This window comes from Fibrobacter sp. UBA4297 (assembly GCF_002394865.1).
In the GTDB taxonomy this organism is placed as follows: domain Bacteria; phylum Fibrobacterota; class Fibrobacteria; order Fibrobacterales; family Fibrobacteraceae; genus Fibrobacter.
In genome coordinates, this window is the sequence record NZ_DGUZ01000006.1 from 57,672 (window position 1) to 140,828 (window position 83,157).

The window sequence follows — 83,157 nt, forward strand, 5'->3', positions numbered from 1 at the left end:
GCAACGACCTGTTCGTACATGGAAGCCCAAATACACATAGCCAAAGCGATCACAAGAGAGACACCGGCGATTGCGCCCATCTTCTTGTCGGATTCCGGCATGAGCGACGCAATAAACGGATCTAAGTTCTTCTTTGCCATTGATTATTCCTCCCCGCCGTTCTTTTCCATCACGGCGAATGCGATATTCGTGTATCCGGAGAAGCCGCAAGTGGCCATCACCTTGTACATCGCATCATACGGGATGTTCTTGTCAATCTGGACAATGATGTGACCAGCTTCATCGGCAGGAAGGCCCATCTTGAGAGCGTGTTCCTGTTCGATTGCGCGACGGTCCTTCAGGATTTCGTCCACCTTCGTAACGAGGAGGTCTTCCTGAGCGAGAACGTCAGCGGTCGGCACGACCTTTTCATTGTCAACGATAACGTAGTTAGCATCGACCACGACAGTCAAAGAAACTTCCTTCGGCTGGACCTTGGAGGTCGAGATCGGAAGAATCAAGTTTTCTGCCTGGGTCAAAAGCTGACCTTCAGCGTCCATGTTCTTGATCATGAACACCAAGATGATGGTCATCATGTCCATCATGGACGTTAAGGAGAAAGGTACGTCTTCGCTATACTTACGAGCTTTTCTAGCCATGATTAACCTCCCAACTTAGCAAGGTTGATCTTGCTGAAACCAGCTTCCTTAGCACGGTCCATGAGCTGGATGATCTTGTCGAACTGAGTGTCGTCGTTTGCAACGATGATGATGTTATCAACGTCGTCCAAGTCGATGAACTGAGTATGGATTGCGATCAAGTCCTTAGCAATGAGATCGTATGCGGAGAGCGGATAAACCATTGTCTTGTCGCCCGGCTTGAGAGTACGGGCAGAGTTCGGCTGAAGCGTTGCAACTGCCATACCCGGAGTCGGAGCCTTGAGAGCAGCCGGCTTCTGGAGGCCACCTACGCCTTCACCCGGAAGGGACAAGAAGTTGTTAGCGCCATCTACATAAGCACTGTCGGCATGAGCTTCTTCAGCACTACCGTCGTTCTTATAAGCGGCCCAAATGACCTTACCCGGGTCTTCTTCAGATTCCTTCTGAATAGCCCAGAGTTCGATGGTTTCGATTTCGTAGAGATACTTCTCTTTGTCCATTTCGGAACCATCTTTGCACTTCGGACCGTGTCCACTTTCAACAGCCGCCTTCACGTCTTCCATCGCATAGGTAACGAGCTGAGCATCAGACTTGCAGCGGAACGTCCACATTTCCTTGAAATAGACGTTCGGCTGGAAACCACCGCGTGCACCGATAACAAGGTAGTTGTTAGCGATAGCGAGGGACAAGTTCAATGCCTGCTCATCAGGAGGAGGTGGCACGTCATTGTCCATGATCATCTGACTACGTTCAGGCAGATTCACTTCGACAATGGCGAGTTTGGAGAAAGAAGTCATGGTCAGAAGCATAGGAATCAAGATGGTGAACAAGCCCATCGCCGGAAGCAAGTCCGGTTCTTCGACCTTTCCTGGTTTCTTGATTTGTTTTGCCATGTTTATTTAAACTCCAGTTAAAATTAAACTCTCTGATTGATTATGCAAGGGAGTTGATAATCTTGAGACCCTTTTCTTCCATTTCCTGGATGAGGCGTTCGGAGTTCATGTTGAGAAGACCGACGATAACGAGGAGCGGAACTGCAGAAAGAAGTCCGAGGAGCGTAGTACCCATAGCGATAGCAATACCATCAGCAAGAGCCTTAGCACGTTCAGAAGCCGGCTTGTTAGCAACAGCATCGAATGTGAAAATCAGACCGTAAATCGTACCCATAAGTCCAAGCAACGTGGAAATGGAAGCCATAACGGAAATGATGGAGATATAACGAGTGAGGCGCGGAGCTTCGGTAAGGAACACAGCGTCAGAAGCAGCAGTCATAACTTCGCGAGCCTTGTCTGCATCCTTGCAGTTGAGCTTAGCGGCAACGATAGCATCCATAACCTTAGCAATCGGGAGCTTAGAGCTCTTGGCGAACTGGAGAGCCTGTTCGAGCTGGTTCTGCATAACGAGCTTACCGAAATCGGCCATGAACTTACCGCGGCCCTTGGAGCTCTTAATCATGATGTAAGTTATGCGTTCCAGGGAGAAACCGAGGCCGATAATGAACACGACCAAGATGATCCACATGAACTGGTAACCATCAGATTCGGGGCTGAAGGATTGAAGCATTTTAGACATTAGAGACTCCTTTAATTGAGTTATTGTTTTTTTGTTGTTTTTGATAATCTTCGTTCATATTTATTTTTTTTTGGAGCATTGTGGGGGGATTTTAGTAGTAAAACTTTCTTTACCGCTGAGCAATCGTCCTCAAGCCCAATAAAATAGGGGAATCCCACGAAGCAGGATTCCCCGTAAAATAGTTTTTACCGCTATTTCTTCTTGCCTTTTTTGCCCTTTTTCTTGGACTTCTTGGCTTCAGACTTAGCCTTCTTGCCCTTCTTAGACTTCTTGGAGGTCTGTTCAACGGCTTCTTCATCGCTAGAAGATTCAGAAACAGCTTCAACACCTCTTTCGGAAGCCGGGATCAGGCTCGGGTTAGCAGTCCATTCCTTGAGCTTGGCGAGTTCTTCTTCAAGCTTGGTACGATCGTCCTTAGTTTCCTTGACGATGTTACGGAAGGTAGCCACCTTTTCTTCGAGAGTCATAGCATCAGACTGTTCGATCTGCTCGATACGTGCCTTCAACTTGAAGTATGCCGGGTCGGCAAACAGCGTGGACGGGTCGAACTTTTCAATCTTGATGTTAAGGTCTTCGTTGGTTTCATCGAGCTTTCTCAAGGTTTCGTAAAGCTTGGCGGTCCATTCGTTATCGATACCGTAGTGAGCAGAGGCCTTGATACCGGTTGCGCACTGCGGGATAGCGAGCTGCTTTGCGGCATCAGAACGGCTGTTCAATTCTTCACGGTAGGCTTCCAAGTCTTCGTGGGCAGCCATGATAGCGTCATCCTTCACCATGCCCTGGCCGATGTATTCACGCACGATCAAAGCACTATCCGGAAGCGGGGAGTTAGCGAATGCGTCAGCAACTTCGACGAACACAGCGCAGCCCTGGTAGTACATTTCGATGTAGCCCATTTCTGCAGCGATCACGTCCTTGTTGTAGAAGCCCTGGTCACGAGCGAGGTCGATGTTCTTCTGGAAGATCGGACGAGCCTGTTCATAGTAAGACGGGAGCTGCTGCACAATACCGATGCGTTCTGCAAACTTTTCTTCTTCCTTCTTACCGTTGAGCTGCTGTTCACGAATCTTTGCAGCCATCGTCACGAAGAGCATACCCATCTTGTTCGTGGCGCGGAAGGTCCACTTTTCAGATGCGTAGGCAGCAGACTTGGAGTAGTGACCCATAGCCTTCTGGAGGATTTCAACCAAGCTCTTGATGATCTTGGCCTTTTCCTTTTCCTTACCCTTCAAGACAATCGGAGTCATCTTGTTGTATTCATATTCACCCATGTAGAAGGCTGCTTCAGCCGGGATAGCAGCATCAGCATTCTTGATCTGCAAACCGTACTTGTCGTAAGCTTCAAGAGTCTTCTTGTAGGCATCAACAGAGTTTTCCATGTCCTTCACATTGCGGTAAGCGCGAGCGATACCGATGTAAGCGGCAATGAGCTTTTCCTTGTCTTCCTGGTACATCTTGATGAAGTTGCGATATTCCTGGATGGCGAGGTCCCACTTCTTAGCGTTAGCGTATGCCATCGGGATAGAGAAGGCAGCGTCAACAGCGTAAGAGCTCTTCGGATAGTCACGGACGAGGTCCTTGGAGCAGCGGATAGCTTCGTTGGTCATCTTGGCTTCGTCGTAGCTCAAGCATGCGCTATAGAGGAAAGACGGAGTTTCTTCGTTCTGCGGGTAACGCTTGTAAGCAAGTTCGAAGGTAATAGCGGCCTGCTTCTTGTCCGGGATGGAGTCATAGGTCTGAGCGGCAAAGCCGATTGCCGGGAAGGCCATGGAATCCTTCGGGAAGTTGTCGGTAATGAACAAGAACGTCTTGGCAGCGACAACCGGCTGCTTGTCCTTCTTGTAGTTACTTGCAGCACGCAAGATACCCTTAATAGTAAGCGGAGACTTGGCATAGCTCTTCGGGAGGAGCATGAACGTTTCTGCAGCCTTCTTGTACTGGTTCGTAGCTTCGTAGGCAGCAGCAGCTTCGAAGATAGCCTTGTCAGCAATGTCGATGTTCGGATAGCGCTTCACGAGGTCCAAGTATGCCTTGGCACCAGCTTCATTCTTGCCTGCCTTGACAGAGGATTCAGCCTTCTGGAAGAGAACGTAAGCGATAGCCTTTTCGATTTCAGCAGCCATGGAGTCGTTGCGAGTTTCCTTGGCCTTGTACTGCTTGAGGAGCCATTCGAATTCCGTGAGGGATTCGTCAAGCTGGTTGGATTCCAGCAAGGACTGAGCAAGCATACGGCTGATGAGCAAAATGTACTGGTGTTTCGGGAAGTCCTTCTTGAGCTTGCGGAGGACGTTCACGGCAACAGAGAACTGCTTGGCATCGTAATGAACGATAGCGGCGTTGTATGCAAGTTCTGCAGCTTCCTTGTTCTTACCGAACTTGGCCATGTACTTATCGACCTGGTCGAAGTAAGCCTTGGTTTCCGGCAAGTTGTATGCCTGGACGGCATCGTCGTTAGCCTTCGTCTTTCTTGCATTTTCGCGAGCCTGGTCCATCATGAGAACGGCGTTATAACCAGCTTCATCCTTGGAGAGGAGGTTGCCAGAACCCATTTCGCGACGGCCATAGCGGGTCGTATCGGTTTCAACAATCCAGTTGAACATCTTGGCAGCGTTAGCATGCTGGCCCATTTCCTGATAGACGAGAGCGAGGTTGATGTGAACCTTGTATTCATCCCAGGTCGGTTCCTTGGCATAGCGCTTCAAGAATGCTTCATAAGCTTCGATAGCCTTAGAATACTGTCTCTTGCCGCCTTCGATATCACCTTCCTTGGTGAGCTTGGCAGCCTGAGCGTGGTGATACTGCGGGATATCGAGCATAGCGCCACGGATAGCCTTTTCAGCATTCTTCACAGATTCCGGATACTTCTGGTTCTTCTTGAACCAGGAGGAATTGCGGTCATAACGCTTCACGACTTCGTAACGATGTGCCTGAGCTTCTTCGAACTTCTGCTGCACGATCAAGATTTCGACCATGGCGATATCGGCGAGCGGAGCGTCGATGTAGTCCGGGTTGATACTCATCAAGCGCTTGAAGGACTGGACAGCTTCTTCGTTACGGTCATGGTCCTTGTTCTTCATACCGATACGGTAGTAGACGGAGTCCTTGAAAGCGACCTTCTTGTCTCTCAAGAAAGCTTCAGCTTCCTGAACACCACCACCTTCCAAGTCAGAGAATGCGGCAGCCATGAAGTCCATAGCTTCTGCGCGCAAGTCGTTCGGATATTTGCCCTTGTCAGCACCAACGATGTAATCGAAGTACTGCTTAGCGGCAATTTCGTATTCGGCAGTGTTATAGTAAGATTCTGCCAAGTGGTACATGGCAAGAGCCGCTTCCTTACCCGTGAGGTTTTCAAAGCCAGTCACCTTCTTATAGGCACTGATAGCGTCCTTGAACTTACGGTTCATGAAGTGGTATTCAGCAATACGGAGCCATGCCTTCGGCACAAGACCGTTATCCGGGAAGTCCCTGACAAGCTGCATACGGAGCTTGTAAGCCTTGTCGTCTTCACCACTGGCTTCCTGCACTGCGGCAGCCTGGTAAATCACGGTCGGAGCCTTAGATTCCTTCGGATACTTGTCGATGTATTCAAGGAAGTAGCCCAAGGACTTCTGGTGATCGGCCTTCGGGAACTGGTTGATGTTAGCGCACTTTGCCGGCTTGTTATCACGGTCAGCGCACCATGCGACATCTTCTTCGTACTGGGCATTCTTGTCGAGGAACAGCTTTTCTTCGAGCAAGAACTGGTAGTGACCAAGCTGCTGCAAGGAGCTTGCGCAACGGTTACTGACTTTGCCCTTGCAACGTTCTACCTGACGTTCCCATTCGGCAATAGCGTCACGCATGCCCTTTTCGTCAAGACCGCCAGAGCGGCAAGCCTGTTCGGCCTGGTTCTTTGCAACTTTATAGGAGCTGGCGCACTGTTCATAGCCAGAGTTGCCCTTTCCAATGGACTTGCACTTTGCAAGCAATTTCTTAGCTTCGTCCGTTTTTTCTTTACACGGATCCGATGCAGCAAAAGATGTTCCAATCATGGAGCAAACGATTGCTGAGACGAGCAAAAGATTTTTCATCGTTCTCTATCCACCTATTATATCAAAATAAAGGGACGGGCCCGGATTACTCCAGGTCCTCCAAACCAGTATCTGTAGCGCTGCCACCAGAACCGGCAACCTTGGTTCTTGCAGTAGCCAATGTAAAGCCTGCGTCTTCCAAAATGCGCTTGCGGTTAGATTCAAAGCGGTCACTCTGGATAGATCTCTGCATGAACGATGCGTAATCTTCAATAGACTGGTTAGCCTTATTGAACGTCGGGCGCAAAGCTTCACGCTTGCTTTCCACACGCGGAGTCGGCAACTGACGAGCGAGATCCAAGGCAATCACCTGGACAGAATCGAACTGGCTCTGCATGGAATCATAAGCCTGACGGGCGCTGTCACGTGCAGCGACAGAGACAATCGGCTGTTCCGTGCGCTTCACGGCTTCTTCCAAAGCCGTGATTGCACCCTGGTAGTCCTTCTTCATGAAGTGGCAGTAACCAATCACGAGGTAGGCTTCAGAAACGAGGAAGGATTCCGGAAGGTTAGAAATAATCCAGTTTGCATGCTTCATAGCTTCATCAGGCTTGTTAACCTTGAGGAAGGACCATGCAATACCGAGGCGAGCTTCGTCGAGCACCGGAGAGCCTTCCTTGACCTGACCATACATCTGAGCGGCAGCTGCGATGTCCGGCTTTTCGCCAGAGAAGAAGAGGTGGCCGAGCTTAACTCTTGCAGCGTCCTGCAAGTCAAGTTCGGACTTGTTGGACACCGGCTGTTCCGTAATGTCACGGAAGCAGTTTTCAGCTTCGTCAAACTTGCTCATACGGCTGTTGGCAATACCCATTGTATAGCGAGCGTAGAAGTAGTTGGCGTTACCCGGAAGGATGGAGGAGAGCAGGTCGACAGATTCCTGATAGAGACCCTGTTCGAACTTGATCTGGCCAGCAACGTAGTCAGCGTCAGCCTTCACATCGCTTTCACCGAACTTCTGGGCAATGTTCTGATACTTGTTCATAGCTTCCGTGTACTTGCCTTCCTTATAGTCGATGTTCATCAACTGGAAGTGGTACTTGGCGCGCTGGTCACTCTGCGGGTAGCGCTTGATAGCGTCTTCGTAGACAGACTTAGCAGCCTTGTGCATACGGAGGTTTTCGAAAGACTTAGCCTTGTAGAATGCAGCCTGGTCAACGAGGTGGAATGCCGGGTACTTGGTCTGGACCTTACCGAAAGCATAAGCAGCTTCGAGGAACTGACGGTTCAAGTACAGACGCATAGCAGCGCGGTAGTCGTTTTCAGGTTCGATCTTCAAACGGCGATAGCGTTCTTCACCGATCTTCTCTTCACGGGTATCACCGAAGCGAGAAGTCAGCTTAACAGCCCACACAAAGCCACGGTTCTTCTTGGCCCAGAGATCATCGTGAGACATTTCGAGGTCAAGAGCGAGGTAACGGAAGATGCTGACATCCTTGACGTTAACCGTAGCACCGATGACCGGGTAGCCTTCCTTCGTGAAGCGGGCGCGGACACCGAGGTGAGAGGAGAGGTAATAGGTCAAGGAGAAGCTCATTTCGAGATTTGCACCCTTGCCACCTTCCTTAGAGTCATGGATAATGTCGATGAGGGAGAACTCGGCCTTCATTTCGAGAAGACGGTTGAATCCGCGATAGAACAACGAGATGTTGAGGTTCGTCGGAATCTTGTAAGCGTCATCGGCAGTCATGAGAACGAACTTGAAGCTACCGTCGCCATCAGCTTCGCTGACAGCCGGAGCAAGGAGGTTCTGCACGGCAACGCCAATGAGCAAGTAACCGTACTTCGAGGAAGCGAGCGGGTTCCAGCTCAAGCCCACGTCTGCACCGACAGTGAGCTGCTTGAGTTCATCGAACTGGTTGATGTACAACACATCAAGGTTGACACCGAGAGAAAGCAAGTGGAAGAGCCTGTAAGCGTAACCGAACTGAACGGCAATTTCGCTATAGGATTCGCCACCTTCAATGGATGCACCGTTTTCGAAAAGAGAAATGCCCCAAGTGTGCTTGTAGTCAATCGGGTACGTCAAGCTGACGTATTCCTGGCTTGCTTCACCACTAATGGTGCTAAAGAATGCAGCGCTGAATTCAAGCTGATCAGTTTCAGAAATTCCAGCCGGGTTCACATACATCGCGGTGTTGCCGCCAAATTCGGCAAACCAGTCATTCTGCTGATACTTATTCGGCGTGTAGGTGGCCTCTGCAAACAAAGAAGTGCTGGCTACGGCAAGTCCAATCGCGGACGTCTTGATGAAACTAGTACGCATCATCACCTACTCCTTTACTTAATATCCGTGCGGATGAACTCGATACGACGGTTCTGCGCACGTCCTTCAGGTGTTTTGTTAGAAGCAACAGGCTTTGTATCGCCCATGCCCTGAGTTGTAATACGGCTTTCGGCAATGCCTTTTTCAACAAGGAAGTTCTTCACTGCATTAGCACGGTCTGCGGAGAGGACCATGTTCTTGTCCTTGTTACCGATGTTATCTGTATGACCAACGATTTCAAACGTGGCTTCAGGGAAGGTTTCCATGATATCGACAACCTTCATCAAGGAGATGTAGGAGTCCTGAGTAATCGTGGATTTACCAGATTCGAAGTTCACGCCTTCAAGAACGAAGACCTTTTTCGGCGGCTGCGGAACTTCGTCCGGGCAACCATCGTCGTCCTTGTAGTTGTTCAAAGATTCAGACTGTTCCGGGCAGAGGTCCACACCCTTACAGATGTGAGCGTACTGGGAGAGCATTCCCTTCGCTTCGACCCACGGGTCGCAAAGACCGTCGCGGTCGTTATCGGCATCCGGGCAGCCATCATCGTCCTGGAAGCCATCGAAGTCTTCGGCTTCTTCAGGGCAGTTGTCAAAGCCGGAGCAGACGCCAGCGTACTTTTCGGAGAGACCTTCTTCGGAAACCCACGGATCGCAAAGGCCATCGCCATCAGTATCCGGATTGCGAGTTTCTTCGACAGCTTCTTCTTCCTTAACGACGTCAGTTGCAGTAAGACCGATATCCAGCTTGCCCTTGCCGCGCTTGATCATCGGCGAGGTGGACTGGCAGAAGAAGTTCGGGTTGCCGAGAGACGGGCTGATGAACTTCGGGTCCAGGGAAACGTTCGTGCGGTTCACCTTGATGAACTGGTTGAACGGGTAGTAGTTCTTGTAGATGTTGTTGTATTCCACCTTCGTCTGACCGGCAGCCGGGTCAGCAAACACACCGTAGTAGTGGTTTTCCATGAAGATGTTGTTACGGGCGACCAGGTTGGTCGGTCCCTTCAACGTGAGGCCGGAGTAGCCGTTGCGGAGCACGACGTTCTGTTCGATGTAGGCATCGAGAGACTTAGCACCCCAGGCGAGAATGCCGGACCAGCGGTTGCCGTACACCACGTTGTTGCGGAGCCACGGCAGAGAAATGAAAGCACCGATACCCGTTGCATGGTTATCGATCACATAGCAATGATGAATGTAGGGAGCTGCGTTTTCGCAAAGGATACCTTCAAGACCGTTCCTCACTGTGAAGTGCGACATTTCGGCGCCCGAAGTACCCATGACGGTCGGACCTCTGCGGCCACCATCAATGATGGTAGACAATGGGTCCTCGCCCTTGAGAACAACACCCATGATCAAGGTGATGTTTTCGTTATAAACACCGCGTTTGACAAGGATTGTATCCCCGGCATCCGCATTTCCGAGAGCATCTGCAATCTTTGCGAAATCGCCAGGCACGTTGATATTCTTTGCCATGGCGGTTCCTGAAAGAAGCATCGCCCCGGCCGTAATTAAGACCAGTTTCTTTAGGGTCATACTGCTACGTTTCTCCAATCATAGAACACTTAAATTCGTTAAACATACGCTTGCCTGTTTGGCAAACACAAAACCCATGTGGGAATATACCTTCAAAAATGACTTTAGTCAAATACTTTTCGTCAAAAACGCCATTTTTCGTGTAAAAAATACACAGGTATAGCCTCTAGGGAAAACTTATCTGTCAATCCTCGCTAGGAAGATCGTCCTCCTTCTCCTCCTCCTTTTTTGCACCTTGAATTGAAACGCGGATTTCCTGGCAGGTCTTCTTGATGTTTTGCAAGACCTTGCGCGCGCGCGTGCCAGCAGATTTGTTGCCGCGTTCGAATTTCTCGTATTCGCGTTTGAAATTTTCAATTTCTAGTTCGAGATCGTTTACTAAACTCATAAGCAAACTCCAAAAAAAGATGCTTTTTGGAAAATAAATAAAGTTTTTGCTAAAAATTCGCCGTTTTGCAAAATTATGTTTACGTTTATAAACTATTACATAGATTTAGCACAATTCAACAACTTATTAACAATGTGATAACCGCCACAGATTTTCGAGAGCCATCCAGCCAGCTTCACCGACATTTTCCGAGAAGTCATTTACGAACATGGCGATATGCGACTTAATGACTTCGCTATCATCGATTTGCGCTTTTTCGACGATAAACGATGTCACAGGATTACACCTTTGACGGGCAATCTGGAGACTACGGCGAATTTCATTTTCAACGGATTCGATAGTTGCACTGCCCAGTTCCTTTTTTGCAACTGCAATTCCAAGAGGAATCGGAGAGCCTGTTTCCTGCTCCCAGTAGGCACCCAAGTCCTGCAAAAGGTGCAGACCATCACGTTTCCACGTAAAGCGGTGCTCGTGGATTGTCACGCCTTGGGGAATACTTTTGTGGAGGAGCCCCTGGTAAACCTCGTTAAAGAGGGCGTATTCGAGTTTTGGGGCATTTTTGAACTGATGGGCGTACCAGAACTTGAAAAGGAGCGCAGCGGTCGTATTTGCGCCCGGGAGGGTCGTCAAAAGTTCCGGATTGAACACATTAGACTGCGAAGAGAGCAAAAGCGGGCCACAGCCGTACCCGATTGCACCCCCGCAACCGAGGCAACGGTACGTATCGGCAATTTGAGGATAGACCTGAGCGCTAATCTTTGCGACATCAAGTTCGCCACGCAAGACCATTTCGTTGAGCGTCTGGACATCGGCAAACGTGACTTTCCATTCAAACGGGGAATTTTCGAGACCGTGAAGTAAGGCTTCGTAAATGAAGGTGTCGTTAGGGCAAGTGGAAATACCGAGGGAGAGTTGCATATGCAGTAGGAAGTGGTTAGAACTTAGAACTTAGAGCCGTGCGGAGGGCTGCAAGTGCATCGGCAATGCGCCAAGTGGATTTGTCACGGGTGGTGGCAAAGTTGCTTACGGCGCGAATTTCGTAGCAGGGAATACAAAAGGCATGGCAAATCGAAAAACAGGCGGCACCTTCCATTGATTCGACATCGACATTGAAGTTTTCGCTACGTTCTTTTGCCATAGAGGCAGTCCCCGTGCAGCAGTTGACCGTAAACCCTGCTGCCGACCTTAGCCCAGAAAGCCAGGTGGGAACACCCCGCAACGACGAGGATTCGTAAACTTGTGCGTGCACGCTAGGCAAAGCGCCATTTGTAGGATTTCCGCAAACCTTGTGCCACGGCGTAAACGTGCCATCGCATTCTACAACGCCAAGGTCCCCTACAATTTCGGAATCGACACGGACGACATCGCCGATTTCAAGACCGCGGTCCGGATAGGCGCCACAAATTCCAGCCTGCACTACATGCGTAAAAGGCCCCTCGGCGGCAAACCGAGAGAGCAAAACGGATAAATTTGTTGCAAATTCCAACATTCCCACGCCGAGGACTACAGCAAAGCCACGGCTTTCAGGAAGTTCGATGATTTCGCCTAAACGAATGTTATTCTGGACAAAGGATTTGCATTCTGGAAAGACGCCAAAGAATTCCACGTTTGAGGCAAAAGCAAACAAAGGAACAAAGTCGTTTTCCATCGCAAAGTCCTTATTCGAGGCGTTCAACCTTTGTCGAAAGATCGGCCTCCAGTTCTGCAACACGGTCGAGGCTCAAGTTCCACGGGCGTTCAACTTCGCAGCGAGCACTCGCCACAGCAGTAGCCTTCGCCAAGCAGCTTTCAAAGCTCAGATTTTGTTCAAAAGCATAGAGCCAGCCCGCAAAGAACGAGTCTCCGGCACCAATGTCATTTTTGACCGTAATTGTAGGCGGTTGCAACTGGATGCCCTGGAACTTCTTTTCCATGAGGCGGAAGGCTCGCACCGGAGCATCCTCTTCGGTCACGACAAGGTTCTTGATCGGGAGGCGTTCAAGGACTGCGGTCGCCGTCATCTTCCAGAACTGCGGGCTAGACTTCACCTGCGGAATGCCCATGCGTTCTAGGAGCTTGCAGTATTCCAGCATGTTGATTTTCAGGAGGTCCACGCCTTTTGCAAGGAGATCATCAATGCCGTCAATAGCGTCGACAAAGATATGCTTGTCGCTAAAGTCTAGGTCATTGAACATCTTTGCGTTAAAGCCCTGCGGGAACGTTCCACACAAAGCAATGTATTGCGTTGAATCCCAATAATCGTTGAGCGTTTGTGCAAAATCGTCGTTCTCGGAATCCGCAAGAGTCGGAGACGGTTCCACGAGTTCCGTCGTGTCACCGTTGCAAGCAATCGTCGTGCAGATACGCGTATTCTCGCGAATCCAGATTGGCACCTGCTGGATGCCGCAAGCAGAAAGCTCGTCAAAAATTTTTTCTCCGTTCCCGGCACCGAGGAAATGCATCAAACGGGGCGTGCCGCCCAAAAGCTGTAACACTCGGCAGCAGTTGATGCCCTTGCCCGATGCGTATTCCTTGACCTTCTGAATGCGGTGGACTTCGCCTGGAGTAAACTTGTCCAGAAAGAACACCCTCTGCCAAGCAGGATTCAAACCGAGAACTAAGATTTCCCTTGACATCGCTTACCTTAGAAGTTCACCTTGTAGAACTTGCGCTTGCCCACCTGGACAACGAGCTGGTCGCCACCCTTGATTTCGATCTGGGCCTGCGGATCGGCGAGCTTTTCGCCACCAATCTTTACGCCACCGTTCTGCACCATGCGGCGGGCTTCGCCCTTACTGGCAAAAGCCTTGATGTTCACGAGGAGGTCGAGGGCGCCATACGAGCCAGCATCGACGGAGCATTCGAGAGCGTCACTCGGGATAGCGTTTCCGCTGTGGATTTCGCGTTCCTTCGCGGCAGCGGCCTCGGCGGCTTCCGCGCCGTAATACTGCGTCACGATGTCGATAGCGAGGCGGTGCTTGGCATCGTTCGGATTCATCTTGCCTGCGGCAATGTCCGCCATCATCTGCTTGATTTCTTCGAGTGGGATGTTGGTCAAAAGTTCGAACCAGTTCTCGACAATGCTGTCGGCAAGGCTGTAAATCTTGTGGTACATCACGTCAGCCGGTTCATTGAGGCCAACGTAGTTGCCGATGGACTTACTCATCTTAACCTTGCCGTCAGTACCGAGCAAAATCGGCATGAAGAGACCGATCTGCGGTTCCATGCCTTCAAAAATCTGGAGGTCGCGGCCACGGAGCACATTGAACTTCTGGTCAGTGCCGCCGAGTTCCACGTCGCTTTGGATAGCGACGGAATCATACCCCTGCATCATCGGGTACATGAATTCGTGGAGGCTGATGGGCGTATTGGCCGTATAGCGGTTGTGGAAGTCCTCGCGTTCGAGCATCTGGGCGACAGTGAACTGTCCCATGAGTTCGGTCACCTTGCTGAACGGGAGCTTAGAGAACCATTCGCCGTTGTAGTGGATTTCCACTTGGTCGCGGCGGACGACCTTGAAGAACTGTTCCTGGTATTCCTTTGCGTTTTCGAGCACCTGTTCGTGCGTGAGACGCGGACGTGCCTTATTGCGGCCGCTCGGGTCACCGATCTGTGCGGTGTAGTCACCCACGATGAGCACGACGGTATGGCCGAGGTCCTGGAACTGGCGGAGCTTGCGCATCACGACCGTATGGCCAAAGTGTACGTCCGGAGCCGTCGGATCGACCCCCATCTTGATACGGAGGGGTTTGCCCGTTTCGTAGGACTTCTGGAGTTTCTTTTCGAGTTCATCTTGCGGCACAACATCGGTAACGCCGCGCATCAAAATTTCAAGCTGTTCTTTTACAGGACGGAATTGCATGTTTTTAATTAAGTGGTTAGTGGTTGGTGGTTAGTGGTTAGGGAAATACAAGTCTAAACCGCTAATCACTGGAAGCCCATTTTAAAGGAATGGATAATCATAACGGGTTAAAGATAGCAATTAAGTAAAACGGGGCCACCCAATTCGACTTTGAAACAAATCAAGTTTAGCAGTCCATAGTATCACAATGATACATGTAAAAATAGTTTTACAGAAAAACACAAATTTTGCACTTTAATTATCACATTCATTTGTTAGTTTTGCTCGCAAAACTTATCAGGAAAACATTATATGAAAAAAATTCTTTTGTCCATTGCACTCGCTGCCATCAGCGCATTTGCAGTTTCTGCCCCGAAGACCCATGACGGTTTCTTCTTGAACGCCACGATGGGTGCAGGCTATTCCAGCTTTGAAGACAAGATTGAAGGCGGTCTCGGTAAGATGACTTGCGACGGCGGTGCATTCGAAGCATCCTTTAAACTCGGCGGTACTATATACCCCAACTTAATCCTTCATTTTACCTTCATTGGCAACGCCATTTACTCAGACCTCGAATTCAAAGCCGGGCGCGACGAAGAGTCTCTTGAACACGACGGTTTCAACATGCTTATGCTCGGCGGCGGTTTAACTTATTACGTCGTCCCCGAACAAAACATTTATGCCAGCGCTTCTTTCGGCATTACCGACATAAGCATTTCTCTAAACAGCAACTCCTACAACTTCGACAATCTTGATGCCGGCTTCGGCTTCAACATCACCGTCGGCAAAGAATGGTGGCTGAACGATGAAAACGCTCTCGGCGTGGCATTCTCGTTCTCCCATCACTCCGCTGACGGTAACTATCGTGGTGAAAAGAACGAAGCCTCCTCCAATTCGTTCTCCATCGTGGCATCCTACACGTTCAACTAATTGTTGATTTAAACCATTGAAAAGCCTCCATGTCTAACATGGAGGCTTTTCTTTTTTACAGTCCTGTCACGCAAGCGTGATTATTTCCGTTTGTTCTGTTGACGGCGAAGGATATACTTGGTCAAGAAGTTGTAGAATTCTTCTGTTTTGGAATTATCCTGCTTGTTACGGCGGAGCGATACCACGATATCACGCTTAAAATCCGTATCGGTAATTTCGAGAAGCTTGACACGTTTGTGGTCCATCTTGCCCCATGAGAGCTCAGGCCAGAAGCCAACGCCAATGCCTGCGGCAACCGCTTCCTTGACAACAGCGGCGTTATCACTTTCGAATGTAACGTTTGTATGAAATCCGATGCTATCGCAGAGTTCGTTACAAATCTGGCGGTACTGTTTGGAACCGTAAAGGCGGATGAACTTTTCATCTTTCAAGTCAAAAAGCGAAATAGAATCGAGTTTTTTGTACTGCGCCGTATTCGGAACCGCCAAGAAAATCTTTTCAGAATGGACAAAGGTCTCGTCGCTTTCGGTATTGTCGAGTTCGGGCCTGTAGTTCGCGTAAGTGCGCACGCAAATATCGAAAACGCTCGTTTCCTCGTTCTGCACAATATCCACATCAATGTCTGAATTACTTCGTCTATACTCAATCACTGCACTTGTAATGAGCGTGGATGCCGCAAGAACGTTCAGCTTGACATTGTTATTCAGCTTGTTCGCCGTCTCCTTGAGGAGTGCCGGAAGCGCCATCATATTCTCGTAAAGCGGTTGGAGTTTTTCATAAAAGAACTTTCCGCTATCCGTGAGTTTGATGTTACGCCCGGAATTTTTGAACAGCGATACACCCAGCTCATCTTCGAGCTTGTGGATAGCTTGCGTAAGCGCCGGCTGAACGATGCAGAGGTTCTTCGCGCTTTGCGTCACGTGTTCCGTACGGGCTACTTCCAAGAAGTATTTGAGCTGAGTCAGTTCCATGGGGTGAAATATAGGTTTTTAGACGAGAGGGAGGTGCCCGATCATCCCCGTCAAGCGAGGACAGGCGTCGGGCATGACAATCAGGCGGGCATGACAACATAACTGCTACTTGCTAAAAGCAGCAAGGTCGATGCCGAGCTGTTTAATTTTGTAAGTGAGGATGCGCGGGGTGGTCGAGAGACTGCGGGCCGCCGCAGCCATCTTGCCCTTGCTGCTCTTGAGGGCGTCGCAAATGATGTCGCGTTCGTACGCCTCGACCATGAGCTTGAGGTTTCCGCTCACGGGCGTTCCGCTGGTTTCATCGGTCTGGATGGTCGGCGGGAAGTGATGTGGATAGATGACATCTTCTTCGGTCAAGAGCACCGCACGTTCAATCGCATTTTCAAGTTCGCGCACATTGCCTGGCCACGGGTAGCTCATGAGCATTTCGATTGTACCGCGAGCAAGGCGGCGCACGTTTTTACCCACCAAGCGGCAGTAATGTTCAACAAAGTAATCCGCCAAAAGCACAATGTCGGTGCGGCGCTTGCGAAGCGGCGGCACGTAAATCGGAACGATGTGGAGCTGGTAATACAAGTCTTCACGGAATGCCCCATCCGAGACCATCTGCTGCAAATTTTTGGTCGTTGCACAAATCACGCGAACGTTCACCTTTTTCGGGAAGCGGGCGCCCACGCGTTCCATTTCACCCTGCTGCAAAAGGCGAAGCAACTTTATCTGCAAGTTCGGAGTGAGTTCCGCAACTTCATCGAGGAATAGCGTTCCGCCTTCGGCCTGCTCGACGCGGCCCGGCGCCTCGTTGACGACGCCAACCAAGGCGCCCTTTTCGCTACCGAAAAGCTCCCGGTCCAAAACGGACTCCGGGAGGGCCGCGCAATGCACTCGCACGAACGGCCCTAAATTGCGGTCAGAACGGAAATGTATGGCTTCTGCAACAAGCCCTTTGCCTGTCCCCACCTCGCCCACAATGAGCGCCGGGAGCGGGCTTTTTGCAACTTGGTCAATTCGCGTATAGACTTGTTGCATCTCGGGCGTTTTACCGATGATGTTATCCGGCTGGAAACGCGCCTTAAGTTCCATCGCCATACGTTCGTTTTCGGCCTTGAGGATTTCGTTTTCTTCTCGGGCCTGGCGGCGGAGTTTTACGGCAGTCGCAAGCATCTGCGCGATAATTTCGAGCAAATGAATTTGGTCGTTGAGGTTCGCTTCGTCGGGATTGTGCTCGTCAGCACTCAGGGCACCAACGACTTCCTGTTCCATGATAATCGGAACGCAAAGGAACGCCTTGTCTTCGGTCTTGCCGCGGCCCGTGCGGTCCAAAAAGTCCGGATCTTTCGCGACGGAAGGAATGATAATGGGCTTACCCGTTTCAACAACTCGGCCCGTAATGCCTTCGCCCACCTTGTAACGGCCCTTGCTCGCCTGACGACTGCTCAAGCCTTCGGCAATTTCAATGGAGATTTCGCCGGTATGACGGTTGTACAATGTGAGGGTCGCATGCTCGACGCCCATCACCGATTCGACGGTCTGCAATACAGGATGCGCCACCGTTTCGAAATCAAGACTCTGGTTCAAAATAGAGCTGATCTTGTAGAGCAGCTCCAGTTCTTGAATCTTGGCGTGAGTCGTAGGCATGGACTAACAATATAAATTTTTGAACTGTATAAAATGGAGATGCCCGCTCGGAGGCGGGCATGACAAAGCGTGGCTGGAAGCGTAGCGTTACTTCAACGCTTCTTGAACGAGTGCGGAAGCGCGCTTGGAATCAAAGCGGCCCTTGACCTTCGGGGAGAGTTCCTTCATGATCTTTCCCATGTCCTTGGGAGAAGAGGCGCCCGTTGCAGCCTTGATTTCGGCAATGAGGGCCTTGACTTCGTCTTCGGTCATTTCGGCAGGCATGTACTTGCGGTAAAGTGCAATGCAAGCTTCTTCAGCCGGAATCTTGTCCAGGAATCCGCCCTTCTTGAGGATTTCGATGGATTCCTGTTTCTGCTTCACGCTCTTGGCGAGAACATCGATGCACATGGCGTCGGTAATGCTTTCGGTAATCTGTGCCGGAGTGGCACCAGATTTCATAGCTTCGTTCTTGATGTCAGAATGGAGCGTACGAAGAGTTCCGAGAGTTTCGGCATCGTGGGCCTTCATGGCTGTCTTGATGTCGTCGAGAATCTGGGTAAGCAAAGCACAACTCATATTGACCTCGAGCGATTATAACGCTTCGCTCCAAGCGATGAAGATTTGTTATAAAACACCTAATGAGTCATCAGCACTAGCCGACAACTCATTAAAGCTTAACAAAGTCCGATTAAGGAATCGAATTAGTAGAGACGCTTGCGGTTCTGGTCAGCAATCTCTTTGAGACGCTTGCGACGAGCTGCAGTTTCAATGCGCTTCTTTTCTTCGGAAGGCTTTTCGAAACGCTGACGCTTCTTGACGTCGGAGATGATGCCATTCTTTTCGCAAGACTTGGTGAAACGCTTGAGAGCGCGTTCGAACGGTTCGTTGGACTTAACAATAACGCCGATCACGATAATCCTTTGGTTAAAAATTCAATTTTTTGATAGCCAAATATACCTAATTTTTTCTATTCCGTCAAGGGTAACAATTTTTTAGCGGTTGGAGCGCAATTTTGCAACGCCAGCCCTAACCTATATTACCCCCTTTATATTCCATTGCGAGCATGGTAATGTCGTCAAACTGCGAAGCGTTGCGCGTAAACGCGTCGATTTGGCGCTTGACAAAGCGACACATTTCCTTGGTGCCTTTTCCGCCCCCATGCGTAAGCGCGTCTAGCAGTCTGTCGTTGCCGAACAGTTCATTGTGTTCGTTAGTCGCTTCAGTGACGCCATCAGTGTAGAGGAATAACGTATCGCCCGGAGCAAGTTCAAGCGTCTGCATCTTGTAGCGCGAGTTTTCCATCGCCGCCATGACAACGCCGGCCTTGCTCTTTGCAAATTCAACCGAGCCATCCTTATGGCGGATAGCAGGCGGGTTATGCCCGGCAGACGCAAATTCCACATGCCCGGTCTTCAAATCGACAAAGCCCATCCACACCGTCACGAACATGTTCGCCCGGTTGCGCCTGGCCAGCTCATAGTTTGCCTTTTCAAACGTCTCGGCAACAGACTTTAAGTTCTGCGCCATCGTTCGAAGCACAATGCGCGAAACCATCATAAACAGCGCGGCAGGCACGCCCTTGCCAGAGACATCCCCCACGACCACGCATAGACGTCCGTCATCGAGCTTGAAGAAATCGTAAAAGTCACCGCCGACTTCCTTCGCCGGTAAGAGGAACGGAGTCAGTTCATGATACGGATCTCCTGAGCCTTCCTCCTTTTCGTCCATCGACAAAAATCCAATCTGGATATCCTTTGCAAAATCAAGTTCGCTTTCGATGCGGTCCAGATCCTTCTGCTTTTCCATGTGCTCCTTAAGTGAAGTGCGCATGTTCAGGAACGCCCAGCCAAACTGGGCAATCTCGTCACGCCCCGAAAGGTGCGGAATCGCCACATCAAAGTCGCCCTGCCCCATCTTGTTCGCCGCCACGGCAAGTTCCTTGAGCGGACGGGACACCCTGGTCGAAATCACAAATATCAAAAGCAGCATCACGACATAGCCGGCAAAGCACATCCACGCAAACATTTTTTCCAGGGAGCGCTGGCTTTCCATGAATTCACTCGCGGGCCATACAATCATAAACGTCCAGCCGTTCGATTCCATCGCCTTGAAGTAAATGACCGCATCCTTGCCATCTGCAGTTGTTCCCATGAAGAGGCCCTTCCTCATGCTCTGCACGGTCTTTTCGAATTCCGTAACCGTCTGCGCGGTCATTCCTCCGGAGATGTCGGACAAACTTTCTTTAAAGACAATCTCGTTCTTGGGGTGAGCGATAATGGTATTGTTCGCAGACAGCACGACAACATAGCCCGAGTTCGACACAGGAATCGACGCCACGGTTTCCTTGAGGAACGCAATCGACATATCGACGCAAAGAACACCCGCAAAAACGGTGTTCCCGTAGGCATCCTTCTGGTAAATCGGTGCCGTATAAATTGCAATCGGTTCCTTGATAAAATCACCGACAAACGGTTCCTGCCAAAGCCCCTTCTGCAAGTTCTTGGTGCTCTTGTACCAAGTCTTTTCAAGGTAATCCTTGCCTTTCAAGAGCTTGATTTCGTTACCTGAATATTGAGCAAGGCGCATCACTTCCTGATGCAATTTTGCCTTGGGCGCCATACCCGGCTCGTAAGCGACAACCACGGCAAGTACCTGCGGGAGCGTCTGGCGGGCGTCAAAGACAGCCTGGGTCAAGAAGTCGTCGAGGTCCTTCCCCGAAAGCATTTCCTTGCCAAGCACTTCGGCATATTCATCGCCAATCTTTTTCCCTTTTTCGAAAAGTTTTTCAATAATGGCGACATTGGCGAGACTGATCTCTTCGCCCTTTTCTGTGAGCAGTGTCGAAAGCTCGCTTTGCACCTTGAAACTGAGAACCCCGAACAGCGTCGCGAACACGATGCTGAAACCGACTAGGGTCATCATGGACTGTTTGAACGCCAGTCCGTGCATGTTGAAGCCCATAAGGAAAACCTTTTCTTTTTGCTACGACAAAAATCGTTTTTTATTACATGCGAAAATATATGTAACTAAACAGGACTTGTGTAGGAACTCCCCAAAAAAATTTCGACGAATAACGTCACTGCAAAAGACACCGATTCAGCGCGCCGCAAAACCATTAAACATTTGAGCACTAAATATAGGTAAAAACTAGTTTTTTTTGCGTAATTTTTTGTAAAATATCAACTTTTTTCACAAAAATAAATCTTCGTAACTTGCGAAGTATCAAAGACTTATGTATATTATTTGTAAGAATATTCCAAAATAGCCGAAGCCATTATTTTTTAACGCGGAGTACAACAATGAAGCTGCAATCGGTATCGTTAATCGGGGCAATAACCCTTTCATGCGCCTTACTTTCCGCCTGCGGTAGCAAGGAAGAAAAACCGGCTCCTCAAGCCGAAGTAAAGCCTGCCGTCGAAGAACCAGCTCCCGTACAAGAAGCCGCACCGGAACCAGCCCAGGAAGAACCGGCTTTGGTCCCCATCCAGTCTCTTAGCGAAGAAAAGGCCGCTCCTGCAGAACCGGCCGCACCGGTATCTAGCGTTGAACAGGAATCCTCCGGCCCGTTCGTCATCCAGGTGAGCATCCAGGCCTCCAGAAGAGCAGCAAACAATGTCGTAAGCAAGCTCTCTGACCAGGGCATCAAGGCATACGTTGCCGAAGTTGAAAATCCAGGCGAACTCGAAGGCACGTTCTACCGCGTACGTGTCGGATATTTCTCCACGATTGCAAACGCCCAGCAGTTTGGCAAGGAAGTCCTCGCTCCGCAGGGTTACGCCGGATGGGTGGACAACCGCAAGAACGACCGCATTGGCCAGCCTGGCGCAAGCGAAGACATGTAATTTACAAAAGCAACGAACTGTTAAAGGCCCCGCACTTGCGGAGCCTTTTTTTTGATTTTCAAGCGGTTTTCATCATCAGATGAGCATGTCTATTTCGCCGTTTTTCAGGCGACGCTTCTGATCTTCGCACCAGGACTTGTAATACTCCTCAAAGCCGTCAACGCCCCAACCAAACTCATCCTTGACCTTCTTGGTCACCACGACGTTTTTGCCGGAACATTCAACCTTGTACAGCGGGTCATTGGAATCTTCGGCCTCTTCCTTTTGATCATAGCATTCTTCAGCAGCTTCTTCAGCGTCGGTAAACGTCATCTTTCGAACACCTACCGGCGTGCCACTTTCAAACGAAGTAGTCTCCTCAAAACCAAGGCCCTTATAGGACTGGAGGATTGTAACGGTTTTGCCGGAACGGGATACTTCGCACTTATAGCCGCCAATATCGACAATCGTGGATGAGGGATCGGTCGATGAAGAAGGATTGGACGATGCCGAATAATTCTTTGCCCAGACCTTGAATTCTTCACAGTTTTCCCTGAAATCGGCTTCATATTCGCTCAGGTCGCCCTCATCTACTTCTTCAACAAAAATCTTGTTGCCAGAGCAGGTCACCTTCATGGAGCCATCCAGCCAATGGCTAGCCTCCTCTTTATTTTTTTGACACTCGTCAGCAGCAGTCGCGTTGTCGGCATACCAGTATTCCGACGTGATGCTTGAATAACGCGAACCGTTCTTGACTGCGGTCGAGGTATAGGTCCCCACACCGGGTAACGTCTGCACTGTGGTTACGGAATTAGCAGTCGTAGTAACCGTGCAAGACGGCTCGCCCGCATCGACGACCGGGATATTTTGATTTTCCTGATTTTGGACAAAGCCATTAGCCGGATCTCCACCAACCGGATCAACAACAGCCTGGTTTCCTGTATCCGGCGTAGACGGGGTATTGCTAGATGTCGGGCTGCTGCCATCATCGCAAGCGGTCATGGCAAACATGAACGCCGATGCAAGAATAAGTTTTTTCATAAAATTTTCTCCACATTAATTTTTAGAGCAATGTAGCAAAGATTTTTTTGAAAAGCAATCGAAATTTCGCACAAACAAACACTTAAAGGGGCAGGGTTCATCTAGAGGAGGTCCGAAAAGAACGCCGTTATCTAGTTTACGGAGCTTGGGCTATACGGGGTAAAATCTATATTTGGGATATGCCTACAAAAAAGCCCAAAGTATTTGTCGTGCATCTCGGATGCGCTAAAAACCAGGTCGATGCGGAAAACCTCGTCGGCGAAATGCTCCATGCAGGTTTTGCGACCTGTGATACCGCCGGGAAGGCGGACTACATCCTCGTGAACACATGCGGTTTTATCGAAGCCGCTAAGGAAGAATCCATCAACGCGATTCTTGCCCAGGCCAAAGCCAAGAAGGCAAAGCAGAAGCTGATTGTATCGGGATGCCTGAGCGGCCGCTATGGCGAAGAGATGATGAAGGAACTGCCCGAGGTGGACTACTGGGTCGGCACGTACAAGCCGGGCGAACTTTTGAAGAAGATGGGCATTGTCGCTCCGCAGAGCTGTGACGCCGAGAACCTCCCCCGCATGAACTTGGGAGGATTTAGCCACCACGCTTATCTGAAAATTGCGGAAGGCTGCAACCGCCGCTGCGCCTACTGCGCCATCCCACTCATCCGCGGCAAGCAGGATTCTCGCTCTATCGAAGACATCGTCGCAGAGGCAAAGGACCTCGAAGCGCAGGGCGTCAAGGAAATTACTTTGATTGCACAGGACACGACTTACTTTGGACGTGAAAAGGGCAAAAAAGGCGGCACGCTTGTTGAACTTTTGCGCGCTCTGCTTGACAACACGAACATCCCGTGGATTCGCATGCTTTACTGGTATCCGATGTTTGTGGACGATGAACTTCTGGACTTGATGGCAAAGGAACCGCGCCTCGTGAAGTACGTCGATATGCCCATCCAGCACGCCAGCGACAAGATGCTGAAGCTCATGAAGCGCAATTACCGCAAAAAGGAACTTGTCAAACTGTTGCACAAGATCCGCGAACGCATTCCGGGCGTGACGCTCCGTAGTACTGTGCTCGTCGGGTTCCCCGGCGAAACGCACGAAGACTTCGAAGAGCTGATGGAACTTTTGCAAGACGTGCAATTTGACCACCTGGGCGGATTTGTGTTCAGCCCAGAGGAAGGTACTCCCGTGATGGAAATGGACCTCCCCGCCGTGGACGAAAGCGACGCCCGCGCAAGGCTCGAAGCAGTCACGGACTACCAGGAAGAACTCGCCGCCGAATACGCCGAGAACATGATTGGAAAGACAGTCAAGATTATCATCGACCAGGTCGCTGAAGAAAGCGAATACCACTTCTATGGCCGCACGGAAGGCAACTCGATGGAAAACGACGATATCGTGAAAGTCATCGAGGGCGATGGCGACGTAGGAGAATTCCACAACGCACTTGTCGTGGATGCCGAACCGCATGAACTTGTGGTGAAGATTGTGGATTAGGAGTTAGTGATTAGTGGTTAGTGGTTAGTGGTTAGGATTGCAATAAGAACGTTCTTTTTACATTCCTGTTTACTAGCCACTGTTTACTAATCACTAAATTCATTCCTGTTTACTAACCACTTTTTACTAACCACTTTTTCTTCTCTCGTCTAAATTATTATATTATACCCGCCTTAAAGGCTCACGCCCGTGTATCACAATGGATAGTGTCCTTCCCTCCGAAGGAAGGTATTCCGGTTCGATTCCGGACATGGGTATTAAAAGCAAACAAAAAGCCCGCCGTTCCTTTGAACTGGCGGGCTTTTTCGCATTTACGCTAGCAACTACTTGGCGTTCCTGCGTTCCTTTTCACGCTGGCGACGGCGCTTTTCGGTATCATCCGGGAAGAATTCCGGGAAGGCGTAACCGATGGTAATGCCAAACACGATGCCCGTCTTGCTCATGCCATCCTTATTCACGACACGGGAAGCATAGGTATCGACTGCAGATGTTCTAGAGTCCACAGTTTTCTTGTAGCTCGGGTTGTTTTCCGGAGCCTTTCCGAGATCCGGCGCGTAGTACATACCGAAGGAGAACTGGAGATAGTACCATTCGTTCGTGAGGTAAGAAATCAACACGTCGAACTGGAAACCATTCACAGAAATAAGCTTGCGGACGTTGTTTTCCGGTTCCATATCGTGGTCAAAGTAGACCGTACCATAAGAAGCGGACAAGCCCAAGTGGATAGGAATCTTCGGGAAGAAGTAGTAGTTCAAGCCGACCTTATAGCCCGTACCGCCTTCAAGCTGCCAGTATTCAAACTCGCTGTCCTTGACCTTCGGCAAGAAGCCATAAGATGCATAGGCGCCAACATGCCAACGGGTGATGTATTCGGCACCGATACCAAAGCCCATACCCATGCCAGATTCGCCCATGAACGGCATGCGGGAACCAAGGCCCATTTCGAAAATAAGGCGGTCCTTGAGCCAGTCACGGCGGCGTTCGGAGTTTGCATATTCATCCAGACGCTGCTCTTCTTCGAACTTTTTACGAGCGAGAAAATCCTTGCGCTGTGCGGCATTCATACCTGCCATAGACGCTTCGACGTTTTCTTCTTCTTCGTCTTCATCGGAAACCTTGGCTGCCGGAGCCGCAGTTTCGGCAACAGACATAAAGCCATCATCAGCATCAGCCGAGGCTGCAGGAGCTTCAACGGTCTGTTCAGCAACAGGAGTTGCCTTCTTGGATTTCGCTTTACGCGCTTTTGCAGGGGCAGCCCATGCAACTAAACTCGAGAGACACAACAACAACAACAATTTTTTCAGCATTGAAAAAACCTCAAATAAATAACCACGCTTGGAATATAACTTATTATCTAAGTTTTTTTCAAAAACTTCTTGTAAAAGTTGTTTTTTCGTTTGATTTTACATTTTCGTAAGGTTCAAATATGTCTATTTGACCTTCGTCAGCGTCGCCTTGATGCTCCCAAGCTTGATTTCGCACTGCATGAGCACCGGAATCCGCTTGTCATCATCGGTAAACCAAATGAATATACGGCCACTGGAATTGAAAATGCCATCGCCATCGAGTACCGGTTCAACCTTAACGGTCTTGAACGAGCCAAGGTCCGTCTTGATAGTTTCCCTGCCATGGGTGACAACCTTGAGTTCATAGCGTTTTTTGCCGCTCACAGCCGAAAAACGCGAAGTTTCGCCAACTTTCAGAGGCATGGTCCGCACAAGATAAAAGGCAGACATGATGCTGTGTTCGAGGCCGGTAATGGTCACGGACGTATCGGCAGAGCGCTTGACTTTGTGCTGGTCGGCATCCTTGAACACGGTATCGGAAAGCACAGCCCTCTTGGCATTGCGGTCAAAACGGATAAGCGACTTGTTGTGGAACGTCCCCTCGTGGAGGGACTTGCGGAACACGTCCGTCATAAGGCCCTTTTTGTGGACAAGAGTGTAAACCGTGTCATGGACGGGATAAAACTTATTGACCGTCTTGTTGGCTGTTGCAAAAGTCAGGAATTCGGTCTTGCCGTCTTTACGAGGTTTGACCTCGAGCGTAGCATAGCCAGCCGTGATAAAGCCCCAGCTGAGTTCATATTCAAGGCGTTCGCCCTTCATCCACGGAGCATTGACTTCGGGAAGAGTTTGCCACTTGGGGAGCGAAGCTGAGGAAGAGGCCACGGAACTTGAAGATTGCACTACGCGAGCCGCCGCGCTTTGAGACTGCGCGTTGGATACTTGTGCAGGCAGAGACTGCGTTGCAGGCTGGGACTGCGCGGACGAAGACGAAACCGAGGTTTCCGCCGCCATAGATGAAATCGATAAAGTAAGCGCAAACAACAAAACACTTTTCAAAGCACGATAAAACATAGGCCCCAATACTCTTTTAATGGATAAAATTTAAGATAAGGACAATATATAAAAGTAGGGATTCGTTAGACGAGAGACGAGAGACGAGAGATGAAAGTTTTTTGATGAAAAGTAAGATATAAGAGACGGAAGGGGACAAAAAACGCCAGCAGGATGCCGGCGAATGAAGTTAATTGTTATTGGTCAATGGTCATTGGTCATTGGTTAATGGCTAATAACGCAATTTAACGCTTTTGGAGCTTGTTTTAAAAAAAAGTATTAGAGGTTGATTTTAGGTATTAAGCTCTTTATAATCGCACCTTCGGTGCAACTTTCATGAGAAACGCACCGCAGGCGCATGCTCAGAGGGAGCGGAGCGCGACTATAGCACAGCCTACTTCCTACCGACTACTTCTAACTAGCCTTCGATGTCACCGAGGCCCTTGCGGTAAGCGATGAGCTTTTCCTTGACGCTTGCGTCAGAGAGGGCGACGATGTGGGCGGCGAGGTAACCGGCATTCTTGCCGTTGCCGATGCCGACCGTGGCCACCGGGATTCCCGGGGGCATCTGCACGATGGAGTGCAGGGCATCGACGCCGTTGAGCGGGCCGCCGGCGCAGGGCAGGCCAATGACCGGAAGAATCGTGTGCCCTGCGAGCACGCCCGGGAGGGCTGCAGCGAGGCCAGCAACACCGATGAGGACCTGGAGGCCTCGCCCGGCGGCTTCGCGAGCATACTTCGCTGTGGCGTTCGGGGTGCGGTGTGCCGAGAGAATGTTGAATTCCCACACGATGCCGAAGCTGTCGAGCACGGCGGTGATCTTGTCTACAGTTTCCTGGTCGGACTTGCTACCCGCAACGATACCGACCTTTGCATTCGGAACTTCATTAATCTGCATATTTAAGTTTCCTTGTTCAAATCATACAACAGAGCGCTTTCGATAAGCAAAACGTCCTTAAGCAAGAGATCCTTCGACTTCACTTCGTTTCGCTCAGGATGACACGTTTGGGGATTTTCTTACTTTTTCGCCAGTCGGGCCAAGCCCTTCTTGCCGATGTCCTTGCGGTAGAACTTGCCTTCGAACTGAACCTTCTCGGCGGCTTCGTAAGCGATGTCGAGAGCGGCCTGGAGCGTTTCGCCATGGCCCACCACACCGAACACGCGGCCACCGTTCGTGACCAGCTTGCCATCGACCATCTTGGTACCGGCATGGAGCACCTGGGCGCCGTTCTTTTCGGCTTCTTCGATACCCGTCACGACCTTGCCCTTTTCGTAGGAACCCGGATAACCCTTGCTAGCGAGCACCACGATTGCGGAGCTGCCCTTCGGAGCCTTCGGGGCACCGAGCTTGGCGAGTTCGCCCTTTTCGGCAGCGTCGAACAATGCGAGCACGTCGCCGTCGTAGAGCGGGAGCACAATCTGGCATTCGGGGTCGCCGAGGCGGCAGTTGTATTCCACGACCTTCGGGCCCTTCGCAGTCACCATGATGCCCACGTAGAGCACGCCCGTGTAAGGCTTGCCTTCGGCGGCCATGCCCTTGAGGGTCGGTTCGATAATCGTCTTTTTCACTTCGTCGAGGAGAGCGTCCGTCACCACCGGAGCCGGGCTGTAGGCGCCCATTCCACCAGTGTTCGGGCCCTTGTCGTCGTCAAAGACGCGCTTGTGGTCCTGGGCAGAAGAGAGAATCACGTAGTCCTTGCCGTCGCAAACCACGAAGATGGAGGCTTCTTCGCCGTCCATGAATTCTTCGATCACAACCGTCTTGCCGGATTCGCCGAACACCGCCTTGTCGCCGAGCATTTCCTCGACAGCGTCGTTCGCTTCCTTGTCGGTCATGCAGACGATGGCGCCCTTGCCTGCAGCGAGGCCCGACGCCTTCACCACGATCGGAGCCGGGTGTTCGGCAAGGAACTTCTTGGCGGAGGCGAGATCGGTGAAGGTTTCGAAGGCTGCCGTCGGCACGTTGTACTTCTTCATGATATCCTTGCTGAAAGCCTTGGAGCCTTCGAGCGCGGCAGCAGCAGCAGTCGGGCCGAAAGCGCGCAGCCCGCGACGGCGGAATTCATCCACCACGCCCGCGACCAGCGGAATTTCGGGGCCGATAATCGCGAGGTCAATCTTTTCGGCAACCGCGAGGTCAGCGATTGCCTTCGGGTCGGCCACATCCACCGGCACGCACTTGCCGAGGTTAGCCATGCCCGGGTTGCCCGGAGCGCACACGAGATTGTCGCACAGCGGCGACTTCTTGACTGCAAGAGCGATGGCATGTTCGCGACCACCGCTACCAACGACGAGAATATTCATAAGCGAGTCCTTATACTTGTACGGGGGAAAATGTAGAAAAATGCAGAGAGCGAGAAAAAGTCACCCACGCGACAAGCCCTTAATTCATTATCTCCCAAAGGCCGTCTTTTAACAATACGCAGAGTTAAGCCCCGCTTTTTACTAATTGTATGATGCCGGCGTTGGCAAAATGGTTCTCGACAATCTCTGAAACCTTAGCTTTTTGCTTTACTTCTTTTCTTTAAATTTCCGTATTGCTCAATAAACTGTTCCTTTTGCATTTCAATCTCGCGAGCCAGAATTTCCTTAGAAGGAATGTAGGTCAGATATTTTGCTGCATACATGCGTTTATTTATTGCAAGTGTTGAAAAACGAGCGACATCGGCATTAGTGTCTGAACAGAGAATTATGCCAATTGTCGGGTTATCTCCTTCGGTCTTTTTGTAAGTGTCGTAGAGCTTGAGATACATATCCATTTGCCCGACATCTTCGTACGATATTTTTCTTGTTTTCAAGTCTATCAAAACAAAACATTTCAGCATGTAATTGTAAAACACCAAGTCAATATAATAGTCGTCATCTTCTGTATGAATATGTTGCTGACGACCAACAAAAGCATAGCCTTTCCCCATTTCCATCAGGAATTTTTGCAAGTGATTCAAAATCGCATTTTCCAACGTTGACTCAGTCACCGCAGCATCCTGATTTACTCCAAGAAATTCTGCAATCAAAGGATTCTTGATAAACTCCGAACGCTCCTTCTGATAATCGGCCGTCAGTTTTTTCATTTCCTTGACAACGGTAGCCTTTTTGGCCTTGGGCGTTTGCATTAACCGATAGTAATATTGAGACGCAATATTCCGCTTCAGGGTGCGATAATCCCATTGTTGCGAGGCGGTTTCCTGCATATACCACATTCGAGCTTCGAGGTCAGAGACACGCATAAGGCATTCGTAATGGCTCCATGACAATTGGGTAGGCAGAGCCTGCCTTATTTCCTCACTTTCAAAAAGGGCAGGCAATGCCTGCCCTTTTGCAGCAATCGCTTTCTTAAACTCTACAGGCAGAGTTTGAAATACCTGTAAATCCTGAAAATTAAGATAAAACTTCCTATAACTTTTTAACGATGCGATCGAGAAACCCTTTCCGAATTCAGCAGTTAAATTTTCGGAAGCCGTTTCAACAACATGTTTCCCATAATCAGCCCTCGCCTTTCCCTGCTGTTCCTGTTCCACAATTCGCCAGCCCAGTAGCCAATTGCAGGCGACCTGCATCAGATTTGCCGCACGAAAACTCATATTCCGTGCCGTAGAAACGATGCTCTTCAAATCCGTTATGAAGTCGGCGTTGAGGTTCGCGTTGCTCTTTGACGAAGCTAGTTTCTTTTTAGACATAGTGGCTCCTTTGAAAAAAAGAAAAACATTTGATAATCATCAAATGCCTTTCGGAGCCTGCACTATTAGGAACCGCAGCAGAAATGTAGATAATATTGGGATTCTGGCAAGAGGGGCAAGGAAATTTTACACTAGGCTCAGCCGCAGTTGTTCGGAAATTCCGAACAGCTGACGAGACTAAATTTTTTCCAGCTCGTCTCTCATGGCCGAGCGATTCTTGAACCGCGACAGCCAAGATATTTTCAGCCGGTTGACTTCCGGGAGGCCGCCTTCGAACTTGAGCAGTTCGCCCGCTTCACGGACAACATTCCTGTATTCCTTACGGTTGCTAGCATGTTCCATCGCGCCATCCAAATATTCCACAAACATCTTGACAAATTCTGCATTGTACTTGGGGCACAGCGCCTTTCCGTAACGCTTGAAAAAAAAAAAGCTCGGCCCAATCGAAAACACCCTGCAAAAAAACGCATAGAGTTCATCCGTCATGTTTTCATACGCAAGGACATCCATCCGAAAATCCCATTTGGTAATCGAATTCAATAATTCAACCAGAGCGTCTTTCCACTGTTGCTTTGGAACAAAGTCCTTGTACTCCTTGTAAAAATCCATTCTGGATTGCGCAACAACCATTGTTTTCAGCATATCGCCGAACTTTTTTGTTTGGCCTGTCGCACGGTACATTTCTTTCAATTTGGCATGGACCTTTTCAGCAAGCCCCGACCAGTTTTCATGAGCGGCCAGCAAGTACTTTAGGCAATTCTCAGCTTCTTCGAATTTCGATTGTTCCACCAAAATATCGAACAGCAAAAAGGCGGAATCCGTAAAATTCGCGTAGTCGGCAAGATATTTCTTGACTTCGGAATGGTCCATTTTCAGCTTACGCATTACGGTAGCGCGTGAACGGGCCCAACCCCCTATGCGGTACGAGCGGAAACTGTCACTCTGTTTTTCACTTTCGATAATCTTGTCGAAATACTTGAGTTTCGCCTTCAGGTCGGCCACACTGTTGAACGCCTCGTTGTACACATCCCACAGTTCGTCTTCCACAAGCCACATTTCCGTTTTCAGGATGTTGTTCTCTATCCACTTGCGGCATTCGGTAACGACATCGGCCGACGCCGTATTCAGGAAAACCATCCAAAGATTCTTGAATTCCGGCAGGAGAATCGACATTTCGCCGTTCGAGTCGTCAATGTTCAGGTTCCCGAGCTTTTTCGTGAAATGGACCAGGACCTTCTTGGCGCCGTCATTATTTACAAACAGGCGTAGCCTTTCGATTCGCTCGAAAAGATTCAGCATGTCATTCGTGAAATAGCGCGTATCACGGTAAGCGATAAGGCCACCGTCGCGATACCTGCGGACGACGCTGTCGAACTGGGCGGTAAGATCTTCAAGTTTTAGCGGTTGCATAGTTATTCCCGGCATCAAGTCTTCAAAGAATATGTTCTGTTTTTATTTGCTCCGTTGGGAGTAATCTTGCCTTCTTCCACGAGTTCGGAAAGGTAATCCCTTGTTCGGGAGACCTTCAATCCAATATATGTCGCAATATCCTGAGAACGGGCTTCATCGTGTTCGGCAAGATATTCGACAATCATTTTCTTGAATTTTGTCGATTTTTTATCGCCACTTTTATCGCCGTTTTCGGCGTTTATCGCCACTTTTTCGCCATATTTATCGCCATTTTCGGGATTTATCGCCGTTTTATCGCCACTTTTTGAGTTTATCGCCACTTTTCCGCCGTTAATGTGGCGATAAAAATTCACTCGGAACATATCCCCGATTTCGGTGAATTCCGGGAGGGCCACGCCATATTCCTGACACAACGTATTAATCCGCTGGAAACCGGAGCCCCATCCTTCGAGAACATGAACCTTTTCCAAAGTGCGGGCAAGAGTCTTGTTACGGATAGACGAGCGACCGCTCAAGGCCTCTTCAAGAGTCAGCGTTCCGTAAAGAGTTCCCGGTGAAGAAATCTCCACACGGTCATCATATACAGCCACCTGCACGCTGGAATTCATTTGATAATTCCTATGGATTGCAGCATTGATTATTAGCTCTCGAATAGCTTTCGGCGGGAGTTCGTACTTTTCATCATGAACGACCCCGTTTATTTCGATGGCCATATTCAGGTGGTTGAGAACGAACTTGTAAGCATCGTCAATCTGCTTGCAGAGGGGGCCATTATAATCCTTTTTATCTAGAAAGTCAGCTCGCATAGTTCCACGGAACCGGGCACACTGAATTCGCGAAGTATATTCATGCTTGCCCAAGAGAATAGCCAACGCATTCGTCGCCTTGTCATGCGAACGACCTGTCAGAAGATGCAAGTTTTCTAAATCCGCTTTTGTAATTTTACGCTTGGCCCTTTTTGAAAAGTCCTTGCAAAGAAATGCTATATCGGCATCGGTCACCTTGAGCGAACGATACGGGAGTCCATCGTTTATCGGCAATACTATCCTTGAGTTCGAACAAGTCGGCTTTTTTAGGGATGCCAATAAACTCGCGACGATTATTAACGCCAACAACAAATTTGCCGCCCGCCCCATTCGCAAAAGCAACGATAGACTTGACCCATTTTTCAGAATCTTCGGGCAGCTCCACCTTGTATTCCAAGGTGCGGCTCTCGCCATTCAGAATTTCTTGCTGTAAAGACATTCGTATTTTCCTCTAGTCCATGGGATTCCTATTCTACCTAAATATAACTCCATCCACTTGACACAAAGTGACAAAATGCAACTATTTTCCGAGGCATTTCAGTTCTTTCTAATCCTAATTCACCATATACGCTTTCAATTTACTTTCAAGCTGTTCGCGTTCATTGCTTCCCTTGGTAGAAAATCTCACATAATCAATGCCATACCTTTCTAATATACAATCTTTCATACGATCGCGTTCTGCCTGAACAGATTCTTGCTTATGGAAATTCGCACCATCAATTTCAATTGCCAAAACAGGCGTTTTTGAAATACGGTTCGTAATTAGAAAATCAATATGCGTTGAAGGATGTTTGGCATAACTGAGCAACGCCTGATTATCCGCTATTTTTGAAAAATCTCGAATTAGATGATTCATTGGATACTCAAAGAACACATCTAAACTTGGGCAAGTTTTCAAGACATCGCGAATCATTCTGTACGCAATGTTTTCCGAAGGATATTTCGAGATACTTTCCATGTTTCTGAAATTCGTGCAGCACTTTTGACTAAACAAAACATCGAAAATGGAATAAACCCTACTTTCTACAGACTCACCGGCATTGTATTGAATGTAACCTATTAGGTCATCAAGAATACTACCCTTTGGCTGTTCCTGTTTGGAAGCAACCAATATAAACTTATTCTTTGCTCTTGAAACAGCCACATTTATTATCTGCGGATCTCCGGAAAACTCGGTCAAAACATTATCTACCGTTGAAAAAATTATCACTTCCTTTTCACGGCCTTGAAACTTATGAATGGTCGATATATCAATGTTCGGAATAAACTTTCTTAATTCATTACACTGTTTGTTATAAGGGGAAATTATCCCTACATCGGTCGTTTTGAGTGTTGGCATCACTTCTTGAGCAATTGCATCTATCTGTTTCTGGTTGACATTATTTTCTCGACTAGTCGGAGCCGTCCAATGAATTACCAGCGGATTTTGTTCTGTATTGTTAGAAAGAACAACCAGCTGATTGTCATAGAATTTCTGATTACAAAACTCAATAATCTTCGGGTGGCAACGATAATGTTCTTTCAACAAAGTTTTAGCTGCTTCGGGAATAAAGCGACCAATAGAATCCAAGAAACTCACATCCGCACAGTTATACATCTGAGGCACTTTATGCTTTTCAAAAATTTCTTGATACTTTTCCTTTTCTTCTCTTGTCGTCACCTTTTCAAGTTGCTTACTATCGCCAACAATCACGGCATTCTTCGCACAAGAAATAGCTAACGCACCCGTAGCAATATCAACCTGCGAAGATTCATCCATAATCACATAGTCAAAAACGGCATTTGGACTAAGCGCACTCTTTGACGCAAACGTAGTGCTGAAAACAATTGGATAATCTTTAAGAAAATCACCCCACCTACGGGACAAATCTTCTTTTTTATAGATAGTTTGTTCCTTACGCAAATAAAATTTTCGAAAAACACTCTCATACAAAATCAATTTTGAAAAGCTCTGCAAATCAGACGCTGCCCGCTCATTAGCCTTTACAGAATTTTCCAAAGACTTAATGCGATTTCCATATTCAGCCAATCGAATTATAAAACAGAAATTTTCAAGACTTGCTATAATCGCAGCAACATCACCCTTGAGAAATTTCCAATTAGAAAGCCCCTTAACAAAACGCAGCCAAACACGAGTAAAAAAAGAAAACTTGTTTCTTGACGGGTTATTCTTAAGATTTGATTCTAGTTGGCTTCTTACGGATTCTATATCGAATTGATTTAGATCATTCCGATTTTCAACGGAGTAGTCTAAAATTTTCAATTCATCTAGATAGTCCTTAAAATGCTCGTAATTCACTCTCGCACTTTCAAATTCCGTCTTTACGCGAGCTAACTCATTCTGCTCACTAAAAAGCCGTTTTGCGTCGGAAACTTTCTTTAATATGTTCTTTTGCCACGAAGCAAGGCTCGGACGATTTTTTTCTATGGGAGGTTCCAATTTTCTAGGCTTTTGCGATTCAATAAAAGATGTCTTATTTTCATCTTTACCAAGCATAGCCGAAAGAAAATCCAATTTATATTGAGACAACTTCTCTTGGACGTTCTTTATGGCGCTATTATTGTTGGATACGACTAACGCGGTCTTCCCTTGAATCAGCAAGTTGGCCAGGATATTTAAAATCGTCTGTGTTTTACCGGTTCCTGGAGGACCTTGAATTAGGCTAATTGTATATTTGAACGCATTTTGAACTGCTTTGATTTGGCTGAGGTTGCAACCAAACGGGAAAACAAGACTTTGAGTCTCTGTAGTTTGCAAGTCCTTTTGAGCTCCTGACTTCAAATAAAGAGCCAACGCGGTATCTTCACCTTCGTAGATTCCTTTTATTTTGTCATATTGCTTTTGCAATAAGGAGGCATCCGTTTTCTTATTATCATTTTCACAAAACTCTTGAACCAACAAGGGATTATTTGCCGCGACATCCTTCAGATAATTCAAGACGGCACTTTGAAAAGAATCCTTCGTTTCATTCAGGATCTTCAGCTCATCACACTTATAGGTTTTAGCCTTATCCTTGAAAACAATATGCCAATATTTTTTGTTCGATTTGGCGTCACAAAACTCATAGATGTTTTCAATATTGTAAAGTTCAATGCCATTTACAGAAATCTTCTGTTTTTTGAAATCATGCTGGCAAGGGTTATTAAGACAAACAACATTACCGGCACTATATTCATAAGCACTACCATTACGAAAAACAACCTTACATTTCCGGCTAGCATCATCAAAGGAAAGAGTTTCCACCTCTTCCGTTTTTATTTCACCTTTGATTAATACGAGAACTTCGCGCGGGTTCATGATTGCACAATCTACTTAGCACGGCGCAATACGTATTTTCCCTTGCCTGCGCCCACAACAGGTTCCACTATATTTAGCGTTTTCATCCGCTTTATAAGATTGGTAGCAGTAGCCGGAGCACACCCTAAGTTTTTCGACCCAAATCCCGAATTTTTAACAATAGCCTTCAAAATGAAAGCATCCTGCCGATATTCTGGTTTCGGCAATCCCTGCGTTTCCCTCCCCTTGCCGCCAGAAGTCCGAATCAAACTTTTCGGCAGCAAGATAGAATAGTCACCGAAGAGAAGCTTGAAGTTGTCAACGACAACTTTTTCGACCTCTTCTTCGGTCTTGAATTGAACCTTGGAATAGAATGTGCCAGTGGGAGTGAAAAGCATGGGGAATGTCCTACAGCGAATCAATCGCATCTCCAATACTTTCATTTTTCCAATACATTACAGACTCATCTTCGATTCCCATTTTCTCTGCGATATCTGCCAATTTAAACATTTGTTCACGAATAAACAAATCATCATAGCACAAAGGAATTTTTTGCTTAAACTTTCTCAATATACGAATAATGCCAAATTTTATCAAGGAATTTTCTTTAAATAAACTAAACCATTTTTCATATCCACAATAATGGACGAAAATTTCTAACACAGCCTCGTATTTTGACATATCTCCAAAATCATCGTCTAAATAGATTTTTGACAAAGCCATTCCCACACAAGGGATTAATTCGTTTTTTCTGTTCATTATTACTGAATATGTAAAGGAATCAAAAAAGGAATCTCTAAACATCTGTTTGTCTTGCGTTGAAATCCAATCAAATGTCAATATTTTATTTGCTTCTTCTTCATATATAGGCTTAAATACATTTATAGATTCCTCAACAGCTGATTTTAAATCAGAATTATCCGATTCATAGAAATCGTATATTAATTCATAATAAGGTTTTATTATATACCTATAACGATCTCTACTTAATGCATTTTTTTGATATTTTTCCGCAACTTTGTTTATTGAAGGACATATTTTCTTTAAATCAGCCACTTCTAATTTTTCTAAATTTTTCAAAACACGAATAAACCCTACGGCACGGTCGATAGGAAAATTTGTAGATGTTGCTATAATAGAAATAACTTTCTCTTTAGCTTCATCAGAATAACAATTTTTCAAAACATTCGGATTGATTTCTAAAGAAATAGTCTCTTTTAAGAAATTAGTACATTTTTCCTTCATTTCATCATTAAGAAAAACAAATGCATCTAGAGCGAGGAAGTAATGTTTTTTAAAGCTCTCCAATAACTTAGAAATAATAGAATCATCAGAATAAAAAGCAGTCAGATAAGTTTTCTTTTTTTTATCATTTAGTATAGCTATATAATAATCTTCATAATAGGATATCGCAAAATCATCTTTTGAAAGCATTAAACAATTGTCTATAATCCAGTGCAGTATTTTGTTGAGTTGTTCTTCATCATCAATTTGCTTTAAAAAATCTACAAACGGATCATGAATACCCCATCTTTTCCCATTATTCGCTAAAATCTGGAGACTTTTATCCGTATTATTAAAAAATCTTTCAAAAAACAAATTATAATATTTTTTCGCATCATTGTTTTCTACACGTTTAGCGATTTCATTCATCAAAAAACATAACATTTGGAGATTTCCACCGCCATCTTCCTTAGATTTGAATAAATTAATATACTTTTCAAATAAAAAGAGTTGAGTATCTTTTGAAAGTCGACGCAAAAAAAGAGGCATAACGGTTTGCATATATTCTTCATCGGAAGAATGTCCAAAATAATAAAACGAATAAGGAAATAATTCATACAAACATCCGTCATCAACTTTATATATTAATTCAACAAATTTACTTTCAGAAATTATTCCTTCCATTGGAATATTTAAATATTCAAAGAAATTTAAAAGACATCTATATTTTATTTTTTCGTAATTATTGGACGGAATAGAAATAGTTGTTTGATGTCTTTTTTTTGAGTTTGGTTTCGTTATATCTAAATTTTCCTTTGTTTTTTCTTCGACAAGTATCTCTATATAACGATTAGGATAATTTAAATCTAAAGATCTTAATTCATTTATAGATTTAGTTAATCTTTGATAAATTTCTGAATTTTTATTACTGATATAATATCTATAATACAATAGTATAAAAAGTTTCAATTGAGGTTCTTTATTACATTTTTTCAGCAATATTTCGAATAGATTTCTAATTAATTCAACATTTGTATAATTATAAACACCTTCAAGCACCAGAAGAAATGTTATCTTACAAAGAATATGTAACGGATTCGCATCTTTTTTCTTTTCTGGGAACCAACCTTTAATTTTTGTTTCAAGCTCTTCATATTCTAAATTTTTAAAATAAAACTTGCACCTTTGATAATCAACAATATCCTCAGACTTATTTTCAATCAAAGATGCAAATTCTTCAAACTTATTATATTTATTACAATCAAAATAATACTTAAAAATCAATTCTGAGAAGACAATAGCCTTTGTCAAATATATTTTCTTTTCGACAAAATGCCTAATTATTAATTCAATATTATCAATATCAAATAGTTGCGTTAAAGAAAAAAAGTTATTCAAACACCAAGTGTAAACAAATAGATATTCTATTTCACCCCACAATCCCTTATCTTTTCCTAAAAACTGAATTTTATCAACAACAAGCTGTCTATAATACAATTCATTTACTTTAAATTTTGGCAAATCAATATATTCTTGCATTAAGTCAACAGATAAACGGTCTTTGGGAAAACAAGCCAATTTATTTAGGATTTTATTGACATCAATTTTTAGATTATCTTCATATGACATGCGTTCACTTTCTTTCTCTCTCTGCTTTTGTATAAAATAACTAAAAATCTTTGAAAAATTTTCCGGTATTTCTTGCGAACGGTCTGATAAGTCCTTATACTGATTTTCTTCTAGCATCACATCAAAAGGTTGTACATACGCAGGACTATTCAAAACTCTAACAAAATCATCTAACTTTAATGGAATTATATAATTATTTCTAAAAAACTGTTTTTGCTCTATTTTATAATCTTTTTCAGAAACATCAAATAAGAAAATGGGGTTTAAGTTAGACGCATGCCCACCTTTTATCATGATTCTTTTTAATTCTTTAACCCAATATTTAAAATTCCAATCATTTCCAGAAAAACCAAATAAGCAAAAGGAATTTTCCAAGATTTTCACTTTCATGAAATTTGAAAACCCTTCATGATTTACGGCATAATTCTCAAAATCTTTTTCTGTAATCAAATAAAGGTGGTCGAAACAATCATCAAATTCATACTTCTGTTCTTCTCGTTCTGTTTTAGACCTAAGTGACCCATGTATTTTTACAATTCTATCTTTATTACAATGTTTCAAATCTTTCGCAGAACGAACAACTTCATATCGTTCATCCTTATCGGCACTTTCAAGTAAATTATCCCAATTAGTTGTAATAATATCACACCAATTTAACTTTAAAAAAGCTTCATGAATACTCAAATTTTGGGATAACTCCTGCTTTTGCAAAATATGATTTTCAATGTATATATCTAAGGATTCTCTATTTCCCTTATATTTTTCATATTCAGCGGCAACAACGGGTTCCCTTCTATTTTGGATTTCTTTGGCAACTCTTTTATTGTAATTAATTTCGGATTCTTTATCATTTCTGCAAATTTCATTCGGATACATTTCGTTAAACGCATCTATCAATAAATTTGCCCAATCAGGGAATGATGGATTCGAATTAAGACTAAACCCAGCTCCAACAATTGCAGACATTGATTTATCATTCAATTTATATTCAATATAATCAATACTTAACTTTAATCTATCATCTTCATTTAATTCTTTATTATAATATTCATCAAAGAAATCAAAATCTTCATTTTCAAAATTATACTTTTTAGAGGATAAACTCATAATATCATACCATCCTAAAAATTTTTTTCATTATTTATTTTTTAAATTGTTCTTCACTCTTTCCAAAACAGAATCATCAATTTTTACTCCATCAAATTGCAGATATTCTTGGCAGTCTCCAACATAATTTTTGTCAATATGAACATATCCATCAGAATCAATTTTGAGAATTCTAGCATCACTATCAAATAAAAGATGTAAATCTGATCTTAGCAAAATACCATTGTTAACTACTTCAAATCCGCCATCTTTTACAGCTACAATATGAGCAGCTTGAAGAACTTCGGGGATTGCAATTTTTGAAATAGCACATTTTCCATCCAAATCTAAAAGATTCTTACGGAATGCCGATTGATCTCGTATCACTTGCTCCGCAGTTCTCGTATTCCTTTTTTCTTCGCAACCAACCTTAAACACAAGTGTTCTTGTATTTATTTTTGAATTATAAGTAACCTTTCCGTTATCATCAGCAGCATACCATAGTACATATGATATTCGACCATTTTCTATGTGATATTCTTCTTTCCCATATGAAATTCCATCTGGAGCACTCTGTTTATGAGTTTTTATATACGCCTCGATTTTACTATTTAGATTTTTCTCATACACAATTTCTATAAAATCTGTTTTATGTACCCATTTTACATGATAAGAAGGAACCTCTTCTACTTTTCCCTTTACTTCCCAAAAAGTTTGAAAATCGGCTTCACCAAAATCACCAACTTTTGACTGCGTAACCTTCAACGGTACTACAATTAATTCATCGGGATTGTACTTTACTTGCAAGCCTTCGTAATTCAGAAATTCAATAGACATTATCTTCTCCCATACTTATTGATTATCAGATTCTAAGTTTTCGTCAGCCATCATCTTTTCATTAACTGCATCAATAAAATCATAAATCGGTCCTGATGAAATTATTTTATCCTTACCACTACTTTCTTTTTCTTATTTTTTTTACAAAACCATTCGCACAAAAATACTTATACAACAAATCACATGTATTGCTTGATGAACATACGTTAGTTTGCCTAGGAATTAAATTTAGTTCCTGTGCAAGATCCAACCTAATCTTTGTATACGAAAATTCATGCACTTGACTATAGTTCAATTTATCTTTTAACAATCTATTTATTCTTTCTTGTAAAATAGCATCATATGGTAATTGAGGAAAAGTTTTTTTATACAGATCCATGCATTCAGGTACAAACATCAACAAATTTTTTAGAAAATCTTCAATCTCATCCAGCCTTGCTTCATATCGAGATTGTATTTCAAATACCGATTCATGTTGATATGAATACCAAGTACTAACATCAAACTCGTAATTAATATTTTCCCTTTTTTGTTCCGTAAAATATGCAGAAAATCCTTTTGGAAATATAAATTTAAACGGATTCTCCATCTCACTCTCATTTAAACGATATAGAAAAAAAGGCACTTCATTCTTACTCTTTTTCTGATTACAATAAGAACAGCTAGGAACCATATTATAAAAATTAATACCCAAAAATGGAAAATCTCTTTTATCTTTAAAATGATCCAACTGATACGTTGCAAAATTGCCACTAGAGCCCGAACAAGATTCCAAGGAATGCATATTACAGTAAACGCAGCTTTGAATATTTGAATCTTCCACAAAAGAAATAAATTCATCTCTTGCACACGAGTACCGCAAACAATCTTCAACAATCAACATATAAAAAGAGTCTTTTTTTTCCCCATATCTACACCTATAGCTAAATTGTTTTTTTTTGACCATTGAAAAAAATTGTTCTTGATACCAATCATACTCTCTTGGATGCAAATCGACAATTCGCTCAAATATCATTGCAAGATTTTTTATATACTCTTTAAAATTCTTTAAAACGTCTTTTTTTTCAACTTCTGAAATCCCCTGCTCAATCACCTCAATTTTATCGTAAAAATCAATTAAAGCTTGACTAGGCTTCACAAAATCGGCCCTTCTCTCGGAAAATAGGGTTTTTGAAAACGTTTGAGCCTTCTCTTCAACGTCTTTCGAAATTAAGATTCTATACACAACTAAACCTTTTTCTTAATTTTATTATTTCATTTCTTAATAATTCATCGCCAACAAGGGTAACAAAAGCATCTATAGAATCCTCATTCCAATCATATTCATGTTCTTTCCCAGTTAAACAATTCAGCAAATCAAAAATTTTTTTTCTTGCAAAATCACCAAATAAACTAGACACCAAAAAATTATTATGAAGCAATGAAAATGTATTTTGAGCAAATGTTTCATTTTTATTTTCATGCTGTACACCATCACATAGATAAAGTGATTTTCGCGATGGAATATCGGTCAAAATAAAGGGAGAATGAGTGATTAAAATTATATTAATAGAACATTCCTTATTCTGTCGCATAGAAAGTATCATATCAATCAATTTTTTTACAAAAGTGCACTGATATTCAATATGAAAACAAAGCTCAATTTCATCAAAAATTAAATTAATATTTCGATATACAGGCCTATTTATACCTGATTCATTTTTTATAGATAAAATATTTTCAATATGATACATATGAACAGAAAGAGTTTGAATTAATTGCAATTCACCAGAACTAAGTTCCTCATACTTTACAACATCAGTATTTTTATAAAGAAGCAAATCATATGAAAAAAATGAAGGTAACAGAGCCTTTTCAATGTCTACAGGAGATATAAATTTTCCAGTAATTCCGTCAAACGGAGTTGTGAGTAAAAGATAATCTAATTCTTTTTCGTATGTAAGACTATCTAAAAAAAACTTATCAAAAACAAGCTCTTTAGGATAAACTCTCTGAACAGATTTCAAATAGGCCTTATGCAATGACTTGAAATACTTTCTGCCTGAAAAGAAATGACTTTCAGATTTTTCAATACCCGCACTCGCTTCTGATCTTAGAAAATTAATCGTTCTTCTGATTTTTTTTGTTACATGAGAATCATCTTGCCTTATTAATTTTATTAAGGATACAAATTTTTCATCGTTTACAATATTAAACAAAACTTTTTCTCTGCTAGATTCATTATATACCAAAACAAAAGAATCACGATACGATTCAAATCCAACATATTTATTTATAATGATAAAGATTTTCAATTGAATATAAAGAAATGCAAACTTATCTAACTTATTTAATTTCTTTATATCTAGAAAAAAGAAATCTTTTATAACACAAATAAAATCATCGTTTAAAACAGAAAGAACATCATCATCTGTATTATAACAACCAATTACATCCTCTGGAACCCTTTTGTCTTTCAAAATTTTTTTGAATTTTTGTAAAAAGAATCCTTTTTTTAGAGAAAACTTCAAATCATGGAATATATATGGTTCAAAAAAATCTTTTTTTTGTTCATTAGCAAATACAAAAAGAGCGGATGTTCGGTCCTTCGAAAGTTTTAGTTCTTTTGAAATATCAATTCGCCCATTTTCCCTATATGGATTTAATACAACAGATCTAACATAACCATCGTTCTTATGAAAGAGACCATTTACCCATGCATTGTCTCCATCACAATCTTCCATTTTTACAAGCACATCTTTATTATTCAAATAATCAAATTTATAAAAATCACTCAAATAATTTGAAAAAATAAATGACTGCAAAGAGTAATTAGAAACTATCGTATAAAAGATTTTTTCTGTTATCTTTATAATATCATTATTAGAAACAATTGAACGCAAACTTTCATTTTTACATATTTCAAATGAATAAGATCCGCCTTCATAAAAAAGCGAAATTGATTCATCTCTACAAACAATCTTACGACATTCTCCATTTACTCGAAAAAAAAGAGTTGCATACAGCCCTGGGATATACAATAAGGATTCCGCACCATTCCGTTCATGTCCCCGTTCAAACATATAACAGAAATTATTTACAACAAGGAGAACTAAATCTATCAAAGTACTCTTGCCAGAGCCATTCCTACCAACAATAGCCGTAACATTGATATTTGGTGCATATAAGTCTTTTTCATCATAATAATCTTCAGCTTCAGTCAGAATTTCTCCCCTAGTACTTTTTTGATAAAAATCATTAAAGAAAAAACGACCTGGTTTAATCTCTTTTAATAATCTTTTTTTTGTTTTTGCTGCAATTTCGATACAATCAATTTGAAAACTCATTTTTCAACACCTCCATGTAATCGCTTTTGATAATAAGATTCTTTTTCATTCTAATACTTTATTCAAAAATTTCACCTCTTCTCCACGGCTTCGATTTCTTCGGCATCGGTGATGCCATAGAGTTGATAGACGAGGGTGTTGACTTGTGTTTCGAGGTCGGCGATATTTCTTTGGATTGCTTCGCCATCTACTTCACTGGATCCTTCGACTTCCTCTATCGCCTTCGGTTCCAGGGTCCGCTCAGGATGACACGAAGCTTGCTTTTTAGCGGTGATGATTTCATCGGCAAGGTTGGCGAGTTGTTGCAAGAGTTCCGCATTGTCTAGGGGGATGCGGAGGTTTTCGAAGTAAGGCCAACAATTTTTATAAAAATTTGAAGAAAAAATTCTTGCGGGGGAAGACCAAGCTCGGAATTGCGAAGGCCGCACAGTCCTTTCCCTGTACCCATTCCATCCTTGGCCGACGTTATATTCTCGTATATTAAACACCCTCTACTACTCCAATTTCTTCTTCTGTCAAGTCATACAATTCGTAAACAAGTTTATCTATTTCATTTTCCAATGCAGCAATATCGACATCGTGATTCTCTGATTTCAACTCAAGAATTTGCTTAGAGATATTTTCTATCTCAGAAACCAAAGTTTCCTTTTCAGCATTAATTTTTGGGAATGGCAGAGCATTAACTTCATAACCATTGACATTGCTAGACGTACTTGTTGCTTTGAAAATGAAATTTAAAAGTTTGGAGTTAAAAACGGCCAATATAAAATAGAGCGAATAATTCGACTTGTTGTTTAAATGGTTTACAGAATTCGCAATATAAATATTTGGAGTAATAATAGTTCCTTTCAGCCTCCACTTCTCATTAATTCCAGTTAAACGCTGAAAGCAAATCCTTTCTTTTTTCGAATACGCAATCTTTTCTGTAGAGCAAACGTTCATTAATGTTTGTTCATCAATAAATTCTATTTCTCCTTGAGAAATTTCACTTTTGTTTGTTTTATAGAACCATTTTGCTATCTGAGCACCCTTCAAAAGAATCGGTTTTGCATTATCTGAAGTAATAGCAGGTTTGCACTTCGTCATATGCACTTCACCTTCTACGCTTGGAGCCACTTCTTCAATCGTCCGATATCGATCTCGATTCTTCATTTTCATCAGCAAATCAAAAGATTTCCGATTACACATCGGTAATTGCCAAGCTTCAGGACTAAACATTTTAACATCCTTAACTGAAAATGGACTAAATTCAGGAGGAATTTCTCGACTACTTGACGATCCAATTAAAATAGGGTTATCTGTTTTTGCATTTGAGCACAATAAAATTGCCGTTGACATTTTAGCATCTTCAAATACACGACGACTAACAGAATCTCTTTCTGGAAATATGCTTACCTTCAAGAAAGAATGTTGTGTAAGAATCTTCTTGCGGATTTTCACAGAACTTGTTTCAGACAAAATCCCAAACGGAACAATCATTTCTATTAAGCCCGTTTTCTTTGTAAGTCTAAATGCAAGAGCATAAAAAACTTTAGCAGCATTAATCATCCCTTCATCTATTTCAGGGAAACGTTCACGAATAAGTTGTGTTACTTTTTCGTCTTGCGTTAAAGCAATATTTTGATTCTGTTTCTTATTAAAAAGACCATACGGCGGGTTTCCGATGATGGCGTCGAAGCCTGTAAAGCGGCCTTCGTCATCAAGGATTTCTGGGAATTCGAACATCCATTCAAGCGAGTTGGAAAAGTCGATGTCGTTGTTCTTGACCACGTTTCCGAAGAGGTCGATGCTGGGCGGCTCCTTGAGTTGCGACTTGAGGCCGGCAATGTTCAGGCGAAGTTGCTGTTTGTTGTAGCTCGTTCCGCCCGCCTTGTAATCCTGAACGTTTTTCCTGTATTCCTTGAGTTTCGCCGCGAGTCCGTTTTTCTTGTCGGCCTTGTCTTCTTTCTGCAAAAAGTCCAAAACGACATGCCCGTTCTGCACGGGGTATTTGCTCAGCAGAGAATCGCCGACTTTGATATTGATGTCGATGTTCGGGAGCGTCTGGAGTTGTTTGTAGCCGCTTTCCTTGGTGTAGTAGGCGTTCTTCAAAAGTTCAATCCAAAGGCGCAAACGGCAGATGTTCACGCTGTTGGGATTCAGGTCAACGCCGAAAAGGCAATTCTCAATGATGCGGCGTTTCTCGTTGAACAAGGCTTCTTGTATGCGTTGGAGCGTTTCGTTGCCGGGCTTATATTCAAAAGGTTCGTTATCGTCATCAACAACTGAAAGTTCGTCGTTATCAACTTTCAACACCCATTTCTTATTGTTGATGCGGTTTCCTTCGGCATCGCAGAAAATATTCAATTCAGATTTTATGGCAAGCATGCGGTTCAAGGCAGAGACAAGGAAATGCCCAGAACCTACGGCAACATCCGCAATGCGGATTTCATCCACAATTTTATTCGCTTCCGGAACGTCATCTTTCCCGATGTTATCTTCAATCTCTCGCAGATTTTTGCAATCCCAACCCTTAACTTCGTTAAACTTCTGCACCACCGTCCGTTCCAGCACATCGCGTGCCATGTAGTCGGTGATGAACCCCGGCGTAAAGAAACTGCCGTCTTTGTAGCCATTGATTTTTTCGAAGATGAGTCCGAGAACCGACGCATTGATGAGCGTCTTGCTCGTAGAGGTCACGCCGCCTTGCGCATCACTTGCGAAATTGTAGGCATCGAGGAACTTGAAGATGTAATCCAGATTCGGAAGCGTACCTTTTGCGCGTTTGCCACGTTCGTCCTTCAAAACGGTCTTGTTGAAAATTTCCATCTGGGCATCGGGAATGCCGCGGATTTTCAAGTGCTTTTCGTCTTCGGTCGGTTCGAACAGCGAACTATTCAGGTAAGGGACATTCGGGTAACGCTTGAGCACGTCTTCGTCGCGGTCCTCAATTTTCTTGCCGAGCACCTTGAAAAAGAAAATGTTCAGTTCGTCAAAGTTCGCTATTTTGTCTGTACTCATGAACCGGTACGATGCATCGCCCTTTTGATACATGAGGATTTGCGATTCGACAAGTTTCAGGAACAGCAGGCGGTTTACCCACGTGATGCAGAGACGGAGTGCCATCGCCTCGCATTCTTCCTTGTTCGGGAAATCGTCCTCGAGCTGGTAAATGGCACTTTCGAGGAGGCTTGCGCGGTCGCGATTCGCGGGCTTCTTGCGTTGAATGACTTTCTTGCCGCCCTTGTCTTCTTTTACTTCTTCGAGGCCGATGATGTGCAAGAGTTCCGCATAAAAGTTGCGGTCGAGACTGTTGCTGTCGTTTGCGAAAGGCTTCGCGAGGAAGGTTTCCGGGGAGAGGAATTTGTAGAGAGGGAGGAGTGGTGTGGAGTGTGAAATGTGAGGTGTGGAATGAGAATATGCATTGTCATTCTGGAAGCCCGTAGGGCTGATAGAATCCATGGCCCCTATCGCCTTCGGCTCCAGGGTGACATGTGACTTTTTTAGTTCTGGGGCAAGCGTCCGCATTGCATCTGCAAGGCTGAAATGCACGACGTTGATGTCGCAGGAGGCGAGAAAGTCGTCGATGGCGGGTTTCGCGATTTCGTTGTAGAAATCGGAGGTCTTATTGCCGCTCATCTGATTCGCCTTGAATTTCAGGAACTGATCGTATATCGGCTTTGCCTTGTTCCCGAAATAGCGGATAAAGTCCTTAACGTCGAAGAAATACCATTCGTCAAAATTTGTGATGGCGAGCCACTTGATTTCGTGATTGCCCGAATGCACGTATTCCAGCATAAAGTAATAGACGAGTTCCTGCAACGATTTTATGTTCGGGTGCTCCGCCGAAAACATTTCCGCCGCATTCGTCGGCGACTTCGCTTCGATAATCACCGCAGGCTTTGCACTTGCCGTGTTCCCGTTAAAAACGCACAAGTCTATCGGGCGGTTGACCTGCACCGAATAATCGGGTTCAAAAATCTTGCGTAAAAAGTTCCAGATTTCGCCCTTGTGGTATTCTTCGTCCTGCGCCGGGTTTCGCTTGCCGTAAAGGTTATTGAGCGAAAGCTTGAAATCCTCCATCTTTTCGACGGGAACGGGCAACTTGAGAAACGCGGAATTGACGGACTTTTTAGGCGAAATGAACTTGATTGACATACAACGGAAATATACCCTTTTTTGAAGACAAAAGATGGCAATCCCAAGGTTTTTGAGGCATTTCCCGTTTTTTTTTGCAGTCGGGGCGTTGCGGGGTGTCCCCGCTAGAAGGGGTAGCGAAAGACTTGCCCTGGACCCTATCGCCTTTGGCTCCAGGGTGACATAAGGGCAAGGCTGAAGCGAGGGGGAGACTTCCCCCTTCAAAAAAAATCGCGCAGGCCTATTGACAAACTGGATTTTTGAATCTATATTTAGTGCACAAGTGTGTAGTTTTTGGCATTTTTTACGCTTGTATGCCAGAGGAGTTGACGATGAAGAAAGATGTTGCGGCCAGTGCGGCCGAGGCCGTTGCGCCGAAAAAGCCTGAATTTTCCCTGATAGACGAGGATTTGCTCAAGTCGCGAATATATACCATCCGCGGGGTAAAGGTCATGCTCGATGCCGATTTGGCGGAAATTTACGTTTACGCATCCGGTTGTTGGCCGTCGTGCGCTTTCCATGCGCATTCCGTCACCTGCATATCCGTAAAACGAGCCGTGAAGCTGGAATTTTCCGGGCTGCATGCATATATGCCAAACCGAATTTTTCCGGCTCCTTCGAGCATGTGGCAAATCCGCATTTGAGAAAACTGCACCCCGTCTCGAGAACATTCTATGCAGTAGTCATCTTCGCGCCTGCTGAGCCTATACCACATGGATTTTACATCTGCAGGAATCGCAGTCGTCGCCCAGTCTGAATACCCGCGGTTTGTCACGACAGAACCCAGGTGCTGGAATTTTTCATTCTCATATTCAACCGACGCCTTAAGCCAATTATCCGAATCCAGATACAGCGCCACCCCGCACTGGTCGAAGCGATGATGACTTTCGGAAAAATCGGTTTTGACGACAAAGGAAAAGAACTTTTCTTCTGTTTCAATCTGCAGAACCGGAGCGTTATCGTTTCTGAAATGATAGTAGGTCCTTTGCCAAAGGTCCGTATGCGGGGCGGTCACAATTTCGACGCATTCCTGATTGATGCTGTAGTTCCGGGGTTCCCTGACCCATTTCATTTTAGAAATATCAAACATTTCTGTAGCCTTTGAATTTGTCCCTATCCGAATTTATTCCAACATTTTTCCAAGTTCATACGCCTGCTGCAAGGCAATTTCCCCGACATCGCCTTTGTCCTTTGCACCGCGCACAAGTACCTGGCCCATATCCTGCAGCTTGAAGAAATTGAGGCAAAGCCTGTACTGCGTGAGAATGCCATCGAACAGTTCCGGGAGCGAAGCCGCACCGACCAAGAGGAGCGCCATTTTGTGGATGCGAAAAGTATCGCGAATTGGATTGTGGAACCGGTCAATGACAGCCTTGAGTTGCGCACTCAAGCCGTAGAAATAAACCGGCGATGCAATCACGAGCATTTCGGCATTCGACATTTTGTCGTAAATAATTTGCATGTCGTCTTTCTGGCAGCACTTGTGGTCTTCGCGGTCAAAACACGAATTGCACCCGATGCAAGGATTGATTTTGTAGTCGTGAACCGAAACGACCTCAACTTGGTTTTTTTGCGAAGCACCCTTCACAAACGATTCCACCAGCAAATCTGTATTGCCGCCCTTGCGCGGGCTACCCGAAAGAACAAGGATATTCATACTTAAACCATCGCCATATAGTTTGTTGCTATAATCTATAAAAAATAACTAGCGATCGCTACGGTGCCACACTCATTGACAAGACATTCTATATTTAGTGTAAAAACAAATCCTTTCAAGGAGATGACTGCTCTGTGGCAGGCATGACAAAACAACGAGTTTTCTATGGAAGAAACATTTAAGACAAAAGGTACATGCGCAACGACGATTCAGTTCACGCGTGACGGCGACATTATCCGCAACATCCGCTTTACGGGTGGATGCAACGGAAACCTCAAGGCGATTGCAAAACTTTGCGAAGGCATGAAGGCCGAAGACATTGCAGCCAAATTGCTCGGCAACACCTGCGGCGGAAAGCCAACCTCTTGCGCCGACCAGCTCGCCCGTGCCGTTCTCGGGATGGAAGCCTAAAACCTGCAAAATAAGGAAGATTCGCGAACTCGCCTTGCGCTCCGCATGCAATAAAGAGCTATCTTTACACACGAAATGGAACTGATTAAAAAGTACGACATAACGGTTTTGTGCAATCCCGGTGTGGAATCGGCGCAATTGCTCACGCCCGAAAACAGCAGGTCAGAAAAGGTTTCGGTCACGAAGGTTTCTGTCATGCCGGGTGCAGAACAGCCGCGTCATAAGCATTACACGTCGGAACAGGTGTGGGTCGCAGTCCAAGGCCGCGGCGTTTTATTGCTTGCCGACGATAAAGAAGTTCCGTTTGAAGTTGGTGACGTTGTGCGTTTTGCAGAGAAGGAAATCCACGGGCTGCGCAATATGGGACCCGAGATTTTCGAATACATTTGCATCAGCACACCACCGATGAATTTCGCGTACGCGTACATGCAAGCAAGATAAAAGAAGGCGGCCGAAGCCGCCATTTTTTATTTCAGATCCATCGACTTCGCTACGCTCAGGATGACACGAGCCCGCGCAGCACTTGCCCAATGATTACTATTTCAAGAAGAGCGAGATTTTCCCGAAATCAAGAATCGTGATGAACACAAAGAAGCTGATGAAGAATGCCGCCGCGACGTTCTGGATTACGGATTGAGTCTTGAGACTTAGCGGCTTACCGCGCAACTTTTCAATGCCGAGGAACATCAGGAGACCGCCATCGGTAATCGCAAGCGGGAGCAAGTTCATCACACCCAGGTTGATGCTGATAAGCGCAAGGAGCATGAGGAAGTCCTGGAATCCGCTCATCCACACGTTGCCCATCACAGCGACAATCGAGACCGGGCCGGAGAACGCATCGACCTTCACCTGGCCTTGGAACAAGCGCTTGAAATAGCGGAAGATGCTCGTCGTCATTTTCCAGCTCGTAGCGCAAGTCTTTTCGAACGCTTCGACCGGGCCGCGACGCACGAGATGCGTTTCGCTGAACATCACATAGCCCATCTGGATACCGACAATGTAACGCTTGAATTCTTCGTTGTAAGCAGGCGTCATCTTCACATTGACTTTTTCGCCATTACGCAAAAGCGTCACGTTGACTTCGGCACCTTTGGAACCGTCAATCAAGCGGACAACATCTTCATAGCGAGAAATGTGCTCGCCGTTGATTTCAAAAATTGTATCGCCCTGCGCAATCCCTGCTTTTTGAGCAGCGGTACCTTCTTTAGGCGGAAGGCGGACAATCACGCGGTTGCGCGGGTAAATACCGATATCGCCAATTCCCATCTTGATGGGTTCGGAGGTCGAATCCGCCGCCGGAATCACGAGTTCTTGCGGGACGACTTTGATGGCGAGCGGCGCCCCGCCACGATGCACTTCGAGCATCACATCGGCACCGAGACTCACGCCAATCTGTTCACGAAAATCATCCCAACCTTGCGTTTCTTTTCCGTTGATAGACGTAATCGTATCGCCCGGCTGGATGCCTGCAATTTCGGCAGAGGAATTTTTCGCCACAAAACCGACAATGAGGCTCTTGTTGTCCGGTTCCTGGACGCCGACCATGTAAAGGAATATAAGGAGGATAAACGCAAAGGCGATATTCACAAACGGGCCAGCAAAGGCAATCGCAGCACGAGCGCCCACGGACTTCCCTAAAAAATCATCTTGCGACGGGAGCTTGCCCTCTTCAATGCTATCCGGATTTTCGCCAGCCATGGCGACGTAGCCGCCAAAGGGAATCGCCGAAATGCAGTATTCCGTCTCGCCCTTCTTGAAGCGGAAAAGCTTTTTGCCAAATCCTACCGAGAACGTATTTACGCGGACCTTGTTCCACTTGGCAACGATAAAATGTCCCAGTTCGTGAATAGTCACGAGGAAGCTCAGGGCAAAAAGCCCCAGAACAAACATCAACAAATTATTTAATATACTCGACATCATACGGTCAATTTAGAAAACCAAGAACAAGCAAAAACAAGGCTATTATGTAAATAATAAGCTTTTTCGACTTTTTATGCAAAGTTTGCTATTTTAACTAAAAGACTCGTCTATCAAGGAAAGAAAAATGAAATTTTTTGCAAGCACACTTTGTTGCGTTTTCACCTTTGGAATCACAGCATTTTCACAAAATGAACTTAGACCCATAGATACAATCATCTGTTATGACATAAGCCATTTAGGATTCGCCGAAACAAACGAAAAAACTTTTAATGATTTATTCTTCAAACTAAGTCGGCTACACACGATTTCATGGAATGACGAAAAATAAAATCAGGAGATATATGAAACACATTACAACAGCACTCTTCCTGTTAAGCATTTTTGCAATCGCACAAGAAAACGGAACACCTAATGGAGATGAAACCGTTTGCGAGACATTAAACCACAACGGATTCATCAGCGTCACCGAGAATTCTTACAACGAAGTTTACAACTACGTCAAAGATTCCACATTTTCTTTATTGCACTTTGCAGTCGATGTCAGCGGCACCATCGATACCGTTTTCGAAAACTACAACAATGTACTAAGTCTCGACAACCAAAATACATCCGCCCCTTTACTTGGTATCACCGAACACAAAATCACGCGAATGAAAACAATTAGCATAACAAATCGTAAATTGACATTGCCAGCAAGCAACGACTCTTCCATGATCAAAAAGTTTAAAGCTCATCGAGTCTTCATCCCCAAATCATTACCTGCAAAAGTTGGAGACTTCATCGTTATAAAAAATTATGCAGCCATACTTAACGACACGTGCTATGCAGGAGAATCCACACATCAAAAAGCACTAGTTTACGGAGAATACACACTCAACCCACAAACCCAATTACAGTTACAAAAAAATATTCGAAATAAGCCCAAGCACGGTTCAGCACGCAATCGAGATGCAAACGGCAAATACACAACAAAACGAGCAAACAACTCCATTCTATATTAAAAGTTCCCACAAAAAAACTTCCTGCAATCAGGAAGTTTTTTGTATAGACGCAAATTACAATTTACTTAATTCTTTGGCCTTTCAAATCAAAGCGTTTGCCGTTCTTTTCGATGAAGAGAGAGTGACCATCGAAACGGAAGCGCGGTTGCTGTGAGCGAACGACCTTGGATTCAACAGGCGTGTGAATTGCGATTGTGCCCTGCGAACTTGAAGATTCAACGTTTGCAGACGAGCTTGATGAAACGCTCGGAATCGACGAGGAGCTGGACGCGACTGCGGAAGACGAACTCTGCGGAACGCTCGAAGAAGAACTTGTGGCAGTTTCAGAAGAACTCGATGCCGGCACGTCTTGTCTTGCTACGCCATTGGCAGCAAATTCCGGAGCATAGCCCGCGTTGATGGCTTCGATAGCGCCAGCGAGGTATGCAAGCGGAGCGTTCCAGTTGATAGCGACTTCGTTCGTGGCGTAGCTGCAACGCTGATCGGTGTAAGCGGTTGCCGCCTGGCCCTTGCGATAATCAGCGCACTTCCATTCGGCGGCAGAACCAACGTCTTCGCCGCCAGGCTGCGGGCCACCCACAAGCATACCCGGGATCGGTTCTTCTACGTTATCCGAAGTACTCGGGCGGTGGTGCGGCATTTTCGGAGACTTGGTGCCGTAACCGGTCACAAAAGACATGTCGAGCGGGTTCTTGCCAAGGAGGTAATCTAAGACCTTGACGGCAGCCTTGTAATACTTTTGATTGCCCGTGAGGTAATAGGCATGCAAGAGCCAAACGCCCTGATTGGAGGCAACCGCATTGGAACCCCATACAAAGTCATCCTTTGCCATCACGACGCCAAAGCCTTTTTCGGCGCGGTTAGCAAAGTTGTCTGCAGTGCCCAAAATCTTTTGCTTGGCTTCGTTTGCATCGCCACCAAATTGCGCCTGATGCGTAGCCTTTTCGTACGTGGCAAGGCCCATGACATCGCCCCAGTAAGAGACGTATTCCGATGAGCCGGACTGCTTGTAAGAAGCATCACCCGTCGTGATGAAGAGTTCTGTCCCGGCAAGAACCTTTTCGTCGTTCGGGTTGTCGTTTTCGTAGGCACCTGTCGAAACGTCCGACGGATTGGCGAGATAGTTGCGGTTCGGATTCTGTTGTCCCCAGGCATAAGCCTTCTTGGCAGCCTCAAGGCACTTGGAAGCGTAATTGGCATCGAACGGCTTGTAAATGCGCGAAGCCATAGCCATTACAGCGGCAAAATCAAACGTACCCGCCGTGCTCTTGCCGATGGCGTAAAGTTTGGAATTGTCCTGCGCCGGCATCACATCGCCCGGGAAACCGAGGGAGGTAAGCTTGTGGTAGACGCCACCGTCAGAAGCCTGCATGGTGAGCATCCAGTCGAGATTGTACTTGATTTCGGCAAGCAAATCCGGGAGGGAGCCTTCGGCCGGAATGTTCCACTTGAGCGCCTTGAAATACTGCGGGAAGTGTTCGTAAAGAGAGAGGAGCGTGTAGGTCGTGATGCCCGAGTTCACAATGTAACGACCGTAGTCGCCAGCATCGTACCAGCCCTTGGTCGAATTGATCGTGCCCGAAGCACCCGTAGAATTGTGGAGTTCAGCAGTCGGATTCGTGTGGCCGGCAGCGCGAGCCCACTTGCCTGCGTACTGGCTTTCGAGAGCCATGGAGGCGCGCTGGTAGTAGAACCACTTGATGGAGGCCTTGACGATTTCTTCGTACGTCTGGGATTTCACGACGAGATCAGAACGGAGCACGTTGCCGTTTACCTTGATGCTGTACTTGCCCGCTTCGGCAAGCTTGGAGAAATCAACGAGCTGGACATTCTGACCGCTCGCGTCCCAGTAAGAGGCGGCCTTCGGCGTCACGGAGAGAACGACCTGGCCTGCGGCATTCACAAAATCCACGTTGCCGTTTGCATCGACCAAAGCGAGTTCCTTGATGTCGCCCGGACGGTAGCCAATCTGGTTGATGTAAGCAGTCGCTGCGAAAGCTGGGGCTGCGAAAAGCGCGGCAAGCGCGACGGACTTTAACGCATTATTTTTCACAAACATCCTCGTAAAAAAGTGCAAGTTTTAGCCCATATAATATAGAGCCGTTCAAGCATATTTTCTACCCGTCCGAACATCATTTTAAAGAAAAGTGTTGCAAGTGTTTTATCCATTGAAAGGGAGATTCCCGCTCGGAACGGGGTCCGGGATGACAAAGGTGGCGGGAATGACAAAGGAGCCGAGTGATGCAGAAACATGCTTGCATGTTTCTATATCCGAGGCGAACAAGTCAGACCCCTTTAGGGGAATGACAACTTCTGGAGAACAGAAAAACGGCGTCCCGGGAGGGGCGCCGTTTGCATTCTATGAATATGGATTTTTGAGGTTAGGTAGGAGAATTACTTGATGAGATGGCCCTTGAGGTCAAAGCGCTTGCCATTCTTTTCGATGAACACCTTCTGGTCTGCAAAACGGAGGCGCGGAGCAGTTTCAACCGACACACGGTTTCTCGAAACAATAGGCTTGAGAGCAGAAGTTCCGCCCTTCGCCACGCCTGGAACAGCAAACGACGGAGCGAAACCAGCATTCAAAGCCTCAAGAGCACCCGCGAGGTAGGCAAACGGGGCGTTCCAGTTAATTGCGACTTCGTTTGTCGCATAGCTGCAACGATTGTCCGTGTAAGAAGTTGCAGCCTGACCCGTTCTATAATCCTTGCATTCCCAAGACTTCGTTCCGATATCTTCACCGCCCGGCTGCGGGCCGCCCACAACCATGCCAGGAACCGGAGGCGTCACCTTGTCAGCCGTACTCGGACGATGGTGCGGCATCATCGGAGACTTTGTACCAAATCCCGTCACAAACGACATATCCAACGGGTTCTTGCCAAGCAGGTAGTCCATGACCTTCTTTGCAGCTTCGTAATACTTCTGTTCACCAGTCACATAGTAAGCGTGGAGGAGGAATACGCCCTGGTTACCCGCAACGGCATTCGAGCCCCAAACGAAATCTTCCTGAGACATGACAACGCCAAAGCCCTTCGTTGCAACGTATGCAAATTCATTAGCAAAATCCAAGAGCATCTGCTTTGCCGTTTCAGCGTCGGCGCCAACTTCGGTGGCATGGGTAGCTGCGCCATAAACAGCGAGACCATACATTTCAGGCCATGCAGGAACAATGCTTACCTTGTTCGGGTCAATCGTCGGTTTATACGATGCATCGCCCGTCGAAATGAACAGTTCCATACCGGCAAAAGCCTTTTCATCAGAGAATTCACCATCGCCATACGAGCCTGTAGCAACATCCATCGGGTTGTTGAAGGCTACCTTCGGATTCTTTTCGGCCCAAGCGTATGCCTTCTTTGCAGCTTCAAGGCACTTCGTGGCATAAGCTTCATCATAAGGCTTATACACGCGGTAAGCAGCAGCCATCACACCCGCAAAATCAAGCGCGGCAGCCGTACCCTTACCGATAACATAAAGCTTTTCCGTATCCTTCGCCGGCATCACGTCGCCCGGGAACTGGAGTGTCGAAAGCTTGTGGTAAACCATGCCATCGGCAGCCTGCATCGTGAGCATCCAATCCAGGTTGTACTTGATTTCGGCAAGCAAGTCCGGCAGGGCGCCTTCGGCGGGAATGTTCCACTTGAGCGTCTTGAAGTAATCCGGGAAATGTTCGTAAAGCGAAAGAAGCGTGTAGGTGGTAATGCCCGAGTTCACGATATAGCGCCCGTAGTCGCCTGCATCGTACCAGCCCTTGCTGGACTCGATTGTTCCAGAGGCACCCGTCGAATTGTGGAGTGTCACGGTTGCATTCGTATGGCCGGCATCGCGTTTCCACTGGCCTGCATAAGTTTCTTCAAGCGGCATGGATGCACGCTGGTAGTAATACCACTTGAGCGCGGCCTTTGCAATATCTTCGAAAGTCTTGTCGGCAATCTTCAAGTCCGAGCGCAGCACTTGCCCGCCCTGCTTGATGGAATAAGTTCCCGAAGCCTTCAATTCCGAGAAATCGACCAGTTGCACATCCTGATTGCTCGGATCCCAGTGAGAAGCCGCCTTCGGCGTCACCTTGAGGACCGTTTGGCCTGCAGCATCGACAATTTCGATATCGCCCGCACCATCGACCAAAGCGAATTCCTTCGGGTCCGACGGACGGTAACCGATCTGGTTGATGTATGCCGTTGCAGCGGTTGCAGCAGTCGCAAGCGAAAGCACGGTGGCCGCAAGCGGGACGAACTGTTTTAAGCCAAATTTGACCTTCATAGGACACTCCTTTCCGTTTTATTACCCTAATAATATATCCCGAAAAAGCGGAAATAAGCCTTATATAAAACAAAAACTGGATACAGCTGTACCCAGTGTGCGAAATTGCAAACGATTTTTAACGTTTAACGTAACCGAACGCGCGCCGAGCACCCTCCGGAGTCGTAGCGACAACGTAGTAAGAGCCAGGGTTCAAGCGCAAGCCGTCAAAAGAGGGAGCTTTCGCCACAAACATTCCATTAAGCGAATAGACGCAGTACGATTCTTTGGCATTCCAAAGGCGCGACTTGCCCAAAACGAGAGTTGAATCCGTATCGTCCGATTCCACATCAGGAACCCTAGCCGCCTTCGCCTCGCGCGCCTTATCCAAAAACGCAACCGCCTTGTCCAAGTTTGCAGCGACATACATTTCGGAGCCGCCATGGGAACCGCCCTGAACCGAAACAAGTTCCGTCACCACATTGTGCGCCTTAAGTGAATCGTAAAGTTCCTTACTCTGTTCCTTGTTCACAATCTGGTCCGATGTCCCATGGAACAAAATAACCGGCGGATCGTCTTCACTTGCGTAATACGGCGAACTTGCGACCATCCACTTGTCCTTATTGCCTTCCCGTTCAACACCGATAAACGCCCCCTCGTACGTACCCGGCCCCATAAAGTTTTCTATCGGGTTCATCGTGTAAATATCCGTCGGCGGAGACCAAAGCGTTGCCGCATCGATGCAACTGCTGAACGAAGTAAAATCACCGAGCGAGCCCACCAAATCTACAGTCACAGAACCGGACTTGCCTTCTTCCAAGCCACAGGTTGTTGCGACCAAACTAGACAGGTGACCGCCCGACGAAAATCCGGACATGGCGATAAAACTTGTATCAATTTTATACTTCGCCGCATTGCCACGCATAAAACGAACAACAGCCTTGAGGTCGTGCAACTGCGCCGGATATTTTGCATCACTTGCCGAACGGTGATTTGGAGTTGCCACGGCATAACCCGCCTTGAGATAAGCGGCACAGATTGTATTCAAGTCTGCAGAGCCCTTGGAATTGTTCATGCTCCAGGCGCTTCCATAAGTGTGGATGACTAACGGGTACGAATCCTTCTGCTCCTTGGGCAAGTAAACATCTAGCGTATGGTAAACTTGTCCATCGCCCACGTAATTTACATTGGCAAATTTTTCAGAATACTCTATTTTACCGTTACCGGACTGCTCTCCGCCAAAGCCGCCACCAAAATTACCCCCGCCCCACTGGGCAAACGAGGATACGGCAAGGCCAAAACCGAGAGCCAAGATTATTTGTTTCATCCAATCACTCCTACTAATTGTATATAAAATACCTCAAAAAAAATCTGTAGCGCAAGGATAGGACTATATTTCGTTGTACTCGTTCACAACTTTAGTGCAACAACACAGATTCCCTCCAAAGCCAGTCATTACTATTTTATTACATTTATCATTGATAAACAAAAAAATGATTCTTTAAGGATATTTTTATGAATATTGCAATTGTCGGTACCGGTTACGTAGGCCTTGTAAGCGGCACATGCTTTGCCGAAATGGGCGTCAATGTGACTTGCGTCGATGTGAACCAGGCTAAAATCGAATCTCTCCAGAAAGGCGAAATACCCATATACGAACCGGGTCTCGACGAAATGGTGCTCCGTAACCAGCGCGAAGGCCGCCTCAACTTCACGACCGACCTCGCGAGCGTCCTCGACAATGTCGAAATGGTATTCAGCGCCGTGGGTACGCCCCCCGACGAAGACGGTTCCGCCGACTTGCAGTACGTGCTCGCCGTGGCACGCACGTTCGGCCAGAACATCAAGAAGTACACCGTTCTCGTGACCAAGTCTACCGTCCCAGTCGGCACCGCCAAGAAGGTCAAGGCCGCCATCCAGGAAGAGCTCGACAAGCGTGGTGTGAACGTTCCGTTCGACGTCGCAAGCAATCCGGAATTTTTGAAGGAAGGCTCCGCCATCACGGACTTCATGAAGCCCGACCGCGTTGTCGTCGGTGTGGAAAGCGAACAGGCCAAGGAACTCATGACCCGCCTCTACCGCCCGATGATGCTCAACAACTTCCGCGTGATTTTCACGGACATCCCGAGCGCCGAAATGATCAAGTACGCCGCAAACTCCATGCTCGCAACCCGCATCAGCTTCATGAACGACATCGCAAACCTCTGCGAACTCGTGGGCGCCGACGTGAACATGGTCCGTAAGGGCATCGGTAGCGACACCCGCATCGGCAGCAAATTCCTCTACCCGGGCTGCGGCTACGGTGGAAGCTGCTTCCCGAAAGACGTGAAAGCCCTCATCAAGACCGCCGAAAAGAACGGCTACAAGATGGGCGTTCTCAAGGCCGTCGAAGAAGTGAACGAATACCAGAAGACGGTGCTGTTCAACAAGCTCGCCAAGCGCTTCGGTGGCGAAGCAAACCTCAAGGGCAAGACCATTGCCATGTGGGGCCTCGCCTTCAAGCCCGAAACTGATGACATGCGCGAAGCCACCGCCCTCGTGCTCATCGACCTCTTGACCAAGGCCGGCGCAACAATCCGCGTGTACGACCCAGTCGCCATGAACGAATGCAAGCGCCGCATGGCAGCACGCCCCGACGCAGCAACAATCGCAAGCCAAATCGTTTACTGCAACGACATGTACGAAGCTTTGCTCGATGCCGACGCCTTGCTGCTCGTCACCGAATGGAAGCAGTTCCGCATGCCGAGCTTCGGCGTGATGAAGAAGTCGATGAAGAACGCCCTCATCATCGACGGACGCAACATCTACGACGCAAAGGAGCTCGCCGACGCCGGCTTTGAATACAGCGCCATCGGTTGCTAAGGTATAGCCATGCTTGACAAAAACGTTATCCTCAATGGAAAGGCCGTTCTCGTTACAGGTGCAGCTGGATTTATCGGTTGCAACCTCTGCAAGAAGTTACTCAACGACTACAACTGCGCAGAACTCGTCGGACTCGATAGCATCACCGACTACTACGACGTGAACATCAAGCATGAACGCCTCAAGGAAATCGAAGCGCTCGCCACCGCCACCGGCAAGAAGTGGACGTTTATCAAAGCAAACCTCGCCGACAAGGCCGCCATCGACAGCCTGTTCGAGAAGTACCACTTTGCCGTCGTCGTGAACCTCGCCGCCCAGGCAGGCGTCCGCTACTCCATCACAAACCCCGACGCCTACATCCAGAGCAACCTCATCGGATTCTACAACATTCTGGAAGCCTGCCGCAGGGGCGCCGAAAAAGGCGAAGTCGAGCACCTCGTGTACGCAAGTTCCTCCAGCGTGTACGGCAGCAACAAGAAAATCCCGTACTCCACCGACGACAAAGTCGACAATCCGGTCTCACTCTACGCCGCCACCAAGAAGAGCAACGAACTCATGGCGCACGCCTACAGCAAGCTCTACAACATTCCGAGCACCGGGCTCCGCTTCTTTACCGTCTACGGCCCCGCAGGCCGCCCGGACATGGCGTACTTCGGATTCACCAACAAGCTCAAGGCCGGCAAGACCATCCAAATTTTCAACTACGGCAAGTGCAAGCGCGACTTTACCTACGTCGATGACATTGTCGAAGGCGTCGTACGCGTGATGCAGCACGCCCCCGAAAAGCGAAGCGGCGAAGACGGACTCCCCCTCCCGCCGTACAAGGTCTACAACATCGGCAACAACCACCCGGAAAACCTGCTCGACTTCGTGACGATTCTCCAAGAAGAGCTCGTCCGCGCGAAGGTACTCCCCGCCGATTACGACTTCGAAGCCCACAAGGAACTTGTGCCCATGCAGCCCGGTGACGTTCCCGTGACCTACGCCGACACGACCGCTCTGGAACAGGATTTCGGCTTCAAGCCCGCCACCCCGCTCCGCGAAGGTTTAAGGAAGTTCGCGGAATGGTATGCGGAGTATTATGGGAAGGAAGAGTAGCGGGAAAATACTATAAAAAAGAACATAGCATACCTATAAAATCACCATTTACTATATTATTTGTGCAACAATCATCATTAATTAGACTCTATTCATTATGAACGATATTCAGCATATTTTTATTATTGGAAGTAAAGGTATCCCCGGAGCGTATGGTGGATACGAAACCTTCGTTGATAAATTGACAGAATATCAGGAAAATGACAAACGCTTCAAATATCACGTAGCGTGTAAATCAACAGAAAATGGCGAATTTGAGTATCACAACGCCCATTGTTTCAATGTAAAAGTTCCCCCAATTGGTGCAGTAGCGGCAATCATTTATGATATCCAAGCCCTTTTGCAAAGCATCCGCTACATAAAAAAAAATAACATACAACACCCTATTATATATTGTCTAGCTTGTCGTATCGGTCCCTTCATGCGCATATTCCAAAAAAAAATTCACGCACTGGGAGGAAAACTATATGTGAATCCGGATGGTCATGAATGGCTTCGAGCAAAGTGGTCTCTGCCTGTCCGAAAATATTGGAAATTCAGCGAAAATCTGATGGTCAAATATGCAGACTTACTCATTTGTGATTCCAAGAACATCGAAAAATACATTCGCGAAACATACGCCAAATATAAACCAAACACTACATACATCGCTTACGGAGCAGAAATCCGCAAAAGCCACCTCGCTGATGACGACAAAACTTTCGTAAACTGGCTTGACGAAAAAGGTCTACAGCCCAAACAATATTATCTAGTTGTCGGTCGTTTCGTTCCTGAAAACAATTACGAAACGATGATTCGCGAATTCATGGCAAGCAAGACTACGAAGAATTTTGCATTAATCACGAACGTAAACAAGAGGTTCTTGGAAAAGCTCAAGAAAAAGACTCATTTCGACAAAGATCCCCGCATCAAGTTCGTTGGCACTGTTTATGACCAAGAACTTTTGATGAAAATTCGTGAACAAGCATATGCCTACTTTCATGGTCACGAAGTCGGCGGGACCAACCCAAGCTTGCTAGAAGCGCTCGCCAGTAGTGACTTAAACCTTCTTTTGGACGTGGGATTCAACCGAGAAGTAGCTGAAGACGCAGCAATATATTGGACAAAACAACCTCATAGTTTAGCGACAACCATAGAAGAAGCTGATCAACTCAATAGCGAAGTAATCAGCCACCTCGCTTCAGCAAGCACAAAAAGAATAACTGATGCCTACAATTGGAATTACATTTCCAATCAATACATTCTTATATGGAACAGCACCCTACAATAGTTAGAACGTCTTTTTGCTTATGAAGATACTACTCATAGACCAAATTGCCAAGGTGAATTTTAGATATACGTATTCCCTTGCGAATGGACTTATCAAAAACGGGATCGATGTTGAACTCGTTACAGATTTGAAAAAAGAAGACGAAAATTGCATCTGTAAAAAATATAGGTGGTTCAATACAGACGAGAAGGGAATCGGCATAATCCCCAAAATAGGCAACTATCTAGCCTCTTACAGAAAAATTTTACAACTAGTAAAAGAAAACAACTACGATGTAATACAGACCGAGTGGTTTATCGCATCGCCAATAGACTATTTTTTCCTAAAAAAGATAAAAAAGTTATCAAAAGCCAAACTAATCATGACGGTTCACGACATTCTACCGTTCAATGAGCTTTTTTATGATAGATATTTTTACGGGAAACTATACGATCTCGCAGACAAGATTATTTTACAAGCTCCAGGAAACAAGTCCCGATTTGCAAGCTTGTTCCCTAACGATGTAGACAAGGTTCGAATTATCCCTCACGGACACATGTTGGACTACATAGAAACCGCAGAGAAAAGTGGAAGCCGTAAGATATTGGGAATTCCCGAAAACAAGCTGGTTTTGTTGTTCTTTGGGCAAATCAAAAAAGTCAAAGGAGTCGATGTTCTTTTAAAAGCGCTATCCCTTTTAAAAGACAAGCATCCAGAACTATCCGTCATCATAGCCGGAAGTGTTTGGAAAACAGATTTTTCCGAATGTGAAAAGATAATAAATTCCAACCAGCTAGACAATTGCCTGAAATTAGATATAAGATACATTCCTGACAACGAAATCAAGTACTATTACGGAGCCGCAGATGCTTGCGTTTTGCCTTATACGGACGTGTACCAAAGTGGCGTCATTCAACTAGCATACGGTTACAAGAAACCTGTTATTTCTTCAGATTTGCAAGCATTTACCCAGTTTGTAAAGGAGAACATCTCGGGCTTTGTATCCAAAAGAGGAGACGAAGCAAGCCTAGCAAGAGCTATAGAACGCCTGATAGCAAACCAAAATAATCTCGTAGAAATGGGAGAAAATGGTTATAAATTGGTAAAATCCGAATTAGACTGGGAAAAATTAACAAAGCAAATGATAGCAGAATGCTACATTTAATAAAAAAATCTTATGAAGATCGGAATCCTAACATGGTTTTTTGCGGACAACTACGGAGCAAGGGCACAAAGTTTCGCACTACAAAAGACGCTTGAAGCATTAGGCCATAATGTCGAAATGATAAATTATGTGCCTTTTAAGAATAAGATTCTCAATTTGAAAATGTGCCTCAGTCATCCTGGCTGTAAAATCAATCCAATTAAAATAGTTCGAGACCTAATCAGGCATCTTTTTTTTAAACGAGACAAATCCATCTACAACATATCTACAGCAGTCCGCTCAGCACAATCAATTAACGAACTGCATTATGATTTTGTCATTCTCGGTTCAGATGCCATTTTCAACTTGCTCCATCCTATGAGCGATAAGCTATATTATGGCGTCGGAATCAATGCAAAAAAAGCTACGTATTCTCCAAGTTGTGAATACATGAATACAGATTACGCTTTATCCGCAGACGAAAAAGACAGTCTCCAGACGATGGGCAAAATTAGCGTACGCGACAATCGCACAACACAACTACTGCAGCAGAATGGATTTACAGATATCATTGAAACGCTAGATCCTACGTTTTTATACGACTTCAAACTTTTTAACCAGGCGTTTCCCGAAAAAGATTACATCCTCGTCTATTGTTTTTCTGACTGGGCTGAATATTCTAAAGATATTCAGCAATTCGCCAAAGAGAAAAAGCTAAAAATCATTTCAATAGGCAGAATCTGCAACTGGGCTAATAAGTCATACGACACTGCTAGGCTGGGAGAATGGATTTCAGCATTCAGAGCAGCCTCCATCGTCGTCACGGATTCTTACCACGGAACAATCTTTGCTATAAAGAATCACAAGCAAATTATTTTGTTTTCGCGTCAGGACAAAATTGATAAAATAAACTGCTTGCTATCTCAATTTGAAATTCAGTTACCTGTATATCAAAAGAATACAGGAATAAATAACTATATTGGAAAAAATTCCATTAATTACAGCGTTGTAGAAAAGAACCTAAAAAGACTCGTGACCAAATCTATAACATATTTAAAGGACAAAATTACATAAGGTGCATTTGAAAAATGGTTATACCATTTTACATTTTATTCATTTTTTATATTGTATTCGCAGTTTATTTCGCATCAAAGCGAAACATAAACATGCTGCGTTTTTTTCTCATTGCCATATTTTGTCAAAATCTTATTTGTATTGTAGTCTTTAATTACGTTTCAGCATCAACAATAAAATCTTTTACATTGATAAAAGAAATGATGCTTTATTTAAGCATCGTATTCTGTCTTTTAGCATCCTTTAAGATAAAAATCCATACAAAATCAAAGTATTTTCTTTTTGTTTCTCTATACATTTTAGCCATCATTTGGAATTTCTTTTTTTCACCAGCACCTATCCAAGCAAGAATTCTTGTTGCACGATTCCTTGTACTTCCCATCATTTGCATCGGAATAGGGAAATCAATGATTCTCCCCACCCCCATGGTTCCAAAACTATTGCGATCAATCCTTTACTTTGGCATATTCCTCGCCATAAGTGGGATTATCGAATATAAGGTAGGCGATTCATTTTGGACAAACATCGGTTATAGCCAATACGCAATAGACATTAAAGGAAATACCCCCTGGGGGCTGATCAACGGAGTCACTGCAAATTTCTACACATACGACTTCGGTCCAATGCTACGAAGGGTTGTTACTCACACAGCGGATCCTCTTGCCAGTGCATTTTTAATATCCTTGGCTTTTGGTATAGCCACCTTTAAAAAAAGCCTCAATTTAAAACACAAAAGATTCAATTTCCATACCATATGCTGGTTCTTTCTTGCCATAATCTGCATATTGACTCTATCAAAAGCAGTCTTTATCAACATGGCTATCCTGATGATGATAAAGCTTTACTACAATAAAAACATCCCAAAATCCATTTCTAAACTAGCATATGCATTGCTCATAGGAGTAATCGTTATTAATGTAAAAAAAATGATTATGGGAGCAGACAACTCCGTTGCAGTGCATTTTAACGGTTTCATTAACGGTATTATGTCGAGTGGGCTGTTCGGGAACGGCTTGGGTACAGCAGGAGCATCTGCATCAATGCTTGCGGCGGCAGATGTCGAAGTTGCAGAAAGTTTTATTGGAGCAATGGCAGTTCAAATCGGCGCTATAGGAACAATAGCATTTATCGGTTTGATGTATCAAATTATAAAAAAAATCAATGAAAACTACCAAAGAAGCCACAATGAGTTTTTCTTACTCTGCAAGGCCCTTTTTTATGGATTACTTGTAAGTATTTTCTTCTCAGAATCAAGCGTTACCATTATGGGAACGGGCATTTATTTTATTCTACTCGGGATAGCAACAAGAAAATCCTGGGAAAATGAACAAACAGAAGGACCCCATGAACAACAGTGCTTTAGTATCAATAATAATTCCAATTTATAAGGTCGAAAAATATGTCCAGAAATGTATAGAATCCGTTCTCAATCAAGATTATAGCAATATCGAACTGATTCTTGTTGATGATGGTTCTCCAGATCGCAGTGGCCAAATCGCCGATGAATATGCACAAAAGGATGCTCGCGTTCGCGTAATCCACAAACACAACGAAGGGGTTGCGGTTGCTAGAAATGTTGGAATGGATGCCGCTCGAGGTGATTTTGTCCTTTTTGTTGATTCCGACGACTGGATTTCCAAAGATCATGTCAGTCATTTGGTGTCTCTGCAAAAAAGAGATGATTCTGACATGTGCATGACTACGGAGTATTTTACCCAAAAGACTGATAAACAGACTTCTGTAGAAAAAATTGAAACGATTTCATCAGAAAAGGCGGCAACATTGCTTTTGTCGCCCAAGCTGGTGGTTGGATCCTACAATAAGCTATATAGAAGAAGCTGGCTTGAATCAAACCGAATTCGACAGAATACGAATCTTTTTTCAGGAGAAGGACTTCATTTCATCGTGACTGCAGCTCAACATGCAAACCACGTAACAATAAGCAACCACAAGATTTACTACTATCGAAGAAATGTACAGGAAAGTGCAACAACGAAGTTCAATATAAAAATGTTTACCAACAACGAACTATCCTTGAATTTAATTGAAAAAGAGAGGGTTGCAAACGGAAAAGACTTCCTAAATATGCTTTCGCTGTTCAGAACGCACCTGAAAATCAACGGCATGCTCGCCCTTATTTCAAATTCAAAACAAAACGACTATCCTGAGGAATTCAGGAGATGGAAAAACGAAATTAGAAAAATGGGTATTCCATTACTGTTTTGCAGAAATATTCCGCTAAAATCCAAGATTCGCATCATTTGTGTCATCTTAGCACCATGTCTATGGGCGGATATGGCTCAACGAAAGCGAAACAGAATTTTCAAGGGTAGTGTTTAATTGTTCAGAACTCAGCTGAATAAATTCGTTGCGTCGTATAAAAAAATGCCTTTATCTGCAAAGGCGTCTCTATTTTTTTTAGCGGCAAATATATTTCAAAAAGCAATCATGGTTGTCTTTACTCCTGTTTTTACAAGAATCATGACAACCGAGGAATTTGCCCAGTATGCTGTATTCCAGTCATGGGAAACCATATTTACTGTATTCGTAACATTAAATATTTCCAGCTATGCAACAGCAAAAGCTTTAGTCGAATTCAAAGATAAACAAGATGATTTTATTTCTAGTGCCGAATTTTTGACGATACTATTGGTGCTGTTTTTTCTGGGGATTTTCCTTATTGTAAAATCTTTTATTGGAGAAATAAATGCATTCCCTACGTGGGTTTCAATTCTGTTATTTGTCGATATGGCTTCTGTTGCTTTTTTTTCATTTTGGTCTCAGTCAGAGCGATTTAACCAAAGATACAAGGCCTTGACGCTTGTCTCCATAGCGACAGGTATGCTATCCCCTATAATAGCGTTCTTTTTAATTGTATTCTCCAAGGACATTGGACTGTATAAGGGATGGGCCCGAGTTATAGGGCTTGTCTTAACAAACGGAATTGCAGCCATATTTATTTTATATTGGAGCGTAAAAAAAAGCAAAACATTCTTTGTCCTAAAATATTGGAAGTATTGCATTCAATATTGCCTACCTCTTATTCCCCATTTCCTATCTATGGCATTTCTATTGAAAGTCGGACAATTGTTTGTTGATAGGTATTGCGGTGGCAATATGTCAGGCATTTATGCTTTAGCAAACAGCTTGGCTCTTTTAATGATGGTCTTTAACGACGCGTTGACCAAAACCCTGGTTCCTTGGACATATCAGAAAATGGCAATTAAGAGCTACAATGAAATTAAAAAGCCCATAACCATAGCCCTTATTATAATTGCGATCCTAGATATAGCAATGGCTCTAGTAGCCCCAGAACTAGTTCGTATATTTGCCAACTCTGCATATTATGACGCCATATACGCCATACCGCCTTTGGTTGCTGTTTGTTTTTTTGGTTTTTTATACAACACATTTGCGAATATCGAATATTATTTCAAAGAAACCAAGTATGTATCTTTTGCTAGCGTTTGTGCAGGGGTCGTAATACTTACAGCAAACTTCCTACTTGTTCCTAAATTTGGATATATCGCAGCAGCATACTCCACATGGTTTAGCTATGTCATATATGCAATCATGCACTATGTATTTATGCAGCTGACCATAAAGAAACATATAGACGGGATAAAAATTTATGATGACAGTTTCATCTTAAAAGTGTCTTTGATTTTTTCCGCAATAATAGCTTGTATCCCAATTCTTTACAAGTATACAGAAATCAGATGGTCTATTATCGGTTTCGTCATTGTATTTGCTATTGTCATGCGAAAAACTATTATAAAAACAGCCTGCATCCTTAAAAAAGAAAAAACATGAAAAAAAAGAATATCGCAATAGAATTAATGCGAGTGATATCAATGCTCATGATAGTGGCCTATCATTGGCAAATTCACGCTTGCAACGACGGCATATGTAGTTCTCCTGTTTCTCCTAATCAAATTTTTTCATTCCTTGTCGGTTCATGGGGAACTCTTGGCGTCAATATTTTTTTCGTCATTTCTGCCTATTTTCTTATCAAAAGCAAAAACATCAACATGGAAAAAGCCTTTTTGCTGGTGGGGAAAGTTTCTATTTACGGAACCGCAGTTGTCCTCATAGCAAATAGCATCGGAATTGTCCCATTTAACATAATTACTTTTATAAAATCTGTACTAGGAGTATTTGCATTCCAATATTGGTTTATTTCTGTATATGTTGTGTTATACATCCTACACCCGGCATTGAATTCTATTCTGGAATCATCCTCAGAGCAATATCTGAGAATAAGTCTCCTGACCATTATAATATCTACATATTTCGTTGCTTTTGCTTCTGGAAATCTGTTTTTGGGACGATTAGCTTGTGGATTGTGCATATATCTGACTATTGGGTATCTTGAGAAATATCCACAAAGGAACTTCTTGCGAAAATACGGGAAAATCGCATTTCCTGTCTTATTTTTAGGCATATTAGGAACAGAAATTGTACTATCCCACTTAGGAGCCAACTACAGCCCTTTATTTTATTCGTGCATCAGACGTTTGCAAGATACACATTCCCCTGTTATGTTTTTTACGAGCTTATGCATGTTCTATTCTTTTGTAAACATTCAATTCATAGAGAACGGAATCATTCTTTTCCTTGGAAGAATGTCCGTCGGAGCTTATATGATTCATGGCGGAGCCTCATTCATAAAAGACATCCTATGGGACAAAACGCTAAGCGCATGTCAATACTATAAGCTTTCTCTATTTGCTTATGGCTACCATTACATTGGTTCCGTATTACTCATATTCGCTGTTGGTATACTAGCTGAGCTAATTTACACAAATACATTTGAAAGGTTTCTTAAGTTTTCGTATCGAAAACTACAAATCATTAAACAAAGAATCTAATTCATCAAGCCTATTCAAATAAACGTTCTTCATCATTTGAACGGGGAACGTATATTTTCTTTCGCAAAATCCTTTAAGAGAATAAAAAACAGGATATTCTGTTTTTTAGATTTGAAACGTTCCAGCTTTTCCATGAAATTTTTCCCCTTCCACAATAGTCCATTCGCCGATAGTACGCTTTTCGGCATCAACACTTTTAAGTATTATTCACAAACCACTCCCCAATTTTTCTAAATTTGCGCGCATGGCAGAAAAAAAGAAAATCCTCGTAATGGTCGCAAGCCCGAAGAATGAACGCAGTGGCACTCTTATCCCGACGAAGGCATTTGTCGAAGGGTTGGAGCAGAACGGCGACTACGAGACCGAGTACATTTTCATCGACAGAATGCACATCAAGCCGTGCCGCGGCTGTCTCAGCTGCTGGGGTCGTGAGGATGGTTCGTGCTTTATGAAGGACGACGACGTGCCGATGATCCGCGAAAAGCTCATCAATTCTGACATTGTCATCTGGAGCTTTCCATTGTTCCTGTTTGGCGTTCCGGGGCAGATGAAGGTCCTGATGGACCGCATTGTGGGCATGGTGCACCCTTACATGGGGCAAAAGCTCAAGGACGGAGCAAACGCAATGGGCACGCCGTTACACGGTCTCCAGTTCCAGAAGGAAGGGCAAAAGATCATTCTGCTTTCGAGTTGCGCCTGGATGGACCTGGACGTGGTCTACGAGCCGGTCCGCAAGCAGTTCGACATCATCCTCGGGCACGAGGGCTACACGCTTATCGCGTGTCCGCAAATGCGCGCGCTCGACCACCGAGGTGGTCCGCGCCGTTTGAACATGCTCCGCGAAAAGTACCGTAAGGGCGGCGCAGAGCTTGCAACGACAGGCAAGCTTTCGCAAGAAGCTATCGACGTGATGCAAAAACCGATTTTCAGCGACGACGCCTACGAGACGCTTGTCGTGGAGTTCGTAACGCACATGTTTGATAGAGACGATAATTTTTAGCACCTTCGGCGGGGCAATTGACAGTAGGACAAATGCGTAAGACGAGCGTCGCGACAAAGCTTGCTTTGGCATGACCGAGTCTAGCATTGAACGCTAAGGCGTTCGTGACTGCGGTTATGCCATATCTGAATACAAGTATTCTGCTGCGTCATAACCTTGCGCACTATTGGTACTTGAACATAGTGAAAGTACAAGTAGACAGTAGGCCGTGGTTAATGCCCCTGATGCTCGGCTTTGCCGGGCATTTTTTATACAAATAACAGAAAGACCCTGGCAGATGCCAGGGTTTTCCGTAAAAGCAATGTCGCAGATTAGCGCTTGCTGAACTGGAAGTGCTTACGAGCCTTCTTGCGGCCGAACTTCTTACGTTCAACGGCACGTGCGTCACGAGTCATGAGGCCTTCCTTCTTGAGGGCCGGCTTCACTTCTGCATCGTTAGCAACGAGTGCGCGGGAGATGCCGAGACGGACAGCGCCCATCTGGCCAGCGATGCCACCGCCACGAGCGGTAACTTCGACGTCCCATTCTTCAGCGTTGCCAAGGATGGCGAACGGAAGATTTGCAATCATGTCCTGCACTTCAGAGTGGAAGTAATCCTTGAAATCACGACCATTGATAGTGCGCTTGCCGGAACCCGGCTTCAGAATCACAGCGGCGATGGCGTTCTTGCGACGGCCGGTGCCGCGGTAGATCTTCTTATTCTTTGCTGTAGCCATAGTTTTCTCCGTTCTAAATTAAAGTTCTACGACTTCGGGTTTCTGGGCAGCGAACGGATGTTCGGCACCTGCAAAAATCTTGAGCTTCTTGATCATCTTGTGGCCAAGAGCGCTGTGCGGGAGCATGCCCCAAATGGCAGCTTCGAGCGGAGCAGTCGGGTTCTTTGCCAAGAGGTCGGCAAAGTTGATCCAACGTTCACCGGCGATGTGGCCAGTGTGGTGGAAGTACTGCTTCTGGAGAGCCTTGTTGCCAGAAACGGCAACCTTTTCAGCGTTGATGACAACCACGAAGTCGCCAGTGTCGACGTTCGGGGAATAGATGGCCTTGTGCTTGCCCATGAGGAGACGAGCAACTTCGCTTGCAACGCGTCCCATCGGCTTGTCAGCTGCATCCACAAGCTTCCACTTGCGGGAGACAGTCTTCGGGTTTACCGTAATGGTCTTCATGTAAATCCTCTAGTGAGTGAAATTCCGGGGCACAGGCGCCCCGAGAAAAGCAGAGTAAATTTAGATGATTTTCTGCAAGGGTTCAAGGGTAAAAAGGTGTAATTTTTGAAAAAAGTAGTATTTTAGCGGTTTAAATATTCTATCAATTGATATAATTAGTAGAATTATGATAGCAAATTCAAGTTACTAGTTAATAGTTATTGATTAACAGAAGACGCTATTGTCACTCTGGAAGCACGAAGTGCTGATAGAGTCCATTATTTTCTGCATGGATCCTATCGACTCCGCCCAGGATAACACGCCCCTACCTTAGAACGAATGTATTAATGGTGACCCCGTCCCCATACGCGGATCATGCTCACATAAGTGCTAGTTGCATTCAAGGCGAGTGTCGCGACAGGCTGCTTGCAGACTGTCATGATTGAGCCGAAGATGCTGACGCAAAGCGTCAAAGCACTAAGTGATCAAAGAAAATAAGTCCGGGGTGACAATTGGGCATCACAAAGCCTCATCCTACTGTCTACTTTTTTCTTTGCGCATGGAAGCGAGTGCCTTGGACTTGCGGCGGGCGGTTTCCTGGAGGTTTACAGCAACGTCAAATTCATCGACGATTTCACGGCCGAGGATTTCTTCGAGAACGTCTTCGAGGCTCGCGATGCCGGCAATGGCACCGAATTCATCCACAACACCCACCATGTGGCCGCGCTGCTTGAGAAATCGGAGTAAAAGTTTGTCCGTCATGAGGCTGTCGGGCACGAGCTGCATCGGGCGCATGAGCTGGCGCAGTTTCACATCGCGTTTGCCTTCGGCTAAAAGATTGTACGCATCGCGGCGAAGCACAATCCCAATCCAGTTGTCCTTTTTACCATCGTAAAGCGGCACACGCGAAAACGGCCAGTTTCCGCGCTCGTCAAGAGTCTCGCCTATCGTACTGTCGGCGGGGAGCGTAAACACAACCTGCCGCGGAGTCATCACACGGCGCACCGGGAGCGACTTGAGCGAAAGAATATTCTTGATGACAAGAGCCTGCTGGCGGTCAATCACATCTTCGCGAAGCCCGAGACTCACAAGGCTGTTGATGTCCTCGATGCTCACGTCCTTCTTTTCTTTGTCTTCGTGCGTCCAGTGCTTGGTAAGCGAGAGGCAAAGCCAGATGATCCCCGTCCAGCTGAGGATTTTCGTGATGTAGTAAAACGGCACAGCCACGAGCGGCGCACAGACTTTCGCCTGTTTGACGCCGAGCGTCTTGGGAGTGATTTCGCCAAAAAGCAAAATGAGAATCGTGAGTATCACCGGCAAGAGCATCGCCGCCGAAGGCGACAAGCGCTTTACCGCCAAGGCCGTCGCCAAGGACGCGCCCACAGTATTCGCAACCGTGTTCACAACAAGCACCGAGGCTATGTAACGGTCGATATTATCCTTCACGTGCTTCAGGTAACGTGCAGTAAATTTCTTTTGGCGCTCCAGGACTTCCACCGTTGAAGGCGGGACGCTATAGAACGAGGCTTCGGTCACAGAGCAGAACGCCGAAGCGGCTAGACAACAAAAAACAGTTAAAGCAATTTCAAACATAATTTAGTCTATAGTCATTAGTATTTAGTCATTAGTCAATAGTTAATTAATAGCAATTTCTTTACAACGTCATCCTGACACCGAAAGTGGAAGGATCCAGTTATATTCCTCTAAAAAATTACTAGATCCTTCGACCTCGCCTAACGGCTTCGCTCAGGATGACAAAATACGCGAGAACAACATAGCTAATGACCATTGACTAATAACCATTGACTAAAGTCGGCTCTATCGCCCAGAACTGGGTGCGTTCCATGTCACGAATAAATTCGCCAAACGATTTCGTATTCATAAACGGCACCACAAAAGAATCTTCCGTATTCAGTTGCATCAATTCAATTTCCGTAGATTTCGGGATATCGGCAAGCTTGCGGACTTCATCAAGAGCGTCGTCAAACCCACCCAAGCTATGCACAAGTCCGGCCTCTTTCGCCTTCCAGCCGACCATCACACGACCGCCACCATACACGGAATCGACCACAGCTTGGTCAATTCCAGTTGCCTGCGAAACAACTCCCGTAAAGCGATTGTAGAAGTCGTCCATGTATTCCTGGAGCGCCGCTTTTTCAGTATCCGTCCACGGGCGAGCAAACGAGCGAGCATCCGAATAATCATTTGTCTTCACCGGTTCATTGCGCAACCCGACTTTTTGCATCAAGCCCGAGGCATCAATCTTACCGCCATAAATTCCAATACTTCCAACAATGGCAAAAGGTTCTGCAATAATCTTGTCTGCACCACACGCAATGTAATAAGCACCCGACGTTCCAGAACTTCCGATACTTGCAACAATGGGAATATCAAAACGTTTCAAGTTCTTAAGCGCACCCCAGATTTTATCGGACGCAATTGCGCTACCGCCCGGCGAAGAAATCCGCACAAGCAAAGCCTTCACACCCATGCCTGGCAACCTGCGCAAATTATCAAGCACAGCCTCTTCCATGCGGGAATCAATCGTGCCGTTGATGTTCAACAAAGCCACTTTTGTGCGGTGATTCCAACGTTCGTCAAAAATTTTGGTATTCGACGGGGCCCAAGTCCTAAAGCCCGCATAAGGAGCATCGATATCGAAGAATGTCTTTAGCGCATACGCAGGAACCTGATCAATGTAAAGCAATGTATCAGCGAGGCCCACCTTCTTGGCACCAAGCGCTGTAATCACGGGCTTTTGCGCGAGTTCGTCAAGAGCTTCGACATTTACATTGTACGATTTTATTTTCATGCGGGCAGCAACGCGCATGCGAATAAGTTCCCAAATATCCTTATAAAGTGTCTCAATGTTTTCGCGGGCATTCACCGACATGGAATCAGCCGTGTACGGTTCCACTGCCGACTTGTACGCACCATGGCGTAAAAACTCGACCTTGATACCTAATTTATCCAAAAGCCCCTTGTAAAACGTAATTCCGCCACCAAGTCCTAACCATGTAAAATATGCCGAAGGCTCCACGACAATGCGGTCCACATTTGCAGCCGCCATAAGCACTGCCGGACGCACGTCATCCATGTAGGCAACCACAAGGCCGCCTCGCGCCTTGAGTTTTTTTACGTAACGGTTGATTTCTTCGGATATCGCCAAGTTGCCGCTATAGCCCGAAAAATCAAGCACCACAAGCCCCGCCGAAGGGTCACGCAACAGATGTTCAAACAAATTGCGCACCTTCATGAGACCAATTGAAGAAGACCCAAAGAACAACATTTTCTTCTCGACTTCGGTCACATCCATATTGAGCGGGACACGCACAATCTGCGCCGAACGGGATGCCCGCGGGTTACGCGCCGCATGGAAACCGATACTACCGCCCTTCGGCAAAAAGTCATCGAAAACCTTCAGCGATGCATCGACATAGCCACCAAACGATGCCGAGAGCGTAAGCGTGTATTCGTCATCATCACCATAAAGCGGCATCTTGAAACCAAAGCGGTAACCATAAAGCGAAAGCTCCAGAAGCAATCGGTGTTCCTTCCAGTTTTCGACATCGTAGCTTGCACTTAGGACATTTCCCATGCGAATTGTTGCGCCCGCATTGTGAACGCGCTCCATCGAAGTTGGCCCAAGGTACAGCAAGTTATCACAAGAGTAGCCAAGCGAAAGCATGCTGAACGGACGAATCAAAACACCGGGCGAATACGTCCATTCCGTTCCCTTGAAATCCGCACTGCGGAACGCCGTAATACGTCCACCCAAGAACGCGCTACGGTCAAAAAGCGGAAAACCATGCGTCAAGTTCCAACGCGATTCGTCCATGCCCTCGCCATTAAAACGGTACTCGAAACCCGCGCCTATACGGTCCAAGTTACCGCCCACGCGGAATTCCGTAATGCCGTCGTCAAACTGGTACGAGGTAAACGCCCCCTTGGAATCCAAAGCCGAGAGCCCCGCCGGGTTCCCGAAAACACCATGCGCCCCTTCGAGCGACACAAAGCGCGATTCGCCGGGAAGGTAGGCAAGCGCCGGCATGGCCATAGCAAATAACGATATAAAAAATTTTCTCATCAATGATATAATAGAAAAATTGCTATTTTGCTTCACGAGTGCAGGAAACAATTTTAACATAGTGGTGGTTTTATGGCATCATCTTCTAAAAAAGAAGAAACGGACCTTTTTGATTTGTTAAAAGAGCTGGCGAGGAACTGGAAAATCATGATTCCGTGCATCATTGTCGCCGGAATTGTAGGCGTTTTCGTCGCCATGTGGATTCGCCCCGTCTATAAAGTAGACGCTTTGCTCCAAATTGAATCAAAAAACAACAAAAGCATGGGCATGACAGGCGGACTCAGCAGCCTGTTTGCCACGACAAGCCCCGCCGAAACAGAAATCGAACTTATCAAGAGCCGTCAGATCATTGGCGAAGCCGTCGAAAAGATGAACTTGCAATATGTGGCAACGCCAATCAACAAGCTCGACCGCCTGCTACACCGCGAAGGCCGCATGGAACTCAGCCGATTTGAAGTTCCTTGGAAACTCCTCCCCAAAGACGAAAAGAAAGGACCTTGGACCGTAAAAGCTACAGATAGTACTACGTACGACCTATACGACCACCACAACATTAAAGTTTTATCCGGGACCGTTGGCGAAACATACCGTTTCCCTTACGCAAATGATACAGCAAGCATCCATATTTATCGTATGGATGCATCTGCAGGGCAAAGCTTTAAAATTACCAAGATGGAACGCCTTGACGCAATCGACCTATTCAAGCAAGCTTTCTCCATCAAGGAAAAAGGAAAAAAGACTGGCATCTTGGAATTTAGCTACCAAGATATTTATCCCGACCGCGCGACAAAAGTCCTAAACGAAATCGCCACATCCTATTTAAGGCAGAACGTCGAACAGCGCAATGCTGAAGCCCAAAAGACATTGGAATTCTTGGAAAAGCAGTTGCCCGATGTCAAAGCAAAACTGGATAGTTCTCTCCTGAAGTTCAACACCTACCGCAACAAGGTCGGCTCTGTCGATATCGGTGCCGAAACACAACTTATCCTAGAAAAGCGCAATAAGCTACAGCAAAGCCTGCTTGACCTACAACAAAGAAAGCAAAGCGCCATTCGCTTGTTCCAACCGGAACACCCGACCATCAAGACATTGGAAGACCAGGAAAACAACTTGAAGCGAGAACTCGCCAACAACTATGCCGCCACCAAGAGACTTCCAAACACCCAGCAAGAAGTCCTGAAGCTTACAAACGAAGTGGACATGAGCAAGCACCTGTACACAAACATGCTTAACAACATTCAACAGCTAAAACTCGTTTCCGCCGGTGAAGTCGGCTCCGTGCGCATTATCGACTTTGCAGAAGAAGTAACAAAACCAGCACTGCCGAAGAAAAAAATGATTTTAGCGATAGCACTTTTCTTTGGATTTCTCTTGGGCATCGGTATCACGATGCTTAAAACCAAGTTCAGCAACGGGGTGCGCGACGCAAGCTTTATTGAACGAGAAACAGGATTCAGCGTCTACGCTAAAGTGCCAAAAGGTAATCCTAACGGGACTAAGGGGACAAGACCCCTCGCTGTAGTTGAACCAGATGACGTTGCCGTGGAATCCATCCGCGCATTGCGCAGTTCGCTTGAATTCAGCATGGAAGAAGGCCGCAGCTCAATTATCGGCATCAGCGGCCTCATCCCTGGTGTTGGCAAGAGCTTTATTTCAGTAAACTTGGCGGCACTCTATGCCGGGCTTGGAAAAAAGGTTTTGCTCATCGATGCAGACCTCCGCAAGGGACGCCTGCATAAGGAATTTGGAATCAAGCGCGGCAACGGTCTTTCACAGATCCTTCTGGGTAAAGCCACCGTCGACGATGTGATCCAATCCACGGAAGTTGAAAACCTGTATGTCATGCAATGCGGTACAGTGCCCCCCAACCCATCCGAACTACTCGGTTCTAAGCACTATACCTCAATGATTAGCGAACTAGAAAAGATTTATGATTTGATCATTGTCGACACCCCGCCAATCATGCTCGTTACCGATGCGGCCCTAGCATGCCGCGTTGCTGCTCAAATCGTCATGGTCATCGAATACAACAAACACAGCATCGATGCCATCCAGGACGGAATGAACCAGCTCCTAAAGGGGAACAGCACGGCCCATGCAAGCTTCGTCATCAACAAGTACGAGCATGGCCATAATGACGGATACGGATACAAATACGGGAAATACTGATCCATATGATAAAAAACAAAAAAGAGCTAAACGAATACCTTTCCTACGAAAGGTCTCGTTATGGTTTCAAAAGCGTTTTTCAATATTGGATTCACTTGTTCATGCACATGGAACAAGCCCACATTTGGCAATTCCAAAAAAGACTGAGAATTACAGAATATTACAAAAACTGTAATCACAAAATCCGGTTCCTATTAAGTCAACGAAAACTGAACATACTTCGACACAAGTACAATTTTGAAATTTGCCTGAATGTATTCGATAAAGGGCTCCGGATAATGCACATTGGTCCGATTTTAACCAATGCAAAAGCACGAGTCGGCCAGAATTGCTCTATCCACATAAATACAGGAATTGCGGCGCAAGGGATCACAAACGAAGCACCGACTATCGGCGATGATGTCGTAATCGGCTTTGGCGCCTGTATCATCGGAGGATGTCATATCGCCAACGGTATTGCAATCGGAGCAAATGCCCTTGTAAACAAGTCTTTTGAGGAAGAGAACATAGCAATTGCGGGCGTTCCCGCCCGCAAAATATCCAACAATGGATCAAGAGAATGGGGAAAAGCTTAGTTTTCCCAGCTGCAATAATATAAACGGCAATTACCGCAATACCGGTCTTCTATTTCCAGTTTCTTTTAATTTGTAATCTAAAACATGTGGGAACCCATTTTCCCATACAATTTCGGACATGATGGTCTTTCTCATATCATAATTCCCTTTTTTGTCCAAAGTCCATACCTGATAGAACACATAATAATGCCCTGTGCTATCTTTAAATATTTCACTGTTATGACCAGGTCCTGGATACTTCTTCGTCGGATAATTCATTCTTGTACCATAACCATCTTTCAAACGTCGGCCATCGGCATCGACAAAATCACCTGTTAGCGATTTGCTACGCCCGACATACAACGAGTAATCCCTTCTCTTGGATACAATACAATACCAATAACCATCATGCTTATAGAATGAAACACCCTCATATCCGCCATGTTTTTCACCATCCACCAAATCCGATGGATTTGTCGGGCCAACAACAAGAGCAAACGAATCATTTGGAGCCAAACTCAGCCCGTCATCGGTTAGCTGATGACGGTATATTCCAAAACTAGATCCAAAAAACAACCACACTTTTCCTTCATCCTCTATAACAAAAGGATCGATGGCATCATACTCCCAACCCATCATCTTATGATCAACTAGAGGAGACGGGTTTCCAACAAATTTAAAAGGACCTGTTGGTTTGTCAGCCTGTAAAACATGTATACCACCTTTATTGGACAACGAAAAATAGATATTCCACTTATTCTTTATCTTCGCAACTTGAGGTGCCCAAACAGATTTGCAGCCTCCAACACAGTCTTTAATTTCATGTTGATTCAAATACCCCTGAAAAAGGTTTAAAATCTCTTTATCAAAAACCTCTTTGCCAGAATCTTTCCATTCCACAAGATTATTACTTTCTAGGATATGCAAACGATTAAAATAGGCAGAATGAAATAAATAATACGTACCCGAATTTTCCCAGACGCACACATCTGCAGTTGAATAATCTAAATCAATTACGGGATTGGAATAATAATCATCAGCTTTAACATCAATCAAAAGACTCATAAAAGAAACAAACAGAATCTTTAGCGGCGTCATATAATTTTTTACACTCATGAGTATAGCCTTCCTCACTTTTGTAGTAGGGTTAAAGTTTTACTTTTTCTACGAGAAAATCAACAACTCTTTTCGTAGACTGATTGTCGACATATTTATGAATGCGGTGCATCGCCTGACAGCGGCTCTCCTTAGCCGAGTCAACATTACAAAACACATCTTCAATAAATTTAAACAAATCGGGCATTTTTTTCAAATACACGCCCTTAATCCATTCAAAGTAGTCTATTAAAAATCCTGTTGTAGACGAATACTCCTCAAAATCATCCACAGTCAATGCAATAGGCCTATCTAGCAAGACATATTCATGATAAGCGGCGGAATAGTCCGTAATCAAAGCGTCAAACGACTGCATTAAGTTAGCCGTAGATACTCCCATTTTATATTTGAGTTCTTGGGATATTAAAACAATATTTGAAAAAGTTAACTTTGAAAAATTTGCAGCCTGAGCATGATGCATCTGTATTGCAAGCAATATATTTTTTTGTGATAAAAAAAGATTTAACTGCCGCAGATCGTCCTCAGTCCGTATCAAAGGAATACCAAAAGGAAACACAACATCACTATCAATTCTGTTTCCCTCACGGTGTTGTCTGAACGTAGGCAACCATCCAATAATTTTAGAGAATCGTTCTTTGGGACGACTAGCACACAACGCAGGAATAAAGCCATTCGCGAACAAGTCCTTTTTTTCAAAGAGACGGTCATTCGCCGGGAAACCTAGAGGCACAATATCTTCTTTTCGCTTTACGCAATAACCTTTGCAATCTATATAATCAACATCCTGCAAAGCCGGTGACAAAGTCAACATGCAATCCATCTTTCCAAGAGAATGCATATAGTCCGAACATTTTTTCAATGGTCCGCCATGCCGAGTGAACAAGCGAAATGTATTGGGGTATTTTTTACAAACCGGCCTATTGCTATCTACAATAAGCTTTACATGAAGCATACACCAAAAGCGGTGCAGCCGCTGAAGCAAGGAAAGTTCGCCAAAGAATGGTATACAAGCAATATCGGCAGGAACTTTAAAATCTTTGTCAACCGCCCAAACCATTCTGTACTTCTTATTGACCCCTCGACGGTTCATCTCCTGGTAAATCATCCATGGAGATCCATCTAACTCAGGGAACGATTCAAACAGAATAATATTTTTAGGGAACATCCCTACAATTTTGTTCAGAAAGATCAATCGTTACACCACCCTTAGATAAATAACGCAAACACTTTGTTAATCATCTAATTTTTGATTTCAGCTCAGATGTAGAAACGCCTTTCGTATACGGCAAATATTCTATAGAAACGCCCAATGGTTTAAACTGCTCTTCTGTTCTCAAATAGCGTTCTGACCCTTTCCAATCATCCCCCGAGAACAAAACATCAAACTTGAACTTTTCATATGCCAGCATTTTGTCATCTGTAATTTTAAAGTCCACAATTACAGCATCATCAACACATTTCAATGCCTTTATAATTCGGCACCGGTCAGTTTCTGATATGATAGGCTCCTTATGTTTTATATTACGAACATAATTATCATCACATACGCCAACAATAAGAACATCACACATAGCCTTGCAACGTTCTAGCAAATTCAAATGACCAACATGAAATAAATCAAAAACTCCAGCAGTATAACCGACTTTATATTTCTTCATAAATTACCTTTTTGGCGTCACTTTTCAAACATACAACAATATACATATTATTTACAGAGACTCAAATAACAAATTCCACTTTCGATATACAACTTCAGGACTAAGTTCCCTTTTTATAATTTCCTTGTGGTTCACACATTCCGCTCGGTAATCCGGATGTTCAATCATAAAAACAATGGATTCACTCAATTTTTCCACATTCTTTTTAAACCCTGCAGAATTAGCAACTTTGCAGTTACGGTCAAAAGGAACCAATAGGCCGCCACCTTTTTCAAGCAATTGAGACGGCCCTTCAGGGCAATCAAAAGCAACACATGGCATTCCCAAACCAAGAGCTTCAACAAGAACTAAAGGAAAGCCTTCATAACGAGATGACAAAACAAAAAAAGAGCTTTTTTCAAATTCTTGAGTAATGTTCTTGCTATACCCCTTTAAAAAAACATTTGACTGTAGCTGGCAATCCGCAATTTGATTTTGCAAACAAGATTCATCCTCACCCTCCCCAAAAATTTCAAGCGTCCAGTTTGGATATTTGGCAATGACTTTCTGCATCGCCGCAATAAGCATATCAAAACCTTTCTGAGGAGCCAACCGACCAACTGCAATTATTTTCGTACTACGGGGATCCAACGTAATGTCAGTATTCGTAGTAACCATATTGGGTATTGAGCAGACCTTGGTTTCATCCAAATGTTTTTTTAATCTATTTGCATCTTTATCCGTCAATGCGACAATATATCTAAACTTCTTGTAAATAAGGTTTCTGACGAAACGGACAGGTGCAGGATATACATCGTATTTAAAATGCTCACAACCAATAGCTCTTGATGCAGCACCGGAAAGCCAAATCAACGCATTCGAAAAAAAGTTCTGCGATATAATGACGTTATTTTCGTCCTTGCATTGTTCCTTTACAAATTTTCTAACGGACGTCAACGCACTAAAGAATCGTTTTAGACGTGCAAATGGATGTCCAGAATCATAGCAACCAGCTTCATCCAAGAATTTAACCTTCACATTTTCAGTCGGGCGATAGGTCAATTGCTCTTTTCCATGGTAATAAGAAACAATCGTCACCTCATGACCTTTAGACGCGAACAAAGACGCAAGATTTACGGTAACTCGCTCGGTTCCACCAGTCAACGAAACATCTTTAATAAAAAAGAAAAACTTCATACATTCACAGCCTTCAGATACAACTTGTTTTTATTCAGCGAATACCTTTTTAAATTCTTCAATGGATGCTCCAGAATAATTGGAAGAAACGCGCCCAAGCAAAAGCGCCTTATCCATCGCCTCCGCAAGAGAATCAACATCCTCGGGCAACGCAACAAACCCATTTACCCCATGTTCAACAATCCGTTCCACAATAGGAACACACTTAAATGCGGCTACAGGAGTCCCTAAATGCAACGATTCAATAAGGACGTTCGGCAAACCTTCCCAACGGCTAGAGAGCGCAAAACAATCAGCATACTTTATATAGGGATAAGGATTTGACTTGTACCCCAAGCAATGGACATCATCTATCACACCACAATCAGACGCGATTTGCATGACTCGGTCAAATTCGTCTTTATACTCCCCATCGTTTGCTCCGAGAATATAAAGGTCTATATCGTCTCTCTTTTTCTTCAACAACGAAAAAGATTGGATCAAGAAATCAAAGCCTTTCTGGAAACAAAAACGGCCCGACGCCACAATATGCTTTTTCGAAGATGAATACGGATTGGAAACATTCTGAATTTTTTCGGCAATCAAATTCTTATCTATCGGATTTTCAAGAACGACAACTTTACTTTGAGGAATCTTAGACTCGTTTACAAGCTCGTCCTTCATTTCCCGTGTCTGCGTAATAATCTTATTAGCAAGACGGTACAACAAGAATACCTCTAGTTTTTGAATCCTAGAATAAGTATACAGGTAATTTTCACACCGGATAATAAACTTCGTTTTAGGGAACAGCATGCGATAAGGCAATATTTTATTGCTCAGCTGTAAAACCGAAGAAAAAACAATATCAGG

Annotated in this window: 68 protein-coding genes and 1 tRNA gene (1 of these 69 cut by a window edge); 19 read left to right on the top strand and 50 right to left on the bottom strand. The window is 45.2% G+C overall.

All coding sequences use genetic code 11. The annotated features are described in order from the left end of the window. The 12 genes from B3A20_RS02255 to tyrS form a co-directional block, all read right to left on the bottom strand. Nucleotides 1-140 carry the beginning of an AgmX/PglI C-terminal domain-containing protein gene (locus B3A20_RS02255; protein ID WP_173564523.1) on the bottom strand. Its footprint begins 787 nt before the window's first position, so 140 of the gene's 927 nt are visible here — the first part of the coding sequence; it begins with the start codon at nucleotides 138-140; the stop codon falls past the left edge of the window. 3 nt (nucleotides 141-143) lie between these two features. After that, nucleotides 144-638, bottom strand: coding sequence for an ExbD/TolR family protein (locus B3A20_RS02260; RefSeq protein ID WP_173564524.1), 495 nt, complete (start codon nucleotides 636-638; stop codon nucleotides 144-146). Nucleotides 639-640: 2 nt separating this feature from the next. After that, nucleotides 641-1,531, bottom strand: coding sequence for an ExbD/TolR family protein (locus B3A20_RS02265; RefSeq protein ID WP_290761378.1), 891 nt, complete (start codon nucleotides 1,529-1,531; stop codon nucleotides 641-643). A gap of 40 nt (nucleotides 1,532-1,571) precedes the next feature. Further along, nucleotides 1,572-2,210, bottom strand: a complete 639-nt coding sequence (locus B3A20_RS02270) for a MotA/TolQ/ExbB proton channel family protein (protein WP_173564528.1) — start codon at nucleotides 2,208-2,210, stop codon at nucleotides 1,572-1,574. Between the two features lie 191 nt (nucleotides 2,211-2,401). Next, on the bottom strand, nucleotides 2,402-6,280 hold the full coding sequence (locus tag B3A20_RS02275) for a tetratricopeptide repeat protein (RefSeq protein ID WP_290761381.1): 3,879 nt from the start codon (nucleotides 6,278-6,280) through the stop codon (nucleotides 2,402-2,404). 46 nt (nucleotides 6,281-6,326) lie between these two features. Further along, complete coding sequence (locus B3A20_RS02280; protein ID WP_290761383.1) at nucleotides 6,327-8,546, bottom strand: tetratricopeptide repeat protein; 2,220 nt, start codon at nucleotides 8,544-8,546, stop codon at nucleotides 6,327-6,329. Between the two features lie 11 nt (nucleotides 8,547-8,557). After that, nucleotides 8,558-10,015, bottom strand: coding sequence for an OmpA family protein (locus tag B3A20_RS02285; protein ID WP_290761385.1), 1,458 nt, complete (start codon nucleotides 10,013-10,015; stop codon nucleotides 8,558-8,560). A 244-nt stretch (nucleotides 10,016-10,259) separates the two neighbouring features. Next, nucleotides 10,260-10,463, bottom strand: coding sequence for a hypothetical protein (locus B3A20_RS02290; protein ID WP_088641383.1), 204 nt, complete (start codon nucleotides 10,461-10,463; stop codon nucleotides 10,260-10,262). 126 nt (nucleotides 10,464-10,589) lie between these two features. After that, complete coding sequence (locus B3A20_RS02295) at nucleotides 10,590-11,381, bottom strand: 1,4-dihydroxy-6-naphthoate synthase (RefSeq protein ID WP_290761389.1); 792 nt, start codon at nucleotides 11,379-11,381, stop codon at nucleotides 10,590-10,592. 16 nt (nucleotides 11,382-11,397) lie between these two features. Next, nucleotides 11,398-12,111 carry a futalosine hydrolase gene (mqnB, locus tag B3A20_RS02300; protein ID WP_290761391.1) on the bottom strand — a complete coding sequence of 238 codons (714 nt, stop codon included), beginning with the start codon at nucleotides 12,109-12,111 and terminating at the stop codon, nucleotides 11,398-11,400. Nucleotides 12,112-12,121: 10 nt separating this feature from the next. Further along, complete coding sequence (locus B3A20_RS02305; RefSeq protein ID WP_290761393.1) at nucleotides 12,122-13,078, bottom strand: 1-phosphofructokinase family hexose kinase; 957 nt, start codon at nucleotides 13,076-13,078, stop codon at nucleotides 12,122-12,124. Between the two features lie 8 nt (nucleotides 13,079-13,086). After that, complete coding sequence (gene tyrS, locus B3A20_RS02310; protein WP_290761395.1) at nucleotides 13,087-14,304, bottom strand: tyrosine--tRNA ligase; 1,218 nt, start codon at nucleotides 14,302-14,304, stop codon at nucleotides 13,087-13,089. Between the two features lie 291 nt (nucleotides 14,305-14,595). Here tyrS and B3A20_RS02315 point away from each other — a divergent pair, with 291 nt between their 5' ends. Further along, nucleotides 14,596-15,213 carry a hypothetical protein gene (locus B3A20_RS02315; RefSeq protein WP_290761397.1) on the top strand — a complete coding sequence of 206 codons (618 nt, stop codon included), beginning with the start codon at nucleotides 14,596-14,598 and terminating at the stop codon, nucleotides 15,211-15,213. A gap of 80 nt (nucleotides 15,214-15,293) precedes the next feature. On the opposite strand, the gene B3A20_RS02320 is transcribed toward B3A20_RS02315, so the two are convergent. The 5 genes from B3A20_RS02320 to B3A20_RS02340 all read right to left on the bottom strand — a co-directional run bounded on the left by B3A20_RS02320 (nucleotide 15,294) and on the right by B3A20_RS02340 (nucleotide 20,762). Beyond that, on the bottom strand, nucleotides 15,294-16,184 hold the full coding sequence (locus B3A20_RS02320) for a LysR family transcriptional regulator (protein ID WP_290761400.1): 891 nt from the start codon (nucleotides 16,182-16,184) through the stop codon (nucleotides 15,294-15,296). 105 nt (nucleotides 16,185-16,289) lie between these two features. Next, the gene (locus B3A20_RS02325; RefSeq protein ID WP_290761402.1) at nucleotides 16,290-17,819 is read right to left on the bottom strand and encodes a sigma 54-interacting transcriptional regulator; all 1,530 of its coding nucleotides are present in this window, start codon (nucleotides 17,817-17,819) and stop codon (nucleotides 16,290-16,292) included. 87 nt (nucleotides 17,820-17,906) lie between these two features. Continuing rightward, nucleotides 17,907-18,377, bottom strand: coding sequence for a GatB/YqeY domain-containing protein (locus tag B3A20_RS02330; protein WP_290761404.1), 471 nt, complete (start codon nucleotides 18,375-18,377; stop codon nucleotides 17,907-17,909). 125 nt (nucleotides 18,378-18,502) lie between these two features. After that, nucleotides 18,503-18,712, bottom strand: a complete 210-nt coding sequence (gene rpsU / locus B3A20_RS02335) for a 30S ribosomal protein S21 (protein ID WP_014546541.1) — start codon at nucleotides 18,710-18,712, stop codon at nucleotides 18,503-18,505. A gap of 115 nt (nucleotides 18,713-18,827) precedes the next feature. Continuing rightward, nucleotides 18,828-20,762 (bottom strand): SpoIIE family protein phosphatase, encoded by a 1,935-nt coding sequence (locus B3A20_RS02340; protein ID WP_290761406.1) that lies wholly within the window; start codon nucleotides 20,760-20,762, stop codon nucleotides 18,828-18,830. Between the two features lie 338 nt (nucleotides 20,763-21,100). Between B3A20_RS02340 and B3A20_RS02345 the strand changes: the two genes are divergently transcribed. Continuing rightward, the gene (locus B3A20_RS02345; protein WP_290761408.1) at nucleotides 21,101-21,643 is read left to right on the top strand and encodes an SPOR domain-containing protein; all 543 of its coding nucleotides are present in this window, start codon (nucleotides 21,101-21,103) and stop codon (nucleotides 21,641-21,643) included. A gap of 75 nt (nucleotides 21,644-21,718) precedes the next feature. On the opposite strand, the gene B3A20_RS02350 is transcribed toward B3A20_RS02345, so the two are convergent. Then, the gene (locus B3A20_RS02350) at nucleotides 21,719-22,663 is read right to left on the bottom strand and encodes a hypothetical protein (RefSeq protein WP_290761410.1); all 945 of its coding nucleotides are present in this window, start codon (nucleotides 22,661-22,663) and stop codon (nucleotides 21,719-21,721) included. A gap of 179 nt (nucleotides 22,664-22,842) precedes the next feature. On the opposite strand from B3A20_RS02350, the gene rimO reads away from it, so the two are divergent. Further along, nucleotides 22,843-24,156 carry a 30S ribosomal protein S12 methylthiotransferase RimO gene (rimO, locus tag B3A20_RS02355; protein WP_290761412.1) on the top strand — a complete coding sequence of 438 codons (1,314 nt, stop codon included), beginning with the start codon at nucleotides 22,843-22,845 and terminating at the stop codon, nucleotides 24,154-24,156. A 185-nt stretch (nucleotides 24,157-24,341) separates the two neighbouring features. Then, nucleotides 24,342-24,413, top strand: a tRNA-Arg gene (locus B3A20_RS02360). Between the two features lie 66 nt (nucleotides 24,414-24,479). Here the strand turns inward: B3A20_RS02360 and B3A20_RS02365 are convergent. The 18 genes from B3A20_RS02365 to B3A20_RS02450 form a co-directional block, all read right to left on the bottom strand. After that, on the bottom strand, nucleotides 24,480-25,463 hold the full coding sequence (locus tag B3A20_RS02365) for a hypothetical protein (RefSeq protein WP_290761414.1): 984 nt from the start codon (nucleotides 25,461-25,463) through the stop codon (nucleotides 24,480-24,482). A 123-nt stretch (nucleotides 25,464-25,586) separates the two neighbouring features. Beyond that, the gene (locus B3A20_RS02370) at nucleotides 25,587-26,516 is read right to left on the bottom strand and encodes a DUF3108 domain-containing protein (RefSeq protein WP_290761416.1); all 930 of its coding nucleotides are present in this window, start codon (nucleotides 26,514-26,516) and stop codon (nucleotides 25,587-25,589) included. A 397-nt stretch (nucleotides 26,517-26,913) separates the two neighbouring features. Further along, nucleotides 26,914-27,393, bottom strand: a complete 480-nt coding sequence (gene purE / locus B3A20_RS02375; protein ID WP_290761418.1) for a 5-(carboxyamino)imidazole ribonucleotide mutase — start codon at nucleotides 27,391-27,393, stop codon at nucleotides 26,914-26,916. A gap of 119 nt (nucleotides 27,394-27,512) precedes the next feature. Further along, nucleotides 27,513-28,799: a phosphoribosylamine--glycine ligase gene (gene purD, locus B3A20_RS02380; protein WP_290761420.1), complete on the bottom strand. Its 1,287-nt coding sequence runs from the start codon at nucleotides 28,797-28,799 to the stop codon at nucleotides 27,513-27,515. Nucleotides 28,800-28,993: 194 nt separating this feature from the next. Continuing rightward, the gene (locus B3A20_RS02385; RefSeq protein WP_290761422.1) at nucleotides 28,994-30,172 is read right to left on the bottom strand and encodes a PDDEXK nuclease domain-containing protein; all 1,179 of its coding nucleotides are present in this window, start codon (nucleotides 30,170-30,172) and stop codon (nucleotides 28,994-28,996) included. 177 nt (nucleotides 30,173-30,349) lie between these two features. Next, a complete protein-coding gene (locus tag B3A20_RS02390) occupies nucleotides 30,350-31,582 on the bottom strand; it encodes a hypothetical protein (RefSeq protein WP_290761424.1) in 1,233 nt (410 codons plus the stop codon). A gap of 14 nt (nucleotides 31,583-31,596) precedes the next feature. Further along, complete coding sequence (locus B3A20_RS02395) at nucleotides 31,597-32,388, bottom strand: ATP-binding protein (protein ID WP_290761426.1); 792 nt, start codon at nucleotides 32,386-32,388, stop codon at nucleotides 31,597-31,599. Nucleotides 32,389-32,524: 136 nt separating this feature from the next. Further along, the gene (locus tag B3A20_RS02400; RefSeq protein WP_290761428.1) at nucleotides 32,525-32,827 is read right to left on the bottom strand and encodes a helix-turn-helix domain-containing protein; all 303 of its coding nucleotides are present in this window, start codon (nucleotides 32,825-32,827) and stop codon (nucleotides 32,525-32,527) included. Nucleotides 32,828-32,941: 114 nt separating this feature from the next. Continuing rightward, the gene (locus B3A20_RS02405) at nucleotides 32,942-35,686 is read right to left on the bottom strand and encodes an AAA domain-containing protein (RefSeq protein ID WP_290761430.1); all 2,745 of its coding nucleotides are present in this window, start codon (nucleotides 35,684-35,686) and stop codon (nucleotides 32,942-32,944) included. Between the two features lie 11 nt (nucleotides 35,687-35,697). Further along, a complete protein-coding gene (locus B3A20_RS02410) occupies nucleotides 35,698-36,063 on the bottom strand; it encodes a hypothetical protein (protein WP_290761432.1) in 366 nt (121 codons plus the stop codon). 10 nt (nucleotides 36,064-36,073) lie between these two features. Further along, a complete protein-coding gene (locus tag B3A20_RS02415) occupies nucleotides 36,074-39,625 on the bottom strand; it encodes an SIR2 family protein (protein ID WP_290761434.1) in 3,552 nt (1,183 codons plus the stop codon). A gap of 30 nt (nucleotides 39,626-39,655) precedes the next feature. Next, complete coding sequence (locus tag B3A20_RS02420; protein ID WP_290761436.1) at nucleotides 39,656-40,441, bottom strand: HNH endonuclease; 786 nt, start codon at nucleotides 40,439-40,441, stop codon at nucleotides 39,656-39,658. 118 nt (nucleotides 40,442-40,559) lie between these two features. Beyond that, the gene (locus B3A20_RS02425; RefSeq protein ID WP_290761438.1) at nucleotides 40,560-41,666 is read right to left on the bottom strand and encodes a hypothetical protein; all 1,107 of its coding nucleotides are present in this window, start codon (nucleotides 41,664-41,666) and stop codon (nucleotides 40,560-40,562) included. Beyond that, nucleotides 41,659-43,767: a hypothetical protein gene (locus tag B3A20_RS02430; RefSeq protein ID WP_290761440.1), complete on the bottom strand. Its 2,109-nt coding sequence runs from the start codon at nucleotides 43,765-43,767 to the stop codon at nucleotides 41,659-41,661. The genes B3A20_RS02425 and B3A20_RS02430 overlap by 8 nt, the downstream gene beginning before the upstream one ends. A gap of 71 nt (nucleotides 43,768-43,838) precedes the next feature. Further along, nucleotides 43,839-44,075, bottom strand: a complete 237-nt coding sequence (locus tag B3A20_RS02435) for a hypothetical protein (protein WP_290761442.1) — start codon at nucleotides 44,073-44,075, stop codon at nucleotides 43,839-43,841. A gap of 172 nt (nucleotides 44,076-44,247) precedes the next feature. Further along, nucleotides 44,248-47,904, bottom strand: a complete 3,657-nt coding sequence (locus B3A20_RS02440) for a DUF7149 domain-containing protein (RefSeq protein WP_290761444.1) — start codon at nucleotides 47,902-47,904, stop codon at nucleotides 44,248-44,250. Nucleotides 47,905-48,367: 463 nt separating this feature from the next. Beyond that, complete coding sequence (locus B3A20_RS02445; protein WP_290761446.1) at nucleotides 48,368-48,973, bottom strand: DUF1349 domain-containing protein; 606 nt, start codon at nucleotides 48,971-48,973, stop codon at nucleotides 48,368-48,370. Between the two features lie 33 nt (nucleotides 48,974-49,006). Further along, nucleotides 49,007-49,540, bottom strand: coding sequence for a flavodoxin family protein (locus B3A20_RS02450; RefSeq protein WP_290761447.1), 534 nt, complete (start codon nucleotides 49,538-49,540; stop codon nucleotides 49,007-49,009). 165 nt (nucleotides 49,541-49,705) lie between these two features. Here B3A20_RS02450 and B3A20_RS02455 point away from each other — a divergent pair, with 165 nt between their 5' ends. Further along, complete coding sequence (locus B3A20_RS02455; protein ID WP_088641361.1) at nucleotides 49,706-49,951, top strand: TIGR03905 family TSCPD domain-containing protein; 246 nt, start codon at nucleotides 49,706-49,708, stop codon at nucleotides 49,949-49,951. A gap of 75 nt (nucleotides 49,952-50,026) precedes the next feature. Beyond that, nucleotides 50,027-50,392, top strand: a complete 366-nt coding sequence (locus B3A20_RS02460; RefSeq protein ID WP_290761450.1) for a cupin domain-containing protein — start codon at nucleotides 50,027-50,029, stop codon at nucleotides 50,390-50,392. A 96-nt stretch (nucleotides 50,393-50,488) separates the two neighbouring features. On the opposite strand, the gene rseP is transcribed toward B3A20_RS02460, so the two are convergent. Next, complete coding sequence (gene rseP, locus B3A20_RS02465) at nucleotides 50,489-51,841, bottom strand: RIP metalloprotease RseP (protein WP_290761508.1); 1,353 nt, start codon at nucleotides 51,839-51,841, stop codon at nucleotides 50,489-50,491. Nucleotides 51,842-52,212: 371 nt separating this feature from the next. Between rseP and B3A20_RS02470 the strand changes: the two genes are divergently transcribed. Beyond that, the gene (locus tag B3A20_RS02470; RefSeq protein ID WP_290761452.1) at nucleotides 52,213-52,872 is read left to right on the top strand and encodes a hypothetical protein; all 660 of its coding nucleotides are present in this window, start codon (nucleotides 52,213-52,215) and stop codon (nucleotides 52,870-52,872) included. Between the two features lie 61 nt (nucleotides 52,873-52,933). Here B3A20_RS02470 and B3A20_RS02475 read toward each other — a convergent pair whose 3' ends face one another. From B3A20_RS02475 to B3A20_RS02485, 3 genes are all read right to left on the bottom strand, one after another. Continuing rightward, nucleotides 52,934-54,931, bottom strand: a complete 1,998-nt coding sequence (locus tag B3A20_RS02475; RefSeq protein ID WP_290761454.1) for a glycoside hydrolase family 9 protein — start codon at nucleotides 54,929-54,931, stop codon at nucleotides 52,934-52,936. A 335-nt stretch (nucleotides 54,932-55,266) separates the two neighbouring features. Beyond that, a complete protein-coding gene (locus tag B3A20_RS02480) occupies nucleotides 55,267-57,129 on the bottom strand; it encodes a glycoside hydrolase family 9 protein (RefSeq protein WP_290761456.1) in 1,863 nt (620 codons plus the stop codon). A 118-nt stretch (nucleotides 57,130-57,247) separates the two neighbouring features. Further along, on the bottom strand, nucleotides 57,248-58,435 hold the full coding sequence (locus tag B3A20_RS02485) for an alpha/beta hydrolase (protein WP_290761458.1): 1,188 nt from the start codon (nucleotides 58,433-58,435) through the stop codon (nucleotides 57,248-57,250). Nucleotides 58,436-58,623: 188 nt separating this feature from the next. Here B3A20_RS02485 and B3A20_RS02490 point away from each other — a divergent pair, with 188 nt between their 5' ends. The 5 genes from B3A20_RS02490 to B3A20_RS02510 all read left to right on the top strand — a co-directional run bounded on the left by B3A20_RS02490 (nucleotide 58,624) and on the right by B3A20_RS02510 (nucleotide 64,535). After that, nucleotides 58,624-59,970, top strand: a complete 1,347-nt coding sequence (locus B3A20_RS02490; RefSeq protein ID WP_290761460.1) for a UDP-glucose dehydrogenase family protein — start codon at nucleotides 58,624-58,626, stop codon at nucleotides 59,968-59,970. A gap of 9 nt (nucleotides 59,971-59,979) precedes the next feature. Beyond that, on the top strand, nucleotides 59,980-61,068 hold the full coding sequence (locus tag B3A20_RS02495) for an NAD-dependent epimerase/dehydratase family protein (protein ID WP_290761462.1): 1,089 nt from the start codon (nucleotides 59,980-59,982) through the stop codon (nucleotides 61,066-61,068). A gap of 97 nt (nucleotides 61,069-61,165) precedes the next feature. Next, the gene (cps2T, locus tag B3A20_RS02500) at nucleotides 61,166-62,338 is read left to right on the top strand and encodes a beta 1-4 rhamnosyltransferase Cps2T (RefSeq protein ID WP_290761464.1); all 1,173 of its coding nucleotides are present in this window, start codon (nucleotides 61,166-61,168) and stop codon (nucleotides 62,336-62,338) included. Nucleotides 62,339-62,357: 19 nt separating this feature from the next. Continuing rightward, nucleotides 62,358-63,482, top strand: a complete 1,125-nt coding sequence (locus B3A20_RS02505; protein WP_290761466.1) for a glycosyltransferase family 4 protein — start codon at nucleotides 62,358-62,360, stop codon at nucleotides 63,480-63,482. A gap of 12 nt (nucleotides 63,483-63,494) precedes the next feature. Beyond that, nucleotides 63,495-64,535 (top strand): polysaccharide pyruvyl transferase family protein, encoded by a 1,041-nt coding sequence (locus B3A20_RS02510; RefSeq protein ID WP_290761469.1) that lies wholly within the window; start codon nucleotides 63,495-63,497, stop codon nucleotides 64,533-64,535. 208 nt (nucleotides 64,536-64,743) lie between these two features. On the opposite strand, the gene B3A20_RS02515 is transcribed toward B3A20_RS02510, so the two are convergent. Then, on the bottom strand, nucleotides 64,744-64,920 hold the full coding sequence (locus B3A20_RS02515; protein ID WP_290761471.1) for a hypothetical protein: 177 nt from the start codon (nucleotides 64,918-64,920) through the stop codon (nucleotides 64,744-64,746). A 22-nt stretch (nucleotides 64,921-64,942) separates the two neighbouring features. Between B3A20_RS02515 and B3A20_RS02520 the strand changes: the two genes are divergently transcribed. The 5 genes from B3A20_RS02520 (at nucleotide 64,943) to B3A20_RS02540 (ending at nucleotide 70,406) form a co-directional block, all read left to right on the top strand. Next, complete coding sequence (locus B3A20_RS02520) at nucleotides 64,943-65,923, top strand: hypothetical protein (RefSeq protein ID WP_290761473.1); 981 nt, start codon at nucleotides 64,943-64,945, stop codon at nucleotides 65,921-65,923. Further along, complete coding sequence (locus B3A20_RS02525) at nucleotides 65,880-66,875, top strand: glycosyltransferase family 2 protein (RefSeq protein ID WP_290761475.1); 996 nt, start codon at nucleotides 65,880-65,882, stop codon at nucleotides 66,873-66,875. Before B3A20_RS02520 ends, B3A20_RS02525 begins: the two co-directional genes overlap by 44 nt. Before the next feature lie 45 nt (nucleotides 66,876-66,920). Beyond that, nucleotides 66,921-68,348 carry a lipopolysaccharide biosynthesis protein gene (locus B3A20_RS02530; protein WP_290761477.1) on the top strand — a complete coding sequence of 476 codons (1,428 nt, stop codon included), beginning with the start codon at nucleotides 66,921-66,923 and terminating at the stop codon, nucleotides 68,346-68,348. After that, entirely contained in the window at nucleotides 68,345-69,406 is a 1,062-nt protein-coding gene (locus tag B3A20_RS02535; RefSeq protein ID WP_290761479.1) for an acyltransferase family protein, read from the top strand. Before B3A20_RS02530 ends, B3A20_RS02535 begins: the two co-directional genes overlap by 4 nt. Before the next feature lie 244 nt (nucleotides 69,407-69,650). Next, on the top strand, nucleotides 69,651-70,406 hold the full coding sequence (locus tag B3A20_RS02540) for a flavodoxin family protein (protein ID WP_290761481.1): 756 nt from the start codon (nucleotides 69,651-69,653) through the stop codon (nucleotides 70,404-70,406). A 311-nt stretch (nucleotides 70,407-70,717) separates the two neighbouring features. Here the strand turns inward: B3A20_RS02540 and rpsI are convergent, their stop codons facing one another. The 4 genes from rpsI to sppA all read right to left on the bottom strand — a co-directional run bounded on the left by rpsI (nucleotide 70,718) and on the right by sppA (nucleotide 75,635). Next, nucleotides 70,718-71,122, bottom strand: a complete 405-nt coding sequence (gene rpsI / locus B3A20_RS02545; RefSeq protein ID WP_173560729.1) for a 30S ribosomal protein S9 — start codon at nucleotides 71,120-71,122, stop codon at nucleotides 70,718-70,720. Nucleotides 71,123-71,140: 18 nt separating this feature from the next. Further along, a complete protein-coding gene (rplM, locus tag B3A20_RS02550) occupies nucleotides 71,141-71,569 on the bottom strand; it encodes a 50S ribosomal protein L13 (RefSeq protein ID WP_014545714.1) in 429 nt (142 codons plus the stop codon). A 513-nt stretch (nucleotides 71,570-72,082) separates the two neighbouring features. Next, the gene (locus tag B3A20_RS02555) at nucleotides 72,083-73,141 is read right to left on the bottom strand and encodes a hemolysin family protein (protein WP_290761490.1); all 1,059 of its coding nucleotides are present in this window, start codon (nucleotides 73,139-73,141) and stop codon (nucleotides 72,083-72,085) included. Between the two features lie 199 nt (nucleotides 73,142-73,340). After that, nucleotides 73,341-75,635, bottom strand: coding sequence for a signal peptide peptidase SppA (sppA, locus tag B3A20_RS02560; RefSeq protein WP_290761492.1), 2,295 nt, complete (start codon nucleotides 75,633-75,635; stop codon nucleotides 73,341-73,343). Nucleotides 75,636-75,707: 72 nt separating this feature from the next. On the opposite strand from sppA, the gene B3A20_RS02565 reads away from it, so the two are divergent. Both B3A20_RS02565 and B3A20_RS02570 read left to right on the top strand, forming a co-directional pair. Further along, nucleotides 75,708-77,804, top strand: a complete 2,097-nt coding sequence (locus B3A20_RS02565) for a polysaccharide biosynthesis tyrosine autokinase (protein ID WP_290761494.1) — start codon at nucleotides 75,708-75,710, stop codon at nucleotides 77,802-77,804. A 5-nt stretch (nucleotides 77,805-77,809) separates the two neighbouring features. Next, a complete protein-coding gene (locus B3A20_RS02570; RefSeq protein WP_290761496.1) occupies nucleotides 77,810-78,379 on the top strand; it encodes a hypothetical protein in 570 nt (189 codons plus the stop codon). A gap of 30 nt (nucleotides 78,380-78,409) precedes the next feature. Here the strand turns inward: B3A20_RS02570 and B3A20_RS02575 are convergent, their stop codons facing one another. From B3A20_RS02575 to B3A20_RS02595, 5 genes are all read right to left on the bottom strand, one after another. Then, entirely contained in the window at nucleotides 78,410-79,474 is a 1,065-nt protein-coding gene (locus B3A20_RS02575) for a glycoside hydrolase family 43 protein (RefSeq protein ID WP_290761498.1), read from the bottom strand. Between the two features lie 31 nt (nucleotides 79,475-79,505). Then, the gene (locus B3A20_RS02580) at nucleotides 79,506-80,639 is read right to left on the bottom strand and encodes a CDP-glycerol glycerophosphotransferase family protein (protein ID WP_290761500.1); all 1,134 of its coding nucleotides are present in this window, start codon (nucleotides 80,637-80,639) and stop codon (nucleotides 79,506-79,508) included. Nucleotides 80,640-80,709: 70 nt separating this feature from the next. Further along, nucleotides 80,710-81,132 carry an adenylyltransferase/cytidyltransferase family protein gene (locus tag B3A20_RS02585; RefSeq protein WP_290761502.1) on the bottom strand — a complete coding sequence of 141 codons (423 nt, stop codon included), beginning with the start codon at nucleotides 81,130-81,132 and terminating at the stop codon, nucleotides 80,710-80,712. 51 nt (nucleotides 81,133-81,183) lie between these two features. Next, nucleotides 81,184-82,308 carry a glycosyltransferase family 4 protein gene (locus tag B3A20_RS02590; protein WP_290761504.1) on the bottom strand — a complete coding sequence of 375 codons (1,125 nt, stop codon included), beginning with the start codon at nucleotides 82,306-82,308 and terminating at the stop codon, nucleotides 81,184-81,186. A gap of 30 nt (nucleotides 82,309-82,338) precedes the next feature. Next, on the bottom strand, nucleotides 82,339-83,157 hold an 819-nt coding region (locus tag B3A20_RS02595), incomplete at its 5' end, for a glycosyltransferase (RefSeq protein ID WP_290761506.1).

Excerpts from the sequence above, each read along its gene's own strand:
- B3A20_RS02260 (WP_173564524.1), bottom strand. The coding sequence starts at position 638 with ATGGCTAGAAAAGCTCGTAAGTATAGCGAAGACGTACCTTTCTCCTTA.
- B3A20_RS02265 (WP_290761378.1), bottom strand. The coding sequence starts at position 1,531 with ATGGCAAAACAAATCAAGAAACCAGGAAAGGTCGAAGAACCGGACTTG.
- B3A20_RS02270 (WP_173564528.1), bottom strand. The coding sequence starts at position 2,210 with ATGTCTAAAATGCTTCAATCCTTCAGCCCCGAATCTGATGGTTACCAG.
- B3A20_RS02275 (WP_290761381.1), bottom strand. The coding sequence starts at position 6,280 with ATGAAAAATCTTTTGCTCGTCTCAGCAATCGTTTGCTCCATGATTGGA.
- B3A20_RS02280 (WP_290761383.1), bottom strand. The coding sequence starts at position 8,546 with ATGATGCGTACTAGTTTCATCAAGACGTCCGCGATTGGACTTGCCGTA.
- B3A20_RS02285 (WP_290761385.1), bottom strand. The coding sequence starts at position 10,015 with ATGGCAAAGAATATCAACGTGCCTGGCGATTTCGCAAAGATTGCAGAT.
- B3A20_RS02290 (WP_088641383.1), bottom strand. The coding sequence starts at position 10,463 with ATGAGTTTAGTAAACGATCTCGAACTAGAAATTGAAAATTTCAAACGC.
- B3A20_RS02295 (WP_290761389.1), bottom strand. The coding sequence starts at position 11,381 with ATGCAACTCTCCCTCGGTATTTCCACTTGCCCTAACGACACCTTCATT.
- mqnB (WP_290761391.1), bottom strand. The coding sequence starts at position 12,111 with ATGGAAAACGACTTTGTTCCTTTGTTTGCTTTTGCCTCAAACGTGGAA.
- B3A20_RS02305 (WP_290761393.1), bottom strand. The coding sequence starts at position 13,078 with ATGTCAAGGGAAATCTTAGTTCTCGGTTTGAATCCTGCTTGGCAGAGG.
- tyrS (WP_290761395.1), bottom strand. The coding sequence starts at position 14,304 with ATGCAATTCCGTCCTGTAAAAGAACAGCTTGAAATTTTGATGCGCGGC.
- B3A20_RS02315 (WP_290761397.1), top strand. The coding sequence starts at position 14,596 with ATGAAAAAAATTCTTTTGTCCATTGCACTCGCTGCCATCAGCGCATTT.
- B3A20_RS02320 (WP_290761400.1), bottom strand. The coding sequence starts at position 16,184 with ATGGAACTGACTCAGCTCAAATACTTCTTGGAAGTAGCCCGTACGGAA.
- B3A20_RS02325 (WP_290761402.1), bottom strand. The coding sequence starts at position 17,819 with ATGCCTACGACTCACGCCAAGATTCAAGAACTGGAGCTGCTCTACAAG.
- B3A20_RS02330 (WP_290761404.1), bottom strand. The coding sequence starts at position 18,377 with ATGAGTTGTGCTTTGCTTACCCAGATTCTCGACGACATCAAGACAGCC.
- B3A20_RS02340 (WP_290761406.1), bottom strand. The coding sequence starts at position 20,762 with ATGGGCTTCAACATGCACGGACTGGCGTTCAAACAGTCCATGATGACC.
- B3A20_RS02345 (WP_290761408.1), top strand. The coding sequence starts at position 21,101 with ATGAAGCTGCAATCGGTATCGTTAATCGGGGCAATAACCCTTTCATGC.
- B3A20_RS02350 (WP_290761410.1), bottom strand. The coding sequence starts at position 22,663 with ATGAAAAAACTTATTCTTGCATCGGCGTTCATGTTTGCCATGACCGCT.
- rimO (WP_290761412.1), top strand. The coding sequence starts at position 22,843 with ATGCCTACAAAAAAGCCCAAAGTATTTGTCGTGCATCTCGGATGCGCT.
- B3A20_RS02365 (WP_290761414.1), bottom strand. The coding sequence starts at position 25,463 with ATGCTGAAAAAATTGTTGTTGTTGTTGTGTCTCTCGAGTTTAGTTGCA.
- B3A20_RS02370 (WP_290761416.1), bottom strand. The coding sequence starts at position 26,516 with ATGTTTTATCGTGCTTTGAAAAGTGTTTTGTTGTTTGCGCTTACTTTA.
- purE (WP_290761418.1), bottom strand. The coding sequence starts at position 27,393 with ATGCAGATTAATGAAGTTCCGAATGCAAAGGTCGGTATCGTTGCGGGT.
- purD (WP_290761420.1), bottom strand. The coding sequence starts at position 28,799 with ATGAATATTCTCGTCGTTGGTAGCGGTGGTCGCGAACATGCCATCGCT.
- B3A20_RS02385 (WP_290761422.1), bottom strand. The coding sequence starts at position 30,172 with ATGTCTAAAAAGAAACTAGCTTCGTCAAAGAGCAACGCGAACCTCAAC.
- B3A20_RS02390 (WP_290761424.1), bottom strand. The coding sequence starts at position 31,582 with ATGCAACCGCTAAAACTTGAAGATCTTACCGCCCAGTTCGACAGCGTC.
- B3A20_RS02395 (WP_290761426.1), bottom strand. The coding sequence starts at position 32,388 with ATGCGAGCTGACTTTCTAGATAAAAAGGATTATAATGGCCCCCTCTGC.
- B3A20_RS02400 (WP_290761428.1), bottom strand. The coding sequence starts at position 32,827 with ATGTCTTTACAGCAAGAAATTCTGAATGGCGAGAGCCGCACCTTGGAA.
- B3A20_RS02405 (WP_290761430.1), bottom strand. The coding sequence starts at position 35,686 with ATGAACCCGCGCGAAGTTCTCGTATTAATCAAAGGTGAAATAAAAACG.
- B3A20_RS02410 (WP_290761432.1), bottom strand. The coding sequence starts at position 36,063 with ATGCTTTTCACTCCCACTGGCACATTCTATTCCAAGGTTCAATTCAAG.
- B3A20_RS02415 (WP_290761434.1), bottom strand. The coding sequence starts at position 39,625 with ATGAGTTTATCCTCTAAAAAGTATAATTTTGAAAATGAAGATTTTGAT.
- B3A20_RS02420 (WP_290761436.1), bottom strand. The coding sequence starts at position 40,441 with ATGTCTATTGAATTTCTGAATTACGAAGGCTTGCAAGTAAAGTACAAT.
- B3A20_RS02430 (WP_290761440.1), bottom strand. The coding sequence starts at position 43,767 with ATGAGTTTTCAAATTGATTGTATCGAAATTGCAGCAAAAACAAAAAAA.
- B3A20_RS02440 (WP_290761444.1), bottom strand. The coding sequence starts at position 47,904 with ATGTCAATCAAGTTCATTTCGCCTAAAAAGTCCGTCAATTCCGCGTTT.
- B3A20_RS02445 (WP_290761446.1), bottom strand. The coding sequence starts at position 48,973 with ATGTTTGATATTTCTAAAATGAAATGGGTCAGGGAACCCCGGAACTAC.
- B3A20_RS02450 (WP_290761447.1), bottom strand. The coding sequence starts at position 49,540 with ATGAATATCCTTGTTCTTTCGGGTAGCCCGCGCAAGGGCGGCAATACA.
- B3A20_RS02455 (WP_088641361.1), top strand. The coding sequence starts at position 49,706 with ATGGAAGAAACATTTAAGACAAAAGGTACATGCGCAACGACGATTCAG.
- B3A20_RS02460 (WP_290761450.1), top strand. The coding sequence starts at position 50,027 with ATGGAACTGATTAAAAAGTACGACATAACGGTTTTGTGCAATCCCGGT.
- rseP (WP_290761508.1), bottom strand. The coding sequence starts at position 51,841 with ATGTTTGTTCTGGGGCTTTTTGCCCTGAGCTTCCTCGTGACTATTCAC.
- B3A20_RS02470 (WP_290761452.1), top strand. The coding sequence starts at position 52,213 with ATGAAACACATTACAACAGCACTCTTCCTGTTAAGCATTTTTGCAATC.
- B3A20_RS02475 (WP_290761454.1), bottom strand. The coding sequence starts at position 54,931 with ATGTTTGTGAAAAATAATGCGTTAAAGTCCGTCGCGCTTGCCGCGCTT.
- B3A20_RS02480 (WP_290761456.1), bottom strand. The coding sequence starts at position 57,129 with ATGAAGGTCAAATTTGGCTTAAAACAGTTCGTCCCGCTTGCGGCCACC.
- B3A20_RS02485 (WP_290761458.1), bottom strand. The coding sequence starts at position 58,435 with ATGAAACAAATAATCTTGGCTCTCGGTTTTGGCCTTGCCGTATCCTCG.
- B3A20_RS02490 (WP_290761460.1), top strand. The coding sequence starts at position 58,624 with ATGAATATTGCAATTGTCGGTACCGGTTACGTAGGCCTTGTAAGCGGC.
- B3A20_RS02495 (WP_290761462.1), top strand. The coding sequence starts at position 59,980 with ATGCTTGACAAAAACGTTATCCTCAATGGAAAGGCCGTTCTCGTTACA.
- cps2T (WP_290761464.1), top strand. The coding sequence starts at position 61,166 with ATGAACGATATTCAGCATATTTTTATTATTGGAAGTAAAGGTATCCCC.
- B3A20_RS02505 (WP_290761466.1), top strand. The coding sequence starts at position 62,358 with ATGAAGATACTACTCATAGACCAAATTGCCAAGGTGAATTTTAGATAT.
- B3A20_RS02510 (WP_290761469.1), top strand. The coding sequence starts at position 63,495 with ATGAAGATCGGAATCCTAACATGGTTTTTTGCGGACAACTACGGAGCA.
- B3A20_RS02515 (WP_290761471.1), bottom strand. The coding sequence starts at position 64,920 with ATGATGGGAAGTACAAGGAATCGTGCAACAAGAATTCTTGCTTGGATA.
- B3A20_RS02520 (WP_290761473.1), top strand. The coding sequence starts at position 64,943 with ATGATTCTCCCCACCCCCATGGTTCCAAAACTATTGCGATCAATCCTT.
- B3A20_RS02525 (WP_290761475.1), top strand. The coding sequence starts at position 65,880 with ATGAACAACAGTGCTTTAGTATCAATAATAATTCCAATTTATAAGGTC.
- B3A20_RS02530 (WP_290761477.1), top strand. The coding sequence starts at position 66,921 with ATGCCTTTATCTGCAAAGGCGTCTCTATTTTTTTTAGCGGCAAATATA.
- B3A20_RS02535 (WP_290761479.1), top strand. The coding sequence starts at position 68,345 with ATGAAAAAAAAGAATATCGCAATAGAATTAATGCGAGTGATATCAATG.
- B3A20_RS02540 (WP_290761481.1), top strand. The coding sequence starts at position 69,651 with ATGGCAGAAAAAAAGAAAATCCTCGTAATGGTCGCAAGCCCGAAGAAT.
- rpsI (WP_173560729.1), bottom strand. The coding sequence starts at position 71,122 with ATGGCTACAGCAAAGAATAAGAAGATCTACCGCGGCACCGGCCGTCGC.
- rplM (WP_014545714.1), bottom strand. The coding sequence starts at position 71,569 with ATGAAGACCATTACGGTAAACCCGAAGACTGTCTCCCGCAAGTGGAAG.
- B3A20_RS02555 (WP_290761490.1), bottom strand. The coding sequence starts at position 73,141 with ATGTTTGAAATTGCTTTAACTGTTTTTTGTTGTCTAGCCGCTTCGGCG.
- sppA (WP_290761492.1), bottom strand. The coding sequence starts at position 75,635 with ATGAGAAAATTTTTTATATCGTTATTTGCTATGGCCATGCCGGCGCTT.
- B3A20_RS02565 (WP_290761494.1), top strand. The coding sequence starts at position 75,708 with ATGGCATCATCTTCTAAAAAAGAAGAAACGGACCTTTTTGATTTGTTA.
- B3A20_RS02570 (WP_290761496.1), top strand. The coding sequence starts at position 77,810 with ATGATAAAAAACAAAAAAGAGCTAAACGAATACCTTTCCTACGAAAGG.
- B3A20_RS02575 (WP_290761498.1), bottom strand. The coding sequence starts at position 79,474 with ATGAGTGTAAAAAATTATATGACGCCGCTAAAGATTCTGTTTGTTTCT.
- B3A20_RS02580 (WP_290761500.1), bottom strand. The coding sequence starts at position 80,639 with ATGTTCCCTAAAAATATTATTCTGTTTGAATCGTTCCCTGAGTTAGAT.
- B3A20_RS02585 (WP_290761502.1), bottom strand. The coding sequence starts at position 81,132 with ATGAAGAAATATAAAGTCGGTTATACTGCTGGAGTTTTTGATTTATTT.
- B3A20_RS02590 (WP_290761504.1), bottom strand. The coding sequence starts at position 82,308 with ATGAAGTTTTTCTTTTTTATTAAAGATGTTTCGTTGACTGGTGGAACC.